Origin of the sequence: Streptomyces olivochromogenes, from assembly GCF_001514115.1 — a bacterium.
Taxonomy (GTDB): domain Bacteria; phylum Actinomycetota; class Actinomycetes; order Streptomycetales; family Streptomycetaceae; genus Streptomyces; species Streptomyces olivochromogenes.
Map to the genome: position 1 here is coordinate 1 of NZ_KQ948477.1, position 114,814 is coordinate 114,814.

A 114,814-nucleotide genomic window follows, 5' to 3' on the forward strand; every position below is an offset into this window, starting at 1 on the left:
GAGAGCCTGAGCCCCGCATGACAAGTTGAGCGGGCTTAGACACAGGTCAGGGTCCTATCGCATGGACGGATCCGCCCGCTGACCTACTGCGGTGTCAACGGGTTGCAACGCCGACGCCCCTCCCCAGGTCCGGGAACGGCTCGGCTTACGCGCCGACCCCGTGCTCCCCGGCCGTTGCCTTCCCGCTGAGACAACGGTCCTCCGGCTCCTGGCTGGCATCGACGGTGATGCCCTGGACCGGGCAGTAGGCCGCTGGCTCGCCGACCGCTGTACTGGAGCGGCGAGCTGCGCGGCCTGGCAGCGGACGGCAAGAGCGTGCGAGGTGCCGCCAGGGCCACGGGGCGAAAGATCCACCTACTCGCGGCATTGGACCACACCACCGGCCTGGTCCTGGCCCGGCTGGACGTGCAGGAGAAGACGAACGAGATCTCGTGCTTCCAGCCTCTGCCGGACACTGTCACCGACCTCGCCGGCGTGGTCGTCACCAGCGACGCCATGTACACCCAGCGCGAGCACGCTGCGTACCTATTGGACCGCGAAGCCCACTACATCGTGATCGCAAAGGGCAACCAAAAGAAGCTGCCCATGCAGCTCAAGTCCCTTCCCCGGGCGAGATCCCACTGCAAAGCCGCACCAAGGGCATGGGGCACGAACGCGCCGAAATCCGGCGGATCAAGGTAGTCACCATCAACAACTTGCCTTCCCCTGCGCCCGCCAAGCGCTCCAGATCAAGCGCCGTCGGGTGAACCACAAGACCGGCAAGACCACCATCAAGCCGTCTATGCCGTCACCAGCCTGACCGCCGAGCAGGCCACCCCCCGCCCAACTCGCGGCGCTCGTCCGAGATCACTGGAAAGTCGAGGTCCTGCACCACATCAGGGATACGACGTTCGCCGAGGACGCCTTCCAACTGTGGACCGGCAACGCGCCCCGCGCCATGGCCACCTGGCGCAACCTCGCCGTCGGAGCCCTCCGCCTCACCGGCAGCACCAGCATCGCTGCAGCTCTGCGACGCAACGCCCGCGACCCACGCCGATCCCTCGCACTCCTCGGGCTCACATAATCACGAAACGGACATCAGCCGCCCGAAGCCCTGGCCCAGGCGCGGCGGGGCCGTCGTCTCATAGGTCCAGTACAACCCCTCCTGCGGGTTTGGAGCAGCAGATGAGGATGTTGCCCTCGGCGGGAGGTTCGACGGGGTCGGGTGAGTAGTTGACGGTGCCGGACATGAGGGCGAGTTCGCAGGTGTGGCAGACCCCGGTGCGGCAGGACCATTGGACGGGAACGTCGCAGGCTTCGGCGAGTTCGAGCAGGGACTCCTGGGCGTCGTTCCAGGGGACGGTGAGTCCGCTGCGGGCGAAGGAGACCTCGGGTCCGGTGCCGGGCGGGCCCGCGGGCTGGTGGGACGCGGGCCCGGTTGCCGAGCCCTTGATCCCGGGGGTGATGGCGGGGCCCGCGCCGAAGATCTCAGTGTGGACGCGGGAGGCGTCGAGACCGCAGTCCACGAGCGCGGAGGTGAGGCTGTCCATGAATGCGGTGGGGCCGCACAGGTACGCGTCGGCATCGGTGGGTAGGCCGAGCCGGCGGACGGGCTCGGCCGAGAGGCGGCCTGCTTCCGCGTAGTCCACGCCAAGGTGGTCGTCGGCGGCAGGCCTGCTGTAGTAGACGGTCGACCGGGCTTTGGGGAGGGTGGCGATCAGGTCGCGACTCTCCTTGGCGAAGGGGTGCTCGCTCCCCTCACGGGCGCCGTGCAGCCACCACACCTGGCGGGTGGAGCGGTCATGCGCGAGGGCGTGCAGCATGGCCAGGACGGGGGTGACGCCGACCCCGGCCGACAGCAGCACCACCGGGTTGTCGCCGCCGGTCAGGCAGAAGGTGCCGCGGGGCGCGGCGGCCTCCAGGTGGTCGCCGACATGGATGTGGGCGCGCAGCTCGTTGCTGGCGGCGCCGTGCGGTTCGACCTTCACGCTGATCCGGTACGCGCCGGTGCCTGGCTCGCCGGACAGGGAGTAGCTGCGGATCAGGGGTGGAACGTCTCCCTCGGGCTGGACTTTGACGGTGAGGAACTGGCCCGGCAGCGCGGCCGGCAGCGCCGAGCCGTCTGCGGCGGCCAGGTGCAGGGAGAACACGCTGCGGCTCTCGGACTGGATATGCGTGACAGTCAGCGGGCGGAAGCCCGGCCAGGCAGGCGGCGATGCGGTGGCCGCGGTGTTCAGTCCGGCGCTGCCCGAGGAAGCACCACCCTCGCCGTCGGCCTGGTCCAGCAGGGTCCGCATGGAACCCTGCCAGCCGGGGCTCAGCGCGGGGATCCGCAGGGCCCGTTCGACCTGTTCACGGGTGTGTCCGGGCAGGTAGAGCACCCGGTCGATCTCCTCGACGGTCATCGCCTCCGGGCCGGTGGAGACCTTGACGATCTTTTGCCCGGCCTCGACCTCGCCTTCCTCGATGACGCGTAGGTAGAAGCCGGGGCGGTGGTGGGCCACGAGCAGTGCGGCCATCTGTGGCTCGCCCATGCGCAGCCCCACCCGGTAGCAGGTCACCCGGGGTTGAGTGACCTCGAACAGGGCGTCCCCGATGCGGTAGCGGTCCCCGATGCAGACCAAGTCGTCGGGCAACCCGTCCACGGTGAAGTTCTCACCGAAGTTCCCGGGGGTGAGGTCGTCGCGGCCCAGCTCGTTCGCCCAGAAGCGGTAGGAGTCGAGCTGGTAGACCAGCACCGCCCGCTGCTCACCGCCGTGCCCGCCCAGATCTCCCTGGCCGTCCCCGTCGATGTTCAGCCGCCGCACCATCCGCGGCCCGGCCACGGTCTGCTTGTAGACGCCGGTGTACACGGTCTTTCCGTGCCAGGGAACGCCCTTAGGCATCCCGACATTCACTGCTGTCAATGTGGCCACCACGCCGCCTCTCTGGGGGGCGCTTCCCATGCCGCTCCAACCGGGAAGCACGTCGCATCAGCCGCCGCATCCGCTGAGGGGGCGTGGGTCTCGCTACGCTTCATGTGAGGACGCGCCCGAGGAATCCGTGGATGTATCCGCTGATGGCGTCCAGGTGCGTCTCCAGGGCGAAGTGCCCGGCGGGCAGCAGGTGGACTTCCGCCTCCGGCAGGTCACGGGAGAACGCCTTCGCGCCGTCCGGCCCGAAGATCTCATCCCGCTCGCCCCAGACCGCGAGCAGGGGCACTTGGCTGGTACGGAAGTACTCCTGCAGTTTCGGGTATCCGTCGATGTTCGTCGGGTAGTCGCGGAACAGCGCCAGCTGGATCTCGTCGTTGCCGGGCCGTTCCAGCAGCAGCTGGTCCAGGGTCCAGGTGTCGGGGCTGACCAGGTTGGTGTCGGTGGCGCCGTTCTCGTACTGCCAACGGGTCGTACTGGGACTGAACTTGGCCCGCGCGCCCGGTTCCGTGTCGCGGCCGGGGTTGGTGGCGTACGCGAACAGGTCGTCCCAGAAAGGCTTGGCGAAGCCTTCCATGTAGGCGTTGCCGCTCTGCGAGATGATCGCGGTGACGTCGAAGGACGGGTCGAGCGCAAGGCGCCAGCCGATCGGTGCCCCGTAGTCGTGCACGTAGACGGCGAAACGTTCGATGCCCAGATGCTCCAGGAGTCCGGCGGTGATTCCTGCGAGGTTGTCGAAGGTGTAGTCGAATGCGTCCACCTTGGGCATGGCAGAGTGGCCGTATCCGATGTGGTCGGTGGCGATCACGTGATAATCGTCGGCCAGCGCGGGGACGAGATGGCGGAACATGTGCGAGCTGCTCGGGAATCCGTGCAGCAGCAGCACGACCGGAGCGTCGCTGGGGCCGGCCTCGCGGTAGAAGACTTCTTGGCCCTTGATGGTTGCTGTCTTGTGTCGCGTGGGAAGCACATCGACCTCCGGGCGCCCGTGGGCGCGGAACTGCGTCAAATCCGCCCGTGTAAAACCCGGCTGGACACGACCAAGGTCAGGACGGTTGCCGTGGAGGCTCGGGAACCATTTTCCCTCGGCGGCGTGGTGCCTCGCGGCAGATGGCGCCGGTTGCCACCTTCCTCACGCTAGACCTGACCCGCAGGGAGCACAACGCAGCAGAACCAATAAATGGGATCACGGAATTCACGTGCAGCTCGCTGAATCACGGGTACCAACACATTACGGAACACAATCACAGCAGAGAGTCACAGCAATGTCGCGAGTCGTTGTCTCTGCGGGATCTCCCGGCGGTAGGCCCGACATCCCTGACGTCAGCCAGGAATACCGCAGTGACGTATAGCCGTTCCCGTCCGGCTTCCTACCGCGAGGTCGAGTTGGCCGCCCAGCACTGTGCTGGATTCCGTGAAGGCGCGGACCGCACCCAATCATTAGTGACGCACTTCGGCAATCGTGCCGCTGCTGGGCGTCAGACCAGGATTCCACCGCGCCCCTGAACGGGAACCCGGCCGCCGTCCGGCACCGCACACGACACCCGCGGCGGGCCTGTGCTCACGGTGTCATCCGGGGCCCGGCTGGCGCCCGGGGTCTCGTGCGTTCAGCCGCGGGCGAAGGCCAGCAAGTCGGCGTCGAAGACGTCCTTGAACGGAGCGACCATCGACAGGCCGTGCGGGGCCCCGGGGTACACCTTGAACGTGTTGTCCTTGACGATCTTCGAGGACTTCTCACCGGCCGCGACGATAGGCACGATCTGGTCGTCGTCACCGTGCGCGATGAGCGTAGGGAAGTCGAAGCGTTGCAGGCCCTCGGTCAGATCGGTCTCCGAGAATGCCTTGATGCAGTCGTAGGAACCCTTGATCCCCACCTGCAGCGACCACAGCCAGAACGCGTCACGGGTGCCTTGGGACACCTGGTGACCCTCGCGGTTCGCGCCGTAGAAGGGGGCACTCAGGTCCTGGTAGAACTGCGAACGGTCGGTCGCCACGCCCTTGCGGATCTCGTCGAACACCTCCCGCGGCAGCCCCTCGGGGTTGGCATCTGTCTTGAGCATCAGCGGCGGGATCGCGCTGAGCAGGACCGCTTTGGCGACCCGGTCGCTGCCGTGGCGGCCGACATAGCGCGTAACCTCGCCACCCCCGGTGGAGTGCCCGACAAGAATGACATCACGTAGGTCAAGGGTTTCGATCAGCTGCGCCAGGTCATCGGCATAGGTGTCCAGGTCGTTGCCGTTCCAGGTCTGCCCGGAGCGCCCGTGGCCGCGGCGGTCGTGGGCGATGGCGCGGAATCCGTTGTCGGCCATCAATTGGGTCTGGGGGTCCCAGGCGTCGGCGTTCAGCGGCCAGCCATGGCTGAAGACCACGGGCTGTCCGGTACCCCAGTCCTTGTAGAAGATCTCGGTATCGTCCCTGGTGGTGATGAAAGGCATCGCATGCCCCTCTCGATCGAATCGACATGAAGTGCCGCAGCCCCGTGCGGTCTGACTCGTCCGGAGAACATGGGCGTCAGCTCGCATGAGGCCATCGGTGCCGTCAACTCGATTGTCGGTAAGTCGATCCGGTACCTGGGGAAGGCGCACGATGTGCCGGGCGATCGCTGAGCGCCTCGCGCCTTCACGCTACCCGCCGCACCGAATTCACGCGCCCCCAGGCGCGGGCCCCCGCGCTCATCCCCGTACGGCCGAGGCCGCTCACCGCATGCCTCGGCTACCGCGAGGGTGTCCCCATATAGATGCAGCTTGACGACCTTTTCGCCTGCCACCTGAAGGTGCATTGCGATGGGCGTCATGAACGTCCGGCCGGTGCCCTTCGCGGCGGCTGGCCAAACTCCGCACCGAGGGGCTGGTCGACGCATCACTCTGGCGCAGGCCGGACGGACCCTGGTGTTACGGGGTGCAGATCGCCTTCGAGCGGCCCGAGTTGCGGGGCCGGCGGCCCGAATCCGCCCCCGGGCCGAGATCGCGCACCACAATCCGTCCCCGGCTGATCGGCTCGCCCAATTCCGAGACAGGGGTGGTCGGTCCGAATTTGACCAATGGGCTGCAACCAACGACTTGGTTCTGCAACTGCGCAAGCGGGGAATACAAAGGATTATTCTTGGCGGGATGCTGGCGAACATGTGCGTCGAGTCCCATATGCGTCACCTCATCGAGGAGGGATTTGAGGTCGCCGTGGTCAGGGATGCAACAGCCGGACCCCGACACCCGGTCTGGGGCGACGGCTATCAGGCGGCGATCATCAACTACCGTTTCTTCGCCCATGCGTTACTGTCGACTGACGAAGTACTCGATCGAATGCACTGAGGAGCTCGCAGCCGAAATAGTGCTCGCGTAGGACGATAGTTACGCTTTCAACAGGCGTCGTCGACGGTCACCGGTCTACTGCGCGGGAGTGCCGTGAAAACATGTCTGCCCGACAATAGCCGGTGCTCGGAACGACGTGTCGGTAGCAACAGAGGTTGCCGACCACGAACGAGCGGATTCGGGTCGGCGCGAGAGGGCATACTTTGGAGTTCCAACACATCGTGGAGTTGGTCGGTCGAGCCGTTGACGCCGCCGGCGTAGCCATCATAGTCGTGGGAACGCTCTTGGCGACCGTTCTCGCGGCTATCCGGCTCAGTCGCCGACAGGCGGGTGTGTACCGCGGCTATCGCCGTCGCGTCGGGCGGTCGATCCTGCTGGGGCTGGAGTTCCTCGTAGCCGGCGATATCATCCGTACAGTCGCCGTCGCACCGACGTACGCAAGCGTCGGAGTGCTGGCCGTGATCGTGGGCATCCGCACCTTCCTCAGCTTTTCTCTCGAGCTCGAGATCACCGGGCGGTGGCCATGGCAGAAGCCAGTGGCCGAAGCCGAAGACTGACCCCGCGTGACGCCGGCGGCTAGCTAAGCGGCGCCATCCCTGCCGTGAATTCCTAGGTCGGAGCTCAGTCTCATCGATCTCAATTGGTGACTCTGCGGTAGCAGATGAGGGTGCAGGCGATGCTCGTGAAGGCGAGGAAGTTCTCGGCTTTGCGCTCGTAGCGTCGGTGGAGACGGCCGCAGCCGGCGAGCCAGGCCATGGTGCGTTCGACGGTCCAGCGGTGGCGGCCCAGTCGCCCACGTCTTCGGCTTCTCGAGTAGCTCTGCGCGACCGTGGACAGGAGGGGAGGAGCTGGACCTTGGGCCAGTGGCACAGGCAAACGGCAGTTCAACACGCAGAACTTGACAGGGAACGGACTTGGACCGACGACACCACCCATGCCATCCACGCGTCACAGACGCTGCGCATCGAACGCGTCCACGAAGCCGATCCCCGCGAAACCGCCTGGACCATCGCAGCCTACGAAACCCCGGTCTCCGACAGGATGTGACACCTCACCATGACTGGCGCCACACCAGCCCCGGTCTTGCTCACTCTGCTGAACACTCTCGCCGAGGGGCACGCGCGGGAGACAGCGGTCGGAAGCCCCGCCACGGAGAAGACCGTCACCGAGGCCCACCCGCCCTCTTATCGACGCGGGCTGGAAGCACACCGTCGACGGACGCTGGATCCGCTGGGAGACCTCCCAAGGCGACGCAGGAGTCCAGTTCGACGCCTTCGCCGCCCAGAGCCCGCATACCACCCTCGCCACCTGGACCCTGTGGGCCGGGGCCAGCACCGACCGGCCTCTACACCCGCCCGCCTCGCAACGCAACGCGACACGATTCGACAGAGTTATCCCAGTACCGAGCCCGGAGAACGCGCCTGCGGGGTTGGTCCCATGTCGTGCAGCCCGCCCAGTAGGGTGTACAGGGGACCAAACCCGCAGGCGCGGGGATCACACGGTCGCCAGGATCATGCGGACCATCGGGATCGGAGGAGTACGTCTGCGGCGTCGGCACCGCACCACCATCGCAGACCCGGCCGCCGCGAAGGCCCCGGACCTGATCGGTCGCGACTTCACCGCGACTGAGGTGAACACGAAGTACGTCGGCGACATCACCTACCTCAGCATCGGCGGTGGGAAGTTCTGCTACCTCGCGACCGTCATCGATCTCTCCCGCTGGTCGTCCACGGACCTCGAAGCCGTCGCCATGGCGATCAACAACCGGCCCCGCAAAGTCCTGGGTTGGCGGACGCCGGCCGAGGTCTTCGAAGAACAGCTACGCTCGCTGCAACAGCCCGGTGTTGCAACGACTGGTTGAACTCGCCCAATATACGAGTCGGGATTTCGCGGAAGCCTGCAGGTCAGCAGGAGTGCGGCAGAGTATGAGCGCGGTCGGGTCCAGCGCGGACAACGCCGCCGCGGAGAGCTTCAACGCGTCCTTTAAAAGGGAGACGCTGAAGGGCCGGAAAGGCTGGTCGAACGAGCCTGAGGCCCGACTCGACGCCTTCCGGCGGCTGTCCCGCTACAACACCCGGCGCCGCCATTCACGGCTTGGCCAGCGATCTCCGATCACCTTCGAGAACGCCCTCCACTCAACATCAACTACCCTGACCCGAGCCGCATAGACGTGTTCAAACTCCGGGGTCAAGGCCCAGCGACGTGTCGGGTCCGGGCCCAGTCGCCCGGCTGCAGCGTTACGGTCGGGGCTTGTTCGCGAACACCCACCGGTTACCCGCCAGGGCGTCGTTCTGCTCGGGCAGCGGGCCGCGTCCGTGCTGGCGGGTGAAGTCGAAGGGGGTGTGGACCGATGTGGACCAGCCCTTGCTCGCCAGGTCACCTGCAGAGTCGGGCCGCGGCTCCTTGTCGAACAGGTTGAGTAGGTCGATGCCGATTTGTTGTGTCGTCGAGGTGTAGAGCGGGCTGTCGCGGTATTCCAGCAAGTCCTTGTCGAGCTTGACCTCGAACGCCAGAGCGCTCCCTTCCGTGCTCAACCGGTCCACCATGTCAATGAGGTTCGTCTCGGCGACGGTCGGCAGGTAGAACAGCAACCCCTCGGCCAGCCAGACGCTCGGTGCGGTCGTGTCGAAACCGGCGTCGGCGAGTGCTCCGACCCAGTCGGCGCGGAGATCGATCGGGATGGGTACGCGCGCTGCCTTCGGGGTGGCCGACAGTCCGTCGAGCACCTCGTGCTTGAACTCCAGCACTCCTTCCCTGTCGATCTCGAAGATCACGCACCCGGGAGGCCAGTCGAGCCGGAAAGCCCGCGCATCCAACCCCGCCCCGAGCAGCACCACTTGGCGGGCGCTTCCCGTGTGCACCGACCGGAGAAGAAAGTCGTCGAGGACCCTCGTCCGCAGACCGAAGTAACGCGCGAACCGTCCCCACAGGGGGTTCGCGTCCCCGTCCGGGACCTGTTGCATGCGGACCGGCCAGCCGGCGGACGCCGGTGCTGCGCGCACGAAGTGCTCCGCATAGACGTCCCGCGCCAGGGTGTCGTGGCGGTGGGTCTCGATCGCCCGTGCCGCGGCGACCATGAGAGCGGTCACCCCTATACCTCCTTCCACGCCTTCCACGCCGGTGTTGTGATGCGTTGTGCCGACCACGTTTCCTCCGTTGGCGAATTGGGACCACGAACAGCGAGGGATGCGACTGACGGATCGAGGGTGGACACGCGACAACACCGCTCAGGGCTCCATGTTCCCGAGGGGTGCCCGATGGCGCACAGACCTGCGGCCACCCGGTTCCTCAGTTGGGCCGGCCCGGCACGGGGCAGGTCGCCGCGCGGGCCGGCCACAGCGACGCGGCGTCCAGAGGTGTTTTCGTCAGGTAGCGGCCAATCAGATGACGGTTGATGAGGGCCGATCGACAGGCAAGGGGCGTTGACTGCCTCACTCATCGGTTCCAACCCTCCGGAATCACGACGGGTTTGACCACGCGGCCCGCTTCGCAGTCACGTTCGGCCTCGTTGATGTCGGCGAGCGGATACGTACGGATCAGCTCGTCGAACGGAAACCGCCCGGCCTGCCACAGCCCGGTCAGCCGCGGAATCAGCAGGCCCGGTACCGCATCCCCCTCGCAGATGTGGGAGATTCTCCTGCCTCGGTCCAGCGCCCCCGGTTCGAGCGGCAGCGTGGTGTGGAGCCGTGCCACCACACCGAGGTGGCCGGTCGGGCGCAGAGCCCGGAGCGCGTCGTTGATCAGCTGGGCGGAGGCCGTGGTGTCCAGCGCGTAGTGCGCGCCGCCGTCGGTCAGTCGCCGGAGGCGGCCGGGCAGGTCGGGTGTTGCGGCGTGCAGCGGGGTCGCGCCGAATCGTTCGGCGAGGGCCAGCCGTTCGGGGTGCCGGTCGACGGCCAGGGGCACCGCTCCGGAGGCGGTGGCCGCCATCACTGCGGCCAGGCCCACCGCTCCTGCGCCGAAGACCGCGAGGGTGTCGCCCGGCCCGGCGGCGAAGGAGTTGAAGACCGCCCCGGCGCCGGTGAGGAACCCGCAGCCGAGCGGTCCGAGCAGCTCGATGGGGAGCGAGGGGTCGACCCGCACGGCGTTGCGGGCCGGGACCACCGCGTACTCGGCGAACGAGGACTGGCCGAACCACCGGGGGGCCAGTTCGTCCCCGGCCACGTCGGTGAATCGCGCGGCGTTCTCCTTGCGCCCGCCAAAGAGGTTGAGCGAGGCGAAGGAGTCGCAGTAGGCGGGGGCAGCGTTCAAACAGTTCCGGCAGTGGCCGCAGGAGTCGAAGCTCAGTACGACGTGGTCGCCGTTGCTCAGGCCGGTGTGGGGGCCTCCCGTCTCCGCCACGACCCCGGCACCTTCGTGGCCGAGCACCGCCGGCAGCGGTGAGCGGCCCGCCGAACGCCGGACCGCGAGATCGGTCCGGCACATCCCGCAGCCTGCGATCTTGACCAGGATCTCGCCGCCGGCCGGTCCCGTGTTCAGGAGCACCTCCTCGACGGCGAATCGGCCCTCGTACGAACGCAGTACCGCCGCGTTGAACCTCATCGTCACGCCTCCTGCGGACGGTGCACGACGAACGGTCTGAGGTTGCCGTACAGCCCCCATGAACCGCCCGCGACACCGACACCGCTCTCCTTGGAGCCCGCGAAAGGCTGGGCGAGGGACAGTTCGGCGTGGTGGTTGATCCATGCCGTTCCGCACTCCAGCCGGTCGGCCACCTCCTCGGCCTGGTCGAGGTCGGTCCCCCATACCGAGCCTCCCAGCCCGAAACCGGTGTCGTTGGCCGCCTCGACAGCTTCGTCGACGCTCCCGTACGGCAGCACCGGCAGGACGGGCCCGAACTGCTCCTCCGTCACCACCGGGCTGTCGACCGGGACATCCGCCAAGATCGTCGGGGCGAAGAAGTAGCCCGGCCGGTCCAGCCTGCGGCCCCCGGCCACGGCTCGGGCTCCGTCTGCCAGGGCCTGCGCCGTGTAGTCCTCGACCCGGGCCAGTTGGGCGGCGTTGTTGACCGGTCCCAGTTGCGTTCCCGGGGCGAGGCCGGCTCCGACGACGGCGGTCTTCGCGCGTTGTGCGAGGGCCTCGACCACGGGCGAGTAGAGCCGAGCCGGGGCGTAGACGCGCTTGACCGCCATGCAGACCTGGCCGCAGTTGCGGAACGCCGCCCAGAACAGCCGGTCCGCGATCCGCTCCACATCCACGTCCTCCAGCAGGATGGCCGCGTCGTTGCCGCCCAATTCCAGGGTGACGCGGGCGAGTGAGGCCGCTGCCCCCTGCGCGACGGCCCGTCCGGTGGGAATCGAACCGGTGAAGGTCACGTGGCGGATCCCCGGATGGGATGCGAGGCGGGCGCCGAGGGGTTCGTGACCGGTGACGATCGTCAGTACGTCCTCGGGAAGGGCGGTGGCAATAACGGATCCCAGCAGCCGTGTGGCGAGGGGTGTGTAGGGGGAGGGCTTGAGCACCATCGTGTTGCCTGCGGCGAGCGCGGGCGCGAACTTCGCGGACGCGAGCTGGAGGGGGAAGTTCCACGGGATGATCGCGGCGACGGGCCCGAGCGGGCGCCAGCGGATCTCGCTGCGTACCGGCCGACCGTCCATGATGGGCTGGGGCTGTGGGGCCAGCTCGGCAAAGTAGCGCAGGCGGGCCGCCGTGCGGGCGATCTCCTTGTACGACTCGGCCAGGGGTTTGCCCTGTTCACGGGTGAGCAAGGGGGCGATGTCCGCCCCGGCCGCCTCCACGGCGTCGGCTGCCTCGAGTAATGCGATGGTGCGGGCGCCGGGGTCGGCCCGCCAGTTGCGCCACGCCTCGTGGGCCCGGCCGACGACGGCGTCCAGCTCGTCCGGCTGCTGGTCGGGAGCCTCGTCGAAGGTCTCGCCGGTTGCCGGATCGAGGACGGCGAAGCGCTTGCCGGGGATCACGGGCACGTGCCGGGGCTGATGCGCGGCCATGCCGGCGGTCAGCTCGCGGCGGTTACGGCAGCCGTGTGTTCTCGGGCGTGCCGGTCCATCTCCGCCCGGAAGGCGGCAACCAACTGCGGCTGGATCCTTCCGGTGTTGCGGTCGCCCCTCTCGCAGACCGCCCCGCGCACACCCACGATGTCCGTGCCGATGCGGGTCAGTGCACCGAGGTCTCCCACCTTCACGCTGCCCGCAAGGGCGGCGAGCAGATCGGCTTCGTGGGCCCGCCGCACGAACTCCGCGCAGACCTCAGGCGGAACGTGGTCGAACAGCCGTGTCCCGTCCTTGACCGCGGTGTCGAGCATGGCCGCGTCGGAGCCGGAGCGCAGGGCGATGTCGGGCAGTGCGAGCGGGTTGACACAGCCGATCCGGTGGGCGTCGGCGTAGCCCGAGGCGACGACGAAGGCGTCCGGCCGATGTTCCTTCACTGCCCGGACGACCCCTCGCATGACATCGACAGCCTGGTCGGGTGTCGTGCATCCGTAGAGGCCGACCTTGATGTACGTGGCTCCGGAGACAGCCGCACCAAGCGCCGCCTGGGCCACTGTGCCGGGTTTGTACGGCACGTCTCCCACGGTGGCGGACACCGGCTTGTCCGCCGGGACCGCGTCGCGGATCTCCCTGATGACCCACGGGAAGTTCGCGCCGAGCGAGCCCTCATCGGGCTTCTTGACATCCACGATGTCGAGATGCTCCGCCGCCTTCGCGCAGTCGAGGGCCTCCTCGACGCTGTCCGGGGAGATGAGAAGTAACAACGTGTGCTCCTTCCCCGCATATCCACCTGGCCAGGAGGCAGGGGTGCGGAGTCGCTTGGATTTCTTGCGGTCTGCTCATCATTGAGGGCGGCCCGTGACCACCGGTAGGGCGTGCAGAGACCGAACGGGGTGCTGCCGGTCTACCCAGTGCGCCGTGCGCGCCGGTTCCAACCAGCTCCCGTCCGATCCGCAGAGGGGGCTCGATGTGTGGAGCACGGCGACGGCTGGGTCGCGCACGTGCAGGTGGTCTCCAGCGGCTCGGCCGACGACATGGGCAAGGCCGAGGCCGCCATCGAGGAGGCGTGGGACGGGACGCCGACTGGGCGGCGAAGAGGCCGGTTCATGCCGGATCGGCGCCATCTCCACTCTTTCTGTTGACAAGCCAGCCCTCCCCGGGACACCGGATTCCGCAGCCCGCATAGTGACAGCGCGACGGCCATGCGACCGGCCCGCCGCAGACACGGCTTCCCCCGCCCCGCGCGGTGTTTCGCCGCACCTGTCGGCGGCTCACCGCTACGCCGCCGTGCCGTCGCGCACCCTACGGCGCAGCGGGCACGAACGGCCGTCCCATCTCCTGGCCTGACGAAAGGTAAGAGCCTATGCGCAGTGAAGCGGTCAACCGTGTGAAACTCGTTTTCACCCTGTTCGACGCCGACGGCAACGGGGTCCTGGAATCCGACGACTTCAATCTGATGAGCAGCCGGGTTGCCGCGGCCGTGCCCGGATCCGACGAGGCACGGAAGCAGGCCATGCAAGCCGGCTTCACGCGCTACTGGAACACGCTGGCCGGCGAACTCGATACCCATCACGACGGCCAGATCACTTACGACGAGTACCAGGCATGCGTCCTGTCGCCGGAGCGCTTCAGCGGAGCGATCGACGAGTTCGCGGCCGGCTTCGCACGCCTCGGTGACCTGGACAGCAGCGGTACCGTCACACGACCGGTGTTCACCAGCATGCTGAGAGGGGTCGGCTTCGACCTGGCGAACATCCAAGCCCTCTTCGAGGCCCTCGGGCCCGATGATGCCGACCGGGTCGGGGTGGATGTCTGGGAAGCCGAGATCAAGAAAATTTCGTCTTGGGCGGCGATTCTGTTCGCTCCGACGCTGGTGGGGACGATCTACGGCATGAACTTCAGGGAGATGCCGGAGTTGCACTGGGTGCTCGGATACCCCTTCGCTATCGTTCTAATGGCTATCGTATGTACCAGTTTGTACGTCATCTTTAAGCGGCGGGATTGGCTCTGAGTAATCAGCCGCGCGAGCGCGTGCCCCGCGGACCAGAAGCAACCAGGACGCGCGTCATGGCCTCTCTCGGGCCGCTGGGGAGAATCTGGGGAGAATGAGATGCGCTCCGCTTCAGCCGGTTCTCCCCGCCGCGAGCCAACGGCCTTGTTGAATCTTCGGGCATCAGCATCAACGGCGGACGCCGATCATCACGGAGGGTAACCGCACTTCCAGACCGGAACGCCAAAGAGGGGCGCAGCAAATGCTGCGCCCCTCTTCTCGTAGGCGTCCAAGTATCGTGCCCACTACCCGGCCGTGTCCCGGTCGCTTCGGTTGAGGAGTGCGTCGATGGCACCACGCCCCTTCCCGCCGGCCTCGGGCATGAAGTGGGCGTAGAAGTCGAGGGTGATGGTGGGGGTCGAGTGGCCAAGCCACCGAGCGAGCGTGACCACGGACTCGCCCGCTTCCAGAATGACCGAAGCGTATGTGTGCCGCAGCACGTGGAAGCCGTCCTTGCGAGACGCCTTCCAGCGTTCCCCCTCATTCCGCACCGGGATGACGCCGGCCGCGGCCAGAGCGGGCTTCCACACCTCGACATTGAAGATGTTCGCCCGGAGGGCGTTGCCGTACGTCGTGGTGAGAATGAGCGGGAACTTCCTCCTCTCCCGGTCGTCCTCCGGACCGCCCCAGGGCAGCTCCACCTCGACAGCGGGGTACTCAAGAAAATACTCCGCCAAGGCCGAGGCAACCGAGGGAGGCATGTCGACGACGCGCGTCTTGCCCCCCTTCGGCAGCGTGAAGTACAAGCGCCCATGCAGGAGCTGCACCTGCCGGCGGATACGCAGCGCCCCTCGGGCGAAGTCAACGTCCTCCGGTGACAACCCGAAGACCTCCCCCTGCCGCAGTCCACAGCCAAGCGCGACCACAGCGGCGATGCGGTAGCGCGGGCCGATCGCGTCCCGAACCCGCAACGCCGTCTCCAACGGCCAGGCTTCCCGCTGATCCTCCGGCGCCTTCGGCCAGCGCACCGACTTGGCCCGCATCGGGTTACGCACGAGTCGCTTGTCATCAATGGCCGTCTCGAAGATGTTCGAGAGCGAGGTGAGGATCTGCCGTGCGTAGCGCGGAGCACATTCGCCCTCCAGCGTGGCGATATACCCGCGCAAGACCGCCGGCGTGATGTCACGCAGGGAAACCGTGCCAAGATGCGGCCGGATGTGCAGACGAACTCGCTCGTCGATACGCTTGACCGTACCTGGCGCGCCGCGGACTCCCGCCTGCCAGAAGCGTGTCACGTAGTCGTCCAGCGTGATCGATCCGTCGCGCGGGTCAACGAACTCGCCGCGTTCGCTGTCGGTACCGGCCCTGCGAAGCCACGCCTTTGCGTCTTCGAGCACGTCGAACGACTTGTCCCGGACTCCGGGGATACCAGCGACCCGGTACCGGGAACCCTTGCCGTAGCGGGCCGTGCGTGCCCGCTTGCCGGTGACAGGGTCTTTCTTCTTCGTGAGCCAGCGGTCTTCGATGTAGCCGGCCAAGCGGCTCCTTCCAGTAGGTGATAAAAAAGGTGGGTCAGACGGCCCCTCAGGCGCTCGCGTCGTAGTCCGAGCGCATCCGTGGTGCTGTGTTGAGCGGGCTCAGGGACCTGTTGGCGCGCGAATCAGCCTGCTCCTGTTCTCGAACCCAGACGTCGAGGGCTTCCAGCCGGTACATGACGCGGCCGCGTTGTCCCATACGGAAGCTCGGCGGTCCTTGCCGCCGGTGCCGCCAGACGTACAGGGTGTGGGGCGAGAGTCCGAGGTACTCGGCTGCATCCCTCACATTCAGGAACGCTTTACCAAGGGCGCCAGGCGCGTCCGGGGCGGTGGAGGGAGCGAGTAGCGGGCGAGCAGCCATGGGATGTCCTATGAGAGAGGGGTGAGGGGCCACGGACGGGGAGAGCGTGAGGCTCCTACTCCCGTGGCTTTTGGTGAGAGCACAGTGAGATCCGTGGTCAAGCCGCGGATCGACGCACTGCTACGGATGCCGAGCAACGCCCTTGGGTTCGCACGCCAGATCGTTCGTGGCGAAGGCGGCTCGATAAGACCGTTGGCAACTTGCCCCGACGCCTGGAAGCAGTGCGGAAAGCGCCGGGCGAGTGAGAGGGCGCTGACGCGGACGCGCTCAGCGATCACGATGACGTCCAAGGCTGTGCGGTGGCCGCTCAGCCAGGTTGAAATGCGGGCGTCTCGGAGGTCGGAGACGCTCTCGCCGAGCGGCGAGTCGATCTCATGCGCTGCCAGAACCGCCTTCCGCGCCTCGCGCCATGTCCCGCAGTAGACCGCGCCGGACAGCGACCACCCGTCCTCGCGGGTGAACATTGGGTCCCCGGGGCCAAGACCGGCGCTCGGGTCGATGAACACGCCTTGGTCCTTGTCGGATTCCATCTTGTTGCCGTGGGCCTCGGCCTGAGTCTTCTTCGGGAAGCTCTCCTCGCGCTGCCGGCCGGTTCGCCCACCTGGCTCGCGAAAGCGGACGGTCCAATCGTGCCCGCATCGAACCTTCTCGCACGGATAGTTCTTGTTCCGCTTATCGGTCTTGCAGCGCTGGAAAACGGTAGCCATGCGGCCCCTTTCATCTACCGGGGCATCGCCAAGCAGCCTTACCCGTGGTTTTCTTCTAGGAAGGCGACGATGTCGCGTTCACGGAACCGCAGGAGACCGCCGATTTTCTGAGCCTTGATTCCCCACGCCGGATAGTTGTTCTTCACGGTGATTTCACTGACCTTGAGCCATGCGGCTACCTCTTCCGGGGTCAGCAGACGATTGCTTCCTCCGGCGGTCAATGCGCCGCATCCCCGGTCGCTCCAGCGAAACCCTTCGGACGAAAGGCCACTTGCGCCACTCTCCCTCGGCAAGGTGCCGTAGCGGTTGAGCGACGGGCACCGCGGTCATCTGTGCAGCCGAGGACAGCGCCGCTCTCTCCGACCACTGAGTTCCGACGCCTCCACGGCATCCGCTGCAGCTCCACCGCCAAGCGCAGCCGCCGCGAACTCCTCAATGGTCACGAGGATCGCCGGTTTGGCTAACCGGCGATCGTGGTCTATGTTGCGCGCCGCATCACGAACCCGGCAGCTGCTTGGGTCGCCGCAGTCAGGGGCCAGCCGATATGAACGCAGGGCCGGCGGCGCGCCGTTCTGTGGCGAGCACCAGCAGACCGTCAGCCGTGAGGCGGTCGCGATTCCGCGCAACAAGGCGCTTATGCCACTTGCCGTGTTGTTTGCGCCAGGATATGCCGCTACGCATGCGAGGACGGCACGGTCGCAGCGGTAGCCCCGTTGCCACAGGCCCTCGCCGAACAGGCCGGCCGCGCAGACGCAGACGCACAGCCCGGTGGAGACAGCGCCATAGTCGCCCGCCACCTGGCCGTACCAAGGTTCAGCGCGCCGAGGGCAAAGAGCGCCAGTGAAGTGAAGCGAGCGGATCGAATAGCGGAATCAGACAGACAGACCTCCCAAGCAGGATCCATGCCAGCAAGACAGCCTCACGCGGTGCGGGATTCCGAGATACTTCGCAACCCTGGCCGCAGCGGAGTATCTGCGCATCCTGGCCTGGTGTTTCCGGGACGTTGTACGTTGACATGGTTCCGGCGGAGGTATCCAGTCCTGTCGCCCTTTTTCCTGTCTGCCGTGAGCGATACTGTCCTTTGACAGTGAAGTCAGTCGCTTTGTCATCCAATCGAGACTCTTAATGGGTTTAGCCAAGCCGCCTGAACTTCTCTGGCTGCCTTCTCGCACGGGTTGTACTCCTTCTCGTAGAGACGGCCGTCCTGGAGCATGGCCCACAGGATGGAGACCCGCTGACGAGCGACAGCGATCACGGCCTTCTTGTGGCGGCCACAGGGCTTCGGCGTAGTTTGATGTCGTCCGTTTTGATCATGTGAGGCCGAGAAGGGCAAGGGGCCGGGTTTGGTCTCGGGCTGCCCGTCGGAGGCCGGAGGCGATGTTGCGGGCGCCGGTCAGGCGGAGATCTCCGATCGCGAGGTTTCTGAAGGTGGCCATCGCTCTGGGGGTGTTTCCGGTCCGCAGCTGGGAGGCGTCCTCGGCGAAGGTGACGTCCCTGACGTGGTGCAGGGCCTCGACAGTCCAGTGCCCTCGGATCAGTCGGGCGAGCTGAGCCCGGCCGGCCTGCTCTGCGGTGAGGCTGGTGACCGCGTAGACGGTCTTGAGGCTGATCTTCCCGGTCTTGCGGTGGACGCGGCGGCGGACGATCTGGACGGCCTGGCGGGCGCCGGGAAGAGCAGGTTGTTGACCGTGCACACCTTCAGCCGGCGGATCTCCTGGCGGCCGTGACCGGTCGCACGGGTCCTGTCCTGCAGTGGGATCTGTGTCCAGGGAAGGGACTTGAGCTGCCGACGGAGCTTCTTCGTGTTGCGCTTGGCGATCACGATGTAGTGGGCCTGCCGGTCGAGCAGGTAGACGGCGTGGTCATGCTGGGTGTGCATCGCGTCGCTGGTGACGACTGTGCCGGCCAGATCCTCGAGGGTGTCGAGCAGAGGCCGGAAGCGGGTGATCTCGTTGGTCTTCTCACCGACGTCCATCTGGGCCAGGACCAGTGCGTTCACGTGGTCGCAGGCGGCCAGGAGGTGGATCTTCCGTCCCTTCGCGCGGGCCGCACCCCGCAGCGACTTCCCGTCGACCGCGAGCCCTCGAAGCCCTTGTCCCCTGGTCTGCCGGTCCGCGAGCCAGGCTCCGACCGCCCGGTCCAGGGCGTCCGCGTCGATTCTGGCGAGCAGTCGCCGGATCGTGGATTCCGCGGGCCAGGACCGTTTCGGGACCAGCAGGTCGACGGCCGTGCCGAGCCGTTCGAGCAGGGCCGGCGGTGCGTCGGCCACCCATTCACTCACCGCGAGCCGGGATCGCGCTCCGGCGAGGACCGCGCAGGCCGTCAGTGCCAGGAGCGTCACGAGAGGGTGCCGTACTCCCCGCGGATCCCGCGGGTCCGGGACCTGCGCGAGGTGTTCCAGCAGATCCGGAAGATCGCTCCCCGACACTTCCGGATGCGGTCTGAGCTGTTCAAAGGCAGGGGAGATCAGAGATGATGCGTCGGCAGGCACGGGCAGTCCAAGGTCACAGAGCGTAGAGAACTCCGTGATCGCGAACGTCCGTGCCTGCTGTGTACCGAACCCCACCCAACATGACGATACGTCAGCAACCGCACGTCAGCCGACTACGCCGAAGTCCTGACCGAAGAGGGCGCGGTAGTACGCGACTTCCGGTTCGCGCTCCATCCAGATGTTGCCGGTGGGGGTCTCCGTTGTTGCGTTGTCGGACCATCCGGCCTGTTTCCGCTGCGCTCTTCGAGATGCACGACGAATGGATCGCCTTACCTCGCCGCCACCTCCCCGAAGGCGATATGGGTGATATCTACCGTAAACTCTCTTTTGGTTCCTTCGCGCTGCCCAACGCACCGAAATGCAACCGCCAGTTGATCCCCAACACCATGACGAGGGACACTACCTGGCGGATGCGTGTTCCCGGCCGAGTGGCACTCGCTTCGGTATCTTCCCGTGCAGGTCATCGGAGGCCATTTACCCAGAGATTACTGGGCAGTTGACCTCAGGGTTTCGTGGTAGCGTCCTTGTTCGGAGGGACAGTGCAATCTGAAAGGGAAATCGTGAACACGGAGAAGATCGCCGCTCGCCGCCTCTCGTTGGAAGAGGTGACGAAGCTCGGCGTGAAGGACAGGCTCTTCGTTTCCGCCGACACGGCAGAACTCAAGCTTCCCGACTGCTATGTCCCTGCTTTTCTGACCAAGTCCGGCGAGGATTTCGAGGGCGGCTCGATCACGGCGAGAACCGTATTCCAGGAAGAGGTCTCCTGCCTTCCCGACGACGAGAATGAAGCCGGAATCTACTTGGCCGACGAGAACGGCTCGGTGACCATCGAGGTCCTCCAGTCCGCCGGTGTCGTGCTGGACCTGGCACTTTTCGTCCCTGGTGGGGACAAGGGGGCCCTCACGGCCCTTTACGCTGCGGCCCGGCAGGCGTTCGGCGCCGACATCGTGCAGATCTGGCGCCAGGGCCTCAAGGAGGTTCCCGACGTGAAGGTCGACATCTTCGAGGAGCAGATTCCCCGGGGGCGCAAGGGGAGCGACAGCCCCAAGCGTGACCGTCGCGCGATCGATACCTACCCCACCCGTGCGGACTTCATCGAGTTCTCCGCAGGGTGGAAGCCGGTCGTTGAGATTCACAGGCCGATTGTTGACAACACCCCGACCATCTGAGGCGGCGATACCTCTCGGTCTCGGCCTGAGGGAACGCCGAGAACGCATGCGCCGGACCCGGTCGACCCCTGAGCGGCCCAGGGAGCCGTCGGAAAATAACTCACGAACGCCGAAGCGCCGTTCCACTCGATGACCTCGCGAGACAGCCCGCCTGACCAAGATCAAAGCCTGAAGTTATTCTGCGACAGCCCTCAGGGCTTCGGCGTAGTCGAGTGACGTCCACTTCATGCTCAGGCGAGGCCGAGGAGCGTGAGGGGTCGGCGGGCGTCACGCGCATTGCGGCGACGGCCGGAGGCGATGTTCTTCGCGCCGTTCAGTCGCAGGGCGCCGACCGCGAGGTTGCGCCAGGTCGCCATAGCGCGGGGTGCGCTGTCGGTCCGCCATCGCGCACGCGGTCAGGTCGAGGACGACGGCCAGCGCGTGCCGCACTCCTCGCAGCCGGATCATCTGCTATCAGCCCGAACGCCCAGCCCAGCCGCTCATCCCATGCACGAGCGTCGTCCACATCTGCACCTGTCTCTTCAGCCACGCAGGAGTCATCCCCCGGCACCGTCGGCTGGCTCCGCCCGACGGTGCGCGGAGACGCAGGCCACCGAGGCGCAATGGACATGAGACAGGAACCGTCCGCTCGCGCTCCCTTCACCGCAAGTGGTCACGAAACGGACGCCCGCCGACTACGCCGAAGCCCTGGTGGCGGCCCCTGTCGTGCGTGTAGCCCTTGTACTTGCGCCGGTACGTCTCGTTCTCCCACGCCCCCACGGTCAAGCACGCAACCTGGCTCGACAGGAAGAAAGCCCGCCGGAGGGGGCGACTGTACTGGGTCGGGCGCAGACGGTTTCCGGTGTTCGATCCGGAGTCACGGGAGACGAGGGCCATCCCCGACAGCGAGCCGCCCAGCGGCCGGGAACCTGGAGGTGTCGCCGATCGCCGCGAGGAGTTCACCGAAGCCGGGCATGGAAAGGACGATGGGCGCCTGGGGGGTGTGGGAGAGAAGTTCCTTGACCTTCTTCTCCAGCTCCTTCAGCCGGTTGTTCATCTCCGTAATCTTTTGAGCAAGTTCGGCCACCAGCTCGGCCGCCAGGTCTTCTTCGCTGGCCGCTGACTCTTGGGCCTTAGCAGCTGTTACGGCCTTCTCTGCGATGGCTCCTGCCTTCCTCACCCCACGCTTGGCGAGCCAGGCAGTCAGCCTGCTCTCGCCCATGCGCCGGATGGCCGCCGGCGTCTGGTATCCGGACAGGAGGACGAGCGGCCCCTGAGACTGGGCGAAATCGAAGGACCGCTCCAGCTCCGGAAAAATGCTGGTGAGCAGGGCCCTCATGCGATTGATGGTCCTGGTGCGTTCAGTTGAGAGGCCATTGCGGTGGACCAGGATCAGCGTGAGTTCCTTCGTGACCCTGGGGGGCGCTGGCACAGGGACTGTCTGCCGCCGGAGACAGCGGGCGAACTCGGCAATGATGTAGGAGTCCTTCAAGTCGGTCTTGCCCTGGCCACTGAAGCTCTTCTTGAAGGCCGCGAACTTCGCGCCGGTGACGTACCGCGGGTTCTGATCGTGGCTACTGAACCTAATTGGGTGATGTCGGAGCCGTTCGCCTGACGGTGGGAGGGCCGTTCCGATAGCCCTGGAATGTGAGATACGCGCAGGGCGGCGGGCTGACCGACGCCGGGAGGGCCGCCCGGGAGCGGGTTCGGCTGCAGGCCGTGGAACGCTTCGAGGGCGGCCAGAAGAATCGGGAGATCGCTGCCGCGCTGCGGGTCAGCGAGCGGTCCGTGGAGCGGTGGCGTCGCCAGTGGCGCGAGCGTGGGAAGGCCGGCGTCCTGACGAAGGGATCCCCAGGCCGACCGAGGCTCAGTGATACGCAGATCGCCCGGTTGGAAGGGGAGTTGGAGCGCGGACCGCTGATCCACGGCTGGGTGGACCAGCGGTGGACCCTGGCTCGGATCAAGACACTGATCGGTCGCCTGTTCCACGTCTCGTACACGGTCGAGGGCACATGGCTGCTGCTCAAGCGGCATGGCTGGTCGTGGCAGCAGCCTGTCCGGAGGGCCATCGAGCGTGACGACACCTCGGTCGAAGTCTGGAAGAAGGAGACATGGCCGCGGGTAAGAGCATCGCGGCGGAGCGGGGGGCCTGGATCGTCTTTGAGGATGAGGCCGGGCAGTCGCTGACTCCGCCGCGTGCCAGGACCTGGGGCCGCCGGGGCTGCTCGCCGGTCGTGCGGGTGCGCGGCCGCGGTTCCGGGCGAGTGTCGATGGTGGGCATGACCTGCTACAAGCCTGGTGAGCGGTCCCGGCTGTTCTATGCGGTCCGGGAGTACACCGGGCGCAAGGACCAGCCGAAGGGCTTCGGCTGGCGCGACTTCCGTCATCTGATCGTCCGGGCCCGCATCCAGCTGGGCGGCCCGATCGTGCTGATCTGGGACAACGTCCGACTGCATCTGACGAAGCCGCTGCGCGAGTTCATCGACGCAAACGCCGAGTGGCTCACCGTCGTTCAGCTGCCCACCTACGCGCCCGACCTCAACCCAACCGAGGGCGTGTGGTCCCTGGTCAAGCGCGACATCGGCAACCTCGCCGCCGCCAGCCTCAGCCAAGTCACCCGCGCGGTCAAGCATCGACTCAAGAAGCTCCAGTACCGGCCAGACGTGATCGACGGCTGTCTCGCCGGTACCGGCTTGGCCCCGGGGCACGTGACTTTCCAAGCCTGGGCCTGACTGTGTTGCTCGTCCGGCGATAGGAGACGATGCAGCCCACGCCAGCGCACGAAAGCGAGTAACTCAATGACGGAGCCCGCTCCGATGGATCTGATCCACCTCGCCGATCCGGATGGAACCCGCTGTATCGTGCGCGTCACAGGACGGTCCCAACCAGGCGTGCTGACCGGCCACGACATTCTGCACGCAGACGTGCTCGTCTCCGCAAGTTTCCTCGACGCCCGGCTTGACCTTTACCTCTTCCAGCATGACCTGGACTCCTGGGAACAGGAGCTGTCCAACCTGGGACCAGGCCAGACGGTCAGCATCGGCGGAGACCGCGGCCTGAGCCTCGACATCCACGTGCACGAAGACGGCTGGCTGTCGGTCCAGGTCAGCGACCCGGACCGCCTTACAACAGCCCTGCGAACCCGACCCCAGGAGGACTGGATCGCCGAGCACCGCGGGCGCCTGGAACAGGTCCGACTGACCTGGCCCCGCGAAGTCATCGAGACGGCACCAGGAGCTTACGAGTGGAGCCCCAATCGCAAGCGGTGACCGCCTGATCCCAGCAACCGACATCACGCTTTCAAGTTCAGTAGCCAGGACTTCCAAGAGCAGAGATGCCGGGCCGTCAATGAGATCGAGAGCCCAGGTCACGTGGTCCGACATGCCCACGGCCTCACCGAATGCGGCCAGGATGTCGGACTCGGAGTTGATCACCTTGCGGTTCCACAGCGGGTCGCCGTCGCTGTCGACCACCGTGATCCAGTGGTGTCCTTTGCCTACGTCGATCCCGGCCCATACCTGCGGTGGCCGCTGCGTCATCTCGTCTCTCCAGGTCGATCACGGACGGGAAGCGCCAGGCCACCCCTTCAGGCCGGGGCTGGGTCGAGCACCAGAGACTCCAGGATCGCGGCAGTAGCGACAGGGTCCGAGGTGTGGTGAACCGTTCGGATGCCCAAAGTTTCGGCCGGCGGCAGGTTCTCTGCATGGTCGTCCACGAATGCGCACCCCGAGCCGATCAGCCCCAAGGCATCGAGAGCTCGCTCGTAGATGGCTGGGGACGGCCTCCGCACGCCCTCCAGCTCCGAGAGGATCACCGCGGCGAAGAAGTCGGTCCACGTGCCGGGTTGTAGGGCTCGATCCCGAAGCTGTTGCTGAGCATGGCGACCTTGATTCCCGCTGCCCGGGCGCGCTTCGCCACGGCGACGATCTGCGGCTCGGGGTGAAGGTTGGCGAGCGCGCGCTGCATCAAGTTGGTGGGGTCGATGCCGAGGATGCCGCCGATGACACGGTTCCAGTCCTCCTGCGTCGCCTTCCCCACCTCCAGCCCTGCGTAGATCGCGACGCCTTCGGGGTTCTCGTTGAGGGCAGCGAAGTATTCTCCGGGCTTCAGGCCCTCTTACCTTTCGAACGCCTGCCCGTTCAGCCTCATGCGGGTAGTGAGTACGCCGCCGAAGTCGAGAATCAGGCCACGGCGTCTGGTTGGCAAGGCAGCCTCCCTGTATACGTTCAAGCGTGAGCATCTGGTAATTGGCCCGGTCCGTGGGCTACATGATCCCCTTCCAGCGCCATGGTGGCGCCCCGGACCGGTCGCGCAAGCAGTCAATGCGGTACTGCGCCTCACGCCGCCACTCCGGACGGGAGGCAGCGTGCTGCGCGGCGTAGGTCGCCATCCGCAACTCACGTGCTCCAGATAGGAGTCCATACCCTTCCCACTCGGTGACGTCAGTGCCGTAGGTCTCGCAGAACTCGGCGTACTCCTGGGCAGACACCGCGCCGGTCGTGGTGAGCTTCACCGCGGTCGACACGAGATCCCACTCCGGCGGGCCGAACGAAGCGCGCTCGAAGTCCATCAACAACGGGCCAGCCGCCGTGCGCGCCACATTGCCGACCCACGCATCCCCGTGGACTACGCACTCTGGCAGGCCCTTCGGTCTCGTAGCCCACTGGTTCTTGAGGTCTTTGAGCCGGCCGTGCAGCCACTGCCGGTCATCGTCGGAGATTGTGCTTGCTGCTTCGATGCGCTCGACCACCCGGACGAAGGGGTCCAGCTCGCCGAGCGGCAGGTCCGGCTTCGGCAGGGCGTGCAGTTGCTTGAGGAGCGTGACGACGTCGGCGACGGTCCCGATTTCGTGAGGTGGCAGTTCTTGCCAGAATGTCGCCGGGTGTCCGTTGGCAGTTACCGGCTGCCGCAGGTCAAGGGCGCGTACGGCGGGCACGCCCTGGGTCGCCAGCCAGCGGGCGACCTGAACCTCACGCGTTGCAGCGGCAGATTGGCCGGGCTGAGTGATGCGCACCACAATCCCCCCAGGCAGACGCCATATGGCGTTCTCGGCAAGCCGTATCGGTTCGGCGTCCGTCGCGTCGAGGCCGGCGGCGAGGCACGCCGCCTGTAGTACTGCTGGGATGGGCGTTGGTGAAGTGGTCACGCCCGCACCGTAGCCGCGATGCGCTCACGCAGGTCACTGGCCTCGGAGAGCTTCCGGTACCGGCCAGCGAACCGGGCGAGTTCCCGCAGGTCGTCGGCGGCCCGGCACGAGGTCAGCTTGCCGGCATCGTCCAGCGCTCGATGACCCAGCACGACCGCGTGCCGCGGATCGTCGCCCTTGGCCATGACCAGGGAAGCGAGCTTCGTCTCAGAGATGGCACGTGAGCGGGCGAAGGCGCTGCCGTGGCCTCTCACTGCGATCTCGAAGCGGCGGCCCGCTTGCCCCGGGTCCTCGTCCGCGTGGACCGCGAGATCGAACAGCGCGTGTGCGGTGTCGCCGTGGTGCTGGGCATAGTCGTAGTACGCCATCCACGGTGGATCCTGTGCCGGGTCGGACTGTTCGAAGGCGGCGTCGGCTTCTCCGACCGCGCGCAGAGTGTTGCCCACGTCGCGCATCTTGGCGAAGGCGCGGGCACGTGCGGTGTGCAGCATGGCGCGCTCGGTCGCAGTGAGGCGGTCGGAGCGCACCAGGCCCTTCTCCGCGTGGGTGAGGCCGGTGTCCGGGTCTCCGACCCAGATCTCCTGCCGGGCCATGAACGAGTACGTCTTGGCGCGCAGGTGCCACTCCCCGGCTTCTTCCGCGCACTCGGCGGCTAGCCGAAAGCTGACCCGGGCGTCGTCGTGGGCGTATGCGTCGAACTGAGAGGCGCCGACAACGATCCCTAACCGGGCTACAGATGCTAGGAGTTCAGGCCGGAGCGGCTCGGGGCAATGGACCGACAGCAGGGAGGCTCCCCACATGATGGCGCCGCGGGCGAGTTCTCGTACCGCGCCGCCGCCTCCGTGCTCGTTGTCCTGGCGGTGGATGACATCTGCAAGCGACTTCAGCTGCCCGATCTCGCGCGGGCGGATCTGTGTCGGGGTCTCCCGAGGGGCTGCTGGGGCGACGAGGTGGACGAGGTCTATGGGGGCGATGGCGGCAAGGCCACTCGTGGCGAGGAAGGCGCGACGGTCCACAGAGGCAGGGCTCCCGCTTGGAGGTGTTGTACTACCTCTGCCCAGGATGCGGCCTTCATGGACCTGAACAGACGCCTCCGCCCTACCGCGGGGTGCACTTTCCGTTTCGGGGCGGGGTTTTTCCGTTTGACCAAACACCATTCCCCACGCCCTGGTGAAGACGCCGCCGGTCTGCAAGACCTCGTCCAGGCGCTCGGCCAAGTCCTTCGAGCAGGTAGCAGTCCCCTTCTCGATCTTCTCAATGAGTGAGCCGCTGACCTGCACTCTCGCGGCCAAGTCGGCATGCGTGAGAGGGCCGCGCTTCTTGCGCCAGGTCCGCAGTTCATAGCCAAACCAGTCGCGCGGAGACGCATCCGGAGTCAACTGCTTCTCGGGTCTTGGCATGGGCTGTTCCTCGCTCGCGAAACGGAAGATCGAGGTTTCCGAATCAAGATCTGCACGCGGTCCTATCGGCCTGGCTCAATGGTTGCTCACGGCCGCCACCCCAGTACACACCGCATCCGGCGCCGGTTGGAGAGATTTCGTCGAACGAGGGACTCCCCATGAAGGCAGACTTGATGGAGGCTCAACAGCCCATCACGGAGGGCACAAGCTCAACGGTCCGGACGCGCTCCGGCGCATGCGAAATCGACATCGCTCTGACAGCCGCAGCCGTCTCGGGCGTGCGTGACCTCGTCAGGGCGTGCCTACGTCTGTGGGGCCTGACCGAACTCGACTGGCGGGTCACTCTCACCGTGTCCGAACTGCTGACGAACGCCTTCCAGCACGCCCGCAAGGAGCACGAGTCCTCGGTTCCAGTGAAGGTCGTTCTCACCCGAACCCCTGACGGTGTCTTCCTGTGCGTCAGTGACCCGCACCCCCGGCTCCCGGCCCCCGTCTCGGCTGGCGTCAACGACGAAGGCGGTCGCGGCCTGGTGCTGATCAAAAAGCTCAGCGACAGATACGGCTGCTCGTCCACTGCGCACGGCAAGGACGTTTGGGCCACGATCCTGCACTCCGCGTAGCCACACCTGCCCGTCTCACACGAGCCGCGAAAGGACCACCACCATGTGCCGGCACTCGCCGCCGTTCTCCAGGGCCGACGCAACCGACCCGAAGGCCGACGGGATTTCATCGGCGGCGACGATGCGTTCGGAGAGCCCGGATGAGGCTTCGGTCCGGGGCCCAGCCCCCGTGCGGAACCTCTCCGGGGAGGGGAACGTTGGCGAGGACGCCCGTGACTCCGGGTCTACCCTCCTCCGTATCTCCGCGGGCAGGCCGTGATGAATGCCCGCGGGGACGCCACCGTCGAGGAGTTACGACAAGCCTGCCTACGAGCGCTCCGACACGTCACGCCAGTAGGTCGCAAGCATCTCGCTCGGCCAGGCCGGCTGGCGGACGGTGCCTCGGGGCCCCATCTCCTCAAAGTAGGGGGCCAGGTCCACAACCGGTGTCCCGTCGACCGCGTCGAGATCCGTCACCAGGAGGTCGCGGCCTTCCACGCCCAGCAGCCTTGGGTAGCTGATGGCCAGTTGGTTGGGGCGCCGGTGGTTCCGGTGGACGAATGTTCCGGTCGCCGGCCACTGCGGGTTCCCCCGGGGGCTGCGGGCGTGGAGCTGGACATCCTCGGGCTGCGCCAAGTGAAAGCGCCACGTCACCGTCAAGTGGGAGAACTCTTCGATCCCCTGAAGGGTTTCGAGGGGGTACCCCTGGTTGAGTCGGATCACCGACTGGACCCCGCCCTGGTAGTCGTCCTGAACGCGGGTGTGGCCGCCGACGACCGATGCGATCGATTCGACCTCGTACGTCGTCACCGGTACTGGTTCCTCTCCCTTGGAGATGCGGATCCACGAGCTGCTGTGGGGCACCACAAGCCCGTGTCGCGATCAGCCTATGGCCCGCAGCATGCTCCGTGCCCGGTGGTCCAGTTCGGTGACATGGCGGCCCCCACGTTGCCGGACGGGCGAGAGGTCGCTCTGGAGGCGGACGATGACGTCGCGGGCGCGGCCAGACTGGACGCCAGTCATGGCGTCGAGTGCTTGGTTCCAGGTGGCGCATGCCTCGTCGAGGCGGCCTTGCTGGACCTGGACGGCGCCGAGGTAGCCCAGTGTGACACTGTGGGTTCGGGCGTACTGCTGGCGTCGGCGGGTGGCAACGCTGCGCTTGAAGTGGATCTCCGCGTCGAGCGGCTGGCCCATGTCGCGCAGAGCGCAGGCAGTTTCGTGGGCGAGGGACGCTTCCTGGAAGAAGCCGACGCGGGCCGGCGCCTCGACTGTGTCGGCGCGGGCAAGGTCCCGCTCTGCGCGGCTGATGGCCGCGAGAGTGCCGGCCCGGTCGCCGTCGGCCGCGAGTGCGCGTGCATGGACGATCGCCAGCAGTGCCTTCTCACGATTGCTGGCCTGGCCGTAGCGGTCGCGGGACATCGAGGCGTCGGCCAGGGCGAGCGCCCTACGCGGATGCCCGAGGTCCACGGCCTGGTGGGCGAGGGCGCGCAGGACATGGCCGCCGAGCGGTCCGTCTCCGGCTTCCGCCGCGATCCGGGCGGCGATGGTGAGGTAGCGCTGGGCGGTGCGGTGCTCACTGGCATCGAAGGCCATCCAGCCGGCGAGATAGGTCATCTCTGCCACGGCCGAGTACGTGTCGCGACGGAGCTGATCCGTGCGGAATCGACCGCCGAGCAGCGGCACCGCTTCGTCGAGCAGGTGGCTGGCAAGGGCCTTGCGGCCGGAGGCGCCGCCTCGCTGCTGGTCACGCGCGGAGTAGTAGACCGTGAGGTCGCGGACGTCGTCGATGTCCACCTGGGTCACCGAGCGCGGGGATACCGGTCGACGGTTCGCCGCTGCGGCAGGGGCGGCTGCCCACCACGAGGCGGTAGGCAGGGCGAGGCCAGCCGCGGAGTAGGCGGCGGTGGCCAGCAGCTTGCGTCGGTGCATGTCGAGATCGTCGCTTCCCAGCTCGGCCAATGCGGTCAGAGGGTCGACGCTCCAGTCGGAACCGCTGTCGGTCGTGCCTGTCGGCTCTTCTTCCAGCCCGAGGTCGGCCAAGGTGAGGCGGCGGCCGAGTCTGCGGGACAGCGTCTCGCGCAGGATATGCGGCGCTCTGCCACTCGGCTTCGTGCCCAGGACCCACATGGAAATGTGCGAGCGGGAGATCGCCTCCAGCTCACGCACGCCGCTCTCCGCGGCCACCCGGGCAACGGCAGCGGCTGCTTGCGGCTGGGACCAGCCTGCTTCGCGCAGGAGTGCGGCGAGGGCGACGTTTCGTTCACGGGCCATGGACTGCCCCTCGGTTCCGAAATGATCTTTGGCGCCTTTGGCGGCCTTCCGGTCCGCACAGGCATACCCCTCAGACGGGATTCACGGTTCGCTCAACGTAGCGGCCAGATCACTCACTTCGCACGCCAGCCGTCGGTGCCAACGGGCGATCTCGGCTCACTTTGGCTTGATCCGAACAGGAGTTGTGTCATGCGTCTTTCGCTGGTCCCTCGCGGAGGAGACATCCAGGGCCGGAGCGGAGGGCGAGGGTCCGTCACCGTGGAGCGGGCGCCGCAGCGTGATCACGTGGTGGCCGCGTCGGAGACGGTGACGCTCGTGCTGGGCGATGATTCGCCGCTGCCCGAGAGCGCTGCTGATGTGGAGGACCTCGCTCGCCGTCTGCGGGGTCACGTTGCCCAGTTGGGAGCACGGACCGCTTCGGGCATCCCTGTCCTGCTGCGCGCGCAGCGGCTCTGCTCCGAAAGCATTCCCGAGGGCTACATGCCCAGCCGGGTGTACCTGGTCCAGCTCGCCGAAGCGACCCAGGAACTGGTCGCGTATGTGGAGCGCGTCGGCCCCAGGCGGCGTTGGCGGAAGCCGAGGATCAACGTGCTGCGCGGGGCGGTCTTCGCTGTTGCCCTCGCCTGCTTGGTCTGGGCCGCTTCGGTGCCGCGGACATGACGGCGACCGGAGCCGTCGTCATCGGGCTGATCCTCGTGCCGATGGCCTGGCTTGTTCTGCGCGGCGAGCGCGCAACCGGCCCTGCTGCGCCCGGCGAGGAGTCCCCGCCGTCTCAGATCGCCCCTTCCACGCCCCGGTGACACCGGTGCCTCTCGTTCCTACCGTTCCCGGCCGCTGCGGCGGCCCCGAAGCCATCCCCGGATCCGCGGGGCCTACGGAGATCCACACGATGAAGCGCCTTCCGCGTATCGAGCAGTACGGCCTGATCGGCGACATGCAGACCAGTGCCCACGTCTGCGACGACGGTTCGATCGACTGGCTGTGCCTGCCCCGGTTCGACTCGCCGGCCGTCTTCGCCAGCCTGCTCGGCACGCAGAAACACGGCACCTGGCGGATCGCTCCGGCCGCTCCCGCTGGCCGTTCCAGCTCCGAAGCAGTCGCCGAGCGCCGGTACCGCGGTGACTCGCTCGTCCTCGAATCGGTATGGCGCACCCAGGCCGGTTCGGTCCGCGTCCTGGACTTCATGCCACCGCGCGACGGAGCACCGCAGGTGATCCGGATCGTCGAGGGCCTGACCGGTGAGGTCTCCATGGTCTCGGCCATGCGTCCGCGGCCGGGGTACGGCGGCGTCAGCCCGTGGATTCACGAGGCCGGTGGGCGCATGGTCGCGGAGGCCGGCGCGGACGCTCTGTGGCTCGACACCTGCGTCCAGCAGGTGGAGAAGGACGGCGTCATCGTCAGTGCCTTCTCCGTCGCCGCCGAGCAGAGCGTGGCCTTCGTCCTCAGTTGGTGCCCGTCCCACGCAACGGCGCCCGACGTTCCCGACCCGGAGGCCGCGCTCAGCGAGACGCTCATCTTCTGGCAGGACTGGACGCGGGAGTGTACCTACAACGGGCCGTACCGCGAGGCCGTGGTTCGTTCCTTGATCGCGCTGAAGGCGATGACGTACGGGCCGAGCGGTGGGATCGTCGCGGCGCCGACCACGTCGCTGCCCGAGGAGATCGGCGGCAAGCGGAACTGGGACTATCGCTTCACCTGGTTGCGGGACGCCTCCACGACGCTGGCCGCGCTGCTGGGGACCGGGTACCGGCAGGAGGCGCAGGCGTGGCGGCGATGGCTCTTGCGTACCGTGGCCGGCGACCCGGAGAACCTGCAGATCATGTACGGGATCACCGGGGAGCGCGATCTGCGGGAACGGGAGCTTCCCTGGCTTCCCGGGTACGAGGGCTCAACCCCGGTACGGGTCGGCAATGGGGCGGCGGACCAGCTGCAGCTCGACGTGTACGGCGAGGTGATCGAGACCCTGTACCTCGCGCACGAGAGCGGTGTGGCCCACTGCGCCGACACCGCCGTGCTGCACCAGCGACTCGTCGAGCACCTGGCACAGCGCTGGCAGGATCCCGACGAGGGGATCTGGGAGATTCGCGGGGCACGCCGGCACTTCGTGCACTCGAAGGTGATGGCCTGGGTGGCGATCGACCGCACCATCCGCTTGGTGGAGGCCGGCTCCCTCCACATGGACCTGGACTACTTGGCCGAACTGCGGGCGAAGATCCACCACGAGGTCTGCACCAAGGGCTTTGACCCGGTGCGCAACACCTTCACCCAGTCCTACGGCTCGCAGGAGCTGGATGCCGCCACGCTGCTGATCCCCCGCGTCGGCTTCCTGCCGCCGGACGATCCGCGCGTCGTCGGCACCGTGGACGCGGTACGTCGTGAACTCTCCACCCCGGACGGGCTCGTACGCCGGTACCCGACCATCGGCGACCACGCCGGGGTGGACGGCCTGACCGGAGACGAGGGCACATTCGTCCTCTGCTCCTTCTGGCTCGTCGACGCCCTGGCCCTGACCGGCCGACTGGACGAGGCCCACGCCCTATTCGAACGCCTCCTCGCGCTGCGCAACGACCTCGGGCTCCTGGCCGAGGAGTACGACCCCGTCCAGCAGCGCCAGCTCGGCAACTTCCCGCAGGCGTTCAGCCACATGGGCCTGATCCAGAGCGCCCGGCTCCTTCAGCTCCTGGCGACGCAGTCCTCCCACCACCGCGGCGCGGTCGCGGTTCCGACGCCCCGCTCGACCTCACGCAGCACACGCCAGACCTGCGCAGACCTGACGCCGCAGCACGCTTAGCCACCCCCACCCTGACGAGGATTCCCATGCCTGACAGCGCCTTCCCGGCACGGCCGGCCGCTACCGGCCACCGCAGACGGCGGCCTCCGATCGACGCGTTCACGCTGCACCGTGCCCGCCGCGCCGTGGCACTGCCCCTGGTGCTCCTGGCCGCGCTGCTCGGTGCCGCCTTCCCCCTCTGGTCGGTGTCCGCGGTAGGCCCCGGCTGGCTCCTGGCCGGCCTGGTCTGCGGACTGGCTGGGGTCGCCACGGTGGCAGCTCGCGGAGCGCGAACGGCCGCAGGGGCCGTGCAGACAGCCGCGGAGGAGGCCCGGGCAGCGGCACTGACCGCGGTCGCGGGGGCAGCGGCAGCCGTCGAGAAGTCGGTGCAGTGGTCGGCGGACGAGCTGTGCCGCGGGGGACGCCCGCCGCTGCCGGACCTGCAGGCGCCACCATCGGCCAGTCCGAACGCCGAGATCAACAAGGCGTTGAGTTCAGTCCAGGCGCAGGCCATCGCGTCGCTGATACGTGTGCACGACGAGTCCCAGTCCGTCGTCCTCCTGGAAGTGCTGCGCCGTCTGGCCATGCGCGAGCACGCCCTGGTCGGCAAGGCGCTTCAGGCACTGAGCCAGCTGGAGATGCTGACCGACGACCCGGAACTGCTGGCCAAGATCTTCGAGATCGATCACCTCGTGACGCGGATGCGTCGCCAGGTCGAGAGCACGGCGGTGCTGGGCGGGCAGTCCCTGCGCAGCGTGCGCCGGCCTGTTCCCGTCGCGACGGCGCTGCGCGGCGCGGTCTCCGAGGTCGTGCAGTATCCGCGTGTGGCCGTCGCGGCCGGGTCCGTGGGCGCCGAGCTGGGTCTTCCCGGACATGTGGGTCCGGACCTGACGCACCTGCTTGCCGAGCTGATCGAGAACGCCTGCGAGTGCTCCGATCCGGCGACGAAGGTGATGGTGCGTGCGCAGCGGGTGGCAAACGGGCTGGCGGTCGAGGTCGAGGACCGGGCCATCCCCATGCATCCGCAGACGCGGGCACAGATGAACCACCTACTCAAAGCCCCCGACGAGGTCGATGTCAGCGGCCAAGTCCGAGCCGGCCAGCTCGGCTTGCTGGTCGCCGCGAAGATCGCCCAGTCCCACGGGCTGTCCGTTCTCCTGCAGGAGAACGTGACAGGAGGCACCACCGCCCTGGTCGTTATTCCGGCACGGCTCCTCGTAGCGATTCCCTCCGTCGACGATGCGAGCGCGCTGCCAAAGGAAGCCCGCCCCATCGCGCCTCAGCCGCGGCAGGTTGCCGCGACTCCAGCCATCCCGACGGCAGGCCAGGTCACACGCCCCGGCACCGCAGGGGCACCGGGAGCCGCAGAGGCAGGTCACTCTGCTGATGCGCCCGCTCTTCCCACGCGTAGACGTCAGGTCGGCTCGTTCCATCCACCACGCGAGCGGGAGCAAGCCCCCGTGACCGCGGCGACGCCAGGGCTCGCAGCCGCCTTCCGCAACGGCATCCAGGCCGGCGGGGCCGCCGGTCCTCCCACCGCTTCGACAGAGCAGCCCAGGCCCTGAACCTCGCCCTTCCTTCCACGTTCCCGGCGGCCCGTTACATCCGCTGGCCCTTCCCCCTTCTGGAGCGATCCCTATGAGCACCCACCCCGCGATGAACAACGTGACCGGCGACGCGCCCGCATCCGAGACAACGGCAAGCGGGCAGCGGGACAACATGGCCTGGCTGCTGCGTCAGTTCGCTTCCGATGTCCCGGGCGTCACGCACGCCGTCCTGCTGTCGCGCGACGGACTGCGGCTGCTGGACAGCGACGTCGACAAGGACTGGGCGGACGAACTGTCGGCCGCAGTCAGCGGAGTTGCCTCCCTCGCGGCGAACATCACCGGCCCCAGCCACAAGAAGAGGCCGGCCAGGCAGGTCATCATCGAGCGAGACGACTGCCTGTTCTTCGTCCAGAGCGCCGGGCGCAGTGCGGCCTTCGACAACCGCCCCGGCAACGAACGCGGTGAGGTGGACACGATCCTCGCCGTCATCGCCACCACGGACGCCGACGCCGGCCTGGTGGGTTTCGAGATGGGGCGCCTCGTCCAGAAGTTCGCCCCCTACATGCAGATCCCCGTCCGCGTCGGCACGGGTGCTGAGGTCCGGTGAGCACACACGGCCGCGCGGCCGAGGAGTCAACGTTCGTGCGGACCTACACCTTGACGCGCGGGCGCACCAAGCCGCGGCACCTGCTCGGTCTGGAGACCGTGCTGGACGCCGGACCGGGGCGGCCCGGCCCGGCGCAAGCCGAGGAATGCGAGGAGATCCTCGCCCTGTGCCGGGAGCGCCGGCGTTCGGTGACCGAACTGGCGGGCCGACTCCGCTGGCCCGTCACCGCCGTCAAGATCCTCGTCTCGGACCTCCTGGACGCCGATGTCTTGGTCGTCCCCGTCACCGCCCCCTATGCCGCATCCGACACGGACTCGGATGCCAGTCCTTCCACCCAGCTACTGGCGGCCCTCTCGGCGGGCCTGAAGAGGAAGTGGCCCGATGCCATCGCCTACCCCCAGGCCGGGTGACCCGGCCGTGGGCCTGCGGACTCCGTCGCGCCCGCCTGCTGGTGCACCGACCGTGCTGAAGGTCGTGATCGCCGGCGGCTTCGGCGCGGGCAAGACCACCGCCGTGGGCGCGGTCAGCGAGATCACGCCGCTGAGCACGGAGGAGTACCTGACCGAGGCAAGCGCGGACGTGGACAGCCTGGAGGGCGTCGAGGCCAAGCAGACCACTACGGTTGCCTTCGACTTCGGTCGCCTCAGCCTGCCCGACGCGCCCGTGCCCCTGGAACTGTTCCTGTTCGGCACGCCCGGCCAGGACCGGTTCGTCGACCTCTGGTACGACCTCTCCCGCGGAGCCGTCGGGGCGGTCGTCCTGGTCGACACCCGACGCCTGGAAAGCAGCTTCACCCCGGTCAGCTTCTTCGAAGACATCGGGCTGCCCTTCGTCGTCGCCGTGAACCAGTTCGACGGAGCACACCGCTACCACCCCGAGCAGGTCCGCGCCGCCCTCGAACTCCCCGCCTCTGTACCGGTGGTCACCTGCGACGCCCGCGACCCGAACCACGTCGCCGGCGTCCTGCTGACCCTCGTCGGCCACGCCGTGAAGAACGCAGCGGCAGGTCCCGTTCGCCCCACATCCACTACCACCCTCCAGGACGCCTGATGTCATATCAGCCCAACGACCCCTACCTCGTACCGCAGACCGCCCCAGCCACGCTTTCACTGCCGCGACGCCGCATGCGGGACACCGCCCAGGGGACGTCCGTCCCGGCCGGCGCCGTCACCGGCCCGCAGGACCAGCAGGCGACCGAACTGGCGCTGCGGTATGAGCTGCTCCAGCGCCTGGGCGTGCCCACTGCTGCCAGTCAGGAATTCGACGAGCTGGCCCGCGACATGGCCACGCAGGCCGGATTCCTGTACGGGTTCGTCAATCTTTTCCTGGAGGAGCAGACCTTCGTCGGACTGCACCAGCCGCCCGCGGACAGCGGGTACGTCATCGTCGGCCGCACCATGAGCCGCGACCACGGCTGGTGCCCGGAGGTCGTGGCCCGCAAGAAGGCCCTCCCACTGCACGACGTGCACGCCAGTCCTCGCTTCAGCGGCAACCACGTGGTCGACGCGGTCGGGATCCGCTCCTACTTCGGCGCACCGCTCATCCACGACAGCGGGACCCTGCTGGGCACGGTGGGCATCATCGACCCCGAGAAGCGGCCCCTGAGTGAGGCCCGGCGGGTGAGAGACATCGTCATCAACACCGGCGCCCAGGTGATGGACCGCATCGCCCACGCGCCCGTCCGCTAGGCCCGTTCCACCACCCCCACCCGGGAGCCGCAGGCGATCCCCGGCCGCTCCACCGTGCGACCTTCACCCAGGGAGAGGGAGACGACCATGCCCGCCACACCCGCCACGCCGCCTCCGGCGCTGCATCCCTATCTCACCGCCCGCCACGAACTGCTGTGGGACGAGGCGGACGCCTTCGCGGCCGAGCACATCGCGCCGCGCGCCGTGCGCATGGAGGCCGCTCCGGGCAGGGTGGAGCGCAAGGTCGCCGATCTGATGGCCGCACGGGGCTGGTTCGCCGTCACCGTCCCGCCCGCCTTCGGTGGTCTGGGCGCCGGCCATGTGGCCAAGACGGTCCTGGTCCACCGCATCGCCTGCGTCTCGGCGGCTGCCGCGGCCATCCTGCAGGCCACCCTGATCCCCGTCGGCGCCCTGTTGCACTTCGCCACTTATGAGCAGAAGGGCCGCTGGCTGCCGCGGGTGGCGGGCGGTTCACTTCTTTTGTCGATCGCCGTGACCGAACCGCGGGCCGGCGGGCACATCGGCGGCATCGAGACCACCGCCGAGCGCGCCGGCAATCAGTGGGTGATCAACGGCAGCAAGGTTCACATCGGCAACAGCCATCTCGCGGGAGCCCACCTCGTGGTCGCCCGAACCGCCGCGCCTGGCGTGCGTACCTCCGAGGCACTGACCGCGTTCATGGTCGAATCCGACCGCCACGGGCTCTCCGTCTCCGACCACCGCCCCGGTCTCGGCCTGCATGGCTTCTCCGCCGGCCGCCTCGACCTCGACCAGGTCCGCGTCCCCGCGGACAACGTGGTCGGAGGGATCGGCCAAGGGCTGAGCGTGGCCCAGAGCAGCAGCATCCTGTACGGCCGGCCCAACCTGGCCGCGGTCAGCCTCGGAATCCACGAGGCGGTCGTCGCCACCACGACTGCTCGCCTCAATGCACGCCCCCGCTACCGGGGCGCCCTGTCCGATCTGCCGGTCCTGCGGGACCGCATCGGTGACATGGAGGCCCGCCTGCGCGCCGGACGCATCCTGGCCTACCAGTCCGTGTACCTCCTCGACCAGGGCTTGTCCTGCGACGCCGACCTGATCAACGCGAAGTACCTGGGTCACCAATGGGCCATGACGTCAGCCCAGGACGCCATGGAACTGCACGGCGCCCAGGCCCTCGACCGCGACTACGTCCTCCAGCGCCTGTGGCGCGACATCCAGCACACCTACCCACCGGCCGGAACCGGCGAAGTCCAGCGCATACGGCTGGCCGACGCCGCCTTCGACGAGGACCACATCCAGTGGTCCGAACGCCTTGCCGCCGAGGCGGCCTGGGCACGACCCGACCCTACGGCCGCATGAGCCCCCGTGCGCGGCACCCCGTGAATCCAGACCGCCGCGCACGGGCCCGTGCCGCCGGCCCCCGTCCCCCGCGAGGACCGGCGGCACCCCTCCCGGTGAACGTCCACCCAGCCGAGAAAGAGACACCGTGACTCCGCCCGTGACGACCAGCGCACCGATCACACCCCTGACGCCGACACTGCAGCGCGTCGCCCAGCACCTCGCGAACCCCCTCACCCCCCAAGAGATCGCCACGAAGACCGGACTGTCCGCCGTTACCGTCCGCCAGTACGTCCGAGACATCCGCGAGAGCCTCCACTGCCCGCCCCGCTGCAAGCCCCCGGTGATCGTGCACCGCCTGTTCGCTCTCCAGCAGGTGGCTCCGCCGACGGCGGACAGTCCAACGCCGGAGCTCGGCTCGGAGCAACTGCTGCTGCTCCGAGCCGTCGCTGAGCACAGCGATGCCCGCGACATCGCCGTCGCCGCCAAGATCGCCCCGGCCGACCTGCGCGCCGCGCTCGACCAGCTCCTCGCCGACACGGGCGCACGGGACACCACCCAGCTGGTGATCCTCGCTCACGGCTGGAAACTGCTTACGGCCGAGCCGGCCCACGCGACGCGGAGCGGAGCGAGCCAGTGAGCAGGCCCCCGACTCCCATGGCCCGCAAGGAGCGACCGGCTGCGGCGTCGTTCACTCCGGCGCCCCTGGTCGCCATATACGAGATGCGCACGTTACGCACGGACGCCGAACGCGAGGAAGCTGCCGCCCTCGTTCAGGACCGCCAGCGCTGGCTCACCATGCGCAGCCTGCCGGTGCCCGCTCGAGCTGACATCCCGGATCTCTTCCGCGACCCGCAGGCACAACCGGCCGGGCTGTTCGAGGACGGGAAGCTGCTGGCCTGCATGATCCCGCAGCCTGACCCCGACCTCGGATGGGGCCAGGGCCCGTGTCTCTTCCTGGGCTGCGTCCACACCCTGCCCGACCATCCCGACGACATCACCCGGCTGATCACCCTCTGGGCCTCCGACTTCGCCGCCCGGCTCGACCTCCCGCTCGTACGGACCGAGGCACTGGCCCGGCACGCCCTCGAAGCCGAACCCGTGGCCGCCCTTCTGCTTCGGCTCACCGACATGGGCTGGGATGTACGGGGTTCCGGCACAGGACGAGAGGGTGACCGAGTCGCCCGCCTCGAACTCGCCGCCGAGCGCCGGTCCGGGCTGAGCGCACTGATCGGCTGTCGCGTCCACGAGCCGCAGGCAGCCCCGAGCGATCGGAACAGCGCGTGATGACCGCCGGCCCCCAGCGGCCCGACCTCGCCCGCGAGCTGATCGCCCGCGCAGCGGACTCGGCCGCGCACCGGGCCAAACGAGTGCGCAACCAGCTCGATGCCGTCCAACTCGGCCAGGGCCGGCATGCCGACCACGCCAACACCAAGGTGCTGCGCCGCATCCTGGCCGAGCACGACTGGCCCGGCCACCTCCTCGTCGGCCCTGCCGCCGCTCGCGCCGCTTGGAGCATCGCCCTTCACAGCGACGACGAACCCGACTTCCAGCGCGCCGCCACCACCCTGCTCGAGCGCGCGGTCCAGGCCGACGATGCACTCATCCAGCACTGGGCGCACCTGCACGACCGCGCCCTGATCAACAGCGGGCACGACCAGGAGTACGGAACACAGCTCCTCCTGCGCGCGGACGGCGTCGAGCTGTGCCCGCTGCGCGTGCCGGGATCACTGGACCAGCGAAGGGCCACCGTCGGACTGCCACCGATCGCCGTCGCTCTGAGGACAGTGCGCCGCCGGTACACCCCTGACGGCTCCGCCGGTGACGCCCCGACCGTCGTGCTCGCGGGGGCCGCATGAGGAAGCGGAGCCCCTGCATCTCCACCAGCCGGACGCCCGGCCACAACCCCGCTTTACGAAAGGAACGTTGACGTATGAAGCTCACCACCGCCGTCCTCGCTACCGGTGCAGTCCTCTCCCTCACCACCGCCGTGGTCGGAGCCGCCCGGCTCAGGCAGGACGCGCGGCACCAGGCCGAGCGGAACGAGGCGGTCGTCGCCCGGAACCAGCTCGACTGGCTGGCGCAGATGTCCACCAACGCCGACCTCGCCAAGCTGTGGAAGCCCGAGGACATGGACGTCGAGGAGTACATGCAGCTGCTGAAGGCCAACCAGCTCATCTGCACACTCAGCCTGCGCGACCGCCTCGGCTTCGTCCGCGACGGGCATCTGCCGTTCTTCGCCTCGATGGTCATGAGCAGTGACGTCTGCCGACGCTACTGGCACCGATTCGGCGACCTCCGCGCCCGGGAGGCCGAGGGAAACGAGCGGGCCGAGCACTTCACCAGGGTGCTGGACCAGGCCGCGAAGAACCACCCGCAGGCGCAGCCCGCAGCAGCCTGACGGCACCACACACCCCCAGGCGCCACGGCACAGGCGACTTCGCCGGCCACCGCCGTCTGGCAGCAAGCTCCGGGACCCGACCGGGCCCCGGTACCCGCACCATCCACCACCCCTAGGAGGCATGCATGACCGCCATCCAGGCCGAGAGGCCGGCCGCTCCCGCGCAGGCGGACCTCGTGAAGACCGACGCCGACCCGTTCGGGCTCGACATCACCTTCATCGAGGGCACGCCGGCGACCGAGACGGTCCTGATGTGCAGCACGGGCGACACCTGCGGCAGCTCCTGCCCCAGCGCCTGCACCACCTCGTAAGCCGGGCCACCCCGGCAGCGCGGGCCGGACGGGGCTCTCCCCGTCCGGCCCGCCCCCGCCCGTCACGCCAGAAGATGAGGAGAGCGCTGATGACACGGCAACGGCCTAGCCTGTACCAGGGTGCGGGGCAGGCCATGCTGCGCGCCGCGGCGCACACGACAGAGCCCACCATGCCGCCCTGGCCGGCATCCACGGCGCCCGTGGAGCAGTGGCGCGCGTGGCTGAACACGGTGTGGTCTGACACCGACTTTCGCCGGACCGTGTCGCAGGCGAGCCCGCACCTCGTCGAGCAGGTGCAGGCCATCATCGACGGCCGCACGCCGAAGGTACGCCGGGTGCGCCGGGCAGCGCTGGCCACCGCCCGCTACGCGATCCGCTACGCCCGCCGCTCCACCCCCTACGGCCTGTTCGCCGGTGTTGCCCCGCTCGGCTTCGACCAGGCAACATCCGTGCGCTTCGGCGAGGAACACCAGGCCGTCACCCGCCCCGACCCGGTCGAGCTCGACGAGATGCTCAGTGCCTGGGAGAGCGACGCCGCGCGCATGGCCGACGCCGAGGTCTGCGTCAACACCCTTATCCGGCAGCGCGACCAGCACATCCACGTGCCGTCCGAGGGCGACGCCGAGTTCCGCCTCGCCCTCAGCCCCGCGCTGCGTCTCGTACTCGACCTGGCCCGATCCCCAATCGCGTATCGCCAGTTGGCCGACAAACTGGCTGCGGAGTTCCCCGCCGTGAGCGACACGGCGCGCGACCGGCTTCTCGGTGAACTGTTGCGGGTGCGGCTGCTGCGCTCCTCGCTGCGCGCGCCCGCCACCATCGCCGAGCCCGCCAGCGTCTTACCGCCTGCGGCGCACACCCAGGCAGCCAGCCTGCGGGCAGCGTACGACCTGCGGCTGGACGCCGACGTGCGGCTGCCCGAGCAGGTGCTGACCGAAGCGGAGACCGCGGCGACCATCCTGGCCCGCCTGGTCACCCATCCGAACGGGACACCGACCTGGCGCCGGTGGATCGAGCAGTTCACCGAGCACTACGGCGAGAACAACAACGTGCCGGTGGAGGCAGCAACAGATCCCAACCGAGGCGTCGGCTTCCCAGCAGGGTTCGTCACGGCGAGCGAACCGCCCCGGCCGATGTCCAGGCGCGACCGCCTGCTGCTGGAGCTGGCCGGCACCGCCGCCGCCGCCGAAGGCAGCCGCACCATCGCGCTGACCGGGGCGATGATCGAGGAACTGGAAGCAGCGGCCGGCGACAAGCCCCAAGACCTGGCGCCCCACCTCGAACTGGCCGCACAGGTCCACGCCTCCTCCGTCCAGGCCCTGGACCGAGGCGACTTCCGGCTGCGCGTTCTGACCGTCTCCCGCTCGGCCGGATCGATGACCGGACGGTTCTGGCACCTCCTGCCCGGCAACGAGGCGACGTACGCGAACCTGCCCACCGTCGATCCGGAGGCGGAACTCGCGCAGCTCTCCTTCCACGCCGGGCGGGTGCCGGCCGACCTGCTCACCCGCGCGCCGCAGGCCCTGCCCCGCGTCGTCAGCGTCGGCGAATTCCGCCACTCCGAACCGCACGTCCTCTTCCCTCGCGACCTCTCGGTCACCGTCACCGACGGCCGTCCCCAGCTGGTGGAGTCCGCGACGGGCAAGCGACTGGAATTGCTGGCCCCCACCGCCATCAACTTCCTGTGGAACAACTACACCCCGCCGATGGCCCGCTTCCTCGGCGAGATCAGCCGGGCCGCGTCCCCGCAGGTGACCTGGTTCGACTGGGGCGCCGCCTGGACCCTGCCCTTCACCCCGGCCCTCACCTACCGGCGCACCATCCTCACCACCGCCCGGTGGAAGATCCGCAGCCGCACGCTGCCCGCCCGCACCGCCCCACTCCAGCAGTGGGCGGACCAACTCCACGCCTGGCGTGCCCGGTTCCGGGTGCCGGAGCGGGTCCTGCTCGCCGAGGACGACCAGCAGCTGCCCCTCGACCTCACCCGCGACGTCGACCTGGACCTCCTGCGCGCGCACCTGGACGCCAACCCCTTCGGCATCGCCACGCTGCACGACGCGCCCCCGCCGGACGCCGACGGGTGGATCGGCGGCCGGTCCCACAGCATCGTCGTCCCCCTGGCCAGGCGCTCATGACCACGACGACCGTGCCCCGTACGCAGGACCTGTCCGAGGGCGCTCTGGGGATGGCCCTGCTCGACGTCGAGTGCCGTGACCTGTCCACCGCCCGCCGCCACCTCACCCAGGCCACCGTCCGGGGCGTCAGCACCGGCAGCAACGCCAGCCTCTTCCACGGCGCACCCGCCCTGGAATTCGTTCTGGCCCGCGCCCACGGGGCCAGCGACGACGTCCGCGCGGCCGTCGACCGCGTCGTGGACGCCCGGCTCGCCGCCGCCCACCGCCGTCATGCGGCCGGCGCTCTGCCCCACCTCGCCGAGTGGGACCTCATCCGCGGCATGACCGGGCTCGCCGCACTGCTGTTGTCCCGCCGCCCGATCGCGACCCGGCTGCCCGACGTGCTCGCCTGTCTCGTCGCGCTCGCACACCCCGCCCGCGGTGAAGGCCGGATCCTGCCCGGGTGGTGGTCGCCGGTCGGCCCCGACGGGAAGGAGATGACCGGCGGACACGGCAACAACGGCATGGCCCACGGCATCGCGGGGCCCCTGGCCGTGCTCTCCCTCGCCCTGCGCGCCGGAGTCAGCGTCCCCGGACAGGAGGAGGCCGTCGGCACATTCGCCACCTGGCTCGACCGGCACGGCACCCACTACTGGTCCACCGAAGCACACCTGGACGCCGACCAGCCGCCCGAGGCGGAACCGGCTCGCCAGTCCTGGTGCTACGGCCAGCCCGGCATCGCCCGCGCCCAACAGCTCGCCGCGCTCGCCCTCGGCGACCCCGCACGGCGCCAAGCGGCTGAGGACACCGTCGAAGCCATCCTGACCGACCCTCTGCGGCTCGCCCGCATCACCGACTCGACCCTCTGCCACGGCTGGGCCGGCCTGCTGACCCTCACCCGCGCGGTCGCCGCCGACAGCACCGCTCCCGCACGCTTCACCCCCATCGTCCAGGACGTGTACCGACGGCTGGCCGCCGACTGGGAGCACCTGCCCAAACCCGGATTCATGGAAGGCCGCGCCGGAGCCCAACTCGCTCTGAACGCCACCGACACCACCGGGTGGACCCGCGTCCTCCTGCTCACCTGACCTCGCCCCCCGCCGCCTCGCAAGGAGTTCCCTCCTCATGACTTTCGACGACGAGAACCTGCCGATCCCCACGGACACGTCCTGGTGGCACGCTTCCGTGGCCTTCCCCGACCAGCAGGCGGACGCCGCCCAGGCCCTGGCGACCGCGCTGGCCGGGCGCCGCTTCCACTTCCTGCGCAAGGACGCCGGCGTGCGCCTACGCACCGAACTGCCCGCCACCGAACTGCTGGACCAGCTCGTCGCCGACCGCGTCGTCACCGGCTGGACGGGCGGGATCTACGAGCCGGAAACGCACGCCTTCGGCGGCCCCGAAGGCATGGAGGTCGCGCACGACTTGTTCTGCGCCGACAGCCCAGCCGCGCTCACCGAGACCGGCAACCCCGGCTCCCGTGAGCGCAGCGTGATGCTGCTGTCGGCCATGATCCGCGAGGCGGGACTGGACCCGTTCGAAGCCGGAGACGTATGGGCCCGGTGGGCCGCCCTGCGGCCCCCCGTTACCCCGCCCAAGGCGCCCGCGCTGGAGAGAGCCGTCTCCGCGATGCGGCGACTGATGAACGCGGACGCGGCCCTGCGTCCAGACGCGGAAGCGGGCTGGGTCGAGCGCGTCGCCGCGTTCGAGGACGCAGGCCGTCGCCTGCGCCAGCTCGCCGCCGACGGCCGACTGATACGCGGGCTGAGGGGCGTCATCGCCCATCACGCGATCTTCGCGTTCAACCGCGCGGGCGTGCCCGCCGAGACGCAGGCCGCCACCGCGTGGCTCGGCCGTCACGTCGCCTTCTCCACCGGAGAAGGAGCTGACGTGTCTACCCGCAAGTCCGCCTCCGCGGACCCTAGCCTCCCTCGAATGGAGACCACTGTGACACCCGTAACCGACCCCAACGAGCTGCGCGAAGCCCTCGCCCAGCGGCTCGTCGACAGCGGCCACCTGCGCAGCCAGGCGGCCATCGACGCCTTCCGCACCACCGACCGGCACGCCTTCCTGCCCGGCGTCGACCTGGACGCCGCGTACAAGGAGGACGCGGTCCCGATCAAGCACGACGAGCACGGGGAGATGATCTCCTGCATCTCCGCGCCGTCCATCGTCGCCACCCAGCTCGAACAGCTCGGCGCCCAGCCCGGGCACAAGGTTCTGGAAGCCGGAGCCGCCACCGGCTACAACGCCGCCCTCCTGGGCAAGATCGTCTCCCCCGGCGGGCAGGTGTGGACCCTCGACGTCGACCAGGACCTCGTCGCCGGCGCGAGCAAGCACCTCGCCGAGGCCGGCGTCGACAACGCCACTGCGGTGATGGCCGACGGCGCGGCCGGGCTGCCCGAGCACGCCCCCTATGACCGGATCATCTTCACCGTCGGCGCCGGTGACGTACCCGTGAAGATCCTCGACCAGCTTGCCCCCAGCGGGCGCCTGGTCCTGCCGATGCGCATCCGCGGGAGCATCTCCCGGAGCTTCGCCTTCGAACGCGACGGGGACACGTGGAAGACCGTCTCCTGCGAGATGGCCACCTTCATCCCGCTGCGCAAGGGCGTCTGCGACGACGTGTACACCCTCGTGCCTATGGCCGGCGCGGGCAACGTGCGCCTGGAGACGTTCAGCGAGCAGGACGTCGACCGCGACGCGCTGCGCTCCGTCCTCGACCAGCATCAGACCAAGGTCTACACCGGGGTGAAGTTCCGGCAGGGATCGGCGTGGGAGTGGTTGTACCTGTACCTGGCCTGCGTGCTGCCCAACGGCCTGTCCCGACTGCCGGGCCAGCGCCCGGGCTTCACCCCGCACTTCGGCTGGGGCTCCATGGCCGCCCTCGACGGCGGGTCGCTCGCGTACCTGACCATCCGCGAGGGCGAGGACGAGAAGGGCCGGTATTGGGAGGTCGGCGTGATCGGCCACGGTGAGGGCGGCGCCGACCTCGCCGAGCGCGTCGTGAGCGAGATCCGCGCCTGGGACGCGAGCGGCGGCAACGGCGCCCCCGAACCGGGCTTCCGGATGGCCGTCGCCGATTCGCGTGACCGGCTGACGGTGGACGACACTCGCTTCGTCGTCGACAAGCCCTACAGCCGACTCGTCGTCGACTGGGCGCGCAAGGGCTGAGCCGATGATCCCCGCGATAGCCAGCCGCATCCCCCTGGTCCGCCGCACCAAGGCGCCCGCGCTCCCGCTTCAGGAGCGCATCAACCACCTCACCGGGCTGACCATCGCGCCCGCAGGTGCGAGCCACCACGACCTGGTGGCCCGCGCCTGCGGGGTCCTCAACTACGCCGCGCTGATCGCCTCCGACGTCGGCCTGCCCGACCTGGCCGCCAGCCTGTGCTGGCGCCAGCACCAGGTCTTCGCCGACGCCGGACGCCTGAGCGGACCGATCGCTGTCATGTCGCTGATGCCGCTGGTCAACCTCTCCCGGCTACTGACCCGCGACGGCCAAGGCAAGGCCGCCTACGACCTGCTGGCCCGCCTCAATGACGCCGCGCGGAAACGGGAGAAGACCGAGATCGACGGGCGCACCGTCGACCTGTCGGCCCTGACCGCTACGGATGAGGAGCACCGCAGGGTGTGCCAGGAGCTGTGGGTCACGCTGCTCGTGGACGGCGCCCGGGCTCTCGCCGGCATCGGCCGGTGGACCGACGCGGCCGAGGCCATGGCTCAGCACCGCGGCATCGGCAACCGGCTCCTCGACGGCCGCCAGATCAAGATCATGGCCCTGATGGAACAGGGGCTGGACCAGCAGGCCCGCGACCTGATCGACACCACCCAGCCCACGGAGCCCTGGGAGAGAGCCATCGCCCTCCTCCTGCACGCCCACTGCCGACCCGCAAACACACCTGTCGTCGAAGCCGACCTCGACCACACCCTGCGCGAAGCCACCCTGCTCCTTGCCCACCCCGAACCGTCGACCGCCGCCTTCCAGACCCGGACGGGCCTATCAGCCCTCGAACTGGAGCCCGCCGGGCGGCACACCACCCCCATGCTCGACGCCCTCGTCGACGTCGCCCGACTCGACGCCTACGCCGCACGCGACGTACTGCACCATCCCGTTGCCGCATCCGCCTTGAGTACCGGCCCGACAGACGCTCTCAGCGCGGTGATCACAGCGGCGGGACTCGGAGCCGGCTCCCTGCCCGCGCATCACCATGAGGCTCTGACCGGCGCGGTCGCCCACGCCGAGACAGAGCTGGAATGGCTGCTCGAGGCCGAGCGCGATCTCAGCCAAGCGGGGAGCCAGCCAGGATGACCTGCCGCATCACCTCACAGCACGGCGGCGTCGGCGTTTCGGCCACTTCGGGCCCGGAGCCGCTCCCCACCAGACCAGGGATCCCGGACCCGCAGGGTCTCCTCGCACCGGAAATAGCGGGCTCCCAAGCACGACCGAATGACGTGTGTTCGAAATCGCTGCCGGGTCGTTGATCCTCACGACTCCGCCGCAGCGACCGTCCCAGGGGGAACGATGACCTCGGCCATTACGCAGGATCAGCCGCCACGACCACCGAAGGGCACCTCGCAGGAAGACGAACCGCAGGGGGCCAGTGTTCGAGAGGAGGAATACCTCTACCGCGACGAGTCGCGGCTCCAGGCGGGGTCGCTGCTGACCTCCCGCACGATGGCGCGGCGCCTGCCCTCGCTCGTACGGCGCTCGGTGCAGATGGCCTGGCGGGTCGACCGCGGCGCGACCATCGGACTGCTGGTGTGCCAGATCGGGACGGGTGTCCTCGCGGCTCTTGGCCTCCTGGCCGTCACGGGCACGATCACCGCGCTGATCTCCTCGGGCGACATCACCGAGCGGCTGTGGGACGCTGCCCCGCAGCTGGCCGTCATCGCCGCGGCCACCGGCCTGCGTTCGCTGCTGGGCATCACGGTTGTCTGGCTGACTGGCCGTCTGCGCCCGGTGCTCGGCCGGGCGGCGGAGCTGACGATGATCGAGGGGGCGCTCGGCGCGGAACTGGCCGCCAACAACAAGCCCGGCTACAACGACGCCTACGACATCGCGGACCGCGGCGCCCAGGTCACCCCTGACCTGGTAGAGGAAGCTCAGGACGTGCTCGCGGCGACCGCGACGCTCACGGCCGGCGCGGCCGTCCTGACCGTCCTGCACCCGCTGCTCCTTCCCCTCCTCTTCCTCGCCTGCTTGCCGCAGGCCGCCGCCTACGTCCGTTCCGCACGCGTGATCTACCTCGCCAGCCTGGAGACCTCCGGGAGGCGCCGGATGCTGGGCAAGCTGCGCTGGCACATGGCCTACCAGGAGTCGAGCGAGGAGATGCGCGCCTGCCTGGCCGGCCCCTTCCTGATCGGCCGGTACCGGAAGCTGGCCGCCTCGGTCAACGCGGCTGAACGCAAGGCCGCGAACACGGGTGCCTGGATGGGGCTTGCCGGAGCTGTCGCCGGCGGGATCGCCTCGACCGCGGTGTGGGCGGCACTGCTGTGGCTCCTGGCCTCCGGCCAGATGAGCCTGGCGGCCGGGGGCGGCGCCGTCTTCGCCCTTCAGACGGCCACCGGCTCGGTGCGCGGCATCATCAACGGCGGGGCCCGCCTGGTGCGCACCGGCTGGTACGTGCAGGACTGGCAGAACTTCCTCGACAACGCCCACGGTCAGGCCATGATCGACTCCCGCGGGACCGCGGCCCTGCCCGCGGTCCCGGAGCGCTTCGAGGTCCGTGACGTCACCTACCGCTACGACGGCGCCCCGAAGGACAGCCTGAGCGGCGTCTCCCTCCACGTGCGGCGCGGCGAGATCGTGGCGCTGGTCGGGGAGAACGGCTCCGGCAAAACGACCCTCTCCCGCCTGCTGTGCGGGCTGCTCCTGCCCACCGAAGGCGACGTGGCCTGGGACCACGTCTCCACGGCGGACCTGGATCCATGGGGGTCATGGGAGCACGTCGCCTTGGTCCCGCAGAAGTTCACCTACCTGCCGCTGACGATGCGCGACAACATCACCTTCGGGCAGGGCGACACCAGCGACGCGGCCCTGCTCGCCGCGTGCGAGGCGTCCGGCGCCGCGGAGATGCTGCCCAACCTCCGCTCCGGCCTGAACACCCTCCTGACCAGCGAGTGGTTCGGCGGGCAGCAGCTCTCCGGCGGGCAGTGGCAGCGACTGGTCCTCACCCGCGCCTTCCACCGGCAGGCGGCGCTCCTGGTGATGGATGAACCCACGGCCGCGCTCGACGCACGGGCGGAGCACCGGATCTTCTCCGGCCTGCGCGAACTGGCCAAGGACCGCGCCGTCCTGCTGATCACGCATCGACTCACCAATGTGGCCGTCGCCGACCGGATCGTGGTCCTGGACGAGGGGCGGATCGTGCAGGAGGGCACCTACGCCCAGCTCACCCGGGAGCCGGGTCTCTTCCAGTCCTTGTGGGAGTTGCAGCGCCGGATGAGCGGCGACACTGCCTGATCACCACTCCCGGTCCGCGCCGGACATGCGCCCGCCCACCATTCTGAAAGGCAGAGCCTCGTGACCTCTCCCGTTTCCCCTTCGGATCACGTTGCACCGCAGGCTGCCTCGCGAGCAGCACAGTACTCCGCGTCCCGGCACGCGGTGTGGCTCGGCGCCGCCGCGATCGTCACCGACCAGGTCGGCCGCGTCCTGCTGGTCCACCCCACCTACCACCAGGACGACCGGTGGCTGCTGCCCGGAGGCGTCGTCGAACCCGGCGAGCATCCGTTGGACACCTGCCGACGCGAGATCACCGAGGAACTGGGCCTGGCGGACCTGCCTCTGTCGAGCGTGCTCGCCATCCACTCCCTCTCGCCGCACCACCCCGACATCAGGCCCGGCATGCCCTGCCCCGGAGAGATCCGGTACGTCTTCGACGGAGGAACTCTCACCGCCGACCAGCTCGCGGCGATCCGCCTGCCGTGCGACGAGCTGTCCGAGTTCGCCTTTCTCGAGACCCGGGACGCGGTGCAGCGGCTGCGCCCCGTGGACGGGCAGATCATGCTCGCCGCCTACCGCGCCCGGCTCGGGAACACCGCCACCGCCCACCTCGCCGACGGCCGGCACATCCTCGACGTCCCGGCGCTGGACCGGCACAACGTCCACGTCCGCTACCGCCCCCTGTGGGACAGCCCCCTCAACCGCGGCCCCGTCCCCGAGCCGCTCCCCGTGCAGCAAGCCTGGGCGTGGTGCTTCGTTCCCGACGGCCGGGTCGTCCTCGTTGCCGACCCCGGTCCCCGGGGTGCGCTGCCGATGCTGCCCGGCGGCACCGTGGAGAAGACCGACGCGACGCCCGAGGGCACCCTCCACCGGGAAGCCGCCGAGGAAGCGCAGCTCACTCTGACCGATCCGGTGCGACTGGGCTGGGTGCTGGATGAGACCGGCGAGGTCTACGGCGGGGTGGGGCCCAACGCCCGGCTCCGCCTGGCCGCCCGTGTCACCGGCATCGGGCCGGCGGCCGTCGACCCCGCCACCGGCCGCCCTTTCGCCCGCCTGCTCGCCACCCCCGCCCAGGCAGCCGCCCTGCTGGGATGGGGCCCGCCCGGAGCGCGGCAAGCCGGACTCGCTGCGGAGACAGCTCGGGAGCGCTGGGGCCTGCCTGTCGCTCCTCGCGCCGTGATCGAGGAAGTCCCCGCGGAGGGGATGCGGCTGAGCTGACACGAACGACCACCCCGCCTGGACTCGTCCCGCACCGCTCCCTCTGAGGTACACCTATGCCGTTGTCGCACGACCACATCCGCACCACCGTCGAGACCTACCTCGCCCGCCACCCTCACGAGCGAGTACAGCTCGGCGGCCTCCTGGACGCCCTCGACCGGCCCACCGACATCGCCGGCCGCTCCACCTTCACCGGACACGTCACCTGCGGCGCGATCGTCGTCGACCCGCTCAGCCGCGTCCTGCACGTGCTGCACGTCGCGAGCGGGAAGGTCCTCGCTCCAGGCGGACACGCCGAGCCCGAAGACGAGTCCCTGGCAGGGGCGGCTCTGCGGGAGCTGCACGAGGAGACCGGGATCCCACCCCAGGCCGTGGCACCGTGGTCCGGCTACGAGACCGTGCCGTTCGACATCGACATCCACGACGTCGACGCCCACCCGGGCAAAGGCGAACCCGGCCACCAGCATTTCGACCTCCGCTTCCTCTTCCGTCTGCAGACCGCGACAGAGGTGCCGGTGGTGCTGCAGGAGGAAGAAGTCGCTGGCATCGAGTGGCGGCCCGTGGACAGGGTGACCTCCCCCTCCCTGCGCGAGAAGCTGCTCAAGCTCGCGCCCGAAGCCGAGCCGGAGACCGCCAACGCCTCCGCACTGATCTACAACGACCGCGGCGAGTACCTGCTTCACCTGCGCGACTACTTCCCCGGCGAGATCTGGGAGCCGGGCATGTGGTCCCTGCTGGGCGGCGGCCGAGAGCCCCAGGACGCCACCCTGGAACACACCGTGCGACGCGAACTAGCTGAGGAAGCCGGCCTCGACCTCGGCGACCTGACCCCGTTCGGCACCGAGTACGCCTCCGACAACGCCGACGCGACCGTGCCCATCGCCACCTACGCCGGCCGCTGGAACGGGGATCCCCGCGACCTCCGCCTGACGGAAGGGGTGATGCTGGCCTGGTTCGCCCCAGACGACCTCCACCGCCTGCGTATCGCGGACACCACCAGCGACCTCGTGCGGCGCCACGCTGCCAGTCTCCCGGCCAGCACCGCGCCGCAGAGCGGGCTCGCGCTGCAGGAGGAGCACCGAGCTTCGCCGCATGGCACGGTCCTCAACGTCATCGGCGTCCACCTCTACCTGGAGCGCCCCGACGGGACGGTGCTGCTCGGGCTGCGCCACCCCGACTCCACGTTCGCGCCGTCCACCTGGCACGTCCTGGCCGGCCACTGCGAGCAGGAGAACGCCATCACCTGCCTGATCAGGGAGGCGCGGGAGGAAGCCGGCCTGTACATCGAGCGCCAGGATGTCGAACTTGTCCACGTCGTCCACCACATCGACAAGGCCGGGGACCGGCCTCGCATGGGCCTGTTCTTCCGCGCCCGCGCCTGGAGCGGCGAGCCGGAACTGCTCGAGCCGGACAAGTGCACCCAGTGGAGATTCTGGGATCCCGCCGCCCTCCCCGACGACCTCGTCCCCTACACCCGGGTGGCCATCGGAAAGATTCAGAACGGGGAGCTGTACAGCGAGACGGGCTGGCCCGCATGACCGGCACACCGAGCGGCGCACACCGTCGCGTGTCCACTGCAACTGCGGCCGGCCGTGAGAACACCCGCCTCGTGGTGATCCGCGGCAACTCGGCGTCAGGCAAGTCAAGCGTGGCCCAGGGCCTGCGAGATCACTACGGCCGCGGTATCGCGATCGTGGGCCAGGACGTGATCCGCCGGAACGTGCTCAGGGAACACGACACCGCGCGCGGCGCCAACATCGCCCTGCTGGGCAGGATCGCACGCGAAGCACTGAACGCCGGCTTTCACGTAGTGCTCGAAGGGATCCTGTACGCCGACCGCTACAGCCACATGATCACGTCTCTGGTACGGGACCACCGCGGCGTCTCCAGCTGCTACTACCTGGACGTGCCGCTGGAAACGACGTTGGTCCGCCATGCGTCGAAGGCGGATGCCGCGTACCTGGCGCAAGTCACCGACAACCACCTCACCTCCTGGTACCGCGAGCTGGATCTGCTTCCCGGCCATCTGGAGACCGTGATCCCGGCCGACAGCACGCTGCAGGACACCGTCGCGCGAATCCTGCGCGAAACCGACCTGGCCTCTGCCTCCACCATCCCGCCACCGCAGTGCAAGCCGTCGCAGGGAGAAGCGATGAACCCTCTGGTGTTGATGTCCGATCCGCGGGTCGCCGCGATCCCGGTGCGCGAGTGCGGGGAACCGCTCGTCGACGTGCGTGACCACGACTTCCGCGTCGATCCCCGCAAGCAAGATCCGCTGGGCGCGTTCGCCCACGTCCGCGAGGGCGTCCTGGCCCGGCTGGAGCACGCCCGCTCGCTCCTGCCCGTCGGCACCGACCTGCTGTTCATCGAGGGCTACCGGCCGCTGGCCCTCCAGCAGCGCTATTTCACCGAGTACCGGCACGAGCTGTCCGCCGCTCAACCCGGCTGGACGGCTGAGCAGCTGCACCAGGCCGCCAGCCGGTACGTGTCTCCGCCGGAGATCGCGCCCCACTCTGCTGGTGCGGCCGTGGATGTAACCCTCGTCGACCAGGACGGCCACGAACTCGATCTCGGCACGCGCGTCAATGCCTCCCCCGAGGAGAGCGACGGTGCCTGCTTCACTCACGCCCCGAACCTCAGTGATCGTGCACGCCACCACCGCACGCTGCTGCTCAACGCCATGGAGAGCGCAGGTTTCACGAACTATGGGACCGAGTTCTGGCACTTCTCGGTAGCGGACCGGTACGACGCGCTGATGCGGCAGGAGCCGCACGCGCGCTACGGACCGATCGAACTGCCCTAGCGCGCCAGCTGCCTCGTCCACTTCCTTGCCCCCACGCCGATCCGGAAACACAGGAGCGCGGCCACCGCCTCCTGGCCCGGTCGCGATCCCAAGACCGCAACGGACGGAACACATCGAACGGAGGCACGTGTGCCTGACGACACCCAGCAGGCGAGCCCAGTCGTCCCGAGTCCGGCGGCCGGAGACGAACCACAAGAGCACCACATGCACCTGCTCGGGCGGTGCTACCGCCAAGTGGAAGCAGGCCGCAAGACACTTGAAGTGCGGGTGGCCACCCCGAACAGGCGCGCCGTCGGCGTCGGCGACACGGTCGTCTTCCACGACCGGGACACCGGGCTGGAACTCGACGTCGTCGTGCAGCGGATCACCCCGTACCCCTCCTTTGAGGACCTGCTCAGCTCGGAGGAGACCGCCCGCATCGACCCGGACGGGCCGCCCGGAGAGCTGCTCGCCAACCTCCGCAGCATCTACCCGCCGGCCAAGGAAGCCCTCGGCGTTCTCGCCCTCGCTTTCGACCACCGCCCTGCCCGGCCCGGCCGCCCCATGCCGATGACGGCCGAGGAGTACGCGCAGACCGTCCCCCATCACACGGTGTACGGCTGCCTCTACATCCGCGACGAACGCGACCGGCCGGTCCAGCTCCGCTCGGTCTACGGCTCGAGACTCTGGCAGTTCCCGGGCGGCAACCTGGACGCCCCGGGCGAGGACCCGCTGCAGACCGCCCAGCGCGAGGCGGTCGAGGAGACCGGCCTCGAACTCGGTCTGGAAACACCGAAGCTGCTCCTGACGCACTTCCTGCACGCCGGGCCCCGCCTGCCGCTGAACAAGGTGGGGCTCATCTTCGACGGAGGCCAGCTGACCGCCGACCAACTCGGCCGGATCCGCCTCGATCCCGCCGAGCACGACATGTGGGCCGTCCACGACCTCGCAACCTGGCATGAGCTGATGGCGCCGCGCGCCTTCGCCCGCCTCGACGCCATCGAACGAGCCCGGCGCGGCGAGGGCCCCGCCTACCTGATCACGCACACCTGACCTTCAACACCCCCACCCAGGAGGCAACCATGCCCGTCGAGGACATCAACACCCGGGCCTGGCAGCTCTACGGCCAGCGTCAACTGGCCCGCGCCTACACCCCGCCCGTCCCCGAACGGCTCGGCTGGACGCCCTGGGAAGGGATCGGACCGGGAGCAGAAGTCCTCGGCGACGTCACCGGCCGTCGCGTCCTGGACATCGGCTCCGGGGCCGGCCACCACGCCGTCCACCTCGCCCAGGCTCACGGAGCGCGCGTCACCGGCATCGAGCTGTCCCCGACCCAGCACGAACGCGCCATCTGTGCCCACGCGGACGTGGACGGAGTGGAGTTCGTCCAAGCAGACGTGACCGAGTACCTGGCCGGCGCCGAGCCGTTCGACGCCGCGTACGCGATCGGGACCCTAGGGTTCATCGATCCGCACCGCTCCCTGCCGGCACTTCGCGACGGACTGCGTCCCGGCGCCCCTCTGATTCTCTCGCTCCTGCACACCGATCTGCACGGCCGTAGTCCGTCCACGGAAGTGGCGCCGCGCGAGCAGATGATCCTTCTGCGCGACGATCCGCCCCTGCCGACGCAAATGTGGGTCTTAGCGCCGCAGCTGTGGGAGGACCTACTCACCGAGTACGGCTTCCGTGTCGAGGCCATCGATCTGCTGCCCCACCCAGACGACTCTGCCGCGGTCATCCAACAGCTCATCCGCGCCCGCCGCCTGCCCGACCGATCAGCAGCCACCTCCGGCACGTGAGCCCTATGCCGGGCGGGTCCTGCGGCCATGAACCATATACGGCGCTGTCACGCCGTCCGGTAGCAACTCCCCAACAAACAATGACCACTTGGAGCCCTCCATGCCGCATCTCTCCATGAGCCGGGCCATATCCTCGGACGGCGCCGTCGGCACCGAACGCCTGCATCATCTGGAACAGGCTGCCTCGCGCTACGGGGTACCCGTCGAGGACGTGCTGCTGATCGCCGTCAACCTGTACGGGATCACCTCGGAGCAGGACCGTCACCGGGCCCGGGTCAACCTTCGCCTCGTGCGCCGTCCCGACGTCCCCTGGCAGATCATCGTCCCGCTGAACCGGCCGGCCAGCCCGTTCCGTCTGCGGGGCGACGAGCTGTCGCTGAACGGCGAGCTGATCGCGCATGTCGAGCGCATCGACGCCGACGAGGCGGTCGGAGGGTACTTCCGCAACGACGGACGTGCCGCGACCCTCAACCCCAACGCCCGCAGCCGGTGCGTCGGGTGTGGTTGGTGCCCCAACACCCTGGAAGCCGCCGCCGATCCGAGGCTGCAGGAGGAGCAGGGACTCGACGACCTGCTGCGCGCCCTCTGCGAGCAGCACCCCCGCCGCACCCTGGCCGAACTGAGCGAGGTCACCGTCTCCACCGGGTGCTTCGAGCGGGAGGAGGCCGCTGTCGCGCACCTGACCGCCTTGCGGCCCGCTCTGGAGCGGGCCGGCGTCACGGCCCGGATCGGCTTTCTCACCTCCGTGCTGCGCAGCGACGAGGCGTTCGCGACCATCGCGTCGCAGGTATCGCCGTTCGTGCTCAGGCTGACGGCCGAGCACTTCACCCGGCGAGCGGCCTTGATGAAGTCCACCAAGGCCGACCTGCGGCCGGAGCAGATGCCGGACCTGCTGGCGCGGGCGCGAGCGGCGGGGCTGGACACTTCGTACACGTACATCGTCGGGCTGGACCCGATGAAGGACCTCGTGCGCGGGGTGAACGCGCTGGCGGACGTGGTCACCGCGTTCCCGAACTTCCAGGTCTTCCAGGCACACACGGTGATGATGCAGGGCATGCGGACGCCGGACGCGGAGCGCCTGGAGTACTACCTGCAGGCGCGTACGGCCATCGAGCGGGCCATGGTGCCGACCGGGCTGCGGCCGGTGGGCTGGGAGTGCTACCGGCCGCTGTGGTACTTCACCTACGTGGGGGAGGACCTCGTCGATGGACCTCGCTGACACGGTCATCGAACGGGTGCGGGTCGAGCGCCTCGACGAGAACGTGGCGGGCCCGTGGGAAGCGGGCGATAGCCGGTTCGCGGTAGTGGTCGAGGCCCGCGGGGTGGCCGGGGCGTTCGCCCCGGTCGACGAGCTACCCGCCGCGCTCGTCGCCACCCGGCTCGGGCAGAGCGCTCTGCGGCACCCGGTGGTCGACCACAAGGGTCTGCTACGCAGGCTCCTGGACGAACTCGGTCCGCATGCGGCGGGGCTGGGGCGCTGGGCGGTCGGGGCGCTGGACTGTGCGGTGTGGGATCTGCACGGCCGTCTCGCCGACCTCCCGGTCGCGGCCCTGCTCAGCGACCGGCCCGCGCGGCTGGTGCCGGTGTACGCCTCCTGGCTCTCCCTGGACCTGTCCTCCGCTTCGGCCGCCGAGTCGGTCAAGGCCACCGTCGGCGAGGGGTTCGCCTTTACCAAGTGGGCGTTGCGCGACGCGGAAGCCAGCGAAGTGGCGCTGCTGGCCGAACGGGCGGCGGCGTGGGCGGGGCAGAGCGTGGCGGTGGACGCCCTGGGCACATGGGGCCACCTGCGGACCACGGAGGTGGCGCCGCTCCTCACCCCGGAGGCGGTGCGCTGGGTGGAGGACCCGCTCGCGTGGACCGACCGGGCCGCGTACGCGCAGCTGCGCGAGCAGGCCGAAGGTCTGCGGGTCGCGTTCGGGGAGCGACTGGCCCATGTGGAAGACACCCGGGCCCTGCTGGAGCACTGCCGACCGGAGGCGTTCACGTTCGACGCGGTGTGGTGCGGCGGCATCGCCGAAGCGCGGGACTGGCTGGGCGTAGCCCACGACGTGACGGTCCCCGTCCACCTGCACGGCCGGGCGTTCTTGCCCGCCGTGCACCTGGCCGCCGCGTTCCCTCAGATGGCGGGCGCGGTGGAGTACCAGGTGGTGTGGGAGCCGCGCCGCCAACGGGTGCTGCGCGGCACGCTCCAGCCGGACGGTGGGTACGTCCCGCTCCCCGATCGCCCCGGTCTCGGGATAGAGGTGCGCCTGTAATGCCCATGCACACCGGCGAGCTGGCGGTCCACGGCCACCTGGAGCAGCGCGAGGAGAAGGTGCTGCTCGTGGTGCACGAGCGGCTGAGCGGATTAGACACCTTCCTGTCCGCGACCCTGCGTCTCGACCGGCCGATAATGCTGCCACAACTCCCGGTCCGGATCCTCACGTTCGACGACGTCACCGTCCTTTCGCCTCTCGGCCCGGCTATGCCGCAGGCACAGGCCAGCGAGGAGTGGAGCGGCACGCTGCTGTTACCGCACGGCGCGCGCCCGCCGACGATCCCCGACGACCTCGCCCAGGCGGCTGCCGCGGCCGGTGTCGACACCAGCGGCTGGTCGCCGGCCGAGGCCCGGCAACTGCTGACCTTCCTCGGCGAAGCCGGCCCCGGTCCCGTGCGCACCGAGCGGATCGGCATGATCATCGCGACCCTGGCGGGTCGTTCGTGAGCGCGGTAGCACCGATGCGGCTGGTGAGCCTCGATGTCGGATACACCCTGGGAGAGCCGTCCGGGACGACGCTGACGCAGCGCCTGGTGGAGCTGTCCCCGTTACCGGTCCGGCAGGCGAAGCAGGTCGCCCAGCAGATCCTGCACGCCCTGGACCCGCGCAGCGATGCGACGGGGCCGCAGACAGTCTGCGCCGCTCTGGGGATCGCACTGTCCGCCTTCCCCCACGACCACCGTCCGCCCGGCTTCGCCCTGTGGCCCGGAGCGGTGGAGGCGGTGGCACGGATCGCCCAGGTCGTGCCGGTGGTCACTCTGTCGAACGTGAGCCACTGGGACGAACGGGAGACCAACGTCGCCGCCCTCCTCGCCCCCCACCTCCGGGCCCATCACCCCTCGTGGCAGCTCGGCTTCGCCAAACCTGACCCGGGCGCCGTGCAGACTGTCGCTCGACTGCACGGCCGCGACCCAGCGGAGGTGCTGCACGCCGGCGACAGCTTCGACTACGACGTGCGCGGCGCCCTCGCCGCCGGAGCCCAGGCTCTGTGGATCACCTCGCGCCCGCCGTCGGCCGAAGAACTCCGGCTGCTGGCCGAGCACCCCGGCCGGGTCACGGTCCTACCGGACCTCGCCCGCGCGGTCCGGCACATCGAGCAGACCCTCCTCCCGTAAACCTCTTCCACCAGGAGCGCTACCCCGTGAACCAGTTCGACACCACCGCCCCGTTCTACGCCGCCTACCGGCCCGGCATCCCGAAGGAAGCCGTCGAGCTGCTCGCACAGCGAGTGGCCGGCAAGGAGCACCGGGTCCTGCTCGACCTGGGGTCCGGCACCGGGCAGGTCCCGCTGGCCTTGGCCGGGAAGATGACGGAGATCGACGTCGTCGAGCAGGACGCGGGCATGCTCGGCGAGGCCGACAAGGCGCTCGCCGGGCTGCCAGTCGCCGTCCGCCTGCACAACGTGCCGGCCGAGGAGTTCACCCCGTCCGCCTCCTACCAGGCCGATCTCGTCACGGTCTGCCGCGCCTTCCACTGGATGGACCAGGGCGTGGTGCTGTCTCGCCTGGAGGGCATGACCGCACCGGAGGCGACCGTCGCGGTCATGGGCGACGGCAGCCTGTGGACCGCGCGCACCGAGTGGACCGACGCCCTGCGGGCCCTGATCCAGGAGTACCTGGGAGAGGAGCGGCGGGCCGGAGTGGGCAAGAAGTACGCGGCGCACAACCGGCCGTACCGCGAGATCCTCGCCGAGTCCGCGTTCGGCCAGGTCGAGGAGCACACCATCGCCGTCGAGCGGGAGTGGAGCGCCGAGACGGTGATTGGCTACCTGTACTCGACCTCCTTCGCCGCCCGGCCGCTGTTCGGCGAGCGGGTCGACGACTTCGAGCGCCGCGCCCGCGCCCTGCTCGACGAGCACGCCGCCGACGGGGGCCTGATCGAGCACGCCTCCTTCCAGGTCGTCCTCGGCCGGCGCGCCTGACCCGCCCCTCCCTCTTCGCCGGGGCAGCCCCCCTTCCCGCCCCGGCCCTGTCCCGTCCTTCCAGAAGGAGATCCACCATGCCCCGATCCGAGACGTGGAGCGACGACGAGCGGTGCCAGTTCGTCGACGACGGCGTGCTCATACGCCGTGGCCTGATCCGCGGCACCGTGCTGTCCAAGGCTCGCGACCTCGTCAGCGGCTGGCTGACCAAGGCGTACGACCCCGCGCGGCTCACCGCCTACACCGAACGCAGCTTCGCCCCCGAGCTGGAAGAACACCCCGATGTCCTCGCCCTCTACCAGCGAAGCGGCCTGGCGGAGCTGGCCGGAGACTTGCTGCGGCCCGCGACGCCCGCCCCGGTCACCCGGGCGCAGATCCAGATCCGGCTGCCGGACGGCGTGCAGCAGCCGGTGAAGGCGATGCACGTTGACGGTGTCTCCTGCCCCCACCTGGAACCGCGTGACTTGCGCACGTTCACCTTCATCGTCGGCGTCGTCCTGGACGGCAGCGCCACCGCGGACGCCGGCGCTCTGCACTACGTGCCCGGCGGGCACCACCGGATGGCCGACTACTTCGCCACGGACTGGGTCCTGGGGCAGCCGGCCCAGACCCCCGACGACATCGACGCACAGGACGGCACCGCCCTCACCGCCGAGCCCGGTGACGTGGTCGTGATGCACCACCTCGTCCCGCACCGGGTCGGCAGTAACACCAACAGCACGCCCAGGGTGATGGCGTACTTCCGCGTCAGCCACGCCCAGCACCCCGACCTCGCCCTCCGCGCTCTGTCGGACCCGTGGCTGGAGTACCCGGCGCTCGCCGCGCTCGCCCGCCCTGGAACCGTGTGAGAGGGGAGAGCGCCGTGGACGTCTTAACCCCCGCCCAGCTCCCCGACGCGGCCCGGTTCCTGGCCGCCGGGCAGATGGTCGCCGTGCCCACGCCCCGCTGGTACATGCTGTGTGCCCGCGCCGCCGACCCCGCCGCCACGAACGCGGTCTTCCGGGCCAAGCAGCGCCCCGGCACCAAGCCGCTGCTGTTCCTGCTCGACTCCTCGGCCACGGCAGAGACCCTGTTCGACCTGAGCGACGACGCCCGCCTGCTGGTCGGCGGCCTGTGGCCGGGGGATCTCGCGCTGCGTCTTCCGTGGGTGCCGGACGTGGAGCCCGTCGCGGCGGTCGGCTCCCCGGCGCTCGTCGGATGCCCCGGCGGGGTCCTGGGCCAGCTGGTTGCCCTGGCCGGAGAGCCGCTGGCCGCCGCCGTGTGCAGCATCTCCACCCCCGCCGCCGGGGACGAGGACCACCCGGCGCTCACCGCCGGCCAGGTCGTCGGCTTCGACCGGACCACGGGGGCCGGTATCGCCGCGGTCGTCGACGGCGGGATCTGCCCGCACGGCCGGCACATGACCATCGTCGACTGCCCCGCGGGCGCCGCAGCCCGCCTGCACCGGGAGGGCACCGTCCACGCCCGCGCCGTCGAAGCCGCTCTCGCCCCGGCAGGAGGACCGCATGTGGGCTGACCTCGCCCGCCGGACGAACCGCCTGGTACCCGACGCGTCGGTGGCCGCCGTCGCCGACGCGCTCGACTACCTCTGTCTCGCCCAGCTCTACCTGCGCGACAACCCGCTCCTAGCCCGGCCCCTGACCCCGGCCGACGTCAAGACGCGACCGGCCGGCCACTGGGGAGTGTGCCCGCCCGTCAACCGGATGCTCGCCACCCTGGGCCCGCTCCAGGCGGCCGTCCCCAACGGCTACGAGCTGCACGTCCTGCACGGCGCCGGCCACGCCGGGCCCTCCGCCCTCGCCCACGCCTACCTCACCGGCCGACTCGGCCACGCCCACCCCGACCTGCGCCAGAACGCGGCCGGACTGCGCGAACTCGTCGCGGGCTTCCCCCGGGCCGACATCGGCGGAGAGATCACCCCGATGATCCCCGGCCACCTGCACACCGGAGGCCAGCTCGGCCCCGCCCTCGCGATCGGGCAGGGCACCGTCCTCGACGCACCCCACCGGCTGTCCGTGGTCCTGATCGGCGACGGAGAGTGCGAGACCGGGACGACCGCCGCCTCCTGGCTCGCCACCCGCGCCCTGCACGGTACGGGCGACCACGGCACCGTCCTTCCCGTCGTCCTGCTCAACGGGATGCGCATGGGCGGGCCGAGCGTGCTGTCCACCCTGAGCCGCGCCGAACTCACCTCCTACTTCACCGGCCTTGGCCACCAGCCCGTCTACAGCGACGGCCGCGACATCGGCCAACTCCGCCAGGCCGTGGCCGAAGCGCTCGGCGCCGCCCAGCCCCTGGGCATTCCGGGACCGTCAAGCGTCCTGGTGCTCACCCTGGACAAGGGTCACGGCGCACCCGCCCACCTCGCCGGCACCCCAGCGGTCCACAAGACGCCGCTGCGCGATCCGGCCGGTGTGCCCGCCGAGTTCGACGCGCTCGCCGACTGGCTGGCCTCCTACCAGCCGACGCAGCTCCTCACCTCCAGCGGCCGGCCCCGGCCGCACCTGCTGCCCGCGCTCCCTTTGCCCCGACCCGAGCCCGACGGTCTCCCGGCGCCGCGCGGCTGTGTCGCCGCCTCCGCCCAGGTCGCCGGCCACGCCGGCGGCCGCCCGTTCGCGCAGGTGATCCCCGAGGTCCTGCGGGCCCGCGCAGAGCAGGGCCCGTTCCGCGTGTTCAGCCCCGACGAGCTGGCCTCCAACCGCCTCGACCTCGCCGACTCGCACGGGCGTCTGGTGCCGTGGGCGGTGGAAGTGCTCAACGAGGAGCTGTGCCACGCCTGGGCCCAGGGCTACACGGAGACCGGCCGACACGCGCTCGTCGCCACCTACGAGGCGTTCGCGCCGATCACCCTCAGCCTCATCCAGCAGCAGATCAAGCACCGTGCCGTGCGCCGGCACGCCGGGCTCGCCCCGCTGCCCAGCCTGGTCTACCTCCTGACCAGCCTGGGCTGGCACAACACCCTCACCCACCAAAACCCCAGCGTCACTTCGGCACTTCTGGCCGGCGGCGATCCCACGCTCCACGTCCTCACCCCCGCCGACCCCGCGCGCACCGCCGCCGCGCTCACCTTCGCCCTGCGCAAGCTCGACCGGTGCACGCTCGTCGTCGCCGGCAAGCACACGAACGTCCACCACCCGCTGGAGACCCTCGACGAGGAGCTGCGGCACGGCATCGCGATCTGGCCCCACCTGACCCACCCCGGCCCCGGCGAGCCCGACCTGATCCTCGCCTCCGCCGGCGACCTGCCCGCCGAGGCCCTGACCACCCTGGCCCGACGGCTCCGCGCCGAACGCCCCGACCTGCGCCTGCGGTACGTCCACATCCACGACCTCACGGCCCTCGCCGAGGACGGCGCCCGCCCCCTCGCCCTCGCCCCAGACGCGTTCGCCCGCCACTTCGGCACCCGAGCGCCGCTCGTTCTCGCCACCAGCGGGCACCCGGCCGACATCCACGCCCTCCTCGGCCGCCGCCACCCCGGGCTCCGGCTTGCCGTCCTCGGCTACCGCGACCCCGGCCGCCCCGTCCCCCAGGCCCACCTTCGCCAGCTCTGCGGCCTCGACGACGCCGACCTGTGGCAGCTCGCCACCACCCTCACCGACGCCCCGAAGGAGATATCGGTCCCATGAGCACCCCGTTCCCGCTCGTCGCCCCTGATGCCGGCACCCTCGACGCCTTCGAACGCGACGGGTACGCGGTCATCCGCGACGCGATCACCCCGGAACTGCGCGACCAGCTCCTGACCGCCGCCGAGAAGCTGCTGGTCAGCGACATCACCCAGGGCCGCGACCGAGGAGGCGACGGCAAGGACGGCTTCCGCGGATGCCTCAACCTCGACCGCGCCTTCCTCCCGCTCCTCGCCAACGCGACCGTCCTGCCCACCGTCGTCCAACTCCTGAGCCCGAACATCCACCTGCTGTCCGCCCACCTCATCGCCCTGCCCAGCGGCCCGCCCCACACCATCCGTATCCCCGGGCGCCACGGCTGGCACCGCGACATGTACGGCGTCACCGCCGACCTCGGCTTCCCCCACACCCCCCGCATGGCCATCAAGGCTGCCCACTACCTCACCCCCGTCACCCCCGACTGCGGGCTGACCATGTTCCTCCCCGGCAGCCACCGCCTCACCGAAGAACCAGTCGTCCCCGCCGGCGCCATCGACCCACCCGGCGCCATCACCCCCAACATCACCGGAACCGACGCAGTCCTCTTCGAGAACCGCACCTGGCACACCGGAGGCATCAACCTCTCCGGCCGCCTCCGCATCGCCCTGATGCTCCAGTACGGATACCGCTGGCTCCACCCCGTCGACGACCCTGCCACCAACCTCCAGAAAGACTCCGCTCTCACCCCCATCGAGCAGCAGCTCCTCGGCCTGCCCGACCGCCACCCGGACGGATCCCTCGCCAAGGGCAGCGGAGCCGCCCCCATCCGCTCGTGGTGGGAGACCGGCCCGTGGACCCCCGTGTCGGCCAAGAAGCGCTAGCCGAGATGATCGCCGTCGCCGAAGAAGCCGGAGAATCCGCCCTCGGCGGGCTCACGCTCCACCGGATCGCCGCCGACGGCACCACAGCCCCGTGGCCACCGAACACCGGCCTCGACGCCACACATCCTCTCGGCGTCCGCCTCACCCACCGACTCCTTCACGGCCCCGCCGTTCGAACCCCCGCTAGAACCACGGGTACGCCACAATGACCCCACCGGTACGAGCACCACGAGGGAGCACAACATCGTGAGCGAGCCGACCGCCGTCCTGCTCATCGGGATCACCGGCTCCGGCAAAACCCACCTCGCCCAGGCCCTCGCGGACCACGGCCTCGTCCGACTCAGCGTGGACGAGGAGATCCACCGTCTCCACGGGCGGTACGGCGTCGATTACCCCGAACACGGGTACTTCGAGCGCGAGGCCCCCGCGGTCGAAACCGTACGCGCGCAGCTCACGGAGCACCTGCTCGTCGGCCACTCCGTCGTCCTCGACCACGGCCTGTGGCGTCGCTCCGATCGCGACGAGTGGAAGAAGACAGTCCGCGCCGCGGGCGGACGCCCGCTGATCGTCTACCTGCCTGCGTCCAAGGAGGAACTTCTGCGGCGCCTCGCCGCACGCAACCAGCGCCAGGATGCCAACGCGCTCGCCGTCACCCCCGAAGCCCTGGACGACTTCTTCGCCCGCTTCGAGCCCCCGGCCGACGACGAGGACGCCACGGAGTACCACGGCGACGTCGACGCGGTCTACTCGATGACGCAGTGAGACCCGCACGCGACGCCGGCCGACTGGGAGACAGGAAGCCCCCTGCTCGGCTTGGCGCGGGGGAACTGGTCCGATTCTCGGTGCCGCTGCTCTACTGGACCCCCGGCCCTCAACTCGACGCACCTGAGGCAACAGCCCGAAGCAGCGGCGTCAGCTCCTCCGCCACGGCGAGGAGGACACGGTCTGCGTACGCCGGTCCGATGATCTGGACGCCGATCGGCAGCCCCTCCTCGGTCGTGGTCACCGGTATGACCAGGCTGGGCAGGCCAACGTGGCTGGTGAGGTTGGCCCACCCGGTCTGGTCGAAGAAGCTGCGCTCCGTGCCGTCGACCACGAGCGAACGGCTACCGGCGGGGATCGCGGGGGTGGGGGCGGCTGGCGTGAGGAGGACGTCGTGCTCCGTGAAGAACTGCTGCCAGGTCTGTCGGAGCCTGGCTCGGTCTTCGTCCGCACGGAGCCAGGTGCGATGGGTCTGGGTCCGGTGGCGGAGGAATGCCGCGCGGGGGCTGGCGTCGTCGTCCCCTAGTGCTCGTGCGGCGGCGAGTTCCTCGGCTGCGGCTTCGTCGCCGGTGGTGGCTGTCGCGGTGGCGTGCAGAAGCTGCTCGAACAGGCGCGTGGAGTCACCGAAGTGCACGGGGCCTGTGGAGCGGCGGACCAGGGCCCCGGTCCTTGACAGCGTCTGCTCGACGGCAGCCAGAGCCCGTGCGGTCGCATGGTCGACGGGGCAGCTCGGGTCCTCAGCCCAGATCGCGACGCGCAGCTGGTCGACGTTCTTGCTCGGTGTCGGCAGTTCCACGCGCCAGGGTGTGTTTTCGCTCGGTGACGGTGCGGTCAGCGCGGCGAGCAGCAGGTCGAGGTCTCGGGGGTGGCGAGCCAGGGGGCCGGGCGTGACCATGTCGCTGCTGGTGAGCCAGCCGGGCAGCCTGGGGATATGGCCGCGGGCCGGGACGAGCCCGTGCGTGGGCCGAAGGCCGTACACCCCGCAATTGTGGGCCGGCAGGCGGAGTGAGCCGGCGAGGTCGCTGCCGAGGTCGGCGGGTGTGAGGTGGGCGGCGACCGCTGCGGCGGGTCCGCCGGAGGAGCCGCCGACTGTGCGGGCTGGGTCGTGCGGGTTGAGTGTGGGGCCGAAGAGGGCGTTGTCGGTGTGGAGGTCCTGGCAGTAGGCGGGGGTGTTGGTCTTGCCCATGATTACCGCGCCTTGGTGGCGGAGCCGTGCGACCGCGTCGGCGTCCCGCTTGGGGATGTGGTCCTTCAGGTCGTCGGCTCCGCTGGTGGTGCGCAGGCCGGCCGTTTCGAAGCTGTCCTTGATGGTGAGCGGGAGGCCGTCGAGGATTCCGGTGTTCTCGCCGCGGGCTCGGCGTTCGTCAGCCGTGCGGGCGGCTTGCCGGGCCGCGTCGTCGTCGCGGGTGATGACGGCGTTGACGGTGCTGCCGTCGATCCGGTCGAGGTGGAGATCGAGCAGTTCGCGACTGGAGATCTCGCGGCGGTCCAGGGCGCGGAGCTGGACGTGCGCGGGCTGGCGGGTCAGGTCGGTCGTCATGCGCAGGCTCGCTCGGTGTGGGGGGCGCGGGCGGGTTCATGGGGAAGGTGTCGGGCGACGGCGAGGAGGGCGGCGATCTCATCCAGGGGCCCACTGGTCTGGCGGTCGGCGTCGGCGAAGTCGGTGAGCTGGTCGGGGTCGGGACGTTCGCCTGCGGCGCGGGCGGCGATGCCGGCGAGGATCTGGTCGGCGGTGACAGCGGCGTTCAGCTCTTCGCCGTGGAGCCCTTCCGCCCGGTGGTGGGCTTCGCTGCTCTCGCGGACCCTTGTGTCGAGGTACGGGCGGATTACGAAGCGGCCGTCACGGATCTCAACTACGCGCCGGTAGAGCTTGATCCCGATGCTGCGGAAGCGACGTCGCTGGGCGGGGTCGGCCCGGTCGATCGGCAAGGCGATCTCGGGCACCTCGCTGTAGAAGGCCAGCCACAGGGGGCACAGGCCACGGTAGCTGCGGTGCTGCTTGATCCGGTGCTGGACGTTCCCGGCCTGGTCACTGACCGTGGGCACCAGCCAGCCGATGAGGGTGAGCATGGCGCCGACGTCGCCGCAGGTCCAGGCGAAGCTCTCCCACTGGGCGAGGGACCTGTCGAAGGCGCCCGCGATGACGTCGCCGATCCGGACGGCGCTGTATCCGAGGGTGATGGTGGCGCCCAGGGCGACGACCCGCAGGCCGATGCGGACGGAGGCGCGGCTGCTGCGTCGGGCGAGTCGCCAGCAGGCTCGGACGAGGAACAGCTCTCCGAGGGTGTAGGCGGTGACGTACAGGGTGAGGTACGCCGCGTACAGGTTGTCGTGGGCGTAGTACAGCGTGAAGTCGATCGGTCTGGGGGCGCTGGGTGTCAGCAAGGCGAACAGCACCAGCAGCCCCGCGATCACCCCGAGGCCGACGCTGAGCCACGCTCGTGCTCTCCTGCGGGCGACCTCGGGAGGCGAGCCCCAGTAAGTGAGAACCACCTGCTGGCAGGCGATCAGCGCGACCACACATCCCATGGCCAGCGGCACGGAGACGTTCACCGTGCCCAGGACACGGTCGAGGTACTGCCACATCGGGGTGATGGAGAACAGGAACGACAAGCCCGACAGCAGAAAGACGGCGGCCAGGGCCGTGGAGGCGGGGTCGCGGCGCCGGGCGGGGACATCCCGCAGGAGGCACAGGAATCCCAGCGCGGCGACGACAAGGCTGATCGGGTGGAGCAGGTCCTTCACCGTCGCGCCTCCCGTCGGCGCAGCAGGGTGTGCGTGACCCGGTCCTGGACGTCGTCGCCGGAGGACTCGTCGCTGCGCAGCCAACGGTCGATGATCCGGCTCTGGACGAGCGAAGCGAGGAGTTCGGTGTCGCGTTCCTCGGCCTCGTCGTACTTGGTCCGCCCCAGCATCATCTTCACGACCGCTGGGTCCATGGTGGTGATGAGAGCCGGCGCCAGGGCGGACAGCGGGCGGGACTCATGGTGCCCGAGCAGCAGGTGGCTGAACTCGTGAGCGATGATGTGATCTTGATGCAGAGGGCTGGTCCGCGGGTCGTAGAACACATAGACGGCACTCTCGGTGACGGCACATGCCCCGCAGACCGACGGCGCCTGCTCCTGCGGCACCAGAATTACCTCGCGGCCGGTGCGACGGGAGATCTCGTCCCGTAGGTCGCGGACGCTTGTGACGTGGGGGAGGTCCAACTCGGCCAGGAGATCCCCCTGGCGTCGCCTACGTACAGACCACATTCTCGTTCCTTGCTCATTTCCTGAACTGCAGCCGGAAGTCGACTAGTTGGAGGGCGGAAGCCCCTCCATCTTTCGCACGCCGTCCACGAGACCGAGAACCGCGTCCTTCCCGTCCGCCGAGACATCGGAGAGACGAAGGAGAACGTTTTTGATCTTCGAATCGCGGAGCAATTCCAGCAACTTCAGCTCCTGCGCAGTCTTTTCGGCGACTTCATCGTCGAACCAGTAGGCGGCAGGAACACCGAAAAACGTTGCGAGCGCTTCGAGATGACGCATCGTCGGATTATCGCGGCGTCCGGTGCGCAGCATCCACAGATAGGTGGACGTCACCGTTTCAAGCCCTCGCGCGGCCATCAGCTCGGCCACCTCGGCATTGCTGTACGGGCCGCGATCAGGCGGGTGCACCACGTCAAACAGGCGGTTGAGCCGCTCGCTGAGCTTCCGCGCGCGCGGACTCATCGGCTCCTTTGTCAACTCTTTCATGATCCTTTCCGGGACGCGGGTTCATTCGGGTTGAGTCACTGTACTCCACCATTAACACCAGTTGACGCACCGATCCTGAATATGGATAGTTCTTCCTCACCAGCACGTTTCCGCGTCTACGCGCGCCTCCCCGGTCGGCCCGTTCGCATTTACCGGCAGAGGCGCACTGGCCGACGTGACGCGTGCCATATTCACCCGGCGACATACGTTGCGCCTGGGACTGCAGGGCGTTTTTGATCTTCGAGCGGAAGGTGCAGGGGTGGCGGTGGGAACACTCAATCCACTTCGCAATGGCAGTGCAGCCAATTCCGCGCACCCATTCCATTTCGGACATTCTGGCGCACTTCGCAAGTTCCGGGCAACCATGACCATGGACCACCCGGCGGCTTCGCCGCAGACCGCGCCGCCAACCGCGAGCGATTACGAGAGCTTTTCGCGCCATCACGCTCTGCGACTAGTACAGAGATTAAGAACCAACTCTGGATCTTGACACGGGTCCGTGCGTATGTTCGTCGTCCCCGGGCAGCCCGCCCGGCGCCACGAACGTGAGGAGCACGGCAGGTACCGACCAGACCGTGTAGGTCCGCATACAGCGGCGGCGCCCGAGAGCGGTAACTCCCGGACGCCGAACGCTCAGCGGCATAACCCGCCCCGGCAAGGGCGGAGATTGCCCACCATCACCACGCTGATCCCTTCCACGGGGCGCTTCAGCGTGGCAACACTGCAAAGGGGATTCTTGCATGCCTCCTGCCCTGCGCAAAAGGCCAAACTGCCTGGCCTGCGCGGCAGCCGCCTCCGTCTCGGTGCCTTCCCAACCCGGGCCGGACCACACCACCACGGCCTCGGCAAACCGTCGGCCCCGCCTCGTGAGCGGGAGCGGCCGATGAGCAGCGATGCCCGCGAGTGGGTGTGGGAGCACAGCTCCAGCCGGGGAACCGCACGCCTGGTCCTGCTGTCGATCGCCGACCGGGTGACCGACGAGCAGTGCGTCTCCTGGGCCTCCCTGACCAGCCTGGCCAAGCGCACGCGCGCCTCCGTGTCCACGGTGCGCGAGGCCATCGGCCGGTTGGTCGACGACGGTGAGCTGGAGCAGCTCGACGACCTCACCGGCCCGCAGCGCAGCACGGTCTACCGCCTGCCCCTCGCCGCCAAGGCCGTCGCGCAGGCCCTGCGAGAGCAGCAGGAGGCCCGCGACGGCGCGTCGGCCGACGAGTCCGAGGCCGCCTTGACACTCCGGATCTCGGCCCTGCGACGGTGCGGAATCCGCCCGCGAGAGGTACCGGAATCCCCCGCGAGGGTCCGGAAACCGGCAGTACCGGAAACCGGCAGGTCCCGACGGAAACCGGCACCTCGACGTACCGGAAACCGGCATAGCGATGTACCGGAAACCGGCACACAGAACCGTAGTGAACCGGAATTGAACCGTAGGTACAGCAGTGGTGGTGCCGCCGTCACCTCGGCTGCCGAGTGGCAGGTCGACCCAGCCACCCACGCCTGGGCCCGCCAGCAGGGACACCTCGACCGCCTCGGCGAGGAGGGCCTGCAGGCAGCCGATGCGAAGTGGCGTGCCCACCGGGCCGACTTCAAGCCGCGGACTGCGGCGGTCTGGGCTGCCGACTGGCGCTCCTGGGTCGCTCGGGAGCACGCCTCGGGCCGCCCGACTCTCTACGCCGTGCCTGGCAAGGGCCCCGCTCAGCCGGGCGGCATGACGCGGGCCGAGGCCCACACTGCCGCTCTCCTCGCCGCCCTCGACGAGCCGACCGGAACGGAGTAGCCACACCGTGGACCGCCGCGAAATCGCCGCCCTGCTGGCCTACATCGGCCGACTCGACCCCCGCACCATCCGCACCGACCAGGGTGAGGCCCGCGACCAGCTCGCCCAGTGGCACGAGCTGCTCGGCGACGTGCCGATGGCCACCCCGCACGGCTGGGACGCCCGCGTCGCCGCCCGCCAGCACATCCGCATCTCGCCGTACCCGATCCTGCCCGCGGACGTCGCCCGCCCGTGGGAGAGCTACCGGCGCGACCGCCTGGCCCGGCACACCGACCCAACGCCATCCGTGGACCCGGACGACCAGGCCGCCTGGACCGCAGAGCTGGCCGGTACCCGCCGCGCCGTCGCCACCGGCACCACCCAGCCCGCACAGGCTCGGGCGATCACCAGCGGCCGGGACGGGATCGACCCGAAGCTGGAGGCGCGGCTGCGGGAGATCGGCTCCTGCATACCGCCCGCCGCCCGCGCCGCCCTCGCGCCCTACCGTCCAGCCCGAGCAGCCCGAGAGGCCGCCGTAGCGCAGGGAATGCCCGACGCTCTGAGCGTTCGGTGCGAGTGGTGCCTGGCCCAGCCCGGCGAGCCGTGCCGCCGCCGGAGGATCGGCCCCGACGACGGAGCACGCGGAACCGCCCCGCGCGCCACCCCGCACCCCGGCCGCCTCGACCTCGCCGCCGCCCAGCAGGCGCAGCAGCCCGCCATGGCCTGACCGGCGCATCCGGCGCGTGCATCCCGTCCGCTGCACCGCCACAACATCCCCGTCCCGCACCGGCTGCGGCGCACGCCCTCGTGCCGCAGCCGGCACCCGACGCCGCGCCCGCCGAGCACCGCCCCGGCCGGCCGACGCGGCAGCACATCGGAGACCCGCCTTGCGCCACATCACCACCCACGACGTGCCGGCCACCGGCCTGCGCGGCATCGGAGACACCAGCTGGCACACCCGCGGTGCGTGCCACGGCATGGACGTCGAGGACGCCGACGCAGTGTTCTTCCCCGGGCCCCGGGACCACGAAGAGATCGCGGAGGCGAAGGAGCTGTGCGGCTGGTGCCCCGTACGCCGCGACTGCCTCGACTTCGCCCTGGAGAACGTCCTCAAGGAGGGCATCTGGGGCGGCCTCACCGAAGCCGAGCGGCGTCCCCTGCACGACGGACTGCACCGGCGCCTCGACTACCGGCGCGTCACCGCCTTCTTCCAGGGACGCGACGTGCACCTGACCGAGGCCGAGCGGCAGGTCGTCATCGACCACGCCTACGTCCGGGGCTGGCGGCCCGACCGGCTCGCCGCAGCCCTGCAGATCAGCCACAAGCACGCCCGAGACCTGCTCCGGCAGGCCGCCAACAAGGTCTTCGACCGCGACCGCACCTACGGCGTTCCCCGCCCCAAGAAGAAGCGGAAGAAGACCTGCAAGGCAGCGAGCACCCTTACGCCCGCCGCTCCCGGCACTCAGCAGCCAGCAGCCCGCCCGGCAGCGTCGACCCCGGCGCCCGCCCCTCTCGGAAAGGCCGCATGACCCACCCCGTCCTCGCCTTCGGTGCCGCTTCGGACCTCCCGCTCCTTCTCGCCGCCGTCGTGTCCGCCGCCCTCACGCTCGTGCTGACCGCCTGGACCATCCGGCGCCGGGGAACTCGCCCGCAGAAGCGTCTCGGCGGCCCGGCGGTCAAGGTCGCCGCCGTTGCCGCCCTCGGCTGTACCGCCTACAGCGCCGACACGAGCTGGCGCTTCGCCGCCGACTACCTCGACATGGCCGGCACCGCCGAGCGGGCCGGCATGTTCGCCGCCGCCGAACTCGCCCTGTTCGCCACCGCGCTAATGGCCCGGCAGAACCTGGCCACCCAGGGCGCCCCCGGTCTGCCGGGCACGCTGGTCTGGGTGATCACCGGAGTGCAGGTGATCCCCGCCTACGCCGAGAGCGGCCCTGTCGGCGGCACGGTCCGCGCCTTCGTCGGGCCGGTCATGGCAGCGATGCTGTGGCACCTCGCCATGGGCATCGAACTGCGCCTGCGCACCCCCGGCGCCGCCTCACACGGGCTGATCGCCGTCCTGGGCCGGGAGGCACGCGAGCGGCTCCTGTCCCGCCTCGGCATCGCCGCGCGAGACCGCGACGCCGCACAGATCACCCGCGACCGGGCCACCGCCCGGGCAGTCGCCCTCGCCGCCCGCCTCGCCGAGCGCGCGCCCGAGCAGCAGCGAAACCGTAACGGTCGACGGCTGACCCGGCGCCTGTCGAAGGCGGTCGGCAGGGCCTCGGTCGGGACCGACCCTCTCCAGCGCGCTCAGCTGCTCGACCAGCTCGCTGCCCGTCGGCACGCCCTCGCGCTGGCCACGGTCCCGCTCCCCTCTCCTTGGTCCCCGGCGCACAGCAGCGCATCGGCAGCCACGGTCCCCTCGCAGCCGACGGCGAACGCGCCGGTCCCCGTCCCCGGTCTCCACGGTCCCGACGAGCCGGGCTCAGACCGGGGACCGAGCACTCCTCGGGGACCGGTCCCCGAAATCGCGGACTTGAAAGCCCAGCCAAGCGCGGGGACCGAAGGCGACGAAATGGGGACCACCGCGGGGACCAGCGGCCCTGAAGACGGCGCGGTCCAGGAGACCGGTCCCGCCGATCCGGAAGCCGCGGAGCGGGACACCGCAGCCACGGGGACCGACCGCACTACGCGAGAAGTCGCTGCTCAGGGCCCAGATTCGCATCGGGGACCGAGCGCCGCTGAGTCGGGGACCGAGACCACTGGGGACCGGGGACCGACCGACACCGACACGGGGACCGAGACCACTGGGGACCGGGGACCGACCGACACCGACACGGGGACCGAGACCACTGGGGACCGGGGACCGACCGACACCGACACGGGGACCGAGACCACTGGGGACCGGGGACACAAGGTCCCCCTCCGCCGGAAGACGACCACGAAGCCCCGGACGAAGAACAAGGGGAAGCGCGCCCGGCCCCGCACCCCGCAGACACAGCGCCCGCCACGCGAGCCGGAGCAGTCGGTGGACCAACTCGTCCAAGAGGTCCGTCCCCACGTCCCCGCCCTGCTCGAACGGGACGGCAACGAGTCCGTCACCCGGGTCCAGCTGCGGGAAATCCTCCGCCGCGAGGGCCTGAAGGGCGGCCGGAACGACCGACTGAGCCTCGTCCTCCAGCAACTGCGGAGCGACGACAAAACGACGCCAAGGAGCACCGCCCGATGAAGACCTGCCACCAGTTCGACACCGTCCGCGCGGAGTACGAGCGGGAGATCGGCTTCATGCTCGCCCACTCCAAGCGGCACGAGGGCAGGCCGGCGGCGAAGTCCAGCGCGAAGCAGGCTGCCTCGACGAAGCAGCGGATGGCCCGCGCGCTCAACAGTCACGTCGGCCGCTGCCCAGAGTGTGGCTGAACCGGCAAAACCCCAGCTCAAACCCCTAATCGCAACGGGTGGCCCGGCTCTGTGCCGGGCCACCGCCCCGCTCCAGGAGACACGCCGTGATTCCGCGTCCCCCTCGCTCATCCGAGCCCACATCCGCCGAGGCCAGCGCCTGGGCGGACGTTCTGGTCCGCCGACGACTCCTGCACGCCGCCGTCCGCATGCCGACCGGCCAGTGGCTCGTCCTGGACCACCCCGCCGGCCCCGTCCGCCTTCTTCTGGGACCGGCCGACGTCCTCGCGCTGGCCGCGACCATCCAGAACCACACCCGCTCCACGAGGTCCGAAACACGATGACGAACCCCGCCCAGAACGGCCCCACCCCGGAACCTGATCCCGACTCCAACTCGGTCTCGGGGCGAGCAAGTTGGGGCGGAAGCGTAGCTTCCGTCAAACCCGCCCGCGAGGGGGCGGGAGAGGACCTGCACCGGGGGGCGCAGGTCCTTCAGGCTTCGACCGGGGGCGGATCGAAGCCGGGGCAGGAGGAGAAGCAGACTGAGCCGCGCGCCCGCCGACAGCGCGCTCCTCGCGCCCGCCAGCGCCCGCGCCAGTCACCCGAGAACAAGCGCCTGCACCAGCCCAACACACGCTTCAACGATGATGAGTTCGCCCTGATCAAGTCCGCCGCCGCCCGATGCAATCTTTCCGTCGCCGGATTCCTCGCCCGCTCCGCGCTCGCCGCCGCACGCGACCTCGACCGCACCAGCGCCGAGATCGCCGACGAACGCGAAGTGATCACAGCCCTGTTCGACAGCCGGCGTCGGCTCGGCTGGGCCGGCAGCAACCTCAACCAGGCAGTCAAGGCACTCAACTCCGGTGCAGACGCTCCCCAGCTTGAAGCAGCCGTCGCCGCCGTACGGCGGGCCGCCGACACCGCGCACGAAGCCGCAACACGGCTGATCGAGCACCACGGCTCATGATCCCCAGCGTCAACCCGTCCGGGTCGGACACCAGAGGTCTCCTCTACTACCTCTACGAGACCGGCAAGTACGAGGACCACACCGACCCCCACCTCGTCGCCTCCTTCGACGGCATGGCCCCCGACCCCGGCCGCGACCCGAACGCCACCCTCAAAGACCTCCAGCAGCTCCTGGACCAACCCGTGATGGCCCTCGCCAAGCACGCCCGCCCGGCCAAGCACGTATGGCACACCTCCGTCCGCGCCGACCCCGGCGACCGGATCCTGTCCGACGAGGAGTGGGCCGACATCGCCCGCCGGATCGTCGCCGCCACCGGAATCGACCCCGGCGGCGGACAGTCCGGCTGCCGCTGGGCCGCCGTACGCCACGCCGACGACCACATCCACATCGTCGCCACCCTCGTCACCGAGGACGGCCACCGCCCCGACGACTTCCGCTCCGGCGCCCGCGCCCAGGCCGAAGCCCGGCTCATCGAGAAGGAACTCGGCCTCCACCAGGTCGCACCTGGCGACGGCACCGCCGCACAGCGGCCCACCAGCGCCGAACGCCACAAGGCCGAGCGCCAGGGCCGCGAGCGCACCGCCCGCGAGGAACTACGCGAAGCGGTACGGCGGGCGGTCACCGGTGCGAGGAGCGACGAGGAGTTCTTCGACCGTCTCGCCGCCGCCGGCCTCCTGATCCGCAAGCGCGCCGCACCTTCCGGCGACCTCCTCGGATACAAGGTCGCCCTGCCCGACGACCTGAACAAGAACGGCGAGCCGGTGTTCTACCCCGGCGCGCGCCTGGCCCCCGACCTGTCGCTGCCCCGCATCCGGGAGCGGTGGTCCGCCGACGCCCAGGACGGTCCTCCTTCCCAGCAAGAGCAAGCGATCCGTACAGGGCCGGGCAGTCCGGCCGCCGCACGCCGCGGGACGGCGTCAGCCGTGTGGCAGGCCGTGCTCGTCATCGAGCACGGCGAGGACGCGGTTGCCGCCGGCCACATCGCCGCAGCCGGGGAGGTCCTGGACGCCCTCGCGAAGACGTCCGCCGCCCACACCCGCCGCGAACTACGCGACGCCGCCACGGCTTTCGAGCGGGCCTCGCGCTCCCATGTTCGCGCCGTACGGGGGCACGATCGGGCGCTGCGGCAGGCCGCCCGCGACCTCGTCCACGGCGGCCCGGCCCTCGGCCGCGGGGAGGACGGCGCCACCACCGCGATGGCCATCGACATGCTGTTCTTCCTCATCACTGCCGCCGCGCACTGGCACGCCAGAAAGGGACACGCCCAGCAGGCCGAAGCCGCCACCCGGGCCGCCGAGCACCTGCGCACCGCCTACCAGGCCGCCTCCGCCCAGCCCCTCGGCGTGCTCTACCAGCGAGGCCGGCGCCTGAGCCGACCGATGCTCCAGCGGCAGACCGCACTGCTGCGGGAGACGCTGCCGGAGCTGGCCGAGCAGATCCTCGCCGAGCCCGGCTGGTACGCCTTGGCCGCGACTATCGCGGAGGCCGAAGCCGCCGGCTGCGACCCGGCCGTCCTCCTGTCCGACGTTGCGGAACGACGCGAACTCGACACCGCGGACTCCGTCAGCGACGTGCTCGTGTGGCGGATGCGGCGAACAGCCGACCTGCCCGCCGACGCGTCCCACCTGCCCGAGACCAACACCGCAGGGCGCCGTTCCACACCGCGCCGCTCGACGTCCAGGCCCTCCGCGCCCGATAGGCGGCGCAACGGGGAGCAGGCATCGCCCAAGACCCGTTAGGCCGGCCGGGTGCCGCTACGCGGCCTGCGGCAGGCCCTCGCCGAGTTCAACCCCGACGGTGTCTTCGACGAAGTCGTACGCACCGAGGCCATCGTCGCCACCCGCCCCTGACAACCCACCCGTTGCTGCCTGGTCCACGCCCCCGTCGCGCGGCCAGACAGCAGCGCCGCCTTGAGACACTCCCCCGCTGGAACAGGTTGACAGACCGCATAACGGCGAAGTCGAGCCGTCGAGGAAGACGACGACGAGTGATCGGGCACACCGTGGCAACGGCACCTCGCCGCACGGAGACACGCACCGTGGCCAACTCGTCATCTGGGTAACCGAGAAGCCGGAGCACCCCTGATGACCTGGCCAAAGGTGACTGTGAACTTTGTGAATTGAAACCGCCGGGGGCCTAGGGCACGATCATGAAACGCGCAGGACGAGGCGACGAGGTAGAGGAGGACGCCAGGGTGTTTCACCGGATACGCCGCCGGGCCAAGGAGCCGAGCGAAGCTCAGAGGCAGTTCGCCGAGCTGCATGCGCGGCTGCAGGGCCAGATCCCGCCGGGCTTTGGAGTGCCAGCGGCTGAGCCGGAGCCCGCCGAGCCGGCCGCCGTCGTGGACGACTTCCTTCCGCCGGAGCTGCGCGTGCCGAGCCACGACCAGGTCGACGGCAAGATGATGCCGTGGAAGCAGCCCCTCGTCCTCGACGGCGAGATGGTCGCCTGCGCCGAGTGCGGCGCGTACCGGGACTGGCTGGTCCTCTCCACCCGCGGTGAGATCTGGCTGCGCTGCCGGGCAGGCCACCAGCAGCTGGAAACCCGCCTCGACACCGCCTGGTACAACCGCAACAGTGGACCCGCGGACGCGACGCACGCCACGTTCGAGGACTGCCTGCGCCACCTCGGGCACTGACCACCACTCCTACGACCCCACCGGGCCCTCGGGCCCGCACTGACCACCCGTCGCCTAGTACCAAGGGGTCAGTTCCGTCATGCGCGTTCGCGTCGCCACCACCGCCCTCAGCATCACCGCCGCCCTCCTCTTCCTGCCCGCCTGCTCCATCGACACCCCCGGGGCCAAGCGCCAGGCCCCCTCCTCCACCCGGACGGGAAAGTCGGCCGACGCCGTCCAGAAGCCGGCCGTGCCCTCCTCGGCCGCGCTCAAGTCCGGCCTGCTCGACCAGAGCGACCTCGGCAGCGGCTACCTGCGTAAGCCGGAGCGTCCGGCCCAGCACGACGACGTCACGGTCATCGGCTGCCCGGCCCTGAGCGAGCTGGGCGGCGACGCGGCGACCGGCGGGACGCTCGCCTTCCCGCACAAGGCGAAGGCGGACTTCACCTACGGCGGCAGCTCCTCGGAGATCTCCGAGGAGCTGTACAGCGACAGCGCGAAGAAGCTGTCCGACGGTGTCGCCCGGATCTTCGACGCGATGACCGGCTGCCCGAACTATCAGGTCGTCGCGGGCGGCTCCCCGGTCGACGTGGCCTCGCAGAAGCTGCCCACACCCCACGACCTCGGTGATGAGCAGTGGAGCCAGCTCCTGACGTTCTCCACGGGAGGGCGGAACACCGTGGTCAAGCAGACCGCGATCCGCGACGGCAATCTGCTGCTGATCGTCTCTGGCTCCCCGGCCCTCGTGGACCGCCACCTGGACAAGGCCCTCGTCAAGGCCACGGCAGCCAGCTGACCGACGCCCGACGTGCTGCTGCCCCCGATCAAGATGGTCGGGGGCAGCAGTGCTGTGCGGCTCGCTCCGCTCCACGGTTCGGCAGGTTCTCAATGGGATGTGATCCATGCGGCGATTGAACTCCCCGTCGTCGTGACGAGGGTTGTGATGACGACCGCCACCAGCCAGGGCGAGATGCGTTGGACGACGATGTGCACTCCACCGAGGCGGAGTTCAAGGGCTGGTTGCTGCTGCTTCTCTTCGGTTCGAGGCATGTGGCTATTCAGCCGCACTGGAACGTGGCATCGCTACGCCATACCTTGGCCACCTTGCCCCAACTTCAATGGGCCTGTGAATACCACATGTTGAGCGGCACCACTTCGCCAAAGCTTGGCCACCTTTCGCCACTTGAGGCGCTGGCAATACCACATGAGAAATCCCCACCGCTTGCCCGAGCTGGCCCCACTTCACCCCACTTCCCTGCCTCGGAGCCTGTCAGGGGCGACACCTTGCGCCTGCCGCCCGGGTCGCCCTCCCTCGACTCGATGGGTCGTCCAAGCCACTGACGGAATGCCAGAAGCCCGGCCTCCGTTCGGGACCGGGCTTCTTCTGTCGGGTTGAAGGACGCCGTCGATCGCTAGGCCGGCGCCCGCAGCAGTCGCTCCCGTGTGGCCAGGGGCGTCACCCGGCGCAGGACCGGTGCCGTCGAGCTGAGGGAGGCGGCGAAGGCGGACACGAGGTCGTGCGGGACGCTGGAACCGAAGGAGGCTGCCCACAGGCAGGGTGCGCCGAGCGCGGGCTCCGCCCACGCCTGCCATCCAGCCGGCCCCGCCTCATCGGCCTCGGCCGTCAGGGCTCGCGGGTCGGCGTCCTGGATGAGAGGCGGCACCTCGCCGAGGCTGATGTGCGAGGTGAACGTCGGGTCCGTCGCTGCCGCGTGGGGTTGGTCGATGTCGCGGAGCCATCCGTGTGCGGCGACGGCGTCGAGGACCAGCTCGGGGCCCGCGAGCGGCACGGTGGGCTCGCCCCGGGCGTCGAGCGCGACGAGGAAGTCAGTCACGGCCTCGCCGGGGACATCGGTGGTGAAGTAGGACGACCACGACGCGAGCGGACTGCTCGTGTCCGCTCGGGCCGAGATGTGCCAGGCGATCGGCAGGTCGCCCAAGTGGAACGGCTCGTCCGCCAGACTCCACTGCGCCCAGCGGAGGGCGTCGGGGCTGATGTGCAGGACGGTGCTGCGCAGGACCTGGCGGTCCTCCGGCACCTCGTCCGGCTCATGCCGTCCGCGAACGATTGTCAGGCTCGTCCAGCCCAGGCCGGAGAGCGTGTCGGCGACGGCGTCGTACAGGCGCCCATCGTCGCCGGCCAAATAGCGAGGGCCAACCCAGAACGCGGGCTGGCCGCCACGCGGAGTGGACGGGTCGAGCGGGAAGTCGGGGTACAGGGGCGCCTCCAAGGGCTCGATGCGGGTCTAGTTACCGCCGGCACGGCGGCGGGGGCGGCGTGGGGGTGCCTGGACGGGGCCCTGCCAGGTCAGGTCGACGGCGACCTCGGGCGGGAGGTGGCCGAGCTGTGCGTCCTCATCCCGTCCTTCGGCGAGATAGACGACGGTCCGGCCGGTCTCGTCCACGGACTGCACGACCTGCGCCAAGCGGTGTGCCATCGGGAAGAAGGGGTTCATGGCCTGGCGGACCGGAGCACTCTGGTCGCAGGCGGACAGCAGATCGATGAGATCGCCGACGGTCATCTCCGGGGACGTCACGAACAGCCTCCTGGGGTGAGGGGGTAACGGGAGCGAAGGAACGGGCCGGGGGCCAGCCGTAAGCCAGCCCACCGGGTGGGACTGCCGGGGACCTGCACCGTCATATGCGGCGCGAGGTCTCCAACACGCGTGCCACGGCGGCGGCGACGATGTCGGCCGGCGTCTCGGTGTCGAATGACAGGTGGTAGCCCGGCACCCTCGCCGTGCCGGTGACGGCGATCGTCCACCCCTCGCCGTCGGTACCGGGGCGGCCATTCGGGAACCAGCCGAGGTAGAAGCGGCCGTCCTTCGAGCTGACGTGCACGTCCGCGCGGTCATCCACGATGAGGTGGAAGTCCTCTGCGGAGAACTGGTCCGTGACGAGCGTGGGCTGGCCAGGGCCGAGCTGCCACTCGCGCAGCCGCAGGGCTCCTACGGTGGTGGAGAAACCAGGGCCGGCGGGAGCTACGATCACAGGCAATCACCTCTCTGACCTGGGATTTCTTGCAAGGTCGTCTACGTTGACATGCCCTCGCCCGCGTTGGCCAGTCTTTCCACGCTCTTTCCTGTCTGCCCCCGGCGAACTGCTGTCCTTTGTCATCCAATCGAGGCGTTTGACAGCGAACTCAGTCGTTTGGGCTTTTCTGACAGTGAATCTAGTCGGAGGGGTGATCACGCTGGGGGTGTCGAATGTCGGTATCGACAGGGGTGGAGAGCACTGCCCCGTACGTCGAGGTGTCGTGCCGTGTGGACGACAAGCGCGGGAGTAAGCGGCGTCGTCCGTTGCTGGACTGCGCGACGGCCAGGTTCGAAGACGCGGTGCCTGTCCGGCCGTTTCGGTGGTCGTGGGGTGGACGCAATTTCCCCGGGTGGTACTGGGCGGCGACTACAGGGCAGCACGTCGGTTTCGAGTCGTGGTTGGAGCGGGACCGGCTGGTGCTCATGGACTTCGATCCAGCTGTGGTGGGGATGGCGTCCCAGCCGTTCTGGCTGCACTGGCACGACGGGGAACGTGAGCGTCGGCATGCCCCGGACTTCTTCGTGCGTCGGGTCGATGGCTCGGCGGTGGTCGTCGATGTCCGTGCCGACGACTGGATCGCTCCGCGGGATACCGAAGCGTTCGAATTGACGCGCAGGGCATGCGCGGAAGTTGGGTGGTGGTTCGAGCGGGTGGGGACGCCGGAGGCAGTGCTACTGGCGAATGTCCGGTGGCTGTCGCGCTACCGGCACCCGCGCTGCCGGCGGGAGCCGGTCGCAGCTCGGCTGCTGGAGGTCTTTTCTCAGCCGGGGCCGCTGATGGCTGGGGCTGATGCGGCTGGCGACCGGCTCGAGACGCTGCCTGTGTTGTTCCACCTCTTGTGGAAGCACGAGTTGTCGGCCGAGCAGATGGACATCGAACTGCTCGGTCCGCGCACGGTCGTGCACCGGGCCGGCGGGAGTACCGGATGACGAGCGAGGAGCGTCGGGTCCCGCCGACTGCGCGGATCGCGGAGTTCCCTAAGAAGGCTGCTGAACAGGCCCGTTGGTGGGAAGGACACATCCTGGAGGTGCTGCACGGATTGCCGCCGGATGCTCCCCACGGGGCAGTGCCGCGACCGGAGTTCGACCCTCGGCAACGTTGCCTGGCCGAGCGGGAGCGAGCCAAGGCCGCCGAGCTGACAGCGGCGGGCCATCGGATGACGGCCAGTGGAATCAAGCAGCGGCGCCAGCGTTATCAGCGCGACGGGCTGGTGGGGCTGGCGGACGGCCGGTCGGCCAAGAAGCTGCCGGACTTCGGCCAGATCTCCCCGTTGGTGGTCGAGGCAATGAGGCAGGCGATCGCCGAGACGACCGATGCCTCATCGAGGACGGTCCGTTTCACCATCTGGCGGACGAAGGAGATCCTGGCGTCCCGCGAGGATGCCGACGGCATCGAACTGCCTACGGAGCGCACGCTTTATCGGCTGTTCGACAAGTTGGCGCTGGGCACGCACGCGACCGGTTCGGCGAGGACACGCCGTTCGTTGCAGGCGCGTCCGGCCGGTCCGTTCGGGGAGGTCCCGGCTGTCGCGCCGGGCGAGCTGATGCAGATCGACTCCACTCCGTTGGACGTTTTGGTACGGCTGGATGACGGCATCGCGGAGAAGGTCGAGTTGACCGCGCTGGTCGACATCGCGTCCAGGTCGATCACGGCGGCAGTGCTGCGTCCGACGACGAAGGCGGCCGACGCCTCCGCCCTCCTGGCCCGCAGCATCACACCGGAGACGATGCGGCCGGGCTGGCCACAGGCGCTGCGGATGTCCCGGTCGGTGCTTCCGCACCGGCGGCTGCTGGCCCTGGACGAGCGGCTGGAGCAGGCGGCGGCGCGTCCGGTGATCGTTCCAGAGACGATCGTCTGCGATCACGGCAAAGTGTTTATCTCACACAACTTCCGTGCCTCCTGCCGCTTCTTGGGCGTCTCGCTGCAGCCGACGCACAAGGCGTCACCCTTCGAGAAGGGCGTGATCGAGAAGACGCTGGGATCGGTGGCGACGCTGTTCGCGCAGTTCGTCGCGGGGTACACCGGCCGCTCGGTGGAGCGCCGTGGCCGGCATGTGGAAAACGGGCCGTTGTGGTCCTTGCCCGAACTGCAGGACCTGCTGGACGAGTGGGTCGTCACGGTCTGGCAGAACCGGCCGCACGACGCGCTGCGCGATCCCAGCACGCCGAAGCGGGCGTTCTCGCCGAACGAGAAGTACGCGATGCTACTGGAGTCGTGCGGCTACGTTCCGGCCCCGTTGAGCGGTGAGGACTATGTCGAGTTGCTGCCGGAGCGGTGGCACACGATCAACGCCTACGGCATCCGGATCAAACATCGCACCTACGACAGCCCGGAGTTGAACCCGCTGCGCCGTCAGCACTCCGGGGTCGCGGAGAAGAAGGGCTTGTGGGAGATCCACTACGACCCCTACGACGTCTCCCGGATCTGGGTACGCGACCGCCGCGGTGAGAGCGACCGGTGGATCACCGTGTTCTGGCGGCACCTGCACCGCGTCGGCGTCCCGTTCGGCGAGATGGCCTGGGACCACGCCCGCCAGCAGGTTCCGAACGACAGCGAAATCCAGATCGCGGAAGCGGCAGCAGCCCTGCTCAAGCGCGCCCACAACGGCCCTGCCGACGAGGACCGCCCTCCGACCAAACGATCGAAGAAGGATCGCCGGGTCGCAGCCCGCACCCGAGCGACCGCCCCGAGCCGGGAGATCCCTGACCCACCGGCCGAGAGCGAGCCCATGGACGAGGACCCGGCGGACTCCGCGCCGGCAGAGGTCATCCCGCTGGGCCTGTTTGACCCGCTGGCCGATCCTTGGAGGCGCACGTGACCATCTCCAAACCGGTGGCCCGACACACCGTGCTGCAAGAGACCGACACCGAGGCCGACCGGCAGCTGAACACTCTGACCGGATGGCGCAGGTTCATCGACGGCCCACCCACTCCCCCGGTCTTGGCGTCGCGCAGTGCCTGGCAGCAGATGAACCCAGCCAAGCGGGATCTCTATGACGAGTCCCGCCTTGACCATCACGCTCGGATGCTCACCGTCGCCACCTCGTTCGTCGAGCGGACGGCGATCTGCGGCCGTCGTCTGGTGCTGCTGAACCGGCACGCGATCAGCGCCCGCCGCGGCTTGATCGTTTCCGGCCCGGCGGGAACCGGAAAGACCATCGCCATCACGCAGTTGGGGCTCTCCCATGAACTACTGGACCGGGCCCGGCACCCTCATGCCACACACCGGATTCCGGTCGTCTACGTCACCGTCCCGCCCGCCGCGACCGCCCGCATGATCGCGACCGAGTTCGCACGCTTCCTGGGCCTGCCGGTGCGGGCCCGCTCGAACATGACGGACATCATCGAGGCTGTCGTCGGTGTCTGCACCGATACCCGCACCGCTCTGGTGCTGGTCGACGAACTCCACAACATCTCACTGACCAGCCGCCACGGCGCCGAAGTCGCCGACACCCTCAAGTACTTCTCCGAGCGACTGGCTGCCACCTTCGTCTATGCCGGCATCGACATCGACGAATCCGGGATGCTGTCCGGGACACGCGGCGCGCAGATCGCGGGCCGCTTCACCCTGATCCCCTCCCGCCCCTTCCCCTACAACAGTGAATGGAAGGGCCTGGTCGCCGCCATGGAAGACACCCTGCGGCTGCACGAACACCGCTCCGGCGCTCTCACCGACCTGGACCGCTTCCTGCACAACCACACCGGCGGCATGATCGGATCCCTCTCCCACGCCGTCCGCGGAGCCGCCCTCGACGCCATCCTCACCGGCACCGAGAAGATCACCAAGAAGAGCCTCCAGGCCATTCCGCTCGACCACACCGCCCACACGACGGCGTCGATGGCCACGAAGACCGCTATGTCCCGATGAACAGCGAACTGCCGCCCCGGTTCGCGCCGCTGCCGGTCCGGCTCCGCCCCTGCCTCGGAGAATCCACCAACTCCTACATCCGGCGCCTGGCCCGCGCCAACCATCTCCAGCCCAGCTTCCTGCACTGCTATCTCTGCGGCCCACCGCAGTGGTTCGGCAGGCCGCTCCTCGAACACCTCGCCACCACCGCCGGCCACTCGCCCGAAGCACTCGAACGGGCTCTCGCCGATGCCCACTCCCTGGGCGGCACAAACAGACCACGCCGACGCCTCCCCAGCAGGAATCCCTTCGCCAGGCGCCAGGACCTGGCTAACCGCATCGTCCAAGAGGCCCTCAAGGGGACGCAGATCCGCACGCTCGCAAAGCGCCACAACCTCCGTTGCTCGGACATCCGCTTCGCCCTGGAGATCCCACGCCTGACCGCCACCGAGTCGGGTCAACTGGGCGACCTCATCACAGGCGGACTCGCCGACCTGATCGAGAGCATGATCAGCAGAGGGCTCAACGGTAGGCAGATCTGGACAGACCTCATGGACCACCACGACTACTTGGTCACCTACCACAGCATTCGGCACTACATCAGATACACGCGACTCCGAACGGCGTCAGCACGCGTAGGGAACCCAGAGGCGCAGACAGGGGCCCCAGCCGCCTCTCCCTGACAGCGGTGAAGTACGAGGCCCCATGCCAGAGCCGCATGCATAGGTCACGGCCGTCGTAGACAGCGACGCCACCGAGCTTGCACGGAGCGGCGACGCTCCGGGAGGCAAGCGCGCAGGCGTGGTCCGGCGACTCGGAAGGGCCACCGGCGGAGGTGCAGCGGAGCGGCGTCCGGGGCGGCAGGGACGCAGGGGCCATGGATGACGAAGAGGAGGAGCGCCAAAATGTCACCTGGCGACCATCGCGTGACCGCTATCCGCGGGGCGATTTGTCAGATCCCGGGGAAGGATGGGAGGGCGCTACGGCGAGCAATCAGCCGCTGACGCACCCTCCCACATCACCCGAACCGCGCCGGAAGGACATGTCATGGCCGCCACCACACCCAAGGCTCCGACTGCACCAGGGGTACGGTCCTGGTGGGGGATCCCGTACGCCACCGCCGAGCGGTACCGCCGCCCCGTGGTCGCGGATTTCGATCCGGACCTCCCCTATGACCGCAAGGGCGTCGTCTCCGTCCAGCCCGACAGCGGTGACTGGCTCGAAGCGGACAGCGGGATGGGCGAGGACTGCCTGAACCTGAACGTGTGGGCTCCCGAGCAGCCGGCCAGGGAGGCGCTGCCGGTGGCCGTGTACATCCACGGCGGCGGATTCGAGTACGGCGCGAACACGCAGATCACCTCGAACGCCGCTGGCCTCGCCGCGACGGGGCGAGTGGTGGGCGTGTCGGTCAACTACCGGCTCGGCGCCCTGGGCGCGCTCTCCCTCTCGCAGTACGGCGGGCGGCTCGCCGAGGCCAGCAACCTCTTCCTGCAGGACGTCATCGCCGCGCTCACCTGGATCCAGCGGAACATCGCCCACTTCGGCGGCGATCCCGACCAGGTCACCGTCTACGGCCACAGCGGCGGCGCCTATACCACCTTCGGGCTGCTCAGTGCCTCCTCCGCCAACGGCCTGTACCGGCGCCTGGCCGGGTTCTCCGGCGGGCCAGCCCGCTCCATCCCGGCCTGGTGGGCCGAGGAGCTCGCGCACAGGTTCGTCACGGAACTCGGTGTCGCAGACAACCCCGACAAGCTGATCGACCTCGACACGGCCTCCTTGGTGGCCGCCCTGAAGAAGGTCGCCCCGACGGATCTCGGAGTCCGTGGCGGGGTGGACAACCAGGCCACCGGCGTCGTCCTGGACATCGGACAGCCCGGCGCGGTGGTGCACGCCCACCCCATGGATGTCCTGGCCTCGGGCGCGCACCGCGGTGTCGACGTGCTGCTGAGCATGGCCAGCGACGACATGGGCTGGTGGGTGGCGAACGACCTCGACCGGTTCGACCCGCACACGCTCGACCGCGTCACCGACGAGGTCGCGGGGTGGCGCATTTCCCGCTCCCGCGCCAGGAAGATCGTCCATGCCTACGACCAGGGCGGCCGTACCCCGGCCGAGGTTCGCGCCGCGCTCATGGCGGACTACCTCTTCGCGCTTCCCGCCGCCCGCGGTGCCCTGGCCCACGCCGCCGCGGGCGGCAACGCCCATCTCCTGGTGATCGGGCCCGCCGAGGGCGCGCCCGCCGTGCACGGCACCGAGATGTACGCCCTGGTCGGCCAGGAACAGCCGGGCCGCAGTGCCGAGCAGGCCGAGCGTGACACGCGTATCCGCGACATCCTGCTCGACTTCGTCACCGGCGAGCAGTCCCGGCTGTGGCCCGCCGTCACGGACCGTCCGACCTCGGAAAGGGTCGGCAACCCTCCCTTCGAGGCGAGCGCCCACTATCAGGCGGCCCTCGACCTGTGGGAGGGCATCGACCGTCCCTGACGGCCATCGGGGAATACGGGCATGCGGAACAGCACAGAGCTACCAGGGGACGAACACGGTAAAGGAGCTGGGTATGAGCCAAGGGACAGCAGCCGGCGATTCCGTACCGGCGACGATGCGGGCCGTTGTCGTCACCCGGCCGGGCGGCCTGGACGCACTGGAGATCCAGGATGTGCCGGTGCCCGTCCGTAAGCCCGGCTGGGTGCGGATCAGAGTGAAGGCGTTCGGCGTCAACGAGTCCGAAGTCACCACCCGCAAGGGCGAGTCAGACGCCGAGGTCACCTACCCGCGTGTACCCGGCATCGAGGGCGTCGGCGTGGTCGACGAGGCCGACGAGAACAGCGGGCTGCGGCCAGGACAGCAGGTGGCCACGATGATGGGTGGCATGGGCCGTTCGTACGACGGCGCGTACGCCGAATACGTGACCGTCCCGGCGGCGCAGGTCATCCCGTTCGAGACCAGTCTGCCGTGGGAGGTCGTCGGTGCGCTGCCGGAGATGTTCCAGACCGCCTACGGATCGCTGACCACCGGCCTGGACCTCAAGGCCGGGCAGACGCTGCTGATCCGCGGCGGCACCTCCACAGTCGGGCTGAGCGCGGCCACGATCGCGAAGGACCTCGGAGCCACCGTGCTGTCCACCACCCGCAGCCCCGGCCGGGCCGGGGAACTCACGGCCGTGGGCATTGACCATCCCCTTGTCGACGACGGCACTCTCGCCGACCAGGTGCGCGCGCTGCTGCCGGACGGCGTGGACGCCGCACTGGAACTGGTGGGCTGCTCGGTCCTCGCCGACACCCTCAGCACCGTCCGCCGCCACGGCACGGTCTGCTTCACCGGAGCCCTGGCGGGCCAGTGGACGATCCCCGATTTCAGCCCGTTCATGATCCCGGGCGGGGTGCGGCTGACGTCCTATGGCGGTCAGGCAGCCGACCTCCCGGCCGACGTCTTCGCTCACCAGCTCCAGGCCATCGCCGCAGGACGCCTCAACGTCCCGGTCGCGAAGGTCTACCACGGCCTGGAACAGGTCCGTGACGCCCAGGCCGACGTCGAGTCCGGCACCACACTGGGCAAGCACGTCGTCGTCCTGGACGACTGAGCCCGGATCCCTCGACTTGTGCGGCAAGGGCGGTCGGCGCCGTTTGGGGAATGTTCGAGCAGGCTGCCGCCGGTCCGGGCGACCTCAGCGTGCTCGAGGGAAAAGCCGCTCGACAGCGGTCACCACTGCGGCGCGGCGGGCGGCGGCGGTGGGGTCCACGGCGTGTGCGGCGGCGGCCTTGCTGTGCTCGGGCTGTGACGCCCAGGTCGTGGCGATCTGGTTGACCAGGGCGAGGACGTCGGCCGGGTCCCAGGCGGGGTCGAGCTGTCCGGCCTGCTGCGCCTGGCGGAGCTGGTCGATTTTGTGGGCGAGCAATGCCTGGGCGTGCTCTTCGGCAGCGGTTGTGGTGCCCGGCAGTTCGAGGCGACCCCAGGTGATCAGACGGAAGTGGTCCGGACGGGCGACGAAGTAATCGAACAGGCGGCCCGCATAGCCAGGGAGGTCGGAGGGGTCCAGCTGGGTGGCCTCGGTGATGACGGCGTGCTCCTGTGCAGAGACGTCGGCGTAGAGCGCGTCTTTGCTGCGGAAGTAGGCGTAGACGCGTTCTTTGCTGGTCCTGGCGAGTTTGGCGATGCGGTCCACGCGGGCGCCGGCGATGCCGTGGCGGGCGAACTCGTCCATGGCGGCGGCAAGGATGCGCTCGCGCGTGGTGTCGCCGGGGGCGGCGGGAGCTGCGGTCTGGCCGGAGTCGCGGGACTGGGACATGCGCCCAGGATAGAGCACCGAACTGTTTGGTTTGGCATTTGGGTGATCGGCGCGTAGGGTCAAACGGAACAGTTCGGTTTGACCTCTGCGGGTGAAACCGGCGAACCACTGAGGGAGTGAACTCATGCAGCACCGCAATCTGGGCTCTCAGGGCCTGCGCGTCTCGGCGCTCGGCCTGGGGACCATGGGCATGTCCATGGCCTACGGCGCCTCGAACGACGACGAGGGCCTCGCGACCATCCGCCGCGCCCACGAACTCGGGATCGACTTCTTCGACACCGCCGAGCTGTACGGCGCCGGTACCGGCAGCAACGAGATCCTCCTGGGCAAGGCGGTCAAAGACTTCCGCGACGAGGTGGTCCTCGCCACCAAGTTCGGCTTCGACATGACCGCCCCGCTGCACAGCCCCGGCTACAACAGCCGCCCGGAAAACATCCGCAAGGTCGCCGAGAACAGCCTGCGCTACCTGCAGAGCGACCACCTCGACCTCTTCTACCAGCACATCTCCGACCCCGACGTTCCGGTCGAGGAGGTCGCCGGCGTGGTCGGCGAACTGATCACCGAAGGCAAGGTGAAGTACTTCGGCCTGAGCAACGTCGGCCCCCAGTACATCCGCCGCGCCCACGCCGTCACCCCGGTCTCCGTACTCCAGTACGAGTACTCGCTCTTCGAGCGGGAGGTCGAGGAGAAGATCCTTCCCGTCCTGCGGGAACTCGGCGTCGGCCTGGTGCCCTACTCCCCGCTCGGTCGCGGCTTCCTCACCGGCCAGGTCAAGCCCGCGAGCGAGTACCCCGCGGACGACATGCGCAGCTGGGACGAGCGTTGGCAGGGCGAGAACTACACGTACAACCTGCACGCCACCGAACAGCTCAAGAGTCTGGCCGACACCAAGGGCATCACTACCGCCCAGCTCGCGCTGGCCTGGCTGCTCGCCCAGGGCGAGGACGTCGCGCCCATTCCCGGCACCCGCAGCACCAAGCGCCTCGAGGAGAACGCCGGCGCCACCGACGTCCAGCTCTCCGCCACCGATCTGGCCCGCATCACTGAGATCCTTCCCCACGGATCGGCAGGCAGCCGCCTCCCGGCCGCGATGCTGTCCAGCTTCACCACCGACTGAACCGCCCCTCCGCGCGGCCCGCACGGGCCGGTCGACGGGAGCCGGCGACGCCGCACAGGTGACGTGCGGGTCATCGTCGTCAACCGGCCCGGCGGCCGAGTGTGGTAAGTCAACAGACTTGTCACTGCGGTGACGTCGAAGTTGCCTTCACGCGGTCCGTGCCGAACCGAAGCGCGTACCCGATGAACGCGGCGTCCGTGTCGGCCGCCGACGATCACTCCTACTACACCCCGGAGAGCGGAACTCCTATGAGAATCCGACTGACCGCCGGAGAAACCGTCCTCAGCGCAACCCTCGCCGACAACGCGACGGCACGCGACTTCGCCTCGCTGCTTCCGCTGACGCTGCAGACGGACGACCTGTTCAAGCGCGAGAAGTACGGTCGCCTGCCCCGGTCTCTCGCTGAGGGAGGCGAACCGCGGTTCAGCTACGAGGTCGGCGACATCGCCTACTGGTCACCCGGTCCCGACATCGCCATCTTCTATGCCCACGACGGCCAGTCCATCCCCGACCCCGGCATCGTCATCCTCGGCACCATCGACTCGGGGGCCGATGCCCTCAAGAAGTACGACGGCGCGGTCGACGTCACCATCGAGGCTATCGACTGAGACCCGGCCGGAAACCACCGAGATCGTCAACCCAGGGGAGGTGTGGGGAGGGTCGGGGTCTCGCCGGCCGCGAAGGCGGCCGGGGTGAGACCGGTGCGGTCGCGGAAGAAGCGGCCGAAGTTCGCGGGGTCGGTGAAGCCGAGGTGGACGGCCACCGTCCGGGCATCCCACCGGGCACCTCCCAGCAGGCGCCGGGCTTCCAGGAGGCGCCGCTCGTCGATGAGTTCACGTACTCCCTTGCCGGTGGCGTCCCGGGCGGCGCGGCTGAGGGTGCGGACCGAGCAGCCGAGCAACTCGGCGTAGTCCGCTGCTTGGTGCAGCTCACGGAAGTGCAGCTCCAGGGCGTCCAGGAAGCGCCCGTACCTGTCGGCGCGGCCGGTGCCGGCGGTGGCCGTGCCGGTGGGGGTGATGCCCGGGGAGTTGGCCAGGCGCAGCAGCAGCGATTCGAGCAGGCTGCGCCGCAGGGCGTGGTGGATGTCGAGGGGGCGGCGCCCCAGGGCGCGGTGTTCGTCCAGGAGCTGGAGTGCCGTCTGCTGGAGCCAGGCGGTGTCGTCGGGGTGCGGGCTGAGCACGGCAGGGGCCTCGTGCGCGGTGAGCGGGGCCAGGAGACGCGCGAGGTCGGGCCGCAGTACGTCCGGTTCGAACAGGATGAACGGGCCGCGGGCCGCGCCGGGCGGATGCCAGCACTGCGCGTGCCCGGGACGCACCCACAGCCACTGGCCGGGGGCGACGGTCCGCGTGACGTAGTCGACGTCGTGCCGCAGCTCACCCTCGGTGACCGCGATGAGGTAGTGGAAGGTGGCGCGGCCGGGACGGGGCGGGTTCCATGGCCAGTCGTCGTGCTGGGCGAAGAAATCCTCGACGGTACTCACCTCAAGGCCGTAGGGAGTACCGACCGGGGGCTGGAAACCGTACAGCCGAACCGCGGCAGGACCGGTCGCGGTTCCGCTCGCGTCGGAGTGTCGCTTGTCGACCATCACGTGTCCGCAGCCTACCGCCCTTCCGGTCGGTTTCGGCGGAAGGATGGAACGTGCCACCGCGCCCGCGCGGCGCGCCTCCTACCTCCTTCGATGCCGCAATCCGTCACCACCTGAGAAGGCCCACTGCCCATGAACGCATCGACCCTGCACAAGACCGCCACCGACTGCGCGGAGGAACTGCCCGGAGCGCAGCTGGAGCATCCCTTCGGTCCCGACTGGGAGGTCTACAAGGCACGAGGCAAGGTGTTCATGCTGATGACCGAAGTCCCGGGGCGGCCCGTCGTGATCCTCAAGGCGGACCCCGGCGAGGCCCACGCCCTGCGGGAGCAATACAGCCACATCACCCCCGGCTACCACATGAACAAGAACCACTGGATCACCCTGGAGAGCGGAGAAGGCGTCGACAAGGAGCTCGTCAGGGAGCTCGTCGCCGACTCCTACCGGCTCGTCGTCGCCCGCCTGCCCAAGGCCCAGCAGCCCGTCGACCCGCACACCTACGGAACCGGCACGCGGGCGGCCCGGTGAGCGCGGCCGGTGACCGGCTCCAGGACATCGCCCGCCAGGCGGCCCTCGCGCTGCCCGGGACGGACCACGGCTACCCGTTCACCCAGCACCTGGACGTGTACAAGATCGCGGGCAAGGTGTTCCTGATCGTCACCGACGACCCGGACGACCAGATCATCACGGTCAAGTGCGAACCCGAACACGCCCGCGCGCAAGTACGCGGCTACGTCTCGATCACACCGGGCCGCTACCTCGACAAACGCCACTGGATCTCGCTCGGACCGGGCCCCGGCATCACCAAGCGGCTGGTCACCAACGCAGTCGAGGACTCCTACGACCTGGCCGTCGAGCGGCTGCCCAGGCGCGACCGCCCCCGTAGCCGATGAGCACCGCAAGTGCGCCCACGAGCCGCTGAGCCCACGTCTGTCAGTGCCCCGTGCAAGGCTCGCCACGCCCGCACACCTTTGCCTGCGATCGAAGAGACCGATGGAACCGACCGAAGCGACCCTGCCGCTCTTCGACGAGGAGCCTGCCAGGCCACTCGCCGACCGCCTGCGCCCCACCCAGCTGGATGAGGTCGTCGGGCAGGACCACCTCCTGGCCCCGGACGCCCCGCTGGGTCGCATGGTCGCGTCGCAGCGCCTCGGCTCCGCCATCCTGTGGGGTCCGCCCGGCGTGGGGAAGACGACCATCGCCCGCCTGCTCGCGGACGGCAGCAACCTGGCCTTCGAACCGGTGTCGGCCACCTTCACCGGCGTGGCCGACCTGCGCAAGGTCTTCGCCGCCGCACGAAGCCGGCGCACCATCGGCCAGGGCACCCTGCTATTCGTCGACGAGATCCACCGCTTCAACCGCGCCCAGCAGGACAGCTTCCTGCCCTACGTCGAGGACGGCACGATCACCCTGGTCGGCGCCACCACCGAGAACCCCAGCTTCGAACTCAACGGCGCCCTCCTCTCCCGCACCCAGGTCCTCGTCCTCAAACGCCTCGACGAAGCCGCCCTGTCCACACTCCTCGACCGTGCCGAGGGCCTCACCGGCCACCGGCTGCCCCTGGCCGACGACGCTCGCCGCGCCCTGATCGCCATGGCCGACGGCGACGGACGCTACCTCCTCAACATCGCCGAACAGCTCCAGGCCCTCCCGGACCCCGGCACCCCCCTGGACACCGCCGCGCTCGCCCACCACATCCAGCAGCGCGCCCCGCTGTACGACAAGGCGCAGGAAGGCCACTACAACCTGATCTCCGCGCTCCACAAGTCGATGCGCGGCTCCGACCCGGACGCGGCCCTGTACTGGCTCGCCCGCATGCTCGACGGCGGCGAGGACCCCCTGTTCGTGGCCCGCCGCCTGGTCCGCTTCGCGAACGAAGACATCGGCATCGCCGACCCGCACGCCATCCAGCAGGCCCTCGCCGCCTGGGACGTGTACGAGCGACTCGGCTCCCCCGAGGGCGAGTTGGCGATCGCCCAAGCGGTCGTCTACCACGCCACGGCCCCCAAGTCCATCGCCGTCTACCGCGCCCTTGACGCGGCCCACCGCGCCGCCCGCCGCACCGGCTCACTCATGCCGCCCGCCCACATCCTCAACGCCCCGACCCGGCTGATGAAGAACCTCGGCTACGGCAAGGACTACCAGTACGACCCCGACACCACAGACGGCTTCTCCGGAGCCGACTACTTCCCCGACGACATGGACCACGAGACCTACTACCAGCCCACCCGCAACGGCTACGAAGCCCAGATCAGCGAACGGCTACGCCACTGGGCCGCCCTCCGCGCTCGCCGACGCAGCGGCTGACGCGGACGCGTGGGCAGCGGACAGAGTGTGCACACGGCAGATGTCGCGCACAATCCGCATCCAGCGTCCCCCTCCGACACGATGTTCCACGCTATCGCCCGCTGTGTTGACATCCAATCCAGTCGACGCAGGTCAGCGCGCTGCGCACGGCTAACTTCGCTGTCGAAGGACAAACTTGTCTTTTGTCATCCAATTGTAGGGTCTCAAAACCCGCTGCATAATCTCAACGAGAACTGCACGGTGGCGGCACTTATGCTGCCGCCGTGAGACCCGCAGGTCGGAGCATCACCTATTCGGGTGACGAGAACAGTGATCCATTCCGCCCGCGTTCGCTGCGCTGGTGTAGGTCCTCAAAACCGCGCCATATTCTGAGCGCCGTCTGCATATCAGCGTCACTTATGGCGTCGTGCTGAGATTCGCAGTTCAACGGACTCACTCTTTCGAGTGACAAGGGTCGGTTCTGTCCGCCCCGTCACTGGAGGAAAGCATCGTGGCTATACAGGACATCACCCGGGCTGGGTGTACGCCATGGACGGTCCCGTTGTAGCGGTCAGTGTCCGTTTCCCGGATAGCAGCATCTTCGAGCGGCTCTTCGTCGCCGAAGGTGACCGGCGTCGTATGCGCATCGAACTGCATGAAACCGAGCCCGATGAGCAGTCTGCCGCGGTGCTTGGTATCGCCGACTACAAAGCGCAGCTGGGGCCTATTTTGGGCATGAAAAAAGCCCCCGATTAGGGGGCATTAGGTGGAGCGTTACGTACTCTAGCCGTGATGCCTGAGAAAAATGTCCCAGATTGCTAGTGCCGTGATATGAGCAGCGAGGCTAATCGCGTACGCCCACACCCTGTCTCTGATTCTCTGCGTTGACACCGTGCCTCCAGTGGTTCGTTTCGATGCCACCCAAGCCCTCGCGCGAAGTCCGCGCGACGGGTTGGGCGGTATCAAAACTCACCTTTGAAGGCGCGCACCAAGCTACCCTCTTTCGGACATCTCGTCAACTTGCCGCAGAACGTTGTCTGTTGCGTCAAAAAGGATCAACGGCTCGACGCAGGTCAGGGGGTGGATGCCATCCGGAGCGGGAACGCGCGGGGACTCAACTGCGTCCCCGCGCGGCAGGAACTGCAGCAGCAGCTGAGACTCGGCCGAGCCGGGGTAAATGCGGAGCGGTGAGACAGCCCAGGCCAGAGCGCCGGTTGATGCAGCGAGCTGCGAGAACCTACACCAATCAAGGCGTTTGAGAGCGAACTCAGTTGTTTCGGCTTCTCTGACAGTGAATCCAGTCGTGAGGAGTGAGCACGCTCTACGCGGTCCGTACGTCGGCCGCGTCCACCGAACCGGGCGAGCACCTGCGCCCGTTGTCAGTGCACCATGCGGCCCTCAGCCTCACCCTCGCGCAGCCGGCGCGCCTGTTGAGATGGAGGACGACGTGAGTGACGGCACACGGACCGCCGCACCTTCGCCGGAGGACGCGCTGCGTTCTGCCCGGCTGCTTGTCCGTGCCGAGGCGGCCGTCATGGCGATCTTCGCCACGCGGGCCTACGAACTGGGCTGGACGGTACGGGCAAGCTGAGCGGCATCTTGGATCACGTGACGCTGTCCTGCGACGCGGGCCTCTCCACTCTCCAGTCCGCCGCCACCGCCGCGATCCCCGCTGGCCTGGCCGTCGCCAAGGGTGCCGTCGGCACCCTTCTCGGCCGTACCGGGACCGCCTCCTGGCTCCCGGCGAGAACCGACCCCGCATCCACGTCCACGACCAACTGACCGTAGGAGCCGCGCCATGCCCGACGGAGAGGTCGCCCTTGAACTGGCTGTGCTCCGCCGCGCCCTCGAAGTCGGGCCGGCGCGCATCGACAGCCAACTCGCCCTGATCGCACAGCGATCCGACCAGATCGACAAGGCCGTCGAGGAACTCGGCGACAGGGTCACTGCCCTCGAACGCACCCGCTGGCCCCTGCCGACCGTCGGAGTACTGACCAGCCTCGCAGCTCTCGGACTCGCCGCATGGTCGGCGCTCGGCCACTGATCGCACCGGACCACAGAGATACTCGCCTGGGTACGTGGCCTTCGTGGTCACCTGGTCGGCGTTCGCAGTGTGGTTCCTGGGACATATCGTGACGTAGCGTCGAGTGTCCGCGAGTTGGCCGCCTTCCGACTCGTCAACTCGTCGATGTGGAACAGGTCGTGACCGTACGGTAGGTGCGCAGGGTCAGTACAGCGCCGAGCGAGCGTCCAGAGATCAAGGCGGAGCCGCAACAGGGAGATTCATTGACGTCGCCGCCACTTCCCCCCATTCCTCCACCACCGGGATCCCGCACAGGTTCCGTGAAGCACATCCACCACGTGATCGAGAACTTGATGGCTGGGCGGCCGGAGGCGTGCCACCTGGCGAAGGCCCTGGCCAAACAGGCTCGTGCCACGCACCGCCGCATGGCGAGAGCACGTGCCGTTGGGTTCGAGGCGTACGAGACGACCCTCACCGACCTGCTTCTAACGGAGCTTGCGCATGTGGACCCGCGATTCTGGCGGGTGGTTAGGTTCAAGCCGCACGAGGAGCGAGGGAACGGCGCCGACTGGGAGTGGTGGATCCAGCGGAGCGACTTGTCGTGGGTGCGGCTCTGGATTCAGGCCAAGCGCCTCTACCACCCCGGCGAACGCTACGAGGAACTCAAGCGCAAGGTCCGGAGAGGATCAGACGGCAGGATTTGGCAGAGTCGGTTGCTGGTTGAGGCCGCGCGACGGGAAGGCCGGAGCGGTAGCGTCCTGCCGGTCCCGCTGTACGCCTTCTACAACTGCCTGCAGGGTAAACGGGCTGAGCCATGGCCGTGTAAGAGACTTGAGCCGTGTCAGCAGCAGCCCCTGCTCGGCATCACGATCGCCCCTGCCCAGCAGATCGACGAGCTGATTGTGAAGGGTAAGAACGGCTACCGCGACGTACTGGCCGAAAGTAAGCCGCTGTCGTGCCTGGTGCACTGCCCGACAGTGTGGTCGGGGCATCCTCAGGACTCGTACGCCTCGACGCTGCTGATGGGCATGGAGTGGCTGCACACCAACGACGTCCTCCCTTCGGCTCCGTCTCTGCCTGGCCGCATCGAAGAAGCGCTTGAGACGGACGACGAGGTGGTCGCCGAGGAGTCGGACCCTCGGATCGCTCTCATCACGGGTCACGCGGCGCTCCCCGGTGCCCGCATGGATGAAGTGCCACCAGGGTTGGCCGACCTGCGGGAGCGGTTCGACCTGCGGGCACTGGAGCAGCAGGGGTGGCGGGAAACGACGTGACAGCGCCCCGGGCAGAGTGCGAGTCAGATCCCGGGGCGCTTTTCCACATTGGAAAGAGGCGGAGAGCCTATGACCCGCGCTCAACTTGAGCAAGCACGAGGCATGTCCCACCGGGTATGGGTTCCGTGTTGCCATAGGCCCGTATTGCGTAGCAACACTGTCACCACCGTTCGGGTCGCCGTGTCGATGACGCAGGCGCAATCTCGACGCTGGTGGACGCGCCGGGCACCTGGGTATTTCGGGTCGCCTCCGTAGGTTTGCTCGGGAGATATGACGCACCGCAGCACTTCACTCTCATCGAAACCGAGCTCCTTCGCCCGGGACAGGGCGTGCCGGCTCAGCGTGACGCCTGCATGCGTGCGAAGTCGGGTCAGCGCGCGCTCTCGACGAGCATGACGTCGGGCGTTGCTCATGAGGCGACATCACCGGACACTAGATCCATGACAGCGCTTCTGCCCCAGTCGCCGCTGCGCTTCCGCGTGGGAATCGCTTCCAGCCTGAGGTGACGAGCGATCTCCTCATACGAGTACCCCGCCTGGCTCCGCAGGCGCTTCGCGACGGCCCTCGCGTGATCGATGGACCGGGTGGTCTCGATCACGGTGTGGCTGTCGTGCATCCGAAGGGCAGCGAACGTCTTGATCACCTCCCGCAGAACTCGCTCTTGTCCGGAACCTTCAACGGTCGACTTCACCGACTTGCCCGCCTCCAGAACCTGGACGCCGAAGTGCTCGACCCACCTGTACGCGACCAGCCGGTCCAATTCGCTGGGAAAGAGGGAAGAATCGGCTACGTAGAGGGTGCGGACAGGCGCGGGTGTGGTCACGAGGTGGAGAAGGTCTGTGAGCCCGAAGTCCGGAGTGCTCGGGGTGAAGGAGAAGGCGAAGAGGTGGTCGTGCGCCGTCGCGATGTTCTGGACGTCCCTCGATCGCGTGAGGTGATCTCGTTCGTCGTCTGGTCCGTAGACGGCCATCACCTCGAACTCCTGGAGAACTTGATGTGACCTCCCGCTGGTACGGATCCGCTCGCCATCGACCGTCCGGGGGGCATCGTCGTCCCAGCACGCGTCTTGGAGGAGCCGGTGAACGACCTGCTTGTTGAAGTCCTGCTCACCCTGCACGCCATCCCACATGTAGCCCGCTTGGTTGAGGAGGTCCGCAGTCTGCGCCAGCGTCAGTTGAAACCCGACGTGCAACTTGTGTGCGAGCCGCACCACTTCGTTCTTGCTCAGGCCGCGGCCGATGTCCAACTGGCCCTGCTTGCCTCGTTGGCGAGGAAGAAGCGCCCGAAGTGCAGCGCAGGTATCCTGAACCTGGTTGCGAACACCTCGCTCGGTGTTCCGCAGCGGGTGATCAGGTTCGATGACATCACCGGCCACGGTCAGTGTCGCTCGGTGATCCCGGATCTCGTCGCGGACCATCTCCCGGGTGATCGGATCGCCCAGGTCATCCCACCTGGACACGCAGATGCTATCCACGAGATCGGCACGCAGGCAGAACAGAACCTCCTGGAGCGCTGGACGATCGCCCGCCGCTACCCTGCTGCGTGACTCCGCTTCGGTACGCCATAGCGTCCCGTCCTTCGGCGCCTTGTCTCCATGACGCACCACGCGATACCCGATTTCGGACGCCGACATGCTTCCCTCCAAGGCTCTGGCCAGCAACGGAGCGCCACTCTGTCAGCTCCCTGGGTCCCTGCAAGCGAGCAATTAGTCTGGCGATTTCGACGATGCGGACGTTCAGAACGTCGAGGTCCCGGTCGCTGATCTGGGAGCGCAGCATTCGCGCGGACTCCGTGGCCCACTCCAGATACGTCCACAGCCCCTCGAAGGCAGTGAGATACGGCCGCTGTAGGTTCATCGCGGTGGTGTGGACGACGCTGGGACCTGCCGGATGTTCTTCCGTTCGGCGCCGGGGCGAGGAGTGATAAGCATGTGCCGATCCTGTCAGCGCGGCCCCCAGGTGCGCCTTGGGTTTCCATAAGGGGTGACATAGGACTTCGACCGGCACCCGGCCCCTCCGGCTCGAAGAGCCTCCTGCCCTAGGTCGACCAAGGAAGTTTCTTGCCAACCAAGTTAGTCCGCCCAGGTCACAGACCGACAGCAGACTAACTTCGCTGTCAACGGACAACTGCTGTCCGCTGACAGCTGTGGGATCTCAGATTCTGTGTCGGAATCTCACGAGTGATATCGGATCGGAGTCGGATCCGACGCGGAGCTGAGATCCGCAGGTCGCGGCTATACCTCGTGCGTCGGCACGTCGGCGGGAGCACCGTGCTGTCGAGGACAGTCCGACCCGGGGGTGGGTATAGAAAGCGACAGTTAGCTTCCGTGGGCACGGCGGCGGAGTTGAGGAACGGCCTTGGGAATCTGTGGCAGCGGTGTCGCTCCAGTCGGCCGCCCCTTGGCGGATGTTTCGCTGGCAGAACGGGCAGAAACACTGTTCCGGCACATGCTGGTCGGCGACGCTCCGGGATCACGTGATCTACGAATCGCGTTTGGAGCTCGCCCGGCTGCTGTTCGCCGACTTCGATCCTTTGGTGCGCGGCATCGTGGCCCAACCGTTCCTGCTGAAGGTCGCGCCGATGGGGAGTGTCGTGTGGATCAGACCGACTCCGGGAGACGGCGCCGTGCGGTCGAGCGTGACCCCGGCACGAGGCAGTGATTTGTGATCGGTCTTCGGAATCGACGCACGGCTCGTACGATGTGACTTGCCACACGTAGCAGTTGAGGGGGAGTCATGTCGCAGCTCGTGCGCTTGCAGATGCCGGACGAGAAGGTCATCTGGGCAACGGTCGACGAAGGCGTCGACGGGCCGAGCGACTCGGGTCTCGGCGAGCGGATCACGGAAAAGCTCGACGGGTTCCAGGAGGCGCTCCAGACCGTCGCGTCCAATGTGCGCAATGCGGTGGCGTCGGCCCGCCCCGACGAGACCAGTGTCGAGTTCGGTCTGGAACTGGCCGTTGGTGAGGCCGGCATTGTCGCCGCAGTAGTCGGCGGCAGCGGCAAGGCGGCGTTCAAGGTGACGTTGACCTGGAACGGCCAGGGGCTGCCCGCCACACCGGCGACACCGGTCGTGCCACCGCAGCCGGCACAGCCCCCGGCCGTACCCCCGTTGCCACCGGTTCAGGACTGAGGCCGTCCGCTGTGCGTAGGCCCTCACCCCTGTCCCTTCTTCAGGAACACCTAGGCTCCTGTCGCCTGCGCGTGCAGGGGGTTTCGCAGGGGACGGGTTTCTTCGTCGCCCCGGGCCACGTCGTGACCTGCGCCCATGTGGCGGGGACGCAGCCAGGGACTCGGTTGCCCGTCTTCTGGGAGGACACGGAGTTCGAGGGAATCGTGCTGACCGCCTCGGCCCCGCCCAAGGGCAGGGAGCTGTGGCCGTTTCCGGATCTGGCTGTCGTACGGCTCCTCGACGCACCCTCGGGTCACCCGTGTGTCTGGCTCGATACCGTGCCTCCTTCGCATGACGCCGGCCTGACCGCGATCGGCTTCTCCGACGTCTATGAGCCCGGCAGCGCGGCTGAGCGCTCCGCCGCCCTCGTCCGCGGGGGCACCCAGAAACTGCAGGTCGGCGAGATGCTGGAGCTAGTGGGCGGCGAGGTCAACAAGGGGCTGTCCGGTGGCCCGGTGCTGAACCACGAGTCCGGTGGTGTCTGCGCGATCGTCAAGGCGACCAGACTGCGGAACACATCCATGGGAGGTCTGGGTACCCCCGTGAGCGCCCTGAGGCTGCTGGACCCGGACGTCTACCGCAACCTCATCCGGGCACACGACGCCTTTCACGGGCAGGACGACCGGTGGTCCCGGCTGTCCGACCGCGTCATGAGGCATGACGCGGGCGGGGCCGACGAGGGCCTCGACACGGCGCTCAACTCCACCGAAGAGCGGCAACTGCTGGCGCTCATCTCCCAGTTGCCGGAGGACCCGATGGACGAGACCCTCTCCGGTACGAGCAGCCATCTCGCCGCGTTCTTCGCCGCGGCCGTCGAAGGCGCCCTCCCGCCCGCGACGTACCCGCTGCTGGACCACCGTGACGTCTTCACCGAGCTGGCCGCCCGGATGCTGCCCGAGGACGGTGGGCTTCCCTACGAGCTGGCCTTCGCCGCCGACCTCGCCCACCGGGGCGCGACAGCGGGGCCGGCCTGGCAAGGCGCTGTCCAGCAGCTGCGCGACCGAGTGCTGATCACGGCGGGCAGGCTGGGACTCGGTGACACGATGCAGCGACGTCTGGCCGAGCGGCCCGGGCCGGAAGTCCAGCCCTCGATCATCGGCAGGATTCGACACTCCATGCGCGACCGGCGGCTGTACCACGTCATGGTGTGGCGATACCGCTCGGCGAGCGACATCCGTCCGGCCGCCCCGGAGTCGGACGCGCTTCCCCTGGACCAGGCGGTTAAGCATCTGGCGGAGCTGCTGCCCGCGCAGATCGAGATCATGGGTGGGGCCACCAGCCCCGGTCTGATCGAGTTGATCCTTCCCGTGGAGGCACTCGACGAAGGCTTCGCCGATCTCGAGCTCTGGCCGCAGTTGCCCTGGTTCTCGCTGGGCCGCAAGCAACGGGTGGTCGTCCGGCCGCTGGAGCGACACGAGGCGCCCTCGTTGCATGCGGCGTGGGCTGAGCGCTGGCAGCAACTGGACGGCAAGGCGGTCGGCGACATGGTGGTGTGCGTGTGCGGCCGAGGTGACCAGCATCAGGCCGCGCTGGACGCCTCGTTCGACAACGACCCGGCATTGGGCGCGCTCGCGCTCGCGGGTACGCCGCAGTCGCCACCGGTCTCGGACGCCTACCAGGTGGCCGTCGCGTCCGGAGTACCGATGATGATGTGGCGGCGGGGCAGCCCGGCCTGCGAGCGTGCCGACGGCGGCAGGTGCGGGGCGCCGGGCCGTCGGACCTGCCGTGGCAACGGATTCTTCACCGAGCTGTGTGCCTCCTTGGACGACGCGCGGCGGGACGACCTGCCCGAGCGGATCCGCCGGTTGCGCGTCGAAGCGGAGAAGCCCCCGAAGAGGGAGGGGCACCTCGGTGGCGACATCGTTCTGCTGTGGGACGACCCGCGGCGCCAAATCCCCCGATCGCCTTTGGCCCCGGCCCAGGAAGGACGCTCCCGATGAGCGAGTGGCGGATCTATCAAGGTGTGCGCGAGCCGCACGACGGCATCGACCGCCTGCCAGCCCCACCGCCGTGGCGGGACTTCGAACACACCGGTGAGGTGACGCCGTTCGACCGAAACGTCGAGTCCCACGGGGACCGGCGACTGCCGAACGCCGACGCGTACAAGGCCGAGGAGGACACGGTCGAGGCGGTGAACACGGCCCTCTACTTGCGCCGCCCCCTGCTGGTGACGGGCGATCCCGGCGTAGGCAAGTCCACACTGGCCTACGCGGTCGCCCGTGAACTGAAGCTGGGCACGGTGCTGCGCTGGCCGATCAACAGCAAGGCCGGACTGCGCGACGGTCTCTATCAGTACGACTCCCTGGGCCGTCTGGAGGACGCCGGAGTCACCCGCGCGGCCAGGGACGCCCCACCGGGTTCCGAGGAGGAAGAGGAGCGCGCCACGGACATCGGGCGCTACCTGCGGCTCGGGCCGCTCGGGACGGCCCTGGCGCCGTACGCGTTGCCGCGCGTCCTGCTCATCGATGAGATCGACAAGAGCGACATCGACCTGCCGAACGACCTCCTCGATGTCTTCGAGGAAGGCATGTTCGAGATCCCGGAGCTCTCCCGGGTGGCCGACAGACATCCCACGGTCCGGGTCCGCCCGGCGGACGACGGCGAACCGGTCAAGGTCGTGAGCGGCAAGGTACGCTGCCGCACCTTCCCCTTCGTCATCCTGACTAGCAACGGCGAACGCGAGTTCCCACCCGCGTTCCTTCGCCGCTGTGTCAGGCTCAATCTCCCCGCCGTCGACAGCGACGAACGGCTGCGGACGATCGTGAAGGCGCATCTCCCCACCGCAGCCGAGGACGTCGACGAAGTCATCAACCGGTTCCTCAGCCACGCTGCTTCGGGCGAGCTGGCCACGGACCAGCTTCTCAACGCCATTTACCTGGTGAGCCGTACGACAGGTGACGGTGCACCGAGCCTCGATCGGCTCAGCGAACTGGTCTTCCAGCATCTCAATACGACGGTTCCGGCGAAACCGTGATCGAGCGGCTCGGCGCGTTGCTCGCCGACCTGTGTCCGGCAGGGCAGCCGCCCATACCTCGCGAGGTCGCCGAACTCATCTGGCTGGCACGGCACTTGCCCGCTGAGAGCGGGTGGACCTCGTCGACCGCCGTGCCGACCGCGGGACGTTCGACGCCGCCCACCCTGGAAGGCGGCGCCGAAGAGGAGCCACCAGAGGCCGGTGACGACGACCGCTCCGAGTCCGGGGCCACGCGGTTGTACGTGCCCAGACGCCCCTCCCGGGATGGAGAGGAGGAGCCACAGGTCGAACAGGCGGCGCCGGTCCGCGTCACGGGACCGCCGGCGCTGCCACGCCGCCGCGAGCTGGCGCGTGCCCTGCGCCCGCTCAAACGGCGCGTTCCCTCCAGGGTCCGGACCGTCCTGGACGAGGACGCCACCGTCAGCCGGATCGCCGATCACGATCACTGGATCCCGGTCCTCGCACCCGCGGCGGACCGATGGCTCGACGTTCGAATCGTCCTGGACTCCTACGGTGAGAGCGCCGTCTTCTGGGAGCCGCTCGCTCGTGAGCTGCGCACGTTGCTGCTCCAGCTCGGCGCGTTCCGCGATGTCCGGCTGCACTGTCTGGCCCCCCGCAGCGACGGCGGCCCCGGGATCGGAACAGGAACAAGTTCGTCAACGTCGTCGCAACCGCTTCGCTCGGCGGGGTCACTCGTCGATCCGACCGGCTGCACGGTGACCCTGGTCCTCACGGACGGCGTGGCACCGGCCTGGCGCACCGGCCCGATGCTCGAGGCGCTGCGGACGTGGGCGGACCACGGCCCGACAGCCGTTCTCCAGACCCTCCCCGAGAACGTGTGGGCACGGACAGCCCTGGCACCCGAGCCTGGGCGCTTTCGCAGCACAGAGGCGGGCGGTCCCAATTCCCGTTTGCTGTATACGGGTTACGGGCTGCAGCCACCCGTGGTGGGACACCGCGTCCCGGTACCGGTGCTGGGGGTCACTCCGGAATGGCTGGGGCCGTGGGCACACGCGATCGCGCAACCGGCCGCGTTCGACGGAGCGGCCATGCTGCTGCCCGTGTCACCCAGATCTCCGCACCACCGCGTCGACGCGCCGGGGGACATCGACGTACCCGACCGGAGCATCACGTTCGAGGACTTCCAGGCCCAGGCACAGCCGGATGTCCTCCGACTCGCCGCGTATCTCGCCGCCGCCCCGCTCAATCTCGGGGTGATGCGGACTGTGCAGTCCGCGATGCTGCCAGCCAGCCCGCTGTCCGACCTGGCGGAGATCGTCTACAGCGGACTGCTGCGAAAGGTGAACGGCGACAGCCGCCCGGACGACGCGCTGAACCATGCCTACGAGTTCGTTCCGGGCGTACGGGAGCGCCTGCTGAGCACCATCCGGCGGGACGAGGCCGACGAAGTGATCGCCGCGATTTCGGCGTACGTGGACCGGAACGCTCCGACGAGCGGCGCTCGCTTCACGGCCGCCGTGCGGGACCCCGACGGAACGCTCGCCCTGCCGATCGGTGCGCGTCACTGGGCGGAGGTGCACAACCTCGTACGCCGACGACAGGGCAGGCACATGGCCCCGGCGACACCGCGCGTACGGACGCCGGTGGACGACCTGGTGCTGAAGCCCTCGGCGGAATCCGCAGGGCAGATCTCGGTCCCATCTGGCTCGGACACGGAGGGACGCCGCTTCCTCGTCACCATCGGTGTCTCGCGTCATGAGGACCCGTCGCTGGGTGACCTCCCTGGCGTGCGGCCGGGCATCGTGCGTGTGCACGACATCTTCGAGAGGCTTGGCTACGCACACGTACTGCTCGAACTGGCCGCCGATCCGAAACGCGCCGAGCTGGTGCAGGGCCTGCGTGAATGGGCTGTCGACGCCTCACTGGGTCCCGCCGACGTGGTCGTCGTGTACTTCGCCGGAATCGCCGAGCGTGTGGGCGGGCAAATGCGTTTGCTGGCCTCCGACAGCGTGCGACAGGACGCGCGCACCACCTTGATCCCCGAGGTGGCGTTCGAGGGCCTGCTCCGCAGCGGAGTCGGGCATCTACTGCTCCTCATGGACACGTGTGTCGGCGATCCGGATGTCGCCGGCGACGACGTCTTTCGGCGGCTCGTCCGTTCCTCTCGGCCCGGCGTCGAGCTGTCAGTGCTCAGCGTTTCCGTCAGTTACGAGTCGGAGGAGGGAAGCCGGTTCATCGAGGCGCTGGCTCACGCATTGTCCGTTATTCCCGTGACCGTCGGCAGTGGCCGCTTCATCGATCTGAGCGAGGTGCGGCGAAAAATGTCGGAATTCCTCGGCTCACGGTATGGCGGAGCGGGCGGGGAGGTTTTTCTCTCCACGTCGGGTGCGGCAGAGCAGCCGTTCTTCCCGAACCCGGAGCGCTACGACGTGTTCGTCTCGTACGCGCATGAGGACGGGCAATGGGCGGTCACGTTGGCCGAAGATCTTCAGCGGCGAGGGCTTGAGGTGTGGCTCGACCGCTGGGAACTGTCCCCTGGACAGGATGTGGCCGCAGGCTTGCGGGACGGGCTGGCGAAGGCCAATGCGATGGTGGCCGTGGTGAGTCCGGGGTGGCTGACTTCCGAGTGGGCCACCAGGGAGTTCGAGGCGGCCACCGCGGACGGCCGCACGCGGGTGTTCCCGGTGCTCTGGGGGGGTGTGACGAGAGTCCCCTCCTTCATCGCCGAATGGGAGTACTTCGACTTCCGTGGAGGGATGACGCCGGATGAGTACGAGGAAAGTCTTCGGCAACTAGTACGCGCGATCCGGGCGTCGCCGGCCTCCGCACGCCCGGCGGTTCCGCCCGCGGCGTTGTCCTGGCTCACCCGGCCGATGCACGACAGCGGGACCCGCGCGGGGCGGCGTGACTCCTTCACGCTGTTCGGCCATCCGACCGACTGCCACATCTACGAAGGTGACGGAACCCGCCCCATCAAAAAGGAGAACGTCCGCATCCGCTACACCCCGGAGCGCGTGACGTTCCCCGAGGAGATCGCAGGCTGGCGGCGGACGATCGAGGACGAGGAGCGGCAGAAGGAGGCGGCGGGCCGACCACACAGCTGGAACTCCCGCCGCTTCGCCGTCGACGGACTGACCGTCTCCCGCACGCACATCGGCGAGTCGCCGATCGTCACGCTCTCGCTACGGGATGCCGACTACTTCGACTTCCTGACCACGTCCCTCAACCTCGACCGCCCGCAGACGAGCGGCCTGACTCTGCGCCAGCAGTACCTGGAAAACCAGGACCCCGTCCAGGCCCCGTCGTTCATGTCCTGCAGCTTCGGGGTTCACGTGGCCGTGCGGACCCGCAGGGACGGCAAGATGTTGTTCTCGCACCGCAGCGGCAGCGTCGCGGGACCGAACCGCTCACGCTGGAACTCTTCGGCGAACGTGGGCATGGCGCTCAACGATGACCTCGGGCCAGACAGGCGGATCAGCTTGCACGCCGTGGCCCGGCGCGCCCTGCACGAGCAACTGGCGATTCAGGCGGCGGACAGCCTCGACCTCGAACTTCTCGGCTTCGGCCTGGACCTCCGGAACAACCAGTGGGCGGCCTTCTTCAGCGCGGAACTCCACGACCTTGACGAGCGGGCACTGCGCCAGCGATGGGCCCGCGGAACCGAGGACAAGTGGGTGCACGACGAATACGACTTCGTGCCTGCCGACCCCGACTCCGTGCTTTCGTTCCTGCTGAACAAGCACGTCGACACGTGGACGCCGTGTGCCCCGGCCGTGTACTACCTGGCCTTGGTCCGTGCCGCCGTACGCAGCCGCGACGGTGACCCGGCGGGACGCGTCGACGTCGGCGTCGCGGAGCAACGGGTGCTGCGGGCGGCGGGGGGGGCGGACGGCTGAGGTCAGCTGTCAGCCGGACAGTCCGACGCCGACGTCTTCTCCCACAGAGGTTCCCGTCGACGAATCCGCAGGCGAGGGTGACCATGGCTTTGTAGTGGCGGGCGACCAGCACAACCTGGCGCGCTTCCAGTTCCTCCAACGGGGTCGTGCCCTTCGGCTCGGCCCCTACGAGAGCTACGAACATCTCGGCATCGAGCGCAACCGTCGTCCCACTGACCGCGTGAGTGCCAGGGACGGGTGTCATCAAGGAGAAAGGCAGGCTTGATGTCTGGAACGGAGAGTGCGGAGGGCGAAGTAGAGCCGGGCTCATCGCTTTCTGGGACCGCGCTCGTCGTCGCGGTGACGGTCATCGCGGTGTGGCTCGGGCTTCTCGTTTGGTTGGCCGTCGATACAGACGCGAGCGAGGTCATCTGGTCACGCCTGTTGGTCGTCCTGGGATCGGTGGAGGCCGTCGCGTTCGCGGCAGTTGGTGCATTGTTCGGCGCGACGGTGCAAAGACAGCGGGTGGCGGACTTGCAGGCGAGGGCGGATGCCGCCGAGTCCCGCGCAGAGGCCAACCAGGCAGCGGCCATCAATGGCGAGAGGCTGGCAGCGGCGGTGCGGGTAACTCACGTGCCTGGAACCGATGGAGGGGCGGAACGGCTCTCGACCGATGCCCGACTCGGTGGGGATCCCGTACTTGAGTTGGCCAACCGCCTCTTCCCGGACTGAGGCGTCGTCGTGGACACCATCGGAAGGCTGGTACGCGACGGTAAGGCCGTCGCGACCGCATTCATCGTCACTGCCGACGGGCTCGCCGCCACCGCCGCACACGTTCTCTCTCCTCACGCAGGCGCCGAATGGACTTTTGAGCCCATCACTGCGCCCGGATTGTCACTTCCCGTCGACACTTCTTTGCCCTCAGACGCGGCAGCCGATGTGGCGCTCATCCAAGTCCTCGGAACCGGGGACTGGCAGCCGATGACGCTTGTGTCACGCACGACCGCCACACCGGGGGACCCGGTTCACCTGCGCGGTTTCGCCGCCTCACGCGACTACGACTCCGGTGTCGGCAGCTACGTCGGCGCAACAGCGGAAAACGGCCGTGCATGGGTGAAGGTGAGCTGCCAGCATGCTCAACCAGGCATGAGCGGCGCACCGGTGCTGCTCACCGGAACGGGCAGCGTGATCGGCGTCGTAGCGTCGCGCCTCAACTCAGAACGTTGGAACCGCGACACCGTGCTGCTCGCACCGGCTGAGGATCTCGTCGCGCTCGCTCCCGAGCGCCTCCGTCTCACCGAACCAATCCGCCAGTTCGCGAACGGGACGTTGCGGTTGTCATGGCTGCGAGGAGACGCGGCGGAACTCATCCTGGAAACAGACGACTTCAACGTGTCGCTCGGCCGTAACTCACACAATCGTCTGAACCTGCCGGACGACCGTGACAGCCGGTTCCACGGCCACCTGGCCTTGGTCGGAACGACACTGCTCTACCGGCACATGGGCTCTCGCCCCGCGTTCCTGTCCGGCGCCACGCGGCAGCTGAAGCTCGCCAAGGGTGATTCCTGCCCGGTCGGTGACAAGGACCGCCTGAGTGTCGCGAGCGGAACGATGCTGGTGGAGTTCTCTGCTCCTGACCTCTTCGACCCGAATGCGGGACCAACGCCGCAGGCCGACGAGGAGGACCCAGGAGTTGGACGCTGATCTGACAGCCGACGAACCGTACGAACCTCCCCCACCGTTAGCGGGTGCGCCCGCAGCCATCGGCGAGGTGCTGGCCGGCCGCTGGTCCGTGGCGGAGATCCGTCGCGGTGGGCAGGCGTGGGTCCTGATCGTCGACGACCTTGAGCGCGGACAACGCCGCGCGATCAAGACTCCGCTGTCCACCGCGCTCACCGGCGACGCCGAACTCGCGATGCTGTTGGGGCTCGAACCCCATCCCCACACCGTCACTACGCTTGACGTTCTCGAGTTGCGCGGGCAGTTGGGCATTGTCTTCGAGTACGCCCCCTCAACCCTGACCGACCTGATACGAAGGCAGCACGGAGTCCATCTCGCCGAAATCCTCCAGCAGGTGTGCGACGGCATGTCGCACCTGTCCAAGAGGGGCACCGAGGTCGCCCACCTCGATCTCAAGCCGTCGAACGTACTCGTCGACGACACTGGTCGCGCCAAGGTCGCCGACTTTGGCTTGGCTCAGCAGGTCCGCATCCAGGGTGGGCGCTTCTCGGCCGCACGGGGTGGAACCTGGGCCTACGCCGCGCCCGAGGTGCTCCGGCAGGAGCCGTGCGACTTGCGGGCCGACGTGTTCTCCTTCGGAGTGCTTCTCTACGAAGCGTGCACGGGGAAGCTCCCCTACCCCTTTCCCCTCGCGGCGGACCCAAATACTCAGCGCGCGCAGCTGCTCGACTACTACGCGTCTTCAGGCCCGCGCCGCCGAACCGAGCAGTTGCACTCGTGGGGTCAGTCCACGATGACGGAAGTTCCGCTTCCCCCACCCGGCAAAGACATCAGCATCTGTCTATCAAATTGCCTGCAGGAATACAGGGAGAGGCGCCCAGAGTCATTCTGGAATCTCGCCGTCATGCTCGCCAGAAGCTTCCGGAGGCCGCCTGTAGATGCCACAACCGTTCCACTGCCAGCAATGGACCAGCAGCAAAGGGACCTCGCGCTGGCGCAGGTATTGATCCGGCTCGGCCAGTTCACGGAGGCCGTGAACCGGCTGAACCGCTTGCTGGCGACGCCACTGCCCCCCGAGCTCGTCGCGAGCGTCCGGGACATGGCCCAGCAAGCGTTGACTGGCGCCGGACGCCATGCCGAAGCCGCTGCACTCATGGATTGGCGATGATCCTCATGCGACGATTCGAGCCCCCACAACAGTGGAACCACATTCCGGCACTGCGGCAAAGGGTAGCCGACCTTCTGGAGGCTGGTCGGCGCCGCACGGCTCTGGACGAGGTGCTGCGACATCTGCGCCACGACCCCGAAAGCACTGACGGCCTGTTTGTGGCTATTGGGGTCCTGAGGCAGGGGCGCACGGAACATCTTGAATCCGACGAACCGCAGACCGACGTCCAAAAATTGAGCGCGCTGGTGGCGCCGGTCGCAACGGAATGCTCGGCCTGCCGTCTCCTCTGGTACTCGAGTCACACATTCCTGATGGCCGACGATGGTTTTAGCCAGCTCACCATACGCAATCCCGTGGGCCTGCAATGCCAGAAATGCCGGTACACCCTGTGCAAGAAATGCCTGAGCGGAGGGTCGCGGTCGTACACGGCGCGTGATGACACACTTGAGTTCCCTGTCGACCACCCTTGCCCGAGCCCTCTATGCACGGGGAAGCTGACCACACCGGTACTCCCCACCGGGCGACATGACGTGACGCCGATGGATCCCGAGGAAATCGAAGGGGTCATCGTCGCGCGGGACGGCTTCATCCTTCCGACAATGGACGAAGCTCTCGTGCCCGTGACCAAGCATCTCCCCCTCATCGCCGATGACGCGCCCCTCATCCACATTCGCCGAAGCATTCCGGGGATGATGGGTGATGAATCAACCCGCAATGAACTCGCACAGTCCCTCGTCCGCGAGTTGGAGCATGAGGGGGCGATAGCCGCTGGCGCCTGGGGGCGCTCAAAGCGCATGTTCGTTCTGGCGGGCGACGCGAACGACACCAACTACCTGATCACTGTCGTGCGGAAGAAGACGCGCGCACAGACCAGGCCAGAACCTGCGCAGGAAGCCCTGCCCCAGCCGCACGCGGCTCCCGGGCTGCAGGCCGGGAGCCGCGTGGAAGAGAGGGACACCTACGAGCCGCCCACACCGGAAGCAGTGATGTTCGCCGGCGAGCGTGGGCTCGGGGAGCGGGAGCGGCAGCGGGCGTTTCGACGGCATCAGATCGAAGAGAAGGACACCTACGAGCCGCCCACGCCGGAGACCGCGATGCTCGCCGCCGAGCGTGGGCTTGGGGAGTGGCGGCGGACGTTTCGGCGGGCTCAGACCTGGGTGGACAAGAAGCACAATGAGTCGCGGCTATACGTGTATGACGATGGTGTGGTCGTACGGACGGCGCGGATGTCCCGCGGGAAGGACCTCTTCGAGGCCGCATACGACTGGGGGACCCTACGGGTCCTGCGGTATCTCAACCCCTCCCGAGGGGAAGCCCGGTATACCCTGCTCGACCCGGGTGGCGTCGCGCTGAACGTCGGCCGCGGGATTCGGATCTTCCTCAAGGAGGACAGGCAGGCGCTCGGGATCACCTCGGTGGTCGAGGGCACGGCGTTTGCCTGGCCCACGTTGTGGGGGGATCACATCGAGGAGTGCGTTACGCGGGTGCAGTTGCCCAGCGTGCTTGCGCGGATCGAGCGCGGTGAGACGGTGGACTTCGGGCCGTACAAGGTCGACCGACAGGGGGTGGCGGGCCGGAAGGACGCGGCTGCCTGGTCGGAGATCGCTGATGTCTCCGGCGACAACGGTACGTTGAGGTTCAAAGCAAAGCGCAGGGGAACATACGTTGACCGCGCGAAGCTGCAGAACATCGCCAATGTGAATCTGTTCCTCAGCGTGTGCACCGCTTCAATGGCCAGGGCTGAGGGGGAGCGTACGTGATGGATCAGCAGGACTCGTGGCCGCCCCAGGCCGGGGCCCAGTCAGCTGCGGAACCTCGCGATCAGTACCCTTCTCGCGAGGAAATGCCACGGACTTGAGACTGATCATGGGTGACAAGGCCGTGAGACAGCCAAGAACGCCCAGGTCACGCAAGATCGACATGTCACGAGCGGCGAGACCCTACACAGCCAACCCAGTCCGGTCCAAGTCCCCGACCTGCGCGGACTGGATTGGCTGTCAAAGCGTGACTCGTTGAAGCGTGGCGGCTCGGCCCATCTGAGCTCGGAAGACTCGGTTGGATGGCAAGGCAAGGGCCAACACCGACTGGGTTCGATGACTGTGGGCTCTCTTTGCGCTCGGCAGGCAACAAGCCGTGACCTGCCGATCCCTGCTCTGTCTCACACCGATGGCCACGCTTCCTTCTCCGGAGCGTGGCCATCTCTTAGGTCGGTTCTGACGCGAAACCATGCCGGGCGTCCCGTGCGTCTTGCGAGAACCGTGGGCGAGCGGTCGTGGGTACGCTTACGGACGGCGGGACCGGACTTGGGGTGCTGTGCTGGCGGGCGAGCAGGTGGCGGAGATGCGACCCGGTGGATCTAATCGGCTGCGAAGGCTTGGGCAGGCCACGACCAGGAAGAGCGTTCGTGCGTGGCCGTGACGCTGTTTCTGGCCGAGGTGGAAGAAGGGGACGCTGCGGCCAGGTGCCGCTGCGCGCTGCGAGGCGCGGATCGGTTCGCGGATACGGCGCCCGGGCGGCGTCCCCATGCGCGACTCGGGAAAGGACGGATGCGGGGGTGGCCAGGTTGGGAAACTCCATTGCTGTGGCGGCTGGTGTTCCGCCCATCCATTTCGGAGTGCACGAAATCCGGACCGGCAGCCCGGATGGCGCACGAGCGGACTTCGAGAAGATGCTTGCGCAGCTCGCCAGTGCGACCAATCCAAATGTCCGGATGATCGCTGCCAATCCGGGTGACTGGGGAATCGACGCTTTCGCCGGTGACCTCGGAGGCGCCATCACGGTGTGGCAGTCCAAGTACTTTATGCCGATCACCACAACCAACCAATCGCAGCAGATCCGCGAGTCGCTCGCCAACGGGCTGAAGGCCGCGGCTGCCAACGGTCACACCATCGAGCGATGGATCCTGTGCATCCCGTCTAGCATGGACGGGCCGGCAACCCACTGGTGGGACGGCTGGAAGAAGCGTCAGGAAAAAACTCACGGCATAGTCATCGAGCTTTGGGACGAGACCAAGCTGGTGAAAAGGCTGCAGAGTCCCGAAGGCGACCAGGTACGTCGTGCCTACTACGAACCATTCACAGCACCTGCCGCACCTGCCAACGTGTCGGAGGCGTTCCGGCAGGGCGGCCCCGTGCCGTCCGGTAGAACGGTGACGCTTCTACCCCCGACATCAGGTCTGTCGGAGGAAGAATTTCCGGGACTGCAGCGGAAGGTCGTGGGTCCTCACGCTGGGCAGTCGGCAGCCGAGAACCAGTCGGGTCCGGGAACGCTGATCGGCCAGTGGACGCCGTACGACTTGGAGGTGCATCCCGCTGGCCCCATCGTGTCAAGTTCCCGTTCCGGTCCGCAGCGGCGGATGCTGCCCGGCTACGTCCGGCGGGAGCACGATGAGATCATCGCGGAAGCGGTCGAGGCGGCCGCTGAGGGACAGAGCCGGATGGTGGTGCTAGTCGGTTCGTCATCGACGGGCAAGACGAGAGCGTGCTGGGAGGCTGTCCAGCCTCTTGCGGAAGCGGGTTGGCGGTTGTGGCACCCCTTCGATCCCACTCGCGCCGACGCCGCGCTCGCAGACCTTCAACAGGTGCGGCCCCGCACTGTTGTGTGGCTGAACGAGGCTCAGCACTACCTAGGAGACGCGAGGGTGGGCGAGCAGATCGCCGCCGCGGTCCACGCCCTCCTCACCGATTCTGAGCGACGGCCTGCCCTTGTGCTCGGCACGCTCTGGCCCGAATACGCACGGCAGTACGCCGCCCTTCCGACACCCGGCAGCGGAGATCCGCACAGCCGTGTGCGGGAGCTGCTGGCTGGACGAACGCTGACCGTGCCCGAGATTTTCAACGCCCCGGCGCTGACGGCTGCCGCTCAACTCGCGGTGAACGGAGACCAACTGCTGGCGGAGGCCCTCACCCGGACCGCCAACAGCGGACGGGTCACACAGGACCTCGCTGGCGCCCCCGAACTCCTGCGCGCCTATGAGCACGGCAGCCCAGCTGCCCGGGCCTTGCTTGAAGCCGCGATGGATGCCCGCCGCCTCGGTGTTGGCCTCCATCTGCCCCTCACCTTCCTTGCCGAAGCGGCACTCGACTACCTCGATGACAGTGACCTCCAGGGCCTCGGAGATGACTGGGCGGAAGCCGCGTTCGCCGAACTCGCCCGCACTGTTCATGGGAAACAGGCAGCCCTGCGACGTGTACAGAGCCGTCTTCTGCGCAACGCGCCGACAGCAGGGCTGAAGTACGCCGGTCCGGCGGTTCCTGTGTGCCGGCTCGCCGATTATCTAGAACAACATGGCCGTACTACCCGCCGACGCCTGTGCCCGCCCGCCTCGTTCTGGCAGGCTGCCTGCACCTACCTCACTGTCCCCGACGACCTCAGCGTGCTTTCCCAGGAGGCCGAGGTCCGCTTCCGTCTCTCGTGGGCAGACCGCCTCCGCCACCGCGCGGCCGACTCTGGCAGCGCCACCGCAATCCTGGAGCTGGCCCTGCTCCGGGATAACTCCGACGATCCCGCAGGCGCTGAAGAACTCATCCGTCAAGCAGCCGCTCTGGGGAACCTTTTCGCACTTGAGGAACTGGCCCGCAGGAGGGCGCGAGCTGGAGATTACGTGGAAACCGAATCCATCGCCCTCCACATAGCGAACCAGGGAAACACGCGCACTCTCATCGAGCTGGGCCAGAAGCGCGAAAGAGATGGTGACTATGCAGGGGCTGAGCGCAATTACAGGCAGGCTGCCAATACCGGAGACGCTGAAGCCCTGGTGAAGCTGGCATGGATGAGGCGGAAGGCAGGAGATAAGTCGGGTGCCGAGACGCTGTACCGGCAGGCGGCCGAAGCGGGTGATCCTTTCGCCTTGCGTAATTTGGCCTGGATGCTGCAGGAGGCAGGCGACCATGCGGGGGCTGAAGAAGTAGCTCTCCAAGCAGCAGATCAAGGGAACACCTTCGCCTTCCGGGGCCTGGCCCAGAATTACGAAAGGGGCGGAGACTATGCGAGGGCCGAACGTTTCTATAAACAGGCCGCCGACGCTGGAGACGCCGAAGCTTTAAGGGACCTTGTTGTGATGTGGGCGCGATCTGGAGGGCAATCCATTACAGATGAAGTCGCCCGCCAAGCAGTCGATAGCGCAAGTGCTCGTGCCGTTCGTGAATTGGTGGAGATGCGGGAACAAGCTGGGGACCGGGCAGGCGCCGAGAGACTCGCTCACCGAGCAGCCAACAGCGGGAAGCCCGAGGTTCTCCTGGCGCTGAGCCTGATGCGGGCGAAGGCAGAAGACCATACCAGCGCCCAGAAACTCGCCCGCCAAGCAGTCGAGTTCGGAGACACTCGGGCCCTTCGTGAACTAGCGCAGATGCGGGAACAAGCCGGAGACTGGGCAGAGGCCGAGCGACTCGCCCACCGAGCAGCCGACAGCGGAGATGCATTCGTGCTTCGACGTTTGGCCGAGCTGCGACTGAAGGCTGGAGACCGCGCTAGCGCCGAGCACCTGGCGCAGCAAGCTGCCAACGTCGGCATCCGCTCCTCCTGGGGGGCGTTTTCCGTGCTTGTGCACGCCGAATCCAGGCATCTCCTCCGCACGATGTGGCCGTACGGCCTGGACCCTGATGGCGCGCCGACATCAGAAAAACGGGGCCTTACCCCCTAACACGAAACCCAGCCCTTTCCAATCTGACGGCGGAACCGTCGAGGTGAGCTGCTGTACGTTGCAAAGAGGCTGCTGGTAGGCGGGTGCACTATCGGCACAGCCTCGTCCGCCCCAGCCAATACGGCCATACAACACCCCTAGCGTGCTCAGCCCACACGACTGGATTCTCACGCTCGCAGAGGCCGAAGAGGCTGGCTTCGCTGTCAAACGCCTCGATTGGATGACGA

The 114,814-nt window shown here is 68.7% G+C and carries 109 protein-coding genes and 4 pseudogenes; 80 read left to right on the forward strand and 33 right to left on the reverse strand.

The window, feature by feature from the left end; genetic code table 11:
• Positions 1 to 315: 315 nt before the first annotated feature.
• Positions 316 to 681 carry a transposase gene (locus AQJ27_RS59400; RefSeq protein ID WP_235613853.1) on the forward strand — a complete coding sequence of 122 codons (366 nt, stop codon included), beginning with the start codon at positions 316 to 318 and terminating at the stop codon, positions 679 to 681.
• Between the two features lie 440 nt (positions 682 to 1,121).
• Here the strand turns inward: AQJ27_RS59400 and AQJ27_RS43545 are convergent, their stop codons facing one another.
• The 3 genes from AQJ27_RS43545 to AQJ27_RS43555 form a co-directional block, all read right to left on the reverse strand.
• Positions 1,122 to 2,864 (reverse strand): MOSC and FAD-binding oxidoreductase domain-containing protein, encoded by a 1,743-nt coding sequence (locus AQJ27_RS43545; protein ID WP_235613854.1) that lies wholly within the window; start codon positions 2,862 to 2,864, stop codon positions 1,122 to 1,124.
• A gap of 130 nt (positions 2,865 to 2,994) precedes the next feature.
• Positions 2,995 to 3,861 carry an alpha/beta fold hydrolase gene (locus tag AQJ27_RS43550; RefSeq protein ID WP_067382171.1) on the reverse strand — a complete coding sequence of 289 codons (867 nt, stop codon included), beginning with the start codon at positions 3,859 to 3,861 and terminating at the stop codon, positions 2,995 to 2,997.
• 637 nt (positions 3,862 to 4,498) lie between these two features.
• Positions 4,499 to 5,326, reverse strand: coding sequence for an alpha/beta fold hydrolase (locus AQJ27_RS43555; RefSeq protein WP_067382174.1), 828 nt, complete (start codon positions 5,324 to 5,326; stop codon positions 4,499 to 4,501).
• Positions 5,327 to 5,683: 357 nt separating this feature from the next.
• On the opposite strand from AQJ27_RS43555, the gene AQJ27_RS59405 reads away from it, so the two are divergent.
• A complete protein-coding gene (locus AQJ27_RS59405; RefSeq protein ID WP_235613869.1) occupies positions 5,684 to 6,199 on the forward strand; it encodes an isochorismatase family protein in 516 nt (171 codons plus the stop codon).
• 155 nt (positions 6,200 to 6,354) lie between these two features.
• Positions 6,355 to 6,756 (forward strand): DUF1622 domain-containing protein, encoded by a 402-nt coding sequence (locus tag AQJ27_RS43565; protein WP_235613855.1) that lies wholly within the window; start codon positions 6,355 to 6,357, stop codon positions 6,754 to 6,756.
• A gap of 79 nt (positions 6,757 to 6,835) precedes the next feature.
• On the opposite strand, the pseudogene AQJ27_RS43570 reads toward AQJ27_RS43565, so the two are convergent.
• Positions 6,836 to 7,009: pseudogene (locus AQJ27_RS43570) on the reverse strand (transposase); the annotation flags it as partial.
• Between the two features lie 895 nt (positions 7,010 to 7,904).
• Between AQJ27_RS43570 and AQJ27_RS55130 the strand changes: the two are divergent.
• Both AQJ27_RS55130 and AQJ27_RS53445 read left to right on the forward strand, forming a co-directional pair.
• Positions 7,905 to 8,060, forward strand: a pseudogene (locus AQJ27_RS55130) (IS30 family transposase); the annotation flags it as partial.
• Positions 8,061 to 8,124: 64 nt separating this feature from the next.
• The gene (locus AQJ27_RS53445; RefSeq protein WP_079065715.1) at positions 8,125 to 8,367 is read left to right on the forward strand and encodes an integrase core domain-containing protein; all 243 of its coding nucleotides are present in this window, start codon (positions 8,125 to 8,127) and stop codon (positions 8,365 to 8,367) included.
• 69 nt (positions 8,368 to 8,436) lie between these two features.
• Here AQJ27_RS53445 and AQJ27_RS43585 read toward each other — a convergent pair whose 3' ends face one another.
• From AQJ27_RS43585 to AQJ27_RS43600, 4 genes are all read right to left on the reverse strand, one after another.
• Positions 8,437 to 9,345: a class I SAM-dependent methyltransferase gene (locus tag AQJ27_RS43585; protein ID WP_067382186.1), complete on the reverse strand. Its 909-nt coding sequence runs from the start codon at positions 9,343 to 9,345 to the stop codon at positions 8,437 to 8,439.
• Positions 9,346 to 9,634: 289 nt separating this feature from the next.
• Positions 9,635 to 10,738: an NAD(P)-dependent alcohol dehydrogenase gene (locus tag AQJ27_RS43590; protein WP_067382188.1), complete on the reverse strand. Its 1,104-nt coding sequence runs from the start codon at positions 10,736 to 10,738 to the stop codon at positions 9,635 to 9,637.
• A gap of 2 nt (positions 10,739 to 10,740) precedes the next feature.
• The gene (locus tag AQJ27_RS43595; protein WP_067382191.1) at positions 10,741 to 12,144 is read right to left on the reverse strand and encodes an aldehyde dehydrogenase family protein; all 1,404 of its coding nucleotides are present in this window, start codon (positions 12,142 to 12,144) and stop codon (positions 10,741 to 10,743) included.
• An 8-nt stretch (positions 12,145 to 12,152) separates the two neighbouring features.
• A complete protein-coding gene (locus tag AQJ27_RS43600; RefSeq protein WP_067382194.1) occupies positions 12,153 to 12,908 on the reverse strand; it encodes a (5-formylfuran-3-yl)methyl phosphate synthase in 756 nt (251 codons plus the stop codon).
• A 1,058-nt stretch (positions 12,909 to 13,966) separates the two neighbouring features.
• Between AQJ27_RS43600 and AQJ27_RS53450 the strand changes: the two are divergent.
• Positions 13,967 to 14,155, forward strand: a pseudogene (locus AQJ27_RS53450) (CorA family divalent cation transporter); the annotation flags it as partial.
• A 284-nt stretch (positions 14,156 to 14,439) separates the two neighbouring features.
• Here the strand turns inward: AQJ27_RS53450 and AQJ27_RS43610 are convergent.
• From AQJ27_RS43610 to AQJ27_RS43625, 5 genes are all read right to left on the reverse strand, one after another.
• Positions 14,440 to 15,672, reverse strand: coding sequence for a tyrosine-type recombinase/integrase (locus AQJ27_RS43610; protein WP_067382200.1), 1,233 nt, complete (start codon positions 15,670 to 15,672; stop codon positions 14,440 to 14,442).
• Between the two features lie 46 nt (positions 15,673 to 15,718).
• A complete protein-coding gene (locus AQJ27_RS53455) occupies positions 15,719 to 15,955 on the reverse strand; it encodes a helix-turn-helix transcriptional regulator (RefSeq protein ID WP_244313884.1) in 237 nt (78 codons plus the stop codon).
• An 83-nt stretch (positions 15,956 to 16,038) separates the two neighbouring features.
• Entirely contained in the window at positions 16,039 to 16,737 is a 699-nt protein-coding gene (locus tag AQJ27_RS43615; RefSeq protein WP_067382203.1) for a hypothetical protein, read from the reverse strand.
• A 38-nt stretch (positions 16,738 to 16,775) separates the two neighbouring features.
• A complete protein-coding gene (locus tag AQJ27_RS43620) occupies positions 16,776 to 16,958 on the reverse strand; it encodes a helix-turn-helix domain-containing protein (protein ID WP_067382206.1) in 183 nt (60 codons plus the stop codon).
• A 1,313-nt stretch (positions 16,959 to 18,271) separates the two neighbouring features.
• On the reverse strand, positions 18,272 to 19,078 hold the full coding sequence (locus AQJ27_RS43625; protein WP_425275273.1) for an ISAs1 family transposase: 807 nt from the start codon (positions 19,076 to 19,078) through the stop codon (positions 18,272 to 18,274).
• Positions 19,079 to 19,788: 710 nt separating this feature from the next.
• On the opposite strand from AQJ27_RS43625, the gene AQJ27_RS43630 reads away from it, so the two are divergent.
• A complete protein-coding gene (locus AQJ27_RS43630) occupies positions 19,789 to 20,397 on the forward strand; it encodes a hypothetical protein (protein ID WP_067382208.1) in 609 nt (202 codons plus the stop codon).
• A 230-nt stretch (positions 20,398 to 20,627) separates the two neighbouring features.
• Here AQJ27_RS43630 and AQJ27_RS60310 read toward each other — a convergent pair whose 3' ends face one another.
• Together AQJ27_RS60310 and AQJ27_RS60315 are read right to left on the reverse strand one after the other, a co-directional pair.
• Positions 20,628 to 20,753, reverse strand: coding sequence for a hypothetical protein (locus AQJ27_RS60310; RefSeq protein WP_258572997.1), 126 nt, complete (start codon positions 20,751 to 20,753; stop codon positions 20,628 to 20,630).
• 500 nt (positions 20,754 to 21,253) lie between these two features.
• A complete protein-coding gene (locus tag AQJ27_RS60315; RefSeq protein WP_079065718.1) occupies positions 21,254 to 22,030 on the reverse strand; it encodes an IS110 family transposase in 777 nt (258 codons plus the stop codon).
• Here AQJ27_RS60315 and AQJ27_RS61020 point away from each other — a divergent pair.
• A protein-coding gene (locus AQJ27_RS61020) for an IS630 family transposase (RefSeq protein WP_425275274.1) occupies positions 22,024 to 23,108 on the forward strand; the annotation gives its coding sequence in 2 pieces (ribosomal slippage) (positions 22,024 to 22,471 and positions 22,471 to 23,108; 1,086 coding nt in all). The genes AQJ27_RS60315 and AQJ27_RS61020 overlap by 7 nt on opposite strands.
• Positions 23,109 to 23,192: 84 nt before the next feature.
• A complete protein-coding gene (locus AQJ27_RS59415) occupies positions 23,193 to 23,645 on the forward strand; it encodes a DUF5959 family protein (RefSeq protein WP_235613857.1) in 453 nt (150 codons plus the stop codon).
• 24 nt (positions 23,646 to 23,669) lie between these two features.
• Here AQJ27_RS59415 and AQJ27_RS61025 read toward each other — a convergent pair.
• The 5 genes and pseudogenes from AQJ27_RS61025 to AQJ27_RS43670 all read right to left on the reverse strand — a co-directional run.
• A pseudogene (locus tag AQJ27_RS61025) lies at positions 23,670 to 23,915 on the reverse strand (IS110 family transposase); the annotation flags it as partial.
• Between the two features lie 47 nt (positions 23,916 to 23,962).
• Positions 23,963 to 24,190: an HAD-IA family hydrolase gene (locus tag AQJ27_RS59420; RefSeq protein WP_235613858.1), complete on the reverse strand. Its 228-nt coding sequence runs from the start codon at positions 24,188 to 24,190 to the stop codon at positions 23,963 to 23,965.
• Positions 24,187 to 24,414 carry a hypothetical protein gene (locus AQJ27_RS59425; protein WP_235613859.1) on the reverse strand — a complete coding sequence of 76 codons (228 nt, stop codon included), beginning with the start codon at positions 24,412 to 24,414 and terminating at the stop codon, positions 24,187 to 24,189. The genes AQJ27_RS59420 and AQJ27_RS59425 overlap by 4 nt, the downstream gene beginning before the upstream one ends.
• Before the next feature lie 226 nt (positions 24,415 to 24,640).
• Positions 24,641 to 25,522: an aminoglycoside phosphotransferase family protein gene (locus tag AQJ27_RS43665; RefSeq protein WP_067382225.1), complete on the reverse strand. Its 882-nt coding sequence runs from the start codon at positions 25,520 to 25,522 to the stop codon at positions 24,641 to 24,643.
• Positions 25,519 to 26,922, reverse strand: a complete 1,404-nt coding sequence (locus AQJ27_RS43670) for a helix-turn-helix domain-containing protein (protein ID WP_079065720.1) — start codon at positions 26,920 to 26,922, stop codon at positions 25,519 to 25,521. The genes AQJ27_RS43665 and AQJ27_RS43670 overlap by 4 nt, the downstream gene beginning before the upstream one ends.
• A gap of 278 nt (positions 26,923 to 27,200) precedes the next feature.
• Between AQJ27_RS43670 and AQJ27_RS43675 the strand changes: the two genes are divergently transcribed.
• The gene (locus tag AQJ27_RS43675; protein WP_235613860.1) at positions 27,201 to 27,542 is read left to right on the forward strand and encodes an ATP-binding protein; all 342 of its coding nucleotides are present in this window, start codon (positions 27,201 to 27,203) and stop codon (positions 27,540 to 27,542) included.
• 306 nt (positions 27,543 to 27,848) lie between these two features.
• Here the strand turns inward: AQJ27_RS43675 and AQJ27_RS43685 are convergent, their stop codons facing one another.
• Together AQJ27_RS43685 and AQJ27_RS43690 are read right to left on the reverse strand one after the other, a co-directional pair.
• Positions 27,849 to 28,331, reverse strand: coding sequence for an SAM-dependent methyltransferase (locus AQJ27_RS43685; RefSeq protein ID WP_067382229.1), 483 nt, complete (start codon positions 28,329 to 28,331; stop codon positions 27,849 to 27,851).
• 72 nt (positions 28,332 to 28,403) lie between these two features.
• Complete coding sequence (locus tag AQJ27_RS43690; protein WP_201264460.1) at positions 28,404 to 29,792, reverse strand: NsdA family TPR-like regulatory protein; 1,389 nt, start codon at positions 29,790 to 29,792, stop codon at positions 28,404 to 28,406.
• Positions 29,793 to 29,981: 189 nt separating this feature from the next.
• Between AQJ27_RS43690 and AQJ27_RS43695 the strand changes: the two genes are divergently transcribed.
• The 33 genes from AQJ27_RS43695 (at position 29,982) to AQJ27_RS43850 (ending at position 63,452) form a co-directional block, all read left to right on the forward strand.
• Positions 29,982 to 30,452, forward strand: coding sequence for a DUF6415 family natural product biosynthesis protein (locus AQJ27_RS43695; RefSeq protein ID WP_235613861.1), 471 nt, complete (start codon positions 29,982 to 29,984; stop codon positions 30,450 to 30,452).
• Positions 30,449 to 30,592 carry a hypothetical protein gene (locus AQJ27_RS56850; protein WP_159064550.1) on the forward strand — a complete coding sequence of 48 codons (144 nt, stop codon included), beginning with the start codon at positions 30,449 to 30,451 and terminating at the stop codon, positions 30,590 to 30,592. The genes AQJ27_RS43695 and AQJ27_RS56850 overlap by 4 nt, the downstream gene beginning before the upstream one ends.
• Positions 30,593 to 30,681: 89 nt before the next feature.
• Entirely contained in the window at positions 30,682 to 32,583 is a 1,902-nt protein-coding gene (locus AQJ27_RS43700) for a glycoside hydrolase family 15 protein (RefSeq protein WP_067382230.1), read from the forward strand.
• A gap of 26 nt (positions 32,584 to 32,609) precedes the next feature.
• Entirely contained in the window at positions 32,610 to 34,127 is a 1,518-nt protein-coding gene (locus AQJ27_RS43705) for a sensor histidine kinase (protein ID WP_079065721.1), read from the forward strand.
• Between the two features lie 73 nt (positions 34,128 to 34,200).
• On the forward strand, positions 34,201 to 34,716 hold the full coding sequence (locus AQJ27_RS43710) for a roadblock/LC7 domain-containing protein (protein ID WP_067382232.1): 516 nt from the start codon (positions 34,201 to 34,203) through the stop codon (positions 34,714 to 34,716).
• Positions 34,713 to 35,126, forward strand: coding sequence for a DUF742 domain-containing protein (locus tag AQJ27_RS43715; protein WP_067382234.1), 414 nt, complete (start codon positions 34,713 to 34,715; stop codon positions 35,124 to 35,126). The genes AQJ27_RS43710 and AQJ27_RS43715 overlap by 4 nt, the downstream gene beginning before the upstream one ends.
• Before the next feature lie 52 nt (positions 35,127 to 35,178).
• The gene (locus tag AQJ27_RS43720; protein ID WP_067382236.1) at positions 35,179 to 35,766 is read left to right on the forward strand and encodes a GTP-binding protein; all 588 of its coding nucleotides are present in this window, start codon (positions 35,179 to 35,181) and stop codon (positions 35,764 to 35,766) included.
• The gene (locus AQJ27_RS43725) at positions 35,766 to 36,404 is read left to right on the forward strand and encodes a GAF domain-containing protein (protein ID WP_067382238.1); all 639 of its coding nucleotides are present in this window, start codon (positions 35,766 to 35,768) and stop codon (positions 36,402 to 36,404) included. The genes AQJ27_RS43720 and AQJ27_RS43725 overlap by 1 nt, the downstream gene beginning before the upstream one ends.
• 87 nt (positions 36,405 to 36,491) lie before the next feature.
• A complete protein-coding gene (locus tag AQJ27_RS43730) occupies positions 36,492 to 37,745 on the forward strand; it encodes an acyl-CoA dehydrogenase family protein (protein WP_067382241.1) in 1,254 nt (417 codons plus the stop codon).
• A 127-nt stretch (positions 37,746 to 37,872) separates the two neighbouring features.
• On the forward strand, positions 37,873 to 38,364 hold the full coding sequence (locus tag AQJ27_RS43735) for a helix-turn-helix domain-containing protein (protein ID WP_067382243.1): 492 nt from the start codon (positions 37,873 to 37,875) through the stop codon (positions 38,362 to 38,364).
• Between the two features lie 74 nt (positions 38,365 to 38,438).
• A complete protein-coding gene (locus AQJ27_RS43740) occupies positions 38,439 to 39,011 on the forward strand; it encodes a hypothetical protein (RefSeq protein WP_067382435.1) in 573 nt (190 codons plus the stop codon).
• Positions 39,008 to 39,583: a DUF6624 domain-containing protein gene (locus tag AQJ27_RS43745; protein ID WP_067382245.1), complete on the forward strand. Its 576-nt coding sequence runs from the start codon at positions 39,008 to 39,010 to the stop codon at positions 39,581 to 39,583. Before AQJ27_RS43740 ends, AQJ27_RS43745 begins: the two co-directional genes overlap by 4 nt.
• A 74-nt stretch (positions 39,584 to 39,657) precedes the next feature.
• The gene (locus AQJ27_RS43750; protein WP_067382249.1) at positions 39,658 to 40,125 is read left to right on the forward strand and encodes a DUF6082 family protein; all 468 of its coding nucleotides are present in this window, start codon (positions 39,658 to 39,660) and stop codon (positions 40,123 to 40,125) included.
• Positions 40,126 to 40,250: 125 nt separating this feature from the next.
• On the forward strand, positions 40,251 to 40,436 hold the full coding sequence (locus tag AQJ27_RS43755; RefSeq protein WP_067382251.1) for an FxLD family lanthipeptide: 186 nt from the start codon (positions 40,251 to 40,253) through the stop codon (positions 40,434 to 40,436).
• 89 nt (positions 40,437 to 40,525) lie between these two features.
• Entirely contained in the window at positions 40,526 to 42,568 is a 2,043-nt protein-coding gene (locus tag AQJ27_RS43760; protein WP_235613862.1) for a lantibiotic dehydratase family protein, read from the forward strand.
• Positions 42,565 to 43,635 (forward strand): lanthionine synthetase C family protein, encoded by a 1,071-nt coding sequence (locus AQJ27_RS43765; RefSeq protein WP_067382254.1) that lies wholly within the window; start codon positions 42,565 to 42,567, stop codon positions 43,633 to 43,635. The genes AQJ27_RS43760 and AQJ27_RS43765 overlap by 4 nt, the downstream gene beginning before the upstream one ends.
• Before the next feature lie 37 nt (positions 43,636 to 43,672).
• Positions 43,673 to 45,718 (forward strand): methyltransferase, FxLD system, encoded by a 2,046-nt coding sequence (fxlM, locus tag AQJ27_RS43770; RefSeq protein ID WP_067382260.1) that lies wholly within the window; start codon positions 43,673 to 43,675, stop codon positions 45,716 to 45,718.
• Positions 45,719 to 45,722: 4 nt separating this feature from the next.
• The gene (locus tag AQJ27_RS43775; RefSeq protein ID WP_067382262.1) at positions 45,723 to 46,856 is read left to right on the forward strand and encodes a hypothetical protein; all 1,134 of its coding nucleotides are present in this window, start codon (positions 45,723 to 45,725) and stop codon (positions 46,854 to 46,856) included.
• A gap of 213 nt (positions 46,857 to 47,069) precedes the next feature.
• Positions 47,070 to 49,010, forward strand: coding sequence for an ATP-binding cassette domain-containing protein (locus tag AQJ27_RS43780; RefSeq protein WP_067382265.1), 1,941 nt, complete (start codon positions 47,070 to 47,072; stop codon positions 49,008 to 49,010).
• Positions 49,011 to 49,154: 144 nt separating this feature from the next.
• Positions 49,155 to 50,210 carry an NUDIX hydrolase gene (locus AQJ27_RS43785; RefSeq protein ID WP_244313885.1) on the forward strand — a complete coding sequence of 352 codons (1,056 nt, stop codon included), beginning with the start codon at positions 49,155 to 49,157 and terminating at the stop codon, positions 50,208 to 50,210.
• A gap of 56 nt (positions 50,211 to 50,266) precedes the next feature.
• Positions 50,267 to 51,748 carry an NUDIX domain-containing protein gene (locus AQJ27_RS43790; protein ID WP_067382273.1) on the forward strand — a complete coding sequence of 494 codons (1,482 nt, stop codon included), beginning with the start codon at positions 50,267 to 50,269 and terminating at the stop codon, positions 51,746 to 51,748.
• Positions 51,749 to 51,777: 29 nt separating this feature from the next.
• Positions 51,778 to 53,013 carry a M15 family metallopeptidase gene (locus tag AQJ27_RS55945; RefSeq protein ID WP_235613863.1) on the forward strand — a complete coding sequence of 412 codons (1,236 nt, stop codon included), beginning with the start codon at positions 51,778 to 51,780 and terminating at the stop codon, positions 53,011 to 53,013.
• Positions 53,014 to 53,142: 129 nt separating this feature from the next.
• Positions 53,143 to 54,045 carry an NUDIX domain-containing protein gene (locus tag AQJ27_RS43800; RefSeq protein WP_235613864.1) on the forward strand — a complete coding sequence of 301 codons (903 nt, stop codon included), beginning with the start codon at positions 53,143 to 53,145 and terminating at the stop codon, positions 54,043 to 54,045.
• Between the two features lie 29 nt (positions 54,046 to 54,074).
• Positions 54,075 to 54,791 (forward strand): class I SAM-dependent methyltransferase, encoded by a 717-nt coding sequence (locus AQJ27_RS43805; protein WP_067382279.1) that lies wholly within the window; start codon positions 54,075 to 54,077, stop codon positions 54,789 to 54,791.
• Positions 54,792 to 54,891: 100 nt separating this feature from the next.
• Positions 54,892 to 56,010 (forward strand): hypothetical protein, encoded by a 1,119-nt coding sequence (locus AQJ27_RS43810; protein WP_079065722.1) that lies wholly within the window; start codon positions 54,892 to 54,894, stop codon positions 56,008 to 56,010.
• Positions 55,997 to 57,046 (forward strand): enolase C-terminal domain-like protein, encoded by a 1,050-nt coding sequence (locus AQJ27_RS43815; RefSeq protein ID WP_067382282.1) that lies wholly within the window; start codon positions 55,997 to 55,999, stop codon positions 57,044 to 57,046. The genes AQJ27_RS43810 and AQJ27_RS43815 overlap by 14 nt, the downstream gene beginning before the upstream one ends.
• On the forward strand, positions 57,046 to 57,495 hold the full coding sequence (locus tag AQJ27_RS43820) for a hypothetical protein (protein WP_067382285.1): 450 nt from the start codon (positions 57,046 to 57,048) through the stop codon (positions 57,493 to 57,495). Before AQJ27_RS43815 ends, AQJ27_RS43820 begins: the two co-directional genes overlap by 1 nt.
• Positions 57,492 to 58,163: an HAD family hydrolase gene (locus AQJ27_RS53470; protein ID WP_235613865.1), complete on the forward strand. Its 672-nt coding sequence runs from the start codon at positions 57,492 to 57,494 to the stop codon at positions 58,161 to 58,163. Before AQJ27_RS43820 ends, AQJ27_RS53470 begins: the two co-directional genes overlap by 4 nt.
• 26 nt (positions 58,164 to 58,189) lie before the next feature.
• Entirely contained in the window at positions 58,190 to 58,969 is a 780-nt protein-coding gene (locus tag AQJ27_RS43830) for a class I SAM-dependent methyltransferase (RefSeq protein ID WP_067382287.1), read from the forward strand.
• Positions 58,970 to 59,046: 77 nt separating this feature from the next.
• A complete protein-coding gene (locus AQJ27_RS43835) occupies positions 59,047 to 59,817 on the forward strand; it encodes a phytanoyl-CoA dioxygenase family protein (protein WP_067382290.1) in 771 nt (256 codons plus the stop codon).
• A gap of 14 nt (positions 59,818 to 59,831) precedes the next feature.
• The gene (locus AQJ27_RS43840; RefSeq protein WP_067382292.1) at positions 59,832 to 60,485 is read left to right on the forward strand and encodes an L-threonylcarbamoyladenylate synthase; all 654 of its coding nucleotides are present in this window, start codon (positions 59,832 to 59,834) and stop codon (positions 60,483 to 60,485) included.
• The gene (locus AQJ27_RS43845) at positions 60,475 to 62,595 is read left to right on the forward strand and encodes a phosphoketolase family protein (protein WP_067382295.1); all 2,121 of its coding nucleotides are present in this window, start codon (positions 60,475 to 60,477) and stop codon (positions 62,593 to 62,595) included. Before AQJ27_RS43840 ends, AQJ27_RS43845 begins: the two co-directional genes overlap by 11 nt.
• On the forward strand, positions 62,592 to 63,452 hold the full coding sequence (locus AQJ27_RS43850; protein WP_067382298.1) for a phytanoyl-CoA dioxygenase family protein: 861 nt from the start codon (positions 62,592 to 62,594) through the stop codon (positions 63,450 to 63,452). Before AQJ27_RS43845 ends, AQJ27_RS43850 begins: the two co-directional genes overlap by 4 nt.
• On the opposite strand, the gene AQJ27_RS56855 is transcribed toward AQJ27_RS43850, so the two are convergent.
• The gene (locus AQJ27_RS56855; protein WP_159064551.1) at positions 63,449 to 63,601 is read right to left on the reverse strand and encodes a hypothetical protein; all 153 of its coding nucleotides are present in this window, start codon (positions 63,599 to 63,601) and stop codon (positions 63,449 to 63,451) included. The genes AQJ27_RS43850 and AQJ27_RS56855 overlap by 4 nt on opposite strands.
• Positions 63,602 to 63,698: 97 nt before the next feature.
• Between AQJ27_RS56855 and AQJ27_RS43855 the strand changes: the two genes are divergently transcribed.
• Entirely contained in the window at positions 63,699 to 64,214 is a 516-nt protein-coding gene (locus AQJ27_RS43855; RefSeq protein WP_067382301.1) for a P-loop nucleotide/nucleoside kinase family protein, read from the forward strand.
• Between the two features lie 109 nt (positions 64,215 to 64,323).
• On the opposite strand, the gene AQJ27_RS43860 is transcribed toward AQJ27_RS43855, so the two are convergent.
• The 4 genes from AQJ27_RS43860 to AQJ27_RS43875 are packed head-to-tail and all read right to left on the reverse strand — an operon-like array spanning position 64,324 to position 67,951.
• Entirely contained in the window at positions 64,324 to 65,754 is a 1,431-nt protein-coding gene (locus tag AQJ27_RS43860; RefSeq protein ID WP_067382304.1) for an amidase family protein, read from the reverse strand.
• Positions 65,751 to 66,959, reverse strand: a complete 1,209-nt coding sequence (locus AQJ27_RS43865) for an MAB_1171c family putative transporter (protein ID WP_067382307.1) — start codon at positions 66,957 to 66,959, stop codon at positions 65,751 to 65,753. Before AQJ27_RS43865 ends, AQJ27_RS43860 begins: the two co-directional genes overlap by 4 nt.
• Positions 66,956 to 67,468 (reverse strand): ParH-like protein, encoded by a 513-nt coding sequence (locus tag AQJ27_RS59435; RefSeq protein ID WP_235613866.1) that lies wholly within the window; start codon positions 67,466 to 67,468, stop codon positions 66,956 to 66,958. Before AQJ27_RS59435 ends, AQJ27_RS43865 begins: the two co-directional genes overlap by 4 nt.
• 42 nt (positions 67,469 to 67,510) lie before the next feature.
• Positions 67,511 to 67,951, reverse strand: coding sequence for an XRE family transcriptional regulator (locus tag AQJ27_RS43875; RefSeq protein WP_235613867.1), 441 nt, complete (start codon positions 67,949 to 67,951; stop codon positions 67,511 to 67,513).
• An 883-nt stretch (positions 67,952 to 68,834) separates the two neighbouring features.
• On the opposite strand from AQJ27_RS43875, the gene AQJ27_RS43880 reads away from it, so the two are divergent.
• The 10 genes from AQJ27_RS43880 to AQJ27_RS43925 all read left to right on the forward strand — a co-directional run bounded on the left by AQJ27_RS43880 (position 68,835) and on the right by AQJ27_RS43925 (position 77,462).
• On the forward strand, positions 68,835 to 69,725 hold the full coding sequence (locus AQJ27_RS43880) for a helix-turn-helix domain-containing protein (protein WP_067382309.1): 891 nt from the start codon (positions 68,835 to 68,837) through the stop codon (positions 69,723 to 69,725).
• A 7-nt stretch (positions 69,726 to 69,732) separates the two neighbouring features.
• Positions 69,733 to 70,431 carry a zinc finger domain-containing protein gene (locus AQJ27_RS43885; protein WP_067382313.1) on the forward strand — a complete coding sequence of 233 codons (699 nt, stop codon included), beginning with the start codon at positions 69,733 to 69,735 and terminating at the stop codon, positions 70,429 to 70,431.
• Between the two features lie 160 nt (positions 70,432 to 70,591).
• Positions 70,592 to 71,233, forward strand: a complete 642-nt coding sequence (locus AQJ27_RS43890) for a WhiB family transcriptional regulator (protein WP_067382316.1) — start codon at positions 70,592 to 70,594, stop codon at positions 71,231 to 71,233.
• On the forward strand, positions 71,230 to 72,915 hold the full coding sequence (locus tag AQJ27_RS43895) for a hypothetical protein (protein WP_067382319.1): 1,686 nt from the start codon (positions 71,230 to 71,232) through the stop codon (positions 72,913 to 72,915). Before AQJ27_RS43890 ends, AQJ27_RS43895 begins: the two co-directional genes overlap by 4 nt.
• Complete coding sequence (locus tag AQJ27_RS43900) at positions 72,912 to 73,103, forward strand: hypothetical protein (RefSeq protein WP_055493674.1); 192 nt, start codon at positions 72,912 to 72,914, stop codon at positions 73,101 to 73,103. Before AQJ27_RS43895 ends, AQJ27_RS43900 begins: the two co-directional genes overlap by 4 nt.
• Positions 73,104 to 73,189: 86 nt before the next feature.
• Entirely contained in the window at positions 73,190 to 73,426 is a 237-nt protein-coding gene (locus tag AQJ27_RS43905; protein WP_079065724.1) for a hypothetical protein, read from the forward strand.
• Positions 73,423 to 74,049: a plasmid mobilization protein gene (locus AQJ27_RS59440; RefSeq protein WP_235613868.1), complete on the forward strand. Its 627-nt coding sequence runs from the start codon at positions 73,423 to 73,425 to the stop codon at positions 74,047 to 74,049. The genes AQJ27_RS43905 and AQJ27_RS59440 overlap by 4 nt, the downstream gene beginning before the upstream one ends.
• Complete coding sequence (locus AQJ27_RS43915) at positions 74,046 to 75,788, forward strand: relaxase/mobilization nuclease domain-containing protein (protein ID WP_096240397.1); 1,743 nt, start codon at positions 74,046 to 74,048, stop codon at positions 75,786 to 75,788. Before AQJ27_RS59440 ends, AQJ27_RS43915 begins: the two co-directional genes overlap by 4 nt.
• A 410-nt stretch (positions 75,789 to 76,198) precedes the next feature.
• Positions 76,199 to 76,687, forward strand: a complete 489-nt coding sequence (locus AQJ27_RS43920; RefSeq protein ID WP_096240399.1) for a hypothetical protein — start codon at positions 76,199 to 76,201, stop codon at positions 76,685 to 76,687.
• A 79-nt stretch (positions 76,688 to 76,766) separates the two neighbouring features.
• On the forward strand, positions 76,767 to 77,462 hold the full coding sequence (locus AQJ27_RS43925; protein ID WP_067382328.1) for a hypothetical protein: 696 nt from the start codon (positions 76,767 to 76,769) through the stop codon (positions 77,460 to 77,462).
• Positions 77,463 to 78,078: 616 nt separating this feature from the next.
• Here the strand turns inward: AQJ27_RS43925 and AQJ27_RS43930 are convergent.
• From AQJ27_RS43930 to AQJ27_RS43940, 3 genes are all read right to left on the reverse strand, one after another.
• Positions 78,079 to 78,897, reverse strand: coding sequence for an SPDY domain-containing protein (locus AQJ27_RS43930; protein WP_067382331.1), 819 nt, complete (start codon positions 78,895 to 78,897; stop codon positions 78,079 to 78,081).
• 15 nt (positions 78,898 to 78,912) lie between these two features.
• Positions 78,913 to 79,203: a hypothetical protein gene (locus AQJ27_RS43935; protein ID WP_067382334.1), complete on the reverse strand. Its 291-nt coding sequence runs from the start codon at positions 79,201 to 79,203 to the stop codon at positions 78,913 to 78,915.
• A gap of 100 nt (positions 79,204 to 79,303) precedes the next feature.
• Positions 79,304 to 79,657, reverse strand: coding sequence for an SPDY domain-containing protein (locus tag AQJ27_RS43940; protein ID WP_067382338.1), 354 nt, complete (start codon positions 79,655 to 79,657; stop codon positions 79,304 to 79,306).
• A 215-nt stretch (positions 79,658 to 79,872) separates the two neighbouring features.
• Between AQJ27_RS43940 and AQJ27_RS43945 the strand changes: the two genes are divergently transcribed.
• The 6 genes from AQJ27_RS43945 to AQJ27_RS43970 all read left to right on the forward strand — a co-directional run bounded on the left by AQJ27_RS43945 (position 79,873) and on the right by AQJ27_RS43970 (position 87,128).
• Positions 79,873 to 80,631, forward strand: coding sequence for a TnsA-like heteromeric transposase endonuclease subunit (locus AQJ27_RS43945; protein ID WP_067382341.1), 759 nt, complete (start codon positions 79,873 to 79,875; stop codon positions 80,629 to 80,631).
• On the forward strand, positions 80,628 to 82,520 hold the full coding sequence (locus AQJ27_RS43950; RefSeq protein WP_067382344.1) for a Mu transposase C-terminal domain-containing protein: 1,893 nt from the start codon (positions 80,628 to 80,630) through the stop codon (positions 82,518 to 82,520). Before AQJ27_RS43945 ends, AQJ27_RS43950 begins: the two co-directional genes overlap by 4 nt.
• The gene (locus AQJ27_RS43955; RefSeq protein ID WP_079065725.1) at positions 82,517 to 83,569 is read left to right on the forward strand and encodes a TniB family NTP-binding protein; all 1,053 of its coding nucleotides are present in this window, start codon (positions 82,517 to 82,519) and stop codon (positions 83,567 to 83,569) included. Before AQJ27_RS43950 ends, AQJ27_RS43955 begins: the two co-directional genes overlap by 4 nt.
• Positions 83,566 to 84,231, forward strand: a complete 666-nt coding sequence (locus AQJ27_RS43960; protein ID WP_067382347.1) for a TniQ family protein — start codon at positions 83,566 to 83,568, stop codon at positions 84,229 to 84,231. Before AQJ27_RS43955 ends, AQJ27_RS43960 begins: the two co-directional genes overlap by 4 nt.
• Before the next feature lie 364 nt (positions 84,232 to 84,595).
• Positions 84,596 to 86,032, forward strand: coding sequence for a carboxylesterase family protein (locus tag AQJ27_RS43965; RefSeq protein WP_067382350.1), 1,437 nt, complete (start codon positions 84,596 to 84,598; stop codon positions 86,030 to 86,032).
• A 73-nt stretch (positions 86,033 to 86,105) separates the two neighbouring features.
• Positions 86,106 to 87,128, forward strand: a complete 1,023-nt coding sequence (locus AQJ27_RS43970; RefSeq protein WP_067382353.1) for an alcohol dehydrogenase catalytic domain-containing protein — start codon at positions 86,106 to 86,108, stop codon at positions 87,126 to 87,128.
• 84 nt (positions 87,129 to 87,212) lie between these two features.
• On the opposite strand, the gene AQJ27_RS43975 is transcribed toward AQJ27_RS43970, so the two are convergent.
• Complete coding sequence (locus tag AQJ27_RS43975) at positions 87,213 to 87,833, reverse strand: TetR/AcrR family transcriptional regulator (RefSeq protein WP_067382356.1); 621 nt, start codon at positions 87,831 to 87,833, stop codon at positions 87,213 to 87,215.
• A 124-nt stretch (positions 87,834 to 87,957) separates the two neighbouring features.
• Here AQJ27_RS43975 and AQJ27_RS43980 point away from each other — a divergent pair, with 124 nt between their 5' ends.
• Together AQJ27_RS43980 and AQJ27_RS43985 are read left to right on the forward strand one after the other, a co-directional pair.
• A complete protein-coding gene (locus AQJ27_RS43980) occupies positions 87,958 to 88,950 on the forward strand; it encodes an aldo/keto reductase (protein WP_067382359.1) in 993 nt (330 codons plus the stop codon).
• Positions 88,951 to 89,108: 158 nt separating this feature from the next.
• Positions 89,109 to 89,558 carry a cyclophilin-like fold protein gene (locus AQJ27_RS43985; protein ID WP_159064552.1) on the forward strand — a complete coding sequence of 150 codons (450 nt, stop codon included), beginning with the start codon at positions 89,109 to 89,111 and terminating at the stop codon, positions 89,556 to 89,558.
• Positions 89,559 to 89,584: 26 nt separating this feature from the next.
• Here the strand turns inward: AQJ27_RS43985 and AQJ27_RS43990 are convergent, their stop codons facing one another.
• Complete coding sequence (locus AQJ27_RS43990) at positions 89,585 to 90,430, reverse strand: helix-turn-helix domain-containing protein (protein WP_096240411.1); 846 nt, start codon at positions 90,428 to 90,430, stop codon at positions 89,585 to 89,587.
• Positions 90,431 to 90,667: 237 nt separating this feature from the next.
• On the opposite strand from AQJ27_RS43990, the gene AQJ27_RS43995 reads away from it, so the two are divergent.
• The 8 genes from AQJ27_RS43995 to AQJ27_RS44020 all read left to right on the forward strand — a co-directional run bounded on the left by AQJ27_RS43995 (position 90,668) and on the right by AQJ27_RS44020 (position 96,118).
• Positions 90,668 to 91,063 (forward strand): MmcQ/YjbR family DNA-binding protein, encoded by a 396-nt coding sequence (locus tag AQJ27_RS43995; protein WP_067382365.1) that lies wholly within the window; start codon positions 90,668 to 90,670, stop codon positions 91,061 to 91,063.
• Entirely contained in the window at positions 91,060 to 91,428 is a 369-nt protein-coding gene (locus AQJ27_RS44000) for an MmcQ/YjbR family DNA-binding protein (RefSeq protein ID WP_067382370.1), read from the forward strand. The genes AQJ27_RS43995 and AQJ27_RS44000 overlap by 4 nt, the downstream gene beginning before the upstream one ends.
• A gap of 100 nt (positions 91,429 to 91,528) precedes the next feature.
• Entirely contained in the window at positions 91,529 to 92,842 is a 1,314-nt protein-coding gene (locus AQJ27_RS44005; protein WP_067382373.1) for a replication-associated recombination protein A, read from the forward strand.
• A 528-nt stretch (positions 92,843 to 93,370) separates the two neighbouring features.
• Complete coding sequence (locus AQJ27_RS44010; protein ID WP_159064553.1) at positions 93,371 to 93,577, forward strand: phage terminase small subunit; 207 nt, start codon at positions 93,371 to 93,373, stop codon at positions 93,575 to 93,577.
• 691 nt (positions 93,578 to 94,268) lie between these two features.
• A complete protein-coding gene (locus tag AQJ27_RS56860) occupies positions 94,269 to 94,412 on the forward strand; it encodes a hypothetical protein (RefSeq protein ID WP_159064554.1) in 144 nt (47 codons plus the stop codon).
• Positions 94,413 to 94,429: 17 nt separating this feature from the next.
• Complete coding sequence (locus tag AQJ27_RS56865) at positions 94,430 to 94,603, forward strand: hypothetical protein (RefSeq protein ID WP_159064555.1); 174 nt, start codon at positions 94,430 to 94,432, stop codon at positions 94,601 to 94,603.
• 16 nt (positions 94,604 to 94,619) lie between these two features.
• Positions 94,620 to 94,865 carry a hypothetical protein gene (locus tag AQJ27_RS44015; protein WP_067382380.1) on the forward strand — a complete coding sequence of 82 codons (246 nt, stop codon included), beginning with the start codon at positions 94,620 to 94,622 and terminating at the stop codon, positions 94,863 to 94,865.
• A 299-nt stretch (positions 94,866 to 95,164) separates the two neighbouring features.
• The gene (locus AQJ27_RS44020; protein ID WP_067382383.1) at positions 95,165 to 96,118 is read left to right on the forward strand and encodes a DUF6615 family protein; all 954 of its coding nucleotides are present in this window, start codon (positions 95,165 to 95,167) and stop codon (positions 96,116 to 96,118) included.
• 409 nt (positions 96,119 to 96,527) lie between these two features.
• Here the strand turns inward: AQJ27_RS44020 and AQJ27_RS44025 are convergent, their stop codons facing one another.
• Entirely contained in the window at positions 96,528 to 97,751 is a 1,224-nt protein-coding gene (locus tag AQJ27_RS44025; protein WP_159064556.1) for a hypothetical protein, read from the reverse strand.
• Between the two features lie 842 nt (positions 97,752 to 98,593).
• On the opposite strand from AQJ27_RS44025, the gene AQJ27_RS60600 reads away from it, so the two are divergent.
• The 10 genes from AQJ27_RS60600 to AQJ27_RS58100 all read left to right on the forward strand — a co-directional run bounded on the left by AQJ27_RS60600 (position 98,594) and on the right by AQJ27_RS58100 (position 114,587).
• Positions 98,594 to 98,785: a hypothetical protein gene (locus AQJ27_RS60600; protein WP_341866155.1), complete on the forward strand. Its 192-nt coding sequence runs from the start codon at positions 98,594 to 98,596 to the stop codon at positions 98,783 to 98,785.
• A 68-nt stretch (positions 98,786 to 98,853) separates the two neighbouring features.
• Complete coding sequence (locus AQJ27_RS44040; protein WP_067382392.1) at positions 98,854 to 99,249, forward strand: CU044_2847 family protein; 396 nt, start codon at positions 98,854 to 98,856, stop codon at positions 99,247 to 99,249.
• Positions 99,250 to 99,320: 71 nt separating this feature from the next.
• Positions 99,321 to 101,228 (forward strand): VMAP-C domain-containing protein, encoded by a 1,908-nt coding sequence (locus AQJ27_RS44045; protein ID WP_159064557.1) that lies wholly within the window; start codon positions 99,321 to 99,323, stop codon positions 101,226 to 101,228.
• Complete coding sequence (locus AQJ27_RS44050) at positions 101,225 to 102,262, forward strand: AAA family ATPase (RefSeq protein ID WP_067382398.1); 1,038 nt, start codon at positions 101,225 to 101,227, stop codon at positions 102,260 to 102,262. Before AQJ27_RS44045 ends, AQJ27_RS44050 begins: the two co-directional genes overlap by 4 nt.
• Positions 102,259 to 106,119, forward strand: a complete 3,861-nt coding sequence (locus AQJ27_RS60320; protein WP_079065729.1) for an SAV_2336 N-terminal domain-related protein — start codon at positions 102,259 to 102,261, stop codon at positions 106,117 to 106,119. The genes AQJ27_RS44050 and AQJ27_RS60320 overlap by 4 nt, the downstream gene beginning before the upstream one ends.
• A 264-nt stretch (positions 106,120 to 106,383) precedes the next feature.
• A complete protein-coding gene (locus AQJ27_RS44060; protein WP_067382401.1) occupies positions 106,384 to 106,830 on the forward strand; it encodes a hypothetical protein in 447 nt (148 codons plus the stop codon).
• Positions 106,831 to 106,839: 9 nt separating this feature from the next.
• A complete protein-coding gene (locus AQJ27_RS44065) occupies positions 106,840 to 107,802 on the forward strand; it encodes a S1 family peptidase (protein ID WP_067382404.1) in 963 nt (320 codons plus the stop codon).
• Positions 107,792 to 108,946: a serine/threonine-protein kinase gene (locus AQJ27_RS44070; RefSeq protein ID WP_159064558.1), complete on the forward strand. Its 1,155-nt coding sequence runs from the start codon at positions 107,792 to 107,794 to the stop codon at positions 108,944 to 108,946. Before AQJ27_RS44065 ends, AQJ27_RS44070 begins: the two co-directional genes overlap by 11 nt.
• Positions 108,943 to 110,706 (forward strand): DUF6585 family protein, encoded by a 1,764-nt coding sequence (locus AQJ27_RS44075; RefSeq protein ID WP_159064559.1) that lies wholly within the window; start codon positions 108,943 to 108,945, stop codon positions 110,704 to 110,706. The genes AQJ27_RS44070 and AQJ27_RS44075 overlap by 4 nt, the downstream gene beginning before the upstream one ends.
• A gap of 794 nt (positions 110,707 to 111,500) precedes the next feature.
• Positions 111,501 to 114,587, forward strand: a complete 3,087-nt coding sequence (locus tag AQJ27_RS58100) for a tetratricopeptide repeat protein (RefSeq protein ID WP_201264461.1) — start codon at positions 111,501 to 111,503, stop codon at positions 114,585 to 114,587.
• Positions 114,588 to 114,814: the final 227 nt, after the last annotated feature.

Coding starts and splice junctions, on each gene's coding strand:
- AQJ27_RS43545 (WP_235613854.1), bottom strand. CDS start 2,864: ATGCCTAAGGGCGTTCCCTGGCACGGAAAGACCGTGTACACCGGCGTC.
- AQJ27_RS43555 (WP_067382174.1), bottom strand. CDS start 5,326: ATGCCTTTCATCACCACCAGGGACGATACCGAGATCTTCTACAAGGAC.
- AQJ27_RS59405 (WP_235613869.1), top strand. CDS start 5,684: ATGAACGTCCGGCCGGTGCCCTTCGCGGCGGCTGGCCAAACTCCGCAC.
- AQJ27_RS53445 (WP_079065715.1), top strand. CDS start 8,125: ATGAGCGCGGTCGGGTCCAGCGCGGACAACGCCGCCGCGGAGAGCTTC.
- AQJ27_RS43590 (WP_067382188.1), bottom strand. CDS start 10,738: ATGAGGTTCAACGCGGCGGTACTGCGTTCGTACGAGGGCCGATTCGCC.
- AQJ27_RS43595 (WP_067382191.1), bottom strand. CDS start 12,144: ATGGCCGCGCATCAGCCCCGGCACGTGCCCGTGATCCCCGGCAAGCGC.
- AQJ27_RS43615 (WP_067382203.1), bottom strand. CDS start 16,737: ATGGCTACCGTTTTCCAGCGCTGCAAGACCGATAAGCGGAACAAGAAC.
- AQJ27_RS60310 (WP_258572997.1), bottom strand. CDS start 20,753: ATGGCGACCTGGCGCAACCTCGCGGTCGGCGCCCTGCGACTGAACGGC.
- AQJ27_RS59415 (WP_235613857.1), top strand. CDS start 23,193: ATGGATCTGATCCACCTCGCCGATCCGGATGGAACCCGCTGTATCGTG.
- AQJ27_RS43670 (WP_079065720.1), bottom strand. CDS start 26,922: ATGCCAAGACCCGAGAAGCAGTTGACTCCGGATGCGTCTCCGCGCGAC.
- AQJ27_RS43690 (WP_201264460.1), bottom strand. CDS start 29,792: ATGGCCCGTGAACGAAACGTCGCCCTCGCCGCACTCCTGCGCGAAGCA.
- AQJ27_RS43695 (WP_235613861.1), top strand. CDS start 29,982: ATGCGTCTTTCGCTGGTCCCTCGCGGAGGAGACATCCAGGGCCGGAGC.
- AQJ27_RS56850 (WP_159064550.1), top strand. CDS start 30,449: ATGACGGCGACCGGAGCCGTCGTCATCGGGCTGATCCTCGTGCCGATG.
- AQJ27_RS43700 (WP_067382230.1), top strand. CDS start 30,682: ATGAAGCGCCTTCCGCGTATCGAGCAGTACGGCCTGATCGGCGACATG.
- AQJ27_RS43705 (WP_079065721.1), top strand. CDS start 32,610: ATGCCTGACAGCGCCTTCCCGGCACGGCCGGCCGCTACCGGCCACCGC.
- AQJ27_RS43710 (WP_067382232.1), top strand. CDS start 34,201: ATGAGCACCCACCCCGCGATGAACAACGTGACCGGCGACGCGCCCGCA.
- AQJ27_RS43725 (WP_067382238.1), top strand. CDS start 35,766: ATGTCATATCAGCCCAACGACCCCTACCTCGTACCGCAGACCGCCCCA.
- AQJ27_RS43730 (WP_067382241.1), top strand. CDS start 36,492: ATGCCCGCCACACCCGCCACGCCGCCTCCGGCGCTGCATCCCTATCTC.
- AQJ27_RS43750 (WP_067382249.1), top strand. CDS start 39,658: ATGAAGCTCACCACCGCCGTCCTCGCTACCGGTGCAGTCCTCTCCCTC.
- AQJ27_RS43755 (WP_067382251.1), top strand. CDS start 40,251: ATGACCGCCATCCAGGCCGAGAGGCCGGCCGCTCCCGCGCAGGCGGAC.
- AQJ27_RS43760 (WP_235613862.1), top strand. CDS start 40,526: ATGACACGGCAACGGCCTAGCCTGTACCAGGGTGCGGGGCAGGCCATG.
- AQJ27_RS43765 (WP_067382254.1), top strand. CDS start 42,565: ATGACCACGACGACCGTGCCCCGTACGCAGGACCTGTCCGAGGGCGCT.
- fxlM (WP_067382260.1), top strand. CDS start 43,673: ATGACTTTCGACGACGAGAACCTGCCGATCCCCACGGACACGTCCTGG.
- AQJ27_RS43775 (WP_067382262.1), top strand. CDS start 45,723: ATGATCCCCGCGATAGCCAGCCGCATCCCCCTGGTCCGCCGCACCAAG.
- AQJ27_RS43780 (WP_067382265.1), top strand. CDS start 47,070: ATGACCTCGGCCATTACGCAGGATCAGCCGCCACGACCACCGAAGGGC.
- AQJ27_RS43790 (WP_067382273.1), top strand. CDS start 50,267: ATGCCGTTGTCGCACGACCACATCCGCACCACCGTCGAGACCTACCTC.
- AQJ27_RS43805 (WP_067382279.1), top strand. CDS start 54,075: ATGCCCGTCGAGGACATCAACACCCGGGCCTGGCAGCTCTACGGCCAG.
- AQJ27_RS43810 (WP_079065722.1), top strand. CDS start 54,892: ATGCCGCATCTCTCCATGAGCCGGGCCATATCCTCGGACGGCGCCGTC.
- AQJ27_RS43815 (WP_067382282.1), top strand. CDS start 55,997: ATGGACCTCGCTGACACGGTCATCGAACGGGTGCGGGTCGAGCGCCTC.
- AQJ27_RS43820 (WP_067382285.1), top strand. CDS start 57,046: ATGCCCATGCACACCGGCGAGCTGGCGGTCCACGGCCACCTGGAGCAG.
- AQJ27_RS43835 (WP_067382290.1), top strand. CDS start 59,047: ATGCCCCGATCCGAGACGTGGAGCGACGACGAGCGGTGCCAGTTCGTC.
- AQJ27_RS43845 (WP_067382295.1), top strand. CDS start 60,475: ATGTGGGCTGACCTCGCCCGCCGGACGAACCGCCTGGTACCCGACGCG.
- AQJ27_RS43850 (WP_067382298.1), top strand. CDS start 62,592: ATGAGCACCCCGTTCCCGCTCGTCGCCCCTGATGCCGGCACCCTCGAC.
- AQJ27_RS43860 (WP_067382304.1), bottom strand. CDS start 65,754: ATGACGACCGACCTGACCCGCCAGCCCGCGCACGTCCAGCTCCGCGCC.
- AQJ27_RS59435 (WP_235613866.1), bottom strand. CDS start 67,468: ATGTGGTCTGTACGTAGGCGACGCCAGGGGGATCTCCTGGCCGAGTTG.
- AQJ27_RS43875 (WP_235613867.1), bottom strand. CDS start 67,951: ATGAAAGAGTTGACAAAGGAGCCGATGAGTCCGCGCGCGCGGAAGCTC.
- AQJ27_RS43880 (WP_067382309.1), top strand. CDS start 68,835: ATGAGCAGCGATGCCCGCGAGTGGGTGTGGGAGCACAGCTCCAGCCGG.
- AQJ27_RS43895 (WP_067382319.1), top strand. CDS start 71,230: ATGACCCACCCCGTCCTCGCCTTCGGTGCCGCTTCGGACCTCCCGCTC.
- AQJ27_RS43900 (WP_055493674.1), top strand. CDS start 72,912: ATGAAGACCTGCCACCAGTTCGACACCGTCCGCGCGGAGTACGAGCGG.
- AQJ27_RS59440 (WP_235613868.1), top strand. CDS start 73,423: ATGACGAACCCCGCCCAGAACGGCCCCACCCCGGAACCTGATCCCGAC.
- AQJ27_RS43915 (WP_096240397.1), top strand. CDS start 74,046: ATGATCCCCAGCGTCAACCCGTCCGGGTCGGACACCAGAGGTCTCCTC.
- AQJ27_RS43920 (WP_096240399.1), top strand. CDS start 76,199: ATGAAACGCGCAGGACGAGGCGACGAGGTAGAGGAGGACGCCAGGGTG.
- AQJ27_RS43925 (WP_067382328.1), top strand. CDS start 76,767: ATGCGCGTTCGCGTCGCCACCACCGCCCTCAGCATCACCGCCGCCCTC.
- AQJ27_RS43945 (WP_067382341.1), top strand. CDS start 79,873: ATGTCGGTATCGACAGGGGTGGAGAGCACTGCCCCGTACGTCGAGGTG.
- AQJ27_RS43950 (WP_067382344.1), top strand. CDS start 80,628: ATGACGAGCGAGGAGCGTCGGGTCCCGCCGACTGCGCGGATCGCGGAG.
- AQJ27_RS43960 (WP_067382347.1), top strand. CDS start 83,566: ATGAACAGCGAACTGCCGCCCCGGTTCGCGCCGCTGCCGGTCCGGCTC.
- AQJ27_RS43965 (WP_067382350.1), top strand. CDS start 84,596: ATGGCCGCCACCACACCCAAGGCTCCGACTGCACCAGGGGTACGGTCC.
- AQJ27_RS43970 (WP_067382353.1), top strand. CDS start 86,106: ATGAGCCAAGGGACAGCAGCCGGCGATTCCGTACCGGCGACGATGCGG.
- AQJ27_RS43975 (WP_067382356.1), bottom strand. CDS start 87,833: ATGTCCCAGTCCCGCGACTCCGGCCAGACCGCAGCTCCCGCCGCCCCC.
- AQJ27_RS43980 (WP_067382359.1), top strand. CDS start 87,958: ATGCAGCACCGCAATCTGGGCTCTCAGGGCCTGCGCGTCTCGGCGCTC.
- AQJ27_RS43995 (WP_067382365.1), top strand. CDS start 90,668: ATGAACGCATCGACCCTGCACAAGACCGCCACCGACTGCGCGGAGGAA.
- AQJ27_RS44005 (WP_067382373.1), top strand. CDS start 91,529: ATGGAACCGACCGAAGCGACCCTGCCGCTCTTCGACGAGGAGCCTGCC.
- AQJ27_RS44010 (WP_159064553.1), top strand. CDS start 93,371: ATGGACGGTCCCGTTGTAGCGGTCAGTGTCCGTTTCCCGGATAGCAGC.
- AQJ27_RS44015 (WP_067382380.1), top strand. CDS start 94,620: ATGCCCGACGGAGAGGTCGCCCTTGAACTGGCTGTGCTCCGCCGCGCC.
- AQJ27_RS44025 (WP_159064556.1), bottom strand. CDS start 97,751: ATGTCGGCGTCCGAAATCGGGTATCGCGTGGTGCGTCATGGAGACAAG.
- AQJ27_RS44040 (WP_067382392.1), top strand. CDS start 98,854: ATGTCGCAGCTCGTGCGCTTGCAGATGCCGGACGAGAAGGTCATCTGG.
- AQJ27_RS44050 (WP_067382398.1), top strand. CDS start 101,225: ATGAGCGAGTGGCGGATCTATCAAGGTGTGCGCGAGCCGCACGACGGC.
- AQJ27_RS44060 (WP_067382401.1), top strand. CDS start 106,384: ATGTCTGGAACGGAGAGTGCGGAGGGCGAAGTAGAGCCGGGCTCATCG.
- AQJ27_RS44075 (WP_159064559.1), top strand. CDS start 108,943: ATGATCCTCATGCGACGATTCGAGCCCCCACAACAGTGGAACCACATT.